Source organism: Gilvimarinus algae, from assembly GCF_030518215.1.
Lineage (GTDB): Bacteria > Pseudomonadota > Gammaproteobacteria > Pseudomonadales > Cellvibrionaceae > Gilvimarinus > Gilvimarinus algae.
The window spans coordinates 343760-447980 of sequence record NZ_JAULRT010000032.1 but is presented as its reverse complement, the minus strand read 5'-3'; the positions used below and the strand labels follow the sequence as shown (position 1 = coordinate 447980).

General features: G+C 56.4%; 91 protein-coding genes, 1 tRNA gene and 1 pseudogene (1 of these 93 only partly in view). 23 read left to right on the top strand and 70 right to left on the bottom strand.

Features of this window, described 5'->3' with window-relative positions; all coding sequences use genetic code 11:
* Positions 1 to 329: 329 nt before the first annotated feature.
* From secG to rlmE, 6 genes are all read right to left on the bottom strand, one after another.
* On the bottom strand, positions 330 to 719 hold the full coding sequence (secG, locus tag QWI16_RS03375; protein WP_302711323.1) for a preprotein translocase subunit SecG: 390 nt from the start codon (positions 717 to 719) through the stop codon (positions 330 to 332).
* Between the two features lie 28 nt (positions 720 to 747).
* Entirely contained in the window at positions 748 to 1527 is a 780-nt protein-coding gene (gene tpiA / locus QWI16_RS03370) for a triose-phosphate isomerase (RefSeq protein WP_302711322.1), read from the bottom strand.
* A gap of 93 nt (positions 1528 to 1620) precedes the next feature.
* Positions 1621 to 2958 (bottom strand): phosphoglucosamine mutase, encoded by a 1338-nt coding sequence (gene glmM / locus QWI16_RS03365; RefSeq protein WP_302711321.1) that lies wholly within the window; start codon positions 2956 to 2958, stop codon positions 1621 to 1623.
* Positions 2958 to 3830 carry a dihydropteroate synthase gene (gene folP, locus QWI16_RS03360; protein ID WP_302711320.1) on the bottom strand — a complete coding sequence of 291 codons (873 nt, stop codon included), beginning with the start codon at positions 3828 to 3830 and terminating at the stop codon, positions 2958 to 2960. The genes glmM and folP overlap by 1 nt, the downstream gene beginning before the upstream one ends.
* 62 nt (positions 3831 to 3892) lie before the next feature.
* Positions 3893 to 5815, bottom strand: a complete 1923-nt coding sequence (gene ftsH / locus QWI16_RS03355) for an ATP-dependent zinc metalloprotease FtsH (protein WP_302711328.1) — start codon at positions 5813 to 5815, stop codon at positions 3893 to 3895.
* 149 nt (positions 5816 to 5964) lie between these two features.
* On the bottom strand, positions 5965 to 6588 hold the full coding sequence (rlmE, locus tag QWI16_RS03350; RefSeq protein WP_302711319.1) for a 23S rRNA (uridine(2552)-2'-O)-methyltransferase RlmE: 624 nt from the start codon (positions 6586 to 6588) through the stop codon (positions 5965 to 5967).
* A gap of 83 nt (positions 6589 to 6671) precedes the next feature.
* On the opposite strand from rlmE, the gene yhbY reads away from it, so the two are divergent.
* Positions 6672 to 6974, top strand: a complete 303-nt coding sequence (yhbY, locus tag QWI16_RS03345) for a ribosome assembly RNA-binding protein YhbY (protein WP_302711318.1) — start codon at positions 6672 to 6674, stop codon at positions 6972 to 6974.
* Between the two features lie 99 nt (positions 6975 to 7073).
* On the opposite strand, the gene greA is transcribed toward yhbY, so the two are convergent.
* The 3 genes from greA to carA all read right to left on the bottom strand — a co-directional run bounded on the left by greA (position 7074) and on the right by carA (position 11972).
* Positions 7074 to 7550 (bottom strand): transcription elongation factor GreA, encoded by a 477-nt coding sequence (gene greA, locus QWI16_RS03340; protein ID WP_302711317.1) that lies wholly within the window; start codon positions 7548 to 7550, stop codon positions 7074 to 7076.
* The gene (gene carB, locus QWI16_RS03335; RefSeq protein ID WP_302711316.1) at positions 7547 to 10768 is read right to left on the bottom strand and encodes a carbamoyl-phosphate synthase large subunit; all 3222 of its coding nucleotides are present in this window, start codon (positions 10766 to 10768) and stop codon (positions 7547 to 7549) included. The genes greA and carB overlap by 4 nt, the downstream gene beginning before the upstream one ends.
* 64 nt (positions 10769 to 10832) lie before the next feature.
* Entirely contained in the window at positions 10833 to 11972 is a 1140-nt protein-coding gene (carA, locus tag QWI16_RS03330) for a glutamine-hydrolyzing carbamoyl-phosphate synthase small subunit (RefSeq protein ID WP_302711315.1), read from the bottom strand.
* Positions 11973 to 12400: 428 nt separating this feature from the next.
* On the opposite strand from carA, the gene QWI16_RS03325 reads away from it, so the two are divergent.
* Positions 12401 to 14071 carry an LTA synthase family protein gene (locus QWI16_RS03325; RefSeq protein WP_302711314.1) on the top strand — a complete coding sequence of 557 codons (1671 nt, stop codon included), beginning with the start codon at positions 12401 to 12403 and terminating at the stop codon, positions 14069 to 14071.
* Between the two features lie 24 nt (positions 14072 to 14095).
* Here the strand turns inward: QWI16_RS03325 and QWI16_RS03320 are convergent, their stop codons facing one another.
* The 16 genes from QWI16_RS03320 to QWI16_RS03245 form a co-directional block, all read right to left on the bottom strand.
* Complete coding sequence (locus tag QWI16_RS03320; protein WP_302711313.1) at positions 14096 to 16000, bottom strand: acyltransferase family protein; 1905 nt, start codon at positions 15998 to 16000, stop codon at positions 14096 to 14098.
* 34 nt (positions 16001 to 16034) lie between these two features.
* Entirely contained in the window at positions 16035 to 16841 is an 807-nt protein-coding gene (dapB, locus tag QWI16_RS03315) for a 4-hydroxy-tetrahydrodipicolinate reductase (RefSeq protein WP_302711312.1), read from the bottom strand.
* 12 nt (positions 16842 to 16853) lie between these two features.
* Positions 16854 to 17456 carry a GTP cyclohydrolase II gene (gene ribA, locus QWI16_RS03310; protein WP_302711311.1) on the bottom strand — a complete coding sequence of 201 codons (603 nt, stop codon included), beginning with the start codon at positions 17454 to 17456 and terminating at the stop codon, positions 16854 to 16856.
* Between the two features lie 23 nt (positions 17457 to 17479).
* Positions 17480 to 18118, bottom strand: coding sequence for a TIGR02281 family clan AA aspartic protease (locus tag QWI16_RS03305; RefSeq protein WP_302711309.1), 639 nt, complete (start codon positions 18116 to 18118; stop codon positions 17480 to 17482).
* Between the two features lie 49 nt (positions 18119 to 18167).
* Positions 18168 to 18668, bottom strand: a complete 501-nt coding sequence (locus tag QWI16_RS03300) for a phosphatidylglycerophosphatase A family protein (protein ID WP_302711308.1) — start codon at positions 18666 to 18668, stop codon at positions 18168 to 18170.
* Between the two features lie 54 nt (positions 18669 to 18722).
* Positions 18723 to 19706 carry a thiamine-phosphate kinase gene (gene thiL / locus QWI16_RS03295; protein ID WP_302711307.1) on the bottom strand — a complete coding sequence of 328 codons (984 nt, stop codon included), beginning with the start codon at positions 19704 to 19706 and terminating at the stop codon, positions 18723 to 18725.
* A 2-nt stretch (positions 19707 to 19708) separates the two neighbouring features.
* Positions 19709 to 20170 carry a transcription antitermination factor NusB gene (nusB, locus tag QWI16_RS03290; protein ID WP_302711306.1) on the bottom strand — a complete coding sequence of 154 codons (462 nt, stop codon included), beginning with the start codon at positions 20168 to 20170 and terminating at the stop codon, positions 19709 to 19711.
* On the bottom strand, positions 20171 to 20638 hold the full coding sequence (ribH, locus tag QWI16_RS03285; RefSeq protein ID WP_302711304.1) for a 6,7-dimethyl-8-ribityllumazine synthase: 468 nt from the start codon (positions 20636 to 20638) through the stop codon (positions 20171 to 20173).
* A 23-nt stretch (positions 20639 to 20661) separates the two neighbouring features.
* The gene (gene ribBA / locus QWI16_RS03280) at positions 20662 to 21780 is read right to left on the bottom strand and encodes a bifunctional 3,4-dihydroxy-2-butanone-4-phosphate synthase/GTP cyclohydrolase II (RefSeq protein WP_302711303.1); all 1119 of its coding nucleotides are present in this window, start codon (positions 21778 to 21780) and stop codon (positions 20662 to 20664) included.
* Entirely contained in the window at positions 21777 to 22430 is a 654-nt protein-coding gene (locus QWI16_RS03275; RefSeq protein ID WP_302711302.1) for a riboflavin synthase, read from the bottom strand. Before QWI16_RS03275 ends, ribBA begins: the two co-directional genes overlap by 4 nt.
* 20 nt (positions 22431 to 22450) lie before the next feature.
* Entirely contained in the window at positions 22451 to 23605 is a 1155-nt protein-coding gene (ribD, locus tag QWI16_RS03270; RefSeq protein WP_302711301.1) for a bifunctional diaminohydroxyphosphoribosylaminopyrimidine deaminase/5-amino-6-(5-phosphoribosylamino)uracil reductase RibD, read from the bottom strand.
* An 11-nt stretch (positions 23606 to 23616) separates the two neighbouring features.
* Positions 23617 to 24093, bottom strand: coding sequence for a transcriptional regulator NrdR (nrdR, locus tag QWI16_RS03265; protein WP_302711300.1), 477 nt, complete (start codon positions 24091 to 24093; stop codon positions 23617 to 23619).
* Between the two features lie 68 nt (positions 24094 to 24161).
* The gene (gene rlmB, locus QWI16_RS03260; RefSeq protein WP_302711299.1) at positions 24162 to 24911 is read right to left on the bottom strand and encodes a 23S rRNA (guanosine(2251)-2'-O)-methyltransferase RlmB; all 750 of its coding nucleotides are present in this window, start codon (positions 24909 to 24911) and stop codon (positions 24162 to 24164) included.
* A 63-nt stretch (positions 24912 to 24974) separates the two neighbouring features.
* On the bottom strand, positions 24975 to 27533 hold the full coding sequence (gene rnr, locus QWI16_RS03255) for a ribonuclease R (protein ID WP_302711298.1): 2559 nt from the start codon (positions 27531 to 27533) through the stop codon (positions 24975 to 24977).
* Positions 27534 to 27650: 117 nt separating this feature from the next.
* Positions 27651 to 28370 carry a FadR/GntR family transcriptional regulator gene (locus QWI16_RS03250; RefSeq protein ID WP_302711297.1) on the bottom strand — a complete coding sequence of 240 codons (720 nt, stop codon included), beginning with the start codon at positions 28368 to 28370 and terminating at the stop codon, positions 27651 to 27653.
* Between the two features lie 316 nt (positions 28371 to 28686).
* Positions 28687 to 31503, bottom strand: a complete 2817-nt coding sequence (locus tag QWI16_RS03245) for a TonB-dependent receptor (protein WP_302711296.1) — start codon at positions 31501 to 31503, stop codon at positions 28687 to 28689.
* A 456-nt stretch (positions 31504 to 31959) separates the two neighbouring features.
* On the opposite strand from QWI16_RS03245, the gene QWI16_RS03240 reads away from it, so the two are divergent.
* Positions 31960 to 33591: a sodium:solute symporter gene (locus QWI16_RS03240; protein ID WP_302711295.1), complete on the top strand. Its 1632-nt coding sequence runs from the start codon at positions 31960 to 31962 to the stop codon at positions 33589 to 33591.
* 6 nt (positions 33592 to 33597) lie between these two features.
* On the opposite strand, the gene QWI16_RS03235 is transcribed toward QWI16_RS03240, so the two are convergent.
* Both QWI16_RS03235 and QWI16_RS03230 read right to left on the bottom strand, forming a co-directional pair.
* Positions 33598 to 34104: a DUF1993 domain-containing protein gene (locus tag QWI16_RS03235; protein ID WP_302711294.1), complete on the bottom strand. Its 507-nt coding sequence runs from the start codon at positions 34102 to 34104 to the stop codon at positions 33598 to 33600.
* Between the two features lie 33 nt (positions 34105 to 34137).
* On the bottom strand, positions 34138 to 34701 hold the full coding sequence (locus QWI16_RS03230; RefSeq protein ID WP_302711293.1) for a DUF7010 family protein: 564 nt from the start codon (positions 34699 to 34701) through the stop codon (positions 34138 to 34140).
* 99 nt (positions 34702 to 34800) lie between these two features.
* Here QWI16_RS03230 and glpK point away from each other — a divergent pair, with 99 nt between their 5' ends.
* Positions 34801 to 36303, top strand: a complete 1503-nt coding sequence (gene glpK, locus QWI16_RS03225) for a glycerol kinase GlpK (protein WP_302711292.1) — start codon at positions 34801 to 34803, stop codon at positions 36301 to 36303.
* Positions 36304 to 36400: 97 nt separating this feature from the next.
* Here glpK and QWI16_RS03220 read toward each other — a convergent pair whose 3' ends face one another.
* Complete coding sequence (locus QWI16_RS03220; protein WP_302711291.1) at positions 36401 to 38377, bottom strand: TonB-dependent receptor domain-containing protein; 1977 nt, start codon at positions 38375 to 38377, stop codon at positions 36401 to 36403.
* Positions 38378 to 38458: 81 nt separating this feature from the next.
* The gene (gene trhA, locus QWI16_RS03215) at positions 38459 to 39085 is read right to left on the bottom strand and encodes a PAQR family membrane homeostasis protein TrhA (protein WP_302711290.1); all 627 of its coding nucleotides are present in this window, start codon (positions 39083 to 39085) and stop codon (positions 38459 to 38461) included.
* A 226-nt stretch (positions 39086 to 39311) separates the two neighbouring features.
* Here trhA and QWI16_RS03210 point away from each other — a divergent pair, with 226 nt between their 5' ends.
* Positions 39312 to 40613, top strand: coding sequence for a methyl-accepting chemotaxis protein (locus tag QWI16_RS03210; protein ID WP_302711289.1), 1302 nt, complete (start codon positions 39312 to 39314; stop codon positions 40611 to 40613).
* Here QWI16_RS03210 and QWI16_RS03205 read toward each other — a convergent pair.
* Together QWI16_RS03205 and QWI16_RS03200 are read right to left on the bottom strand one after the other, a co-directional pair.
* Entirely contained in the window at positions 40607 to 42055 is a 1449-nt protein-coding gene (locus QWI16_RS03205; protein WP_302711288.1) for a M56 family metallopeptidase, read from the bottom strand. The genes QWI16_RS03210 and QWI16_RS03205 overlap by 7 nt on opposite strands.
* A gap of 17 nt (positions 42056 to 42072) precedes the next feature.
* A complete protein-coding gene (locus QWI16_RS03200) occupies positions 42073 to 42456 on the bottom strand; it encodes a BlaI/MecI/CopY family transcriptional regulator (RefSeq protein WP_302711327.1) in 384 nt (127 codons plus the stop codon).
* Positions 42457 to 42649: 193 nt separating this feature from the next.
* Here QWI16_RS03200 and QWI16_RS03195 point away from each other — a divergent pair, with 193 nt between their 5' ends.
* The gene (locus QWI16_RS03195; RefSeq protein WP_302711287.1) at positions 42650 to 45247 is read left to right on the top strand and encodes a TonB-dependent receptor; all 2598 of its coding nucleotides are present in this window, start codon (positions 42650 to 42652) and stop codon (positions 45245 to 45247) included.
* A 10-nt stretch (positions 45248 to 45257) separates the two neighbouring features.
* Positions 45258 to 46388, top strand: a complete 1131-nt coding sequence (locus QWI16_RS03190; RefSeq protein ID WP_302711286.1) for a tyrosine-protein phosphatase — start codon at positions 45258 to 45260, stop codon at positions 46386 to 46388.
* A 41-nt stretch (positions 46389 to 46429) separates the two neighbouring features.
* Here the strand turns inward: QWI16_RS03190 and QWI16_RS03185 are convergent, their stop codons facing one another.
* The 7 genes from QWI16_RS03185 to QWI16_RS03155 all read right to left on the bottom strand — a co-directional run bounded on the left by QWI16_RS03185 (position 46430) and on the right by QWI16_RS03155 (position 55974).
* On the bottom strand, positions 46430 to 47821 hold the full coding sequence (locus tag QWI16_RS03185) for an ADP-ribosylglycohydrolase family protein (RefSeq protein WP_302711285.1): 1392 nt from the start codon (positions 47819 to 47821) through the stop codon (positions 46430 to 46432).
* A 32-nt stretch (positions 47822 to 47853) separates the two neighbouring features.
* Positions 47854 to 48258, bottom strand: coding sequence for a hypothetical protein (locus QWI16_RS03180; protein WP_302711284.1), 405 nt, complete (start codon positions 48256 to 48258; stop codon positions 47854 to 47856).
* Between the two features lie 220 nt (positions 48259 to 48478).
* The gene (locus QWI16_RS03175; protein WP_302711283.1) at positions 48479 to 50011 is read right to left on the bottom strand and encodes an alpha-N-arabinofuranosidase; all 1533 of its coding nucleotides are present in this window, start codon (positions 50009 to 50011) and stop codon (positions 48479 to 48481) included.
* 71 nt (positions 50012 to 50082) lie between these two features.
* Positions 50083 to 51876: a family 43 glycosylhydrolase gene (locus QWI16_RS03170; protein ID WP_302711282.1), complete on the bottom strand. Its 1794-nt coding sequence runs from the start codon at positions 51874 to 51876 to the stop codon at positions 50083 to 50085.
* A gap of 12 nt (positions 51877 to 51888) precedes the next feature.
* On the bottom strand, positions 51889 to 53805 hold the full coding sequence (locus tag QWI16_RS03165) for a glycoside hydrolase family 97 protein (RefSeq protein WP_302711281.1): 1917 nt from the start codon (positions 53803 to 53805) through the stop codon (positions 51889 to 51891).
* 57 nt (positions 53806 to 53862) lie between these two features.
* On the bottom strand, positions 53863 to 54915 hold the full coding sequence (locus QWI16_RS03160; RefSeq protein WP_302711280.1) for an aldose epimerase family protein: 1053 nt from the start codon (positions 54913 to 54915) through the stop codon (positions 53863 to 53865).
* A gap of 54 nt (positions 54916 to 54969) precedes the next feature.
* Entirely contained in the window at positions 54970 to 55974 is a 1005-nt protein-coding gene (locus QWI16_RS03155) for a glycoside hydrolase family 43 protein (RefSeq protein WP_302711279.1), read from the bottom strand.
* A 165-nt stretch (positions 55975 to 56139) separates the two neighbouring features.
* Between QWI16_RS03155 and QWI16_RS03150 the strand changes: the two genes are divergently transcribed.
* The 5 genes from QWI16_RS03150 to QWI16_RS03130 all read left to right on the top strand — a co-directional run bounded on the left by QWI16_RS03150 (position 56140) and on the right by QWI16_RS03130 (position 61541).
* Entirely contained in the window at positions 56140 to 57186 is a 1047-nt protein-coding gene (locus QWI16_RS03150; RefSeq protein ID WP_302711278.1) for an arabinan endo-1,5-alpha-L-arabinosidase, read from the top strand.
* A gap of 538 nt (positions 57187 to 57724) precedes the next feature.
* Entirely contained in the window at positions 57725 to 58837 is a 1113-nt protein-coding gene (gene potA / locus QWI16_RS03145; RefSeq protein ID WP_302711277.1) for a spermidine/putrescine ABC transporter ATP-binding protein PotA, read from the top strand.
* The gene (gene potB, locus QWI16_RS03140) at positions 58834 to 59706 is read left to right on the top strand and encodes a spermidine/putrescine ABC transporter permease PotB (protein WP_302711276.1); all 873 of its coding nucleotides are present in this window, start codon (positions 58834 to 58836) and stop codon (positions 59704 to 59706) included. The genes potA and potB overlap by 4 nt, the downstream gene beginning before the upstream one ends.
* Positions 59690 to 60457: a spermidine/putrescine ABC transporter permease PotC gene (potC, locus tag QWI16_RS03135; RefSeq protein ID WP_302711275.1), complete on the top strand. Its 768-nt coding sequence runs from the start codon at positions 59690 to 59692 to the stop codon at positions 60455 to 60457. Before potB ends, potC begins: the two co-directional genes overlap by 17 nt.
* Before the next feature lies 1 nt (position 60458).
* Complete coding sequence (locus QWI16_RS03130) at positions 60459 to 61541, top strand: extracellular solute-binding protein (RefSeq protein WP_302711274.1); 1083 nt, start codon at positions 60459 to 60461, stop codon at positions 61539 to 61541.
* Positions 61542 to 61599: 58 nt separating this feature from the next.
* Here the strand turns inward: QWI16_RS03130 and QWI16_RS03125 are convergent, their stop codons facing one another.
* The 7 genes from QWI16_RS03125 to QWI16_RS03095 form a co-directional block, all read right to left on the bottom strand.
* Positions 61600 to 62331, bottom strand: coding sequence for a MauE/DoxX family redox-associated membrane protein (locus QWI16_RS03125; RefSeq protein ID WP_302711273.1), 732 nt, complete (start codon positions 62329 to 62331; stop codon positions 61600 to 61602).
* 380 nt (positions 62332 to 62711) lie between these two features.
* A complete protein-coding gene (locus tag QWI16_RS03120; protein WP_302711272.1) occupies positions 62712 to 62948 on the bottom strand; it encodes a hypothetical protein in 237 nt (78 codons plus the stop codon).
* A gap of 29 nt (positions 62949 to 62977) precedes the next feature.
* Positions 62978 to 63232 carry a DUF1244 domain-containing protein gene (locus QWI16_RS03115; RefSeq protein WP_302711271.1) on the bottom strand — a complete coding sequence of 85 codons (255 nt, stop codon included), beginning with the start codon at positions 63230 to 63232 and terminating at the stop codon, positions 62978 to 62980.
* 24 nt (positions 63233 to 63256) lie between these two features.
* The gene (locus QWI16_RS03110; protein WP_302711270.1) at positions 63257 to 63625 is read right to left on the bottom strand and encodes a SpoIIAA family protein; all 369 of its coding nucleotides are present in this window, start codon (positions 63623 to 63625) and stop codon (positions 63257 to 63259) included.
* A gap of 12 nt (positions 63626 to 63637) precedes the next feature.
* Positions 63638 to 65281 (bottom strand): methyl-accepting chemotaxis protein, encoded by a 1644-nt coding sequence (locus tag QWI16_RS03105; protein ID WP_302711269.1) that lies wholly within the window; start codon positions 65279 to 65281, stop codon positions 63638 to 63640.
* 168 nt (positions 65282 to 65449) lie between these two features.
* Entirely contained in the window at positions 65450 to 66073 is a 624-nt protein-coding gene (locus QWI16_RS03100; protein WP_302711268.1) for a putative glycoside hydrolase, read from the bottom strand.
* 81 nt (positions 66074 to 66154) lie between these two features.
* Positions 66155 to 67039 carry a LytTR family DNA-binding domain-containing protein gene (locus QWI16_RS03095; protein ID WP_302711267.1) on the bottom strand — a complete coding sequence of 295 codons (885 nt, stop codon included), beginning with the start codon at positions 67037 to 67039 and terminating at the stop codon, positions 66155 to 66157.
* Positions 67040 to 67307: 268 nt separating this feature from the next.
* Between QWI16_RS03095 and QWI16_RS03090 the strand changes: the two genes are divergently transcribed.
* Positions 67308 to 69707 (top strand): TonB-dependent receptor, encoded by a 2400-nt coding sequence (locus QWI16_RS03090; RefSeq protein ID WP_302711266.1) that lies wholly within the window; start codon positions 67308 to 67310, stop codon positions 69705 to 69707.
* Between the two features lie 111 nt (positions 69708 to 69818).
* Here QWI16_RS03090 and QWI16_RS03085 read toward each other — a convergent pair whose 3' ends face one another.
* Positions 69819 to 70475 carry a DUF899 domain-containing protein gene (locus tag QWI16_RS03085; protein WP_302711265.1) on the bottom strand — a complete coding sequence of 219 codons (657 nt, stop codon included), beginning with the start codon at positions 70473 to 70475 and terminating at the stop codon, positions 69819 to 69821.
* Between the two features lie 147 nt (positions 70476 to 70622).
* On the opposite strand from QWI16_RS03085, the gene QWI16_RS03080 reads away from it, so the two are divergent.
* Positions 70623 to 71606 (top strand): GlxA family transcriptional regulator, encoded by a 984-nt coding sequence (locus QWI16_RS03080; protein ID WP_302711264.1) that lies wholly within the window; start codon positions 70623 to 70625, stop codon positions 71604 to 71606.
* 19 nt (positions 71607 to 71625) lie between these two features.
* Here QWI16_RS03080 and QWI16_RS03075 read toward each other — a convergent pair whose 3' ends face one another.
* The 4 genes from QWI16_RS03075 to QWI16_RS03060 form a co-directional block, all read right to left on the bottom strand.
* Positions 71626 to 71958 (bottom strand): class III extradiol ring-cleavage dioxygenase family protein, encoded by a 333-nt coding sequence (locus tag QWI16_RS03075; RefSeq protein ID WP_302711263.1) that lies wholly within the window; start codon positions 71956 to 71958, stop codon positions 71626 to 71628.
* A 266-nt stretch (positions 71959 to 72224) separates the two neighbouring features.
* Positions 72225 to 72662: a DODA-type extradiol aromatic ring-opening family dioxygenase gene (locus QWI16_RS03070; RefSeq protein ID WP_302711262.1), complete on the bottom strand. Its 438-nt coding sequence runs from the start codon at positions 72660 to 72662 to the stop codon at positions 72225 to 72227.
* Between the two features lie 9 nt (positions 72663 to 72671).
* A complete protein-coding gene (locus tag QWI16_RS03065; RefSeq protein WP_302711261.1) occupies positions 72672 to 73619 on the bottom strand; it encodes a glutathione S-transferase family protein in 948 nt (315 codons plus the stop codon).
* Positions 73620 to 73688: 69 nt separating this feature from the next.
* The gene (locus QWI16_RS03060; protein ID WP_302711260.1) at positions 73689 to 74165 is read right to left on the bottom strand and encodes a DoxX family protein; all 477 of its coding nucleotides are present in this window, start codon (positions 74163 to 74165) and stop codon (positions 73689 to 73691) included.
* A gap of 134 nt (positions 74166 to 74299) precedes the next feature.
* On the opposite strand from QWI16_RS03060, the gene QWI16_RS03055 reads away from it, so the two are divergent.
* The 3 genes from QWI16_RS03055 to QWI16_RS03045 all read left to right on the top strand — a co-directional run bounded on the left by QWI16_RS03055 (position 74300) and on the right by QWI16_RS03045 (position 76474).
* A complete protein-coding gene (locus tag QWI16_RS03055; protein ID WP_302711259.1) occupies positions 74300 to 75208 on the top strand; it encodes a LysR family transcriptional regulator in 909 nt (302 codons plus the stop codon).
* A gap of 131 nt (positions 75209 to 75339) precedes the next feature.
* Complete coding sequence (locus tag QWI16_RS03050) at positions 75340 to 75642, top strand: alpha/beta hydrolase (RefSeq protein WP_302711258.1); 303 nt, start codon at positions 75340 to 75342, stop codon at positions 75640 to 75642.
* Between the two features lie 226 nt (positions 75643 to 75868).
* On the top strand, positions 75869 to 76474 hold the full coding sequence (locus tag QWI16_RS03045) for an alpha/beta hydrolase (RefSeq protein WP_302711257.1): 606 nt from the start codon (positions 75869 to 75871) through the stop codon (positions 76472 to 76474).
* 13 nt (positions 76475 to 76487) lie between these two features.
* Here QWI16_RS03045 and QWI16_RS03040 read toward each other — a convergent pair whose 3' ends face one another.
* The gene (locus QWI16_RS03040; protein ID WP_302711256.1) at positions 76488 to 76667 is read right to left on the bottom strand and encodes a hypothetical protein; all 180 of its coding nucleotides are present in this window, start codon (positions 76665 to 76667) and stop codon (positions 76488 to 76490) included.
* A 440-nt stretch (positions 76668 to 77107) separates the two neighbouring features.
* Here QWI16_RS03040 and QWI16_RS03035 point away from each other — a divergent pair.
* Positions 77108 to 78241: pseudogene (locus tag QWI16_RS03035) on the top strand (glycoside hydrolase family 11 protein); the annotation flags it as partial.
* A 6-nt stretch (positions 78242 to 78247) separates the two neighbouring features.
* Entirely contained in the window at positions 78248 to 78592 is a 345-nt protein-coding gene (locus tag QWI16_RS18780; RefSeq protein WP_302711326.1) for a carbohydrate-binding domain-containing protein, read from the top strand.
* A gap of 43 nt (positions 78593 to 78635) precedes the next feature.
* Here the strand turns inward: QWI16_RS18780 and QWI16_RS03025 are convergent, their stop codons facing one another.
* A complete protein-coding gene (locus QWI16_RS03025) occupies positions 78636 to 80303 on the bottom strand; it encodes a hypothetical protein (protein WP_302711255.1) in 1668 nt (555 codons plus the stop codon).
* Positions 80304 to 80382: 79 nt separating this feature from the next.
* On the opposite strand from QWI16_RS03025, the gene QWI16_RS03020 reads away from it, so the two are divergent.
* The gene (locus QWI16_RS03020; RefSeq protein WP_302711254.1) at positions 80383 to 81555 is read left to right on the top strand and encodes a phosphatidate phosphatase App1 family protein; all 1173 of its coding nucleotides are present in this window, start codon (positions 80383 to 80385) and stop codon (positions 81553 to 81555) included.
* A 50-nt stretch (positions 81556 to 81605) separates the two neighbouring features.
* Here the strand turns inward: QWI16_RS03020 and QWI16_RS03015 are convergent, their stop codons facing one another.
* The 6 genes from QWI16_RS03015 to QWI16_RS02990 form a co-directional block, all read right to left on the bottom strand.
* Positions 81606 to 83963, bottom strand: a complete 2358-nt coding sequence (locus QWI16_RS03015; RefSeq protein WP_302711253.1) for a glycoside hydrolase family 127 protein — start codon at positions 83961 to 83963, stop codon at positions 81606 to 81608.
* A gap of 84 nt (positions 83964 to 84047) precedes the next feature.
* Complete coding sequence (locus tag QWI16_RS03010) at positions 84048 to 84995, bottom strand: glycoside hydrolase family 43 protein (protein ID WP_302711252.1); 948 nt, start codon at positions 84993 to 84995, stop codon at positions 84048 to 84050.
* A 17-nt stretch (positions 84996 to 85012) separates the two neighbouring features.
* Complete coding sequence (locus tag QWI16_RS03005) at positions 85013 to 86386, bottom strand: MFS transporter (RefSeq protein ID WP_302711251.1); 1374 nt, start codon at positions 86384 to 86386, stop codon at positions 85013 to 85015.
* A gap of 116 nt (positions 86387 to 86502) precedes the next feature.
* Positions 86503 to 88005 (bottom strand): L-arabinose isomerase, encoded by a 1503-nt coding sequence (araA, locus tag QWI16_RS03000; RefSeq protein WP_302711250.1) that lies wholly within the window; start codon positions 88003 to 88005, stop codon positions 86503 to 86505.
* Between the two features lie 26 nt (positions 88006 to 88031).
* On the bottom strand, positions 88032 to 88724 hold the full coding sequence (locus QWI16_RS02995) for an L-ribulose-5-phosphate 4-epimerase (protein WP_302711249.1): 693 nt from the start codon (positions 88722 to 88724) through the stop codon (positions 88032 to 88034).
* Positions 88721 to 90388: a ribulokinase gene (locus QWI16_RS02990; RefSeq protein ID WP_302711248.1), complete on the bottom strand. Its 1668-nt coding sequence runs from the start codon at positions 90386 to 90388 to the stop codon at positions 88721 to 88723. The genes QWI16_RS02995 and QWI16_RS02990 overlap by 4 nt, the downstream gene beginning before the upstream one ends.
* Before the next feature lie 184 nt (positions 90389 to 90572).
* Here QWI16_RS02990 and QWI16_RS02985 point away from each other — a divergent pair, with 184 nt between their 5' ends.
* On the top strand, positions 90573 to 91034 hold the full coding sequence (locus tag QWI16_RS02985) for a CBS domain-containing protein (RefSeq protein WP_302711247.1): 462 nt from the start codon (positions 90573 to 90575) through the stop codon (positions 91032 to 91034).
* 45 nt (positions 91035 to 91079) lie between these two features.
* On the opposite strand, the gene QWI16_RS02980 is transcribed toward QWI16_RS02985, so the two are convergent.
* From QWI16_RS02980 to QWI16_RS02955, 6 genes are all read right to left on the bottom strand, one after another.
* Entirely contained in the window at positions 91080 to 91679 is a 600-nt protein-coding gene (locus QWI16_RS02980; RefSeq protein ID WP_302711246.1) for an HAD-IA family hydrolase, read from the bottom strand.
* 329 nt (positions 91680 to 92008) lie between these two features.
* Positions 92009 to 92905 carry a type 2 periplasmic-binding domain-containing protein gene (locus QWI16_RS02975; RefSeq protein ID WP_302711245.1) on the bottom strand — a complete coding sequence of 299 codons (897 nt, stop codon included), beginning with the start codon at positions 92903 to 92905 and terminating at the stop codon, positions 92009 to 92011.
* 62 nt (positions 92906 to 92967) lie between these two features.
* Positions 92968 to 93927: a galactofuranose ABC transporter, permease protein YjfF gene (gene yjfF / locus QWI16_RS02970; protein WP_302711244.1), complete on the bottom strand. Its 960-nt coding sequence runs from the start codon at positions 93925 to 93927 to the stop codon at positions 92968 to 92970.
* Positions 93928 to 93929: 2 nt separating this feature from the next.
* Positions 93930 to 94934, bottom strand: a complete 1005-nt coding sequence (locus QWI16_RS02965) for an ABC transporter permease (RefSeq protein WP_302711243.1) — start codon at positions 94932 to 94934, stop codon at positions 93930 to 93932.
* A gap of 2 nt (positions 94935 to 94936) precedes the next feature.
* Positions 94937 to 96448 carry a sugar ABC transporter ATP-binding protein gene (locus QWI16_RS02960; protein ID WP_302711242.1) on the bottom strand — a complete coding sequence of 504 codons (1512 nt, stop codon included), beginning with the start codon at positions 96446 to 96448 and terminating at the stop codon, positions 94937 to 94939.
* A 42-nt stretch (positions 96449 to 96490) separates the two neighbouring features.
* Complete coding sequence (locus QWI16_RS02955; protein WP_302711241.1) at positions 96491 to 97435, bottom strand: ABC transporter substrate-binding protein; 945 nt, start codon at positions 97433 to 97435, stop codon at positions 96491 to 96493.
* Between the two features lie 375 nt (positions 97436 to 97810).
* Here QWI16_RS02955 and QWI16_RS02950 point away from each other — a divergent pair.
* Both QWI16_RS02950 and rnk read left to right on the top strand, forming a co-directional pair.
* Positions 97811 to 97897 (top strand) — tRNA-Leu (locus QWI16_RS02950).
* A gap of 373 nt (positions 97898 to 98270) precedes the next feature.
* Entirely contained in the window at positions 98271 to 98666 is a 396-nt protein-coding gene (gene rnk, locus QWI16_RS02945) for a nucleoside diphosphate kinase regulator (RefSeq protein ID WP_302711240.1), read from the top strand.
* Positions 98667 to 98864: 198 nt separating this feature from the next.
* On the opposite strand, the gene QWI16_RS02940 is transcribed toward rnk, so the two are convergent.
* From QWI16_RS02940 to QWI16_RS02915, 6 genes are all read right to left on the bottom strand, one after another.
* Positions 98865 to 99593, bottom strand: a complete 729-nt coding sequence (locus tag QWI16_RS02940) for a copper homeostasis protein CutC (RefSeq protein WP_302711239.1) — start codon at positions 99591 to 99593, stop codon at positions 98865 to 98867.
* Positions 99594 to 100514, bottom strand: coding sequence for an ROK family protein (locus tag QWI16_RS02935; RefSeq protein ID WP_302711238.1), 921 nt, complete (start codon positions 100512 to 100514; stop codon positions 99594 to 99596).
* 131 nt (positions 100515 to 100645) lie between these two features.
* Complete coding sequence (gene azu, locus QWI16_RS02930) at positions 100646 to 101098, bottom strand: azurin (RefSeq protein ID WP_302711237.1); 453 nt, start codon at positions 101096 to 101098, stop codon at positions 100646 to 100648.
* Positions 101099 to 101128: 30 nt separating this feature from the next.
* A complete protein-coding gene (locus QWI16_RS02925; RefSeq protein ID WP_302711236.1) occupies positions 101129 to 102145 on the bottom strand; it encodes an ABC transporter ATP-binding protein in 1017 nt (338 codons plus the stop codon).
* A complete protein-coding gene (locus QWI16_RS02920) occupies positions 102145 to 103665 on the bottom strand; it encodes an ABC transporter permease (protein ID WP_302711235.1) in 1521 nt (506 codons plus the stop codon). Before QWI16_RS02920 ends, QWI16_RS02925 begins: the two co-directional genes overlap by 1 nt.
* On the bottom strand, positions 103662 to 104221 hold the 3' portion of the coding sequence (locus QWI16_RS02915; protein WP_302711234.1) for an extracellular solute-binding protein. Its footprint extends 472 nt past the window's final position; 560 of the gene's 1032 nt are visible here — the last part of the coding sequence; the start codon falls outside the window, past its right edge — the gene reads right to left on this strand; its stop codon occupies positions 103662 to 103664. The genes QWI16_RS02920 and QWI16_RS02915 overlap by 4 nt, the downstream gene beginning before the upstream one ends.

Below are 104221 nucleotides of genomic sequence, written 5' to 3'. Positions count from 1 at the left end.
GCAAAGGGGTTGATGCCTAAACATCGAATTTGCTAATGCATAATCTGCCAATCATCCCGACACACTACGCGTGGTCGCTGTCGGCGTCCTGCCTCTCGCGACACTTGTGCCTCCTGCACATCGTCTACCCAATTCACCACTTGGGCAAAGGGGTTGATGCCTAAACATCGAATTTACTAATGCATAATCTGCCAATCATCCCGACACACTACGCGTGGCCGCTGTCGGCGTCCTGCCTCTCGCGACACTTGTGCCTCCTGCACATCGTCTATCCAATTCGCCACTTGGGCGAAGGGATGATACCTACGGCGTCGAAAACCGTAATACGATTACTCAGCCGGGATGGCGGGTACGTCGCTGGCCTCTTCGCTGCCCATACTGGGCACATCAGAGGCCTCATCGGAAACAGCCGGCACATCGCTATCGGCCGCTGCTCCAGCGGGGGCGGATTCTATCATGGATGGAATCGCTTCGTCAGTCACCGATGCACTATTTTTTGCAATTATCGCCAAGCCAAAGCTGGTGCAGAAAAACACAAAGGCGAAGATGGCGGTGGCGCGGGTAAAGAAGTTGCCACTGCCTTCACTGCCAAATACAGTTTGTGAAGCGCCGGCACCAAAAGAAGCACCCGCTGAGGCGCCTTTGCCCTGCTGCATCAGGATCAGCGCAATAATCGCCAGCGCTGTCAGTATGTGTACGATAAGAACGATTTTTTCCATTGCTCCAGTCTCTATGAGCTGCTTTGCGTTATGACCTTTTGCCCGCCTGTTCGGCGTGCCGGCAAATAGCCAGAAATTCATTTGCCTCCAGCGAGGCACCGCCCAATAGGGCACCGTCGATATCCTGCAGCTGAAACAGCTCTGCGGCGTTATGCGATTTGACACTGCCACCGTAGAGTATCGTCAACTGCCTCCCCAACTCGCCAAACTGCTCGCGAATATAGGCGTGTACCTGCTCCGCCTCATCGGGCGTTGCAGTTTTGCCAGTGCCCACCGCCCAAATGGGCTCGTAGGCCACTACGGCGTGCTCAAAGGCTTCCAGGCCAGCAGCATTGCGGACCACATCAAGCTGAGCACCAATGGTCGCCAAAGCCTGACCGGATTCACGTTGCTCGATGGTCTCACCGACACAGAGTATCGGAACCAGCCCGGCTCGCTGGACCGCCAAAAACTGCTCGGCCACATAGTCGTCGGTTTCGCCGCGCAAGCGCCGGCGCTCGTTGTGCCCGATGATCACATAGCGACAGCCCAGATCAGCCAGCATAGCGGCCGAGACTTCGCCTGTGTAGGCACCCGCTTCGTGGGGATTTGTGCTCTGACCACCCCAGTGTAACTGGGAGCCTTTCAGAGACTCGGCCACCTGGGGTATATGAACGAAGGCGGGACAAATTGCCACATCGACGCTCTCTAGCGCAGTCCAGCCCCCTAAGATGCCCTGCAACAGGCGGGTATTGTCTTCCCGCGTGCCGTTCATCTTCCAGTTGCCGACCACCAGCCGGCGACGCTGACCCTGCGGTTGCGACGCCATATTCTACCCTCCGTAAAGCGGCCGCCAATGGTAGCGGAACAGCCGCCAAGTTACAACGCCGAAAGCCCCTAAAATCGGGCCGCCGCTAGCGGCTCAGTTGAGCGCCCGTTCGACGACCTTTGCCAGTTCCTGCGCCAGGGTTTTTACCTGGGCCCGGTCCTCGCCCTCAACCATCACCCGCACTACCGGCTCGGTACCCGAGGGACGCAGCAGCACCCGCCCGCGCCCGGCGAGCTTTTCCTCGGTAGCGGCGACAGCCTGCTGAATGGTTTCATCCTTGTTCAAATCCACTTTTTTCACGCGGTGGACGTTGATCATGGTTTGCGGCAGTTTCATCATGCCCTGCTTGGCGCTGTGAAGGCTCTCCTCCATGGTGGCGATAGCCAATAACACCTGCAGCGCCGAAATAATGCCATCGCCTGTGGTTGTCACATTGCTACAGACGATATGCCCCGAGGACTCACCGCCGATCGCCCAGCCGTTTTGGCGCATGGTTTCAATCACATAGCGGTCACCCACCTTGGCCCGCGCAAAGGGAATGCCCAGGTTTTTGAGCCCCAACTCGAAACCAAAATTGCTCATCAAGGTGCCCACTACGCCGCTGCAGCCTCCACCGTACTGGTGCTGATAGGCGGCGATGATGTATAACAATTCATCACCGTCGACGATTTCACCTTTATGATCGACGAAAATCACCCGGTCGCCGTCGCCATCAAAGGCGATGCCCAGATCGGCCCCGACCTCCTGCACGCGCTCTTTCAGCGCTTCGGGGTTGGTGGAGCCACAGCTGCGATTGATGTTCGTGCCATTGGGCTCAGTGGCAAAGGGAATCACCTTGGCCCCCAGTTCGGAAAAAACACTGGGGGCAATGTGATAGGTAGCGCCGTGAGCGCAGTCGACAACAATTTGCAGTCCGCTCAGGTTAAAGCCCCAGGGCATGGTCCCCTTGCAGAACTCGACATAACGGCCGGAGGCATCGGTGATGCGCCGGGCTTTGCCAAGCCGCTCGGCCGTGACCATTGGCAATTCCAGCTGCTCTTCAATCGCCTGTTCAATATCATCAGCCAGTTTGGTGCCATTGGCGCTAAAAAACTTAATGCCGTTATCGTAGTAGCTGTTGTGCGAGGCGCTGATCACAATACCGGCCTGGGCCTGGAAAGTACGCGTCAGATAGGCGATGCCCGGTGTCGGCATAGGCCCGAGCAACCCCACATCAACCCCGGCATTGATTAGCCCTGCCTGCAACGCCGACTCAAACATATAACCGGAGATACGGGTGTCTTTACCAATAAGAAACAAGCCCGGCCCGTCGAAGCGATCGACCAGCACACGGCCAGCGGCCCAGCCCAGCTTAAGCATAAAGTCCGGCGTGATGGGCATTTCCCCCACCCGGCCACGTATGCCGTCGGTACCAAAATATTTACGACTCATTACGGTTTATTCTCCTTAAGCGCCAGGTGTACCGCGAGTACATCGGCCGTTTCTCGCACATCGTGCACCCGGATAATGTGAGCGCCGCGCCAGGCGGCTTCCAAAGCGAGCGCCAACGAGCCCGGCAGGCGCTCGCCAAGCTCGCGCCCGAGCAAATGCCCGAGCATGGATTTACGGGACATGCCAACCAACACAGGGCAGCCAAAGCGGTGGAAGTGTGCGAGCTCGCGTAATAGCGTCAAATTATGCGCGAGCGATTTACCAAAGCCAAAGCCCGGATCGAGCAGAATTTTATCGCGGCTCAAACCAACCGCTGCGCAGGCGTCGAGGCGCTCGCGAAAAAACTCACTGACCTCCCCCAGCACATCGTCGTAAGCGGGAGCGTCCTGCATATTGCCGGGCTCACCACGCATGTGCATCAAACACACTGGCAAGCCGGTTTGTGTGGCCGCCGCCAGCGCGCCCTCTCGGCGCAGGGCTCGCACATCGTTAATCAGTGCCGCGCCGACCGCAGCACTCTCACGAATAACGGCCGGGGAGCTGGTGTCCACAGACACAGGTGCATTCAACTCCCGGACAATCGCCTCCACCACTGGCACGACCCGCTCCAGCTCCTGCTGCTCGCTGACGGGCATTGCCCCGGGGCGGGTTGACTCGCCACCGACATCAATAATGGCGGCGCCGTCGGCCAACATGGCCTCGGCGCGTCGGACTGCCAGCGATAGGTCCAGAGTGTCGGCGCGGTAGCAATTACCGCCGTCGGAGAAAGAATCGGGCGTGGTGTTGAGAATGCCCATGACCAGCGGGCGGGACAAATCCAGCGAGTGGGCAGCTGCTGCAAGGGTTCCGGAGTAAGGTATAGAAGCGCTCATGCCATCTTAATTCATACAAAAAAATAACCCCGCCGCAGCGGGGTTATGGACGCGGACAGGCCTCAGTGATCTTCAGCCGGGCCGCCAATCGGGCCGGCCTTGCCCTCTTTGGGCTCGTCCGCCTTCTTGTCGCTGACGCCGCCACCGCCGATGTGGCTATTGAAGTCGCCATCGTGCCAATCGCGAGGCGGGCGCACCTTGCGGCGGGCCATCAAATCATCCACTTGTTCGGAGTCGATGGTCTCGTACTCCATCAACGCGTCTTTCATGGACTCGAGAATATCGCGGTTGTCGTGCAGAAGCTGCTCGGCGCGCTTGTAGCAGCGATCGACAATTTCGCGTACTTCTTCATCAATCAGCTTAGACGTCTCACCCGAGTAATTGGGCGTGCCGGAACCAGGCATCATGCCTTCGTCTTCGCCATAGTGCAGCGGCCCCAGCTTTTGCGACAGCCCCCACTTGGTCACCATGTTGCGGGCCAGCTCAGTGGCACGCTCAATATCGTTTGAGGCGCCGGTGGTGATGCCTTCATCCCCCAGGGTCATCTGCTCGGCGATACGACCACCGAACAAGGTGCAAATCTGCGATTCAATCGCCCGGCGACTCAAGCTGTACTTGTCAGCCTCCGGCAGGAACTGGGTCACCCCCAAGGCGCGACCGCGCGGAATAATCGTGACCTTATGGATCGGGTCATGCTCCGGTACCAAACGGCCCACAATAGCGTGCCCGGCCTCATGGTATGCGGTGTTTTCCTTTTCTTTTTCGCCCATGACCATGGAGCGGCGTTCTGCACCCATCATGATCTTGTCACGGGCCTTCTCGAATTCCTCCATGGTCACGAGACGCTTGTTGGCACGGGCGGCAAACAGAGCGGCCTCATTGACCAAATTGGCCAAGTCAGCGCCCGAGAAGCCCGGGGTACCGCGGGCGATCACCGAGGCCTCTACCGACTCGGAAATCGGCACTTTGCGCATATGCACCTTGAGCACCTGCTCGCGGCCGCGAATATCGGGCAGACCAACCACCACCTGACGGTCAAAGCGGCCTGGGCGCAAGAGGGCGCGGTCGAGAACGTCGGGACGGTTGGTCGCGGCGATCACAATCACGCCTTCGCTGCCTTCAAAACCGTCCATTTCCACCAGCAACTGGTTCAGCGTCTGTTCGCGCTCGTCATGACCACCACCATGACCGCCACCACGGTGACGGCCGACGGCATCAATCTCATCGATAAAAATGATGCAGGGCGCCTGCTTTTTGGCCTGCTCAAACATGTCGCGCACGCGCGAAGCACCGACACCCACAAACATCTCGACAAAATCCGAGCCGGAAATTGAGAAAAAGGGCACCTTGGCCTCGCCGGCGATGGCTTTGGCCAACAGGGTCTTACCGGTACCCGGAGGACCGGCCATGAGCACGCCGCGGGGTATACGCCCCCCCAGGCGTTGGAATTTGGAGGGGTCACGCAGGTACTCCACCAGCTCCTGCACTTCTTCTTTCGCCTCATCGACCCCTGCCACATCGGCAAAGGTGGTTTTGATTTGGTCTTCGCCCAGCAGGCGCGCCTTGGACTTGCCAAAGCTCATGGGGCCGCCGCGACCACCACCGGCTCCACCTTGCATCTGGCGCATGAAAAACAGAAAAACCGCAATAATGATCAAAATCGGGAAGCTGGCCACCAACAGCTGGTGCCAGAGGCTGGGCTCTTCGCGCGGCAAAACGGTAATTTCAACGTCATGGCGACGCAAATCGGGCATAAGGTTCTCATCACGAATGGGAGGCAAGGTCGTGGTGAAGCGCGTGTTGTCGGCCATGACCCCGCGGACCTGCATTTCCTGAATCGTGACTTCCCTCACGCGATCCTGCTCTACTGCGGTCACGAACTCTGAGTAAGTGACTGCGTCAGATTGCGCGGGCTGATTAAATCCCTGAAACACGCTGAACAGGACGGCGGCAATAATCAGCCACAGAATCAGGTTTTTGGTCATATCGTTCAAGGTGAAACCCTCATTTACATCGTTCTGGGCGCCTTAGCGCCCTCGGGGGGCCAAGGCCCCGGTCACCATTTCACTGTGCGTGACTGTCAGTATAGCCCTGACAGTCATAGTTTGGATCAATGGCTAACCGTAAAAAAATGTCAGTTGCCTTTAAAACCTCTGGCAACTATATAAACCTCTCGCGAGCGCGCCCGCGAGGCGTCGGGCTTGCGCGTTGCCACTTTGGTAAAGGCGCTGCGCACATCGGCAAGCCAGGGCTCAAAACCTTCACCCTGGAAGACTTTGGCGACAAAGCTACCACCCGGGGCCAGTATTTCACGCGCCATATCGAGCGCCAGCTCTACCAGGTACATAGCCCGGGGCTGATCTACCGCCCCTACTCCACTCATATTGGGGGCCATGTCGGATATTACAAGGTCTACCGCCGCACCGTCGATGGCCGCCAGCAACGCCTCAAAGACAGCCTCTTCGGTAAAATCACCCTGAATAAAATCCACACCGGCGATGGAATCCATCGGCAGTATGTCCGAGGCGACCACCCGACCCCGGTCCCCGACCCGCTCGGCGGCCACCTGAGACCAACCGCCAGGGGCCGCGCCCAAATCCACGACCTTCATTCCGGCACGGAACAATTTATCCTTTTTATCGATTTCAAGGAGCTTATAGCTGGCACGCGAACGATAGCCGTCGCGCTGCGACTGTTTGACATACTGGTCAGAGAAGTGTTCCTGCAGCCAGCGTTTACTGCTTTTGGAGCGGGCCATTGAACCTGCTGCCTCCGGTATGCGTTACAATAGCGCCCCGTCTGCCAAGGCGATTAAGTATCCATTCTGGTTAAGGTGACGTTATGCCCCTAAGCGCTGAAAAACGCAAACAGTTCCGCACGCTGGGACACAATTTAAAGCCGGTGGTCACCGTCGCCGGTAACGGTTTGTCAGAGGGTGTGCTCGGCGAGTTAGAGCGAGCTCTGGATGATCATGAGCTGATCAAGGTTAAGCTGGCGCTGGCAGAGCGTGAAGACCGCGTCGAGGTTCTCGAAACGCTGAAGCGCCTACCCAACACTGAGCTGGTGCAGGCCATCGGTAAGGTTGCCCTACTCTATCGCCCCGCCAAGAAACCCAACCCAAAGTTATCGAACTTATTGCGCTAGCCTTGTGACGACACCCAACGGCTGTCTGGTGCTAACAGTTTTCTTTCTAAACACCAGACAGCCGAGTTATAGGGTTTGAAAGATGAGGGGCTTAGCCCCTCATAGATGCTCCACCTTGTCGATCTCGTACTCGACTTCGCCACCCGGAGCCTTAACCATCACCACATCGCCTTCTTCCTTGCCGATTAGCGCGCGCGCAATGGGCGAGCTTACCGAAATTTTATTGGCCTTCACGTCCGCCTCATCGTCACCGACAATGCGGTAGACTTTTTGCTCCTCGGTTTCGACATTCACAATGGTCACCGTGGTGCCAAAAATCACTTTACCGGTCGCGGGGATGGTCTTTACATCGATGATCTGGGCATTGGACAGCTTGCCTTCAATCTCCTGAATCCGGCCCTCACAGAAACTTTGCTGCTCGCGGGCGGCGTGGTACTCGGCGTTTTCCTTTAAATCGCCGTGCTCACGAGCCTCGGCAATCGCCTCGATAATACGCGGGCGCTGGACTTTTTTCAGGTCATTCAACTCTGCGCGAAGCGCCTCAGCGCCCTCTACCGTCATGGGTACCTTGTTCATTGTGCAGCCTCCTCGTGCAAATCCTGCAGGCGGCGTACCTGAATCTCTTTGCCAAAGCTCAGAGCCATGCACACGGCCTCGCCACCGGCCAGTGTGGTGGTGTAATACACCCGGTGAGCTTCGGCGCTGCGACGAATCGACGCCGAGTCACGTGTGGCCTGACGCCCTTCGGTGGTATTGATGATCATCCTGATCTCGTCGTTTTTGATCATATCGACGATGTGCGGACGGCCTTCTCCAACCTTATTGACCACCTCAACTCCGACTCCAGCCCCCTCAAGCACCTTGGCCGTGCCGCGGGTGGCAACCAAAGTAAAGCCGAGCTCCACCAATGCTTTACCCACGGCTACAACACCCGGCTTGTCCACATCGCGCACACTGATAAATACGCGCCCGCCGGTAGGCAATTTGCTGCCAGCCCCCAGCTGGCTTTTGGCGAATGCTTCGCCAAACGTGGTGCCCACGCCCATGACCTCACCGGTGGACTTCATTTCCGGACCGAGGATCGGATCCACCGCCGGGAACTTGTTGAACGGGAAAACCGCTTCTTTGACATTGAAGCAGGTGGGCACTATCTCACTGGTAAAGCCTTGCTCGGCCAGAGAGGTACCCGCCTGGCAGCGGGCGGCGATTTTGGCCAGAGACACACCAACACACTTTGAAACAAAAGGCACTGTGCGCGAGGCACGCGGGTTGACCTCAATCACATAGATTTTGCCATCCTGCCAGGCGAGCTGGGTGTTCATCAGCCCTACCACTCCAAGCTCAAGCGCCATGGCCTTGACCTGCTCACGCATTTCATCCTGCACTTCTTTGGGCAGGGAGTAAGGCGGCAGAGAGCAGGCCGAGTCGCCTGAGTGCACGCCGCACTGTTCGATGTGCTGCATGATGCCGCCAATAACCACTTCTTTGCCGTCGGAGACAGCGTCGATGTCCACCTCAACGGCAGCGCTCAGGAAGTGATCCAAAAGCACGGGCGCATCCTCGGACACTTTCACCGCGGAGTGCATATAGGTGCGCAACTCTTCCTCTTTGTAGACGATTTCCATGGCGCGACCACCCAGTACATAAGAGGGACGCACCACCAGTGGGTAACCCACTTTCTCGGCACTGATCAACGCTTCTTCCAATGACCGCACGATGGCATTCGGCGGTTGCAGCAGCCCCAGCTTGTCGATCATTTGCTGGAAGCGCTCGCGATCTTCGGCCCGGTCGATGGCATCCGGGCTGGTTCCCAGGATGGGCACGCCCTCAGCCTCCAGAGCCCGCGCGAGCTTCAGCGGCGTCTGGCCGCCAAACTGCAAGATCACGCCTTTTGGCTGCTCTTTGTGCACAATTTCCAGCACATCTTCCAGGGTAATCGGCTCGAAATAAAGGCGATCGGAGGTATCGTAGTCGGTAGACACCGTCTCTGGGTTGCAGTTGACCATTATGGTTTCGTAGCCGTCTTCGCGCATGGCCAGCGCCGCGTGCACACAACAGTAGTCAAACTCAATGCCCTGCCCGATACGGTTTGGGCCGCCGCCAATCACGAGGATTTTGGGCTTGCCAGTCACCTGAGCCTCACACTCCTCATCGTAACTCGAGTACATATAGGCGGTGGAGGTGGAAAATTCGGCCGCACAGGTATCCACACGCTTGAAAATCGGGCGAATGTTCAGCTCGTGACGCGCCGCCCGCACTTTCGCCTCCTTCACCCCCAGCAACAATGCCAGGCGCTTGTCGGAAAAGCCTTTACGCTTGAGCAGATACAGGTCTTCGGCCGACAGCTCGGGCAGCGTGGCCATACGTACCTTTTGCTCGAGCTCAATAATTTCGCGAATTTGCTCCAAAAACCAAGGGTCGATTTTCGAGGTCTCAAAAACTTCCTCGACGGTCATACCCAAGCGGAACGCGTCTCCCACGTACCAGATACGCTCGGCACCCGGGGTAGTCAGTTCGCGGCGGATACGCGCCGGGGTTTCTTCATCGTTCAGATCCAGCTTGGACTCAAAGCCGGCCGAGCCAACCTCCAGGCCGCGCAGCGCTTTCTGCAGAGACTCCTGCCAGGTACGGCCAATAGCCATAACCTCGCCCACGGATTTCATCTGGGTAGTGAGACGGGCGTCGGCATCGCCGAACTTTTCAAAGGTAAAACGGGGCACCTTGGTGACCACATAGTCGATACTGGGCTCAAAAGAGGCCGGGGTCGCGCCGCCGGTAATCTCATTTTGCAGCTCATCCAGGGTATAACCTACCGCAAGCTTGGCGGCTACCTTGGCAATAGGGAAGCCCGTAGCTTTGGACGCCAGCGCCGAAGAGCGGGACACCCGAGGGTTCATTTCAATAACGACCAGACGACCATTTTCCGGATTGACCGCAAACTGCACGTTGGAGCCGCCGGTTTCTACCCCGATCTCGCGCAGCACGGCGAGTGAAGCGTTACGCATAATCTGCAGTTCTTTATCCGTCAGCGTTTGCGCCGGCGCCACCGTGATGGAGTCGCCGGTGTGTACGCCCATGGGGTCAAAGTTTTCAATGGAGCAGACGATAATGCAGTTGTCGTTTTTATCGCGCACCACCTCCATTTCGTACTCTTTCCAACCCAACAGCGACTCGTCAATCAGCAGCTCATTGGTGGGAGACAAGTCGAGGCCGCGGTTGCAGATCTCTTCGAACTCTTCCCAGTTGTAGGCAATGCCGCCGCCGGAGCCACCCATAGTAAAAGAGGGGCGAATGATACAGGGGAAGCCAAACTCTTTAGGCACTTCCAGCGCTTCTTCCATGGTGTGAACGATCTTGGCGCGAGCGCACTCAAGGCCAATGCGCTTCATGGCCTTGTCAAACTGGTCGCGGTCCTCGGCCTTATTGATGGCCTCTTCATTGGCACCGATCAACTCCACACCAAATTTTTCCAGGACGCCGTGCTTGGCCAGGTCCAGCGCGCAGTTGAGCGCTGTCTGCCCGCCCATGGTCGGCAGAATCACGTCCGGGCGCTCTTTTTCAATAATCTTGGAAACCGTCTCCCACTCCACCGGCTCAATATAGGTGGCATCGGCCATGGCGGGGTCAGTCATGATGGTCGCGGGGTTGGAGTTCACCAGAATCACCCGGTAACCCTCTTCGCGCAGTGCCTTGCAGGCCTGAGCGCCCGAGTAGTCAAACTCGCAGGCCTGGCCGATGACAATGGGGCCCGCGCCCAGAATCAGAATGCTGTTAATGTCGGTACGTTTTGGCATGTCGGTCTCGCTGTCAGAATCGGTTTACGGGGTCAAAGCGTCGTCGTTGGGCGTCGCGTCTCCGTCACCGCTTCGCGCTCTCCATCAATTCAATAAAGTGGTCAAACAAATTGGCGGCATCGTGCGGCCCGGGACTCGCCTCCGGGTGCCCCTGAAAACTGAACGCCGGCTTGTCGGTGCGGTGGATGCCCTGCAAGGAGCCGTCAAACAGTGACTTATGAGTCGCCTTCAGGTTGGCAGGCAACGTCGCCTCATCCACCGCAAAGCCGTGGTTTTGGGCGGTTATCATGACGCAGCCTGTTTCAAGGTCCTGCACCGGATGGTTGCCACCATGGTGGCCGAACTTCATTTTCAAGGTCTTGGCGCCAGAGGCCAGCGCCAACAGTTGATGCCCCAGACAAATGCCGAACACAGGGGTATCCGTTTCGAGAATGGCCTTGATCGCCGCGATGGCGTAATCGCAGGGCTCTGGGTCTCCCGGGCCGTTGGCCAAAAAGACGCCATCCGGATTCATCGCCAGCACCTCACTGGCCGGTGTCTTGGCGGGCACCACGGTAATATCGCAGCCGCGGTCGGCGAGCATGCGCAGGATGTTGCGCTTCACGCCATAATCATAGGCCACCACTTTAAAGCGGGTTTCCACCACATCGCTGTGGCCGCCGCCGAGCTGCCAGCTGCCCTCGGTCCAGCGGTAGGGGTCAGAACAGGTCACCTCCTTGGCCAGGTCCATGCCCTTGAGGCCCGGAAACGCCTTGGCAGCCGCCAGCGCCTTGGCCTCGTCCAGCTCGCCGGCGATGATGCAGCCATTCTGGGCACCCTTATCGCGCAGCAAGCGGGTCAGGCGGCGAGTGTCAACATCGGCTATACCGACAACACCCTTGTCCTTGAGATACTCATCCAGAGTCTGGGTCTGGCGGAAATTGCTTGATCGGGCAGGCAGATCCCGGATCACCAGCCCTGCCGACCAGATCGTGTCGCACTCTTCATCTTCGGGGGTGGTGCCGGTGTTGCCGATATGCGGGTAGGTCAGTGTCACGATCTGCCGAGCGTAGGACGGATCGGTGAGGATTTCCTGGTAACCGGTCATGGAGGTATTGAAGACCACCTCACCTGCCGAAAGACCTTCGGCGCCGATTGCGGTACCCCGAAAGACACTGCCGTCTTCGAGCACAAGTAATGCGGGTCTGTGGGCCCCAGTAATCAAGTCAACCTCCTCAAGATTTCACTTTTTTTATGCCGAGCGAAGCGACCGCGCCAGAGCAGGCGCGAGAGCGCGGATACATCTCGTCGGAATAAGTAAAGCCCGGTCGCAAGTTGCAAAAAAGCGAGATGAACCAGTCGGCTTCATCTCGCTTATTTATTCACTGTGCTAAGGCGACCATTGGCGCGGCTTGGGTTAATGCAACTAACCGCGTATTGTAGGTGAGTAGCCCCTCATTGTCCAACCCGAATACCCCGTTTCCGCCCTGAAAAAGGCAGCTCAATGACCACTCGAGAGTGGGGGCTAGAAACAGATTTTCACAAAATCGAGTGTCATTTTGCAGTAACATATTAGAAATAGACGATTTTTATTACAATGCGTCCCCGATTGCGCCCCCCAACGGAACCCGTTTTACCCTCAAGGAGAGCCCCTTGCTTCATCCGCGCACAAACAAGCCACTGCTTATTATTGCCGCTCTGCTCATTCTGCCACTGGCCCTCGACGATCATCTTTCCGTAGGTTCGTCACCGGTAAAGCTGGCGGCCAATATATTGCCTCTGCTGCTGGCTTATTTGCTGTTCTTCGGCGTCACCCGAAGAGCCTGGTGCTCGCTGCTGTTCACAGCCTGCGCGGGCCTTGCGGTGTTTAGCGCTCACAAGCTGAAGCTTGAACACCTCAACCAACCATTAACATTTGCCGATGCGTTTTTGGCAGGCCAAACCATTGCCAACTGGAACCTGCTTTCGCTGTATGCCCCCAAGGGCATCAGCCTTATACTGGCCGCTGGAGTCGCCCTCACCATTTACCTTTTTATAAAGGAGCCTGCGATAAAGTGGCGCTGGGCACCCCCAACACTTCTCGTGAGCTTGGTTGGCTTCGCCCTCATTAGTGATAAAGCAGTCAGCCCAGAGTTGATGTACAGCCCCAAGGCCCACGGCGCTGAACCTTGGGCAACGAGCCAGGCACCAGCTAAGCAAGGGCTGTTAGCATCATTGGTGACAGGAGCACGCTCTGCACAATTAAGCTTGCCTGAGGTCAACCATGCGCTCGTTGACCAGTTCTTGCGCGACAACCCCATAGAGCCCGACTTCACTCAAACAGATGTTCGACCCGACATTGTGCTTTGGCTTGCCGAAAGCTTCTTCAATCCAGGCATCATTCAGGGGGTGGATAGTTGCGCGCTTATTCCGCAATTCTGCGCACTGTCCAATACGGCGCTTAAGAGTATTATTGACGTCCCGACATTTGGAGGAAACACCACCCGTACGGAGTTCGAAGTTCTGACTGCGATTCCGTTTCACGCTCTAGGTACGAAAGACTACCCCTACATTTCCATTGTTCACGCGAAACAGTCATCTATCGTCTGGTCTCTTTCGCAACTCGGCTATCAAACCACAGCCATGCACCCAAACAACCAAAGCATGTGGCAGCGCGACAGAGCGCTTCCGTTACTGGGCTTTGATCAATTCTTTGACATAGAACATTTTGACCGAAAACGACGAGACGGGATTTGGGTGTCAGACCTGGCCTTAGCCGAAACGATAAAAAGCCAACTTGAAGGCGAGAAAGAGCCCCAATTTATTTTTGCCATTTCAATGGAGGGTCACGGCCCCTTTGATACTCAGCCCGTGATCGATTCTGTGCGCCGAGACAACATTCAAGCCCCTTCCGCCCTTGATAAAAAGGCGAGCGCCGAGTGGAGAGAGTTTATCTACCACGCACAAAATGCTTCCGCCACAATGATCCACTTAAAAAAGTACATCGCGCAACGCGAACGCCCCACACTGGTTGTTTTTTTTGGAGACCATCTGCCCAACCTAAAACGTGTATTTGCACAAGTGAGCTTTGAGAACGGGCGAAAGGCTTGGCAACAAAACACACCTGCACTGGCATTTGCCAACTATCCCATCGCCAGTAACTGGCTACCTAAAGCCAGTCACGAACTGGGCGTATGGACTCTGGAACTAGCTGGACTATCAAAGTCCACAGACTACCAACTCTTGTCTCATGCGTTATCGGAGAACGAAAAAAGCAAAGGTTCGATTGAAGAGGTAGTGCGTAATTTACAACTGCAACGATTATTTTCTGCAGCACAGCAGTAATGTGAAACCCAACACACTGCCAAGTCACCGCATTATAAATGAGTCCCATGTAGAGTAGAGCCCCTCCAGACGCAGCGAGGCAGCCTCAGCTGCCTCGAGGCTCATATGATGTTCATCATAACTAAAAGGCTTACCGTCATAATAAAGCTCACAGCTCGACAATTCGTCGCCACAGAGAAGACTCTTTTTACTGACGAACCGGTATCGATCGACCGCCATCTGAGCAAGTTCCTCTTCAAATAACGCAAAATTATTTACCACCTCAGGCGTCACCCTTGGATCAACGCCTTGATTGTGGAGGTCGGCCATGGACTTTTTCAACGTTAGGTAATTTCCAAAAACAACTATCTCAGCATCGACAGCGTTTGAGATGTAATTATATGTCTCCAACAAGTGCTCAGGCTTATATCGCCCCCAATACACGGCTATAACAATAGTGTCGAAAGCCTTGAGAAAGTCCGGGTCAAGTCGCTTCTTGTTGAGCTGGTCGCACTTTTCCAGCTCGGACCATCCCTCCCAAATCTCATAGAGTGTATTATTGACCGTTGGCGGGCATCCACCAAGTGAAACATTGACATAGTACTTCTCTGGATAAGCGAAACGTAGAATGTTATAGGCATCCACCGTATGACTGTCGCCGATAACAAGAACGTTTTTCTCCCGGCTTAATGACGGGCTATTACACACATCCCAACCCCGCTCCCGGCAATCTGCCGAGATCAGCTCGAATCGCGCTTTTTTGCCCGCCTCTATATCAGACTCCAGTAGTTGCTGACGCTCGAAGCGTGAAGCAAAGCCGTCAAAAACCAGGCTCAACACAGAAACTCCGATCACGGTAGCAGCCGCACCACCCATGATTGAAGTAAAGGCACCTGGCTTTCGAGAAAAAGCAACTCGTTTCGAGCGAAACGGCGTCTCGATAAATTGGTACATAAGCGCCGCAAGAACCAAAGACACCACCAACAATAGGCACTTGTCCACTGCGGAGAATTCGTGATTCACATATTTGTACAGCACAATCAGCGGCCAGTGATTAAGGTACAGTGAATAGGACACTAGCCCGATAGCAACCACGGGCCGCCAGCGCAACAACACGGATACCCGCGCCTTTGCTCCCCAGGCAATAACCACCGCGGTACCAACACAGGGGATGACAGCGGTCAGCCCAGGAAAGACGGTCTTTTCTGTGTAGGCGAAAACAGGAATGACTATGGCCAAAAGACCCAAAGCCACCAAACACTCCTGCAGCCAGCCCGGCAGTGGCTCGCGACGTTCCAGCCAGACTAAAATCCCCCCCAAACAAAACTCTACAATTCGGAAGGGCATCATGTAGAAAACCAACTCACGCTGCTGACGGACAAACAGTTCGGCTGCAATCAGACTGACCAGCCCCAGACTCAGCAGTAGAATAAATACCGCTTTTTCCCGCCGAACAAAACACAACAACAGGGGCCAAAACAGATAAAACTGCTCTTCAACGGACAGGCTCCAGGTATGCAGCAGGGGCTTTAGGGTTGAGGCGGTATCAAAGTAGCCCGACTCGTTCCAGAACAAGACGTTGGATACCGAGAAAAGTGCAAACAGCGTTTCCTGGCCAAGACGCTCAAGATTCGGCGCCGGCAAGATGAACCAGGATGCAATAAACGTTGCAATAAACGTCGCAAAAAGGGCAGGCAGCAGACGACGTGCTCGCTTTGCGTAGAACCAGCCAAAACTAAACCGACCTTCGGTTACGGCTGAGCGGAGATGCGCAGTAATCAGATAACCCGATATCACAAAGAAGACATCAACGCCGATAAAGCCACCGGAAAACAGAACAAACTCAAGGTGGAAAAGCAGCACACTGATGACAGCGATCGCGCGCAGTCCATCAATGTGGGGAAAATAGGGCTGCTTTCCCGCAGCAACAGCAGCAGATTGAGTTGGCATAGAGTCCCTTAGAAGTGAAGAACGCTGTATTGCTTTATTTGAGGTCCAGCACATCCTGCATATCGTACAGAGCTGGCGGCTGTGTGAGCAGCCAGCCAGCGGCACGCACGGCGCCATTGCCAAAAGCCAAGCGACTTGACGCTTTGTGTGTAATCTCTACCCGCTCGCCATCGGCGAGAAACATGACCGTGTGCTCACCGACAACATCACCGCCGCGCACAGTGGCAAAGCCAATGGTGTCGCGGGCTCGGGCATCGCTAATGCCCTCACGTCCATAGACAGCGACTTTTTTTAAATCACGTCCGGTGGTTTCGGCGATGACCTCACCCATTCGCAGTGCCGTACCCGACGGGGAGTCAACCTTATGGCGATGGTGCGCCTCAACAATTTCAATATCGGAATCGGCGGCCATAACCCGCGCGGCGGTTTCCAACAATTTAAAGCACAGATTGACACCCGTGCTGTAGTTGGCCGCCAGGCACAGAGGGATCTGCGACTGATAGGCGAGCAGCGCATCTTTCTCAGTATCACTAAAACCGGTGGTACCAATCACCATGACTTTGCCGTGGCGCGCGCACAGGGCGGCGTTTTCCAGAGTGGCTGCCGGAGTGGTGAAATCGATAATCGCATCAAAGGTGTCGATCACGTCTGCGAGATTGTCAACAAGCGTCACGCCAAGCTTGCCAACGCCGGCAAGCTCTCCGGCATCAGCGCCCACCAAAGAGCTGCCAGGGCGCACCAGTGCTGCGGTAAGCTCAGTATTATCGGCTTTGACCGTGGCTTCGATTAGAATTTTTCCCATACGACCGGCCGCACCGGTCACTGCAATGCGTGTTGTCATGACGATAACCTTTTATGCGTCGCTTTCATCTTCAAAAAGGTGGCCAAGCTTACCTTTTTTGGTGGCCAGGTACTTGGCGTTATGGGGGTTGCGACCGGTTTGGTGAGGAATGCGCTCGGCGATGGTGATGCCCATATCCTCAAGCGCTTTAACCTTGCGTGGATTATTGGTCATTAGCTTGAGCGCGTGAACATTCAGATGATCCATCATCGGCTTTAGGATGCTGTAGTCACGCATGTCGGCGCCAAAACCAAGCTGCTCATTGGCTTCCACGGTATCCGCGCCGCAATCTTGCAGGTGATAGGCTTTGATTTTGTTCAACAGGCCAATGCCGCGACCTTCCTGACGCAGGTAGAAAATCGCTCCGCGACCGGCGATAGAGACTTTGTGCATAGCGGCCTGCAGCTGAGGGCCGCAATCACAGCGCATGCTAAACAGCGCATCCCCCGTCAGACACTCAGAGTGCACTCGAGCCAGCACCGGCTGATTGCCCGACAAATCACCCATGGTCAACACCAAGTGCTCCTTATCCAGTTTGTCATCCGAAAAACCGTGCATAACAAACATGCCCCAGGGCGTGGGCAGCTTAGAGGATTCTACAAATCGTATGGTCACCTAGATGTCTCTTCATTACTCGGTCAGTGGCGCGCCTTGAGAACCAGCACCCCCTGCTCCGTGCTCATGTCCACCAAACTCAAATAGCTGTTACCCAGCAGTATGGTGCGTGGTGAGCTGCCAATGATCACGGCAGCCTCCACATGTTTTACCTCAACAGAGCCCACCGACACACTGTCAAGCCAAATGTTGTAGGCGGCGGCGATGCCATTTGCCGTACTGACCTGTATTTCTTGGCCGGCACGATAGTTGATACCCAACTGCTCCGCAGCGTGACTGCTCATGGCCACCGAGGTCGCGCCGGTATCCACCATAAATTTCACCGGTATGCCGTTGATTCGCCCGGATGCCTCATAGTGGCCGCCTCGGCCGCTGGCAATCCTTACCTCGGGCAGATCCGCCTGCTCGAAGGCAGTGGCAATGTGCTTTTCGAGCCCCAGGCTATAGCGCTGGCCTTCATATTCAAGCTCAGCGCCCGCGCGTGAGGCGCTGAGTAAAGTCACCCCCTCAGGGCTGGTCTGGCCAGCGCGCATCATACGCTGCTTGCCGTTTATCTCAATAAGCGCTGAGTCCTTGGCGAGCATTTTTACCGATAAGTTAGCCGCCCAGCCGGCACTGCACAGCAACCAAAGCGCTAAACCGATTCCGATCAATCGCATCATGTCTCATCCCTCTTGCAACCAGTCCTTTTAAGATCCTTCACAGCGAACATCAGCCAACAAAAAAGTAAGCCAACAGTTGCATCGCCAGCCAAGCATAGACCGCCGCCAAAATGTCATCGATCATAATGCCCAGCCCGCCGTGTATTTTTCGATCCGCAAGGGAAACCGGCCAGGGCTTGGCAATATCGAACAAGCGAAACAGGACAAAGCCCGCCAGCATCCACTGCCAACCGGGCGGGGCCAGCAACATAGTCAGCCAGTAGCCCACCATTTCATCCCAGACAATCCCCGGATGATCATGCAAGCCCAGAGCTTTGGAGCTGCGTTCGCACCAGTAGACCCCGAGGGCAAAGGTCACCACCAACCACAGCGCATAGAGCGGCAGGCTCCAGTCGGCAATCAGCCAGTAGACCGGAATGGCCACCAGGGTACCCACGGTGCCCGGGGCCTTGGGCGCAAACCCCGAGCCGAAACCAAAAGCAAAAAAGTGGCTGGAGTTGGTCAGCAGTTCCCGTGGGCGGGGCATTGGAAGTTGTCTGCGTTGACTCATTGCGGGCTCCTCGGCACCGTTTGATTCAGCCTCATCGGCGCAGCCCGCGCCCGATTACTCAAAATGGCGATACCCGGCGCGCGCCAACCGGTAGGGCTTGCCGTCGAGCTCGCAGTGTACACCAGCGCCGGTGACAATCCGACCAATCACGCTGGCGTCAATCTCACCGCTGGCCTGGGCCATGGCCAGTAGCGGCATCTTGTCAGGCGCCACGGTAAACACCAGCTCGTAGTCATCGCCACCGGTGAGGGCCCAGTGATACGCCTGTTCACACGGCAGCGCCTCCAGCGCCCGACTCAGCGGCAACTGCGCCACATCAATTTCAGCGGCAAGATCACTGGCGGCGCACAGGTGGCCGAGATCGGCAAGCAGTCCATCGGAGATATCCTGAGCGCTGCTGGCGATCTCTCTGAGCACAATGCCCTCCAAAAGCCGAGGCTCCGGGCGATAAAAACGCTGTTGCAAGTAGGAGGCATGTTCGGGGGCGAAAGACACCTCGCCCTTGAGCGCGGCCAGAGCAGCGGCACCGTCGCCCAGCCGATGTGTGACGAGAACAAAGTCATCGACCGCCGCGCCATCGCGTCGCAATGCTTTACCTGGTGGCACCTGCCCGAGCATTTGGATGGCCACCGTCAGCGGGCCGGAAGTCGTATCCCCACCGATCAGCGAACAATCGTAGGCCCGGGCACATGCCTTAAGGCCCCGGCTAAAACCCGCCACCCAGCGGCGGCGAGCCTCCTCAGGCCACTGCGGCGGGAGCGTCAGCGATAGAGTAAACCAGGCGGGTGTTGCACCCATGGCGGCGAGATCGCTGAGATTGACACGCAGTGAGCGCTCACCCACCAACTCTGGATCGGCGTCCGCCGGAAAGTGAACATCCGCCACCAAAGTGTCGGCGGCCACCACCAACTGCTGCGCCGGGTCAGGCTGAACGATCGCGCCATCGTCACCAATACCGAGCACCACGGAATCCGGTGCCAGCTCATCCGGAGCTGGTTTGAAATAGTGGTCGATCAGCTCAAACTCGCCCGCCGCCACAGCTACCTCTGACCTTTACTGGCCTTGACTTCCAAAGCGCGCACATCTGCCGCCGCTCGGTCGAGTACACCGTTGACAAACTTGTGGCTGTCAGTGGCGCCAAATTTTTTCGCCAGCGCCACCGCCTCGTTGATAACCACTTTGTAGGGCACATCAATGCGACACTTGAGCTCGTAACTGGCCAGGCGCAGCAGGGCTTCGGTAATCGGGTCCAGCTCTTCGTCGCTGCGCTCTTGCAGATGCGGCGTAAACACCGCCTGAACCTCATCGAGCCTTGCCGGCACTTGGTGGAGCAACTCATGAAAGTAGGCGACGTCGACGTTTTTCATGTCGTAGTCGGTGCGAAACGCCGCTTCAATCACATTGACGCTATTACCCGACATCTTCCATTCATAGAGCCCCTGCATGGCGTAATGACGTGCCTTGCGCCGAGCCGAGGGCGATATTGCGTTGCTGTCGCTCATCTAGATTTTTCCCAGCAGTGAAACCATTTCCAAAGCGGTAGAGGCCGCTTCCACGCCCTTATTGCCTGCCTTGGTGCCGGAGCGCTCAATGGCCTGCTCTATGCTATCCACCGTCAGCACGCCAAAAGTGATGGGGACGCCCGCATTCAGCGACACCTGGGCCAAGCCCTTAGTGCACTCGCCCGCCACATAATCAAAATGCGGTGTACCACCGCGAATGACCGCGCCCAGGGCAATAATCGCGTCGTACTCACCCTTGGCGGCAACTTTCTGCGCCACCAGCGGGAACTCAAAGGCGCCCGGCGCGTAGTAGATGACGATATTGTCGTCACTGATGCCGTGGCGGCGCAGCGTATCCAGAGCACCGTCTTTCAGGCTCTCGACGACAAAGCTGTTCCAGCGGCTGACAATCAGGGCGTACTTGCCACTGGATGCGGAAAAATCACCCTCAATAATCTGCTTGCTCATAAGATTCTCACTCGTTAGTCGTATCACTCACTGTCCGGGCTGACGTAATCCACCACCTCAAGATCAAAGCCCGACAGCGCAGAAAAGCGCATGGGGGCCGACATTACCCGCATTTTTCTCACGCCCAGATCCCGCAGAACCTGAGACCCCGTGCCGACCTGCTTGTAGACCACATCGGCGCTGCGCCGCTGCTGGCGGCCGGACAAAAGCCAGTCGATAGACTCCTCCACATCGGCAGTGGACTCATCGTGGCAAATCAGCACCAGTACCCCATGGCCCTCGCGCTCAATACGCGCCAGCGCCTCGCCGTAGGTCCAGGAGCAAACGCCGTCGACCGCCGGGCGCTTGATCGCCAGCAAATCCCGCGCGGTATCCATAACATGCACCCGCACTAGGGTTTCATCTTCCGGTTGGATATCGCCTTTGACCAGAGCAAAGTGCAAATCGCCACGCGCGGTATCGCGGTAGGTGTGCAGAGCAAACTCGCCATACTCGGTTTCCACCCGGCGCTGATTGATACACTCCACCGTCTGTTCTTTCGTGGCCCGATAGTGGATCAAATCGGCGATGGTGCCAATCTTCAAGCCATGGGTTTGAGCAAACTGCTCCAGCTCGGGCCTTCTGGCCATAGAGCCGTCGGGATTCATGACCTCTACAATCACGGCCGCTGGCTCAAATCCCGCCATGCGGGCGAGGTCACAGCCTGCCTCGGTATGGCCGGCCCTGCTCATTACCCCGCCAGGCTGCGCCATGATCGGAAAGATATGGCCTGGCTGGACGACATCGGTGGGTTTGGCTCCGGCCGCCACCGCCACACGCACTGTGCGCGCCCGGTCAGCCGCGGAAATGCCCGTGCTCACCCCTTCAGCAGCCTCGATCGAGGCGGTAAAGTTGGTGGAGTGCTTGGCCTTGTTATCCTGCACCATCAGAGGCAGGCCGAGCTGCTGACAACGCTCCGGCGTCAGCGTCAGGCAGATCAGGCCGCGCGCATGGCTGGCCATAAAGTTGATGTCCTCGGCGCGCACCTGCTCGGCCACCATGATCAGGTCGCCCTCGTTTTCACGGTTTTCATCGTCCATCAGGATGATCATTTTGCCGTGGCGCAGGTCGTCAATCAGCTCTTCAACGGTGTTCAAATTCATTTGTTAAAACCATTTTCCGTCAGAAATTCCATGGTCATCCCGGTTTTGCCACTCTTGGACTCGCCCGCCAGCAAGCGCTCCAGGTAGCGCGCCAGTACGTCCACTTCAAGATTGACCAAAGTCCCCGGCCGGTAACTGCCCATAATGGTCTCGGCCAGGGTATGAGGCACAATATTGAGCTCGAACTCGGCGCCTTCAACCTTGTTGACTGTCAGACTGATGCCATCCACCGTGATTGAGCCCTTGTGCGCAATGTAACGCGCCAGCGCCTCGGGGGCGCGCAGGCGAAAACGCTCGGAGCGCCCATCGCTGTGGCGACCAATCACCTCGCCCACGCCATCCACATGGCCGCTAACAATATGGCCACCGAGGCGCGTGGTGGGCAAGAGCGCCTTTTCCAAGTTAACGGGCTGCCCCGTCTGCCAGTGTTCAATAGTGGTTAGGGACAGACTTTCGCGCGAAACGTCGGCGCGAAAGCCATCGCCGGGTAAATCGACCACCGTCAGACAAACACCGTTGGTGGCAACAGAGCCACCGAGCGACACGTCCGCCAGATCGAGCTTGCCAGTGCGAAGGTACAGGCTCACATCGCCACTGGCCGGAGTTACGGCGGCCACTTCGCCCACAGCTTCAATAATGCCGGTAAACACAGTCTAGTTTCTCCTCTCACTCAGGAGTCAAAGTCCGGCACTGCGGTAATGCGCCAATCCTGGCCCACAGCGCGAATGTCTTTTATATCCAGCGGCAGTTGTGCCGACATGGCGTCGATTGGCAACTCAAACAAGCCCCGGGCACGGTTACCCAGGAGCTTGGGCGCCATATAAAGGATGATTTCATCCAGAAACCCCAGACGCAAAAAGCTGCCTGCTACCTTAGCGCCCGCCTCTACCAGCACCTGATTGCAACCGCGCTTGGCCAGCTCGCGCAGCAAGAGTTGCAAACTCACACCGCCCTCGCGCTCGGCCAACACCAGATGCTCGACATGCTCAGGCCAGCCGCTGGCATCCACCTCGCGGGTGTGCACCAGCAGCACGGCGGAGGGCTGCTGCACCAACAGGCAGTCGGGCGTCAGTCGCCCACCGGAATCAAGCACCACTCTAAGCGGCTGGCGGATATCGCCATCGGCGGGCGCTTCCGGCCAGTCGCCACCCCGAACGGTTAGCGAGGCCTGATCCATAAGCACAGTATCCACCCCAGTAACTATGGCACAACTGCTCGCGCGCAGACGCTGAACATCCTCGCGCGCGCGCCGGCCGGTGACCCAGCGGCTCTCTCCGCTGGCCATGGCCGTGCGGCCATCGAGGCTCATGGCGAGCTTGCAGCTCACCCAGGGCAGACCGTGGGTCATGCGCTTGACAAAGCCGCGATTGAGCGCCAGCGCCTCCTCTTCGAGCAGCGGTCCCTCCACCTGAATACCGGCAGCGCGGAGCCGCGCAAAGCCGTCGCCGGCCACCTGTGGGTTGGGGTCCTCCATGGCGTAAACGACCCGCGCCACCTGAGCCTCGACCAGCGCCTCGGCGCAGGGCCCGGTGCGCCCAGTATGACTGCAAGGCTCCAAAGTGACGTAGCAGGTGGCACCGCGACAGACCTCAGCCCACATGCTGCGATCGGCCGGATCCCCCCCGGCAAGCTCGGCGGCGTTGCGCAGGGCGTTGATTTCGGCGTGATGATCACCGGCACGCCTGTGCCAGCCGCGGCCAATCACTTGCCCGTCTCGCACCAACAGGCAGCCGACCGCCGGATTGGGCGTGGTGGTATAAATGCCGCGGCGAGCGAGAGCGAGCGCCTCGGCCATGTAGACGCTGTCGTTTACTTGGCTCTTCATGTTGAATTCGTTCAGGGTGTGTTCGCCGGGTCCCGGTCCTGCCCTTCCAGCCGGTCGATTTCCTGACGAAACTCGTGCAAATCCTTGAAGCTGCGGTAGACCGAAGCGAAGCGCACATAGGCCACCTCATCCAACCCGCGCAGCTCATCCATCACTTTTTCACCCAGGCGGCGGGAGCGCACCTCGCGCTCGCCGGTGGCCTGCAAAAAGTGCTTGATGTTATTGATGGCGCTCTCTATGGATTCGACCGAAACCGGCCGTTTTTCCAATGCACGCTGCAAACCGGCGCGCAGTTTGGCCTCATCAAACGGCTCGCGGGTGCCATCTTGCTTGATGATACGCGGCATCACCAGTTCGGCAATTTCATAGGTTGTGAAGCGCTCGTGGCAAGACAGACACTCCCGGCGGCGGCGCACCTGATCGCCCTCGGCCACCAGCCGCGAGTCGATCACCTTGGTCTCCTCGGCACTGCAAAAGGGACAATGCATGAAATTTGCCTCACTTGGCGCAATTTGCGCGCATATTAGCATAAAAGTGCAGCATTCTGGTGCCCGAATCAGCGGCCCTGACTGCGCTGGCGAACGGCCTCGAACAGGCAAATACCCGTCGCCACCGAGACATTGAGGCTGCTGACAGTTCCAGCCATGGGGATTTTAACCAGCGAGTCGCAGGTCTCGCGGGTCAACCGCCGCAACCCGGCGCCCTCGGCGCCCATGACCAGAGCCAGAGGCCCACACAGGTCAGCCGAATAAATGGTGTCACTTGCCTCGCCGGCGGCCCCTTTTAACCAGATACCGCGCTCTTTCAACTTTTCCAGGGTACGGGCGAGATTGGTCACCGGAATAAACGGCACCACTTCGGCTGCACCGCAAGCCACTTTGCGCGCGGTGGGGTTGAGCCCTGCGGCATTATCCTTGGGAGCAATGACCGCATGAACACCAGCGGCATCGGCCGAGCGCATGCAGGCACCGAGATTATGGGGGTCGGTAACGCCATCGAGCACTAGCAAAAAGGGCGGCTCCTCAAGCGCATCCAGCAGCTCGTACAGGTAGGCCTCGGTATGACTCTGGCCTGGACGCGCCTGGGCGATCACCCCCTGATGGTTGGCATCGCCGGCCAGGGCATCCATTTTCTTGCGCGCCGCTTCCTGCACGGCAATGCCGTTGGCCTCAGCGAGCTGACGAACGGCCTGCAGCCGTTGATCCGCCCGCCCCTGCAGCACCAGCAGGCTCAGCACCCGATGGGGAGCACTTTGTAAAATGGCCTGCACCGCGTGCAGGCCATAGAGAGTTTCTGTTTTGCTCACTCGCTGTCTCTCTCCGCCTCCGGCGCCACGCCGCCGTACTTGTCACACCAGAACAACATGGCGTTAGTCCTTCTTAGGCTTCTTTTTAAATCGCGCCAACGCCTTCTTAACACCAGCTGTTGCCTGCGCAAGTAAAGATCGGCTCTTTTGCGCTGGCTCAGCTTGCGCCGATCGAACTGGCGATTTTTGCGACGAGCGACTTGCTTGCGCGCCGGTTTCATTGCCATTGGGTCGTTTCCTTTTACGGGGTTTGGGCGTATTGGACTGCGGCTTGGGCGCGCGTGATCCGCTGGCGCCTTTGGCCTTCGGGCCGCGCGATGCTTTGCCCGACTTGCCACCGCGGCCCTTGCGCGGGCTGTCTTTTCCGGGCGCGGCGGCGCGGGCGCGGCGCACATGCTTGACCGACTCGAGCTCAAAGTCGATTTTGCGCTCATCCAAACTGACGCGCACAACGCGCACTGTCAGCTCATCACCAAGACCAAAGACTTGTCGAGTGCGCTCGCCCACCAAGCGGTGCTTGGCCGGATCAAAACGGTAGTAATCCTGCGGCAGGGCAGTAATGTGAATCAAACCCTCGACGTAGATATCCACCAGCTCGACAAACACGCCGAAGCCGGTCACCGAGCTGATCACGCCGTTAAAGACATCGCCCACCTTGTCCTGCAGATACTCGCATTTGAGCCAGCTGACCACATCGCGTGTCGCCTCGTCGGCCCGGCGCTCCGCCAGCGAGCAGTGCTCGCCCAGGGCGATCATGTCGGGCACCTCGTAGGGGTAAATCTTCGCGCTGGGAATGTCCTTCACCCCCTCAAGGCGAACCACATGGCTGGATGGGGCAGAGGAGCGGATTACCGAGCGGATGGCCCGGTGTACCAGCAGATCCGGGTAGCGGCGGATGGGCGAGGTAAAGTGGGCGTAAGCATCGTAACCCAGGCCAAAATGGCCCTCGTTTTCCACCTGATAGACCGCCTGGCGCAGACTGCGCAGCATGACGGTCTGGATCATATTGGCATCGGGCCGGTCGCGGATAACTTCCATCAGGCTCTGGTAATCGGCCGAGCTCGGCTCATCACCGCCACCGAGCCCGAGGCCCAGCTCACCGAGAAACTCCCGCAGGTTTTCCAGTTTCTCCGCCGTTGGCCCTTCGTGCACCCGGTACAGCGAAGTGAGCTTGTGCTTATCCAGAAAGCTGGCGGCGCACACGTTGGCGCAGAGCATGCACTCTTCAATCAACTTGTGTGCGTCGTTGCGCCGTACAGGCACGATTTCATCAATTTTACGCTCGTCGTTAAAGACAATACGGGTCTCGACGGTTTCAAAGTCGATAGCACCGCGCTCAGTGCGCGCCTCGCGCAGCGTCCGGTAAAGCTCGTGCAAAATCTCGATCTCACCGAGCCGTTCGGCATGTTGCGCCCGGGCTGCTTCATCGCCTTCGATCACGGCGCCCACCTGGTTGTAGGTTAGCCGCGCATGGGAGTGAATTACCCCTTCATAGAAGGTGTAGCCGGTCAGTTGGCCACGGGTATTCAGAGTCATTTCGCACACCATGACCAGACGATCGACCGCCGGGTTGAGCGAGCACAGGCCGTTGGAGATTTTCTCGGGCAGCATGGGTACGACGTGGTCCGGGAAATACACGCTGGTCGCCCGGCGCCTCGCATCCACATCCAGCCCGCTGCCGGGGCGCACATAGTGCGAGACATCGGCAATGGCGACAAACAGGCGCCAGCCACCGCCTTTGTTGCGCTGACAGAGTACCGCGTCGTCAAAATCGCGGGCATCTTCGCCATCGATGGTGACAAACGGCAGTTCACGCAAGTCCACCCGGCCGGCTTTGTCCGCCTCATCGACGGTATCGGAGAGCGCCTCAGCCTCCTCAAGCGCCTCGTAGCTCCACTGGTTGGGGATACTGTGAGACTCAATGGCGAGCTCAATCTCCATGCCGGGGGCCATATGATCCCCCAGAACCTGTATGACCTTGCCCTGCGGTGGGCGCTGCTTTTCGGGCTGACGGGTAATTTCAACCACGACAATCTGCCCCGAGCGGGCGCCCATTTCGTCGCCCTGGGCGATCATGACATCGTGGGTGACGCGCGGGTTTTCAGCGCTGAGAAACTGCACGCCGCCCTCGCGAATCAGCCTGCCCGCCAAGGTGTTGGTATTGCGCGTGAGCACCTCGACGATAGCGCCCTCTTCTCGGCCGCGATAGCTTTCGCCCTGCAGACGCACCAGCACCTCGTCGCCATCAAAGACTTTGCGCATTTGGCGGTTATGCAGATAAATGTCCTCGCCGCCATCGGCCGGGATAGCAAAACCATAGCCGTCGCGATGGCCCTGGACCCGGGCGCGGACGACATCCATTAAATCCACCCGCGCGTAGGCACCGCGGCGATTGCTGATTAACTGGCCGTCGCGCGCCATGGCGATCAGCCGGCGGCGCAGCGCCTCGACGTCATCCTCGTCAACCAGCTGCAGCAACTCGGCAATCTCGGGGTGGGTACAGGGCCCGGGCTGGCGATCCAGAAGCTCCAGAATCACCTCGCGGCTGGGGATGGGATTGTCGTATTTTTGCGCCTCGCGCTCAGCGAAAGGGTCGGAAGGGGGACCTTGGCGTTTACTCAAAAGGTATGCTCCATAATGTCGGAGAATGAAAAGTCCCGACATTATAGGGCATTGGGGGCGCTAAACCCTAAACTGATTGGCAGGTGCGGCAAATAACCGGAACCTGCCGGCGAAGCATCAATCTTCGGCCGCTTTTTCCAGCTCGTGCTCGATAAACCCGAGCGCCTCGTCAATCAGCAGGAACATGGCGTTCTTGGCGCGCTCAGCATTGCCGCTGGAAATGGCGTGATAGACCTTGGCGTGATCTTCAATCACCCCGTCGGGGTTCGCCTTAATGACATTGGTATGGCGAATACTGACGTTCAGTGCCGTGCGGGTAAAATCGCGCATACGGATATAAAAGCGATTTTCACTGGCATAGAGAATACTGATATGAAAATCAATGTCCGCTTCCAGCTCGTTTTCCGAGTTGTCAGAAGCGACTCGCATCCGCTCCAGCGCATCGCCAATGGCCCGGATGCGTTCCGGGCGGGCGTAACGCGCTGCCAGCGCCGCTGCCTCCGGCTCTATCGCAATGCGCATTTGCAGAAATTCTTTGAGGACCTTCATGGAGGGATTGCCCTCCAGTGACCAGCGCAGCAAGTCGGAGTCGAAGATGTTCCACTCTTCCTCGGGCATGATACGGATACCCTGGCGTGGCCGGCTTGAGATCAACCCTTTGGCCGAGAGCATCTTTACCGCCTCGCGCACGGCCGTACGACTCACGCCAAACTCGTCACACAGGTCGGCCTCTGTAGGCAGGCTTTCGCCCTGGTTGTATTCACCACAGACAATGGCGCGGCCCAACTGCTGGGTCATACGCTGAGATAGATTATTGTTTCTTTCAAGCACCGCCATTCGCCGTCTACTCGCTCCCATTGGTTGATCAGGCTTGTCGCGCGGGCCCGCAGGCACGCATTTGTCCTATCATACCACCGATAAGCGCTCGCTCCACACCTGCACCGCAGAAACAAAAAAGCCCCCGCAAGCGGGGGCAAGCATAATAAAGAAGAGACCATGCATTACTGGCGGCAGGCCAAGGCCCACCGCACAGAAACACACTGGCAGGCAGAGCCTGCCGGTGCCGCCAGCGGGGCCGGCGGCTGCCTGTGCTACCAGGCATGAGCCCCTCGAGCGGAGCCCCTCTTCCAACACTGGCCGAAAAGGCCCAGCCTTAGAATGAGTAGCGTGCGCCCAAGGCGAATGAGCGGCTGATTTTCCAGTTACCGAAGGTGTGATACGGGCTATTGCCGTAACGGCTCTTATTGACCTCTCCAGTCAGGTTCACTGCATCAAAGGTCACAACAAACTCATCGGTAATGTTGTAGCTGATTTGAGCATCCAGTGAACTCTGTTCGTCGCGATATACGCTCAGCGGGTTAGCAAACAGCGCCGCCTCGTTGTTGTTAAGGAAGTCTGAACGCCATACGTAAGCCAAGCGCATATCAAACTTCTCACGCTCGTAGATCGCTGCCAGCGAGTAAGACTTATCGGACACACCAAAGATGTCTGCTGTCTCGGTGCCAATTTGCTCACCGCGATCATTCAGCTCAGGAATGGTCTGCTCTGAATCCAGGAAGGTAAATGCCGCCTGAAAGCCAAGGCCATCCAAAGCGCCATCCAGCTCTGGGAAGTAGTTCATACCCAGTTCAACACCCGACAGCTCACCATCAGAAGCGTTATCTGGCTGCGACAGAATAAAGGTGTTGGTTTCGTAACCTTCGATGTCGCGAGTCACCTGATTGCGGAACCCAATAACCAGACCTTCGATATCGCGCTGGAACAAAGTCACATAGGCATTGCTGGCGTCACCGAAGTACCACTCCAGAGACAAGTCCAAGTTTTGCGACGTTGTTGGCTGCAGGTTAGCATTACCGCCATTCGCCGTGCCGTAACCGATGCCGGTAATATCGTCATTGTAGGTAATGGTTGGGTTCAGATCACCGAACCAAGGCATACGCAGGGTTTCACCATAGCCAAAGCGCAGCATCAGCTCATCGGTCAAGTGCAGACGCAATGCCAAACTTGGCAAGAACTCAGAGGTTTCCGTAGATCCGTCGGTGGTTTCCAAAGTAACGCTGTCAGTGAAGACGGTATCAGTGGTCACATCAACGTAACGAGCACCTACCTCACCATCGAGCATCATGCCGCCCAAATCTGCTTCAAATTGCGCCGTGGCGTAGAGCGCCGTGTTAACTTCGTTAACCGCAAACTCTGCAACCAGCGGATCGTTTGGATCCAGACCATACAGGTTCAAGAACTGCGCACGATTCGCCGCAATGTAAGGTCCATTGGCCACAGCCCAAGAACGAGGCACATTGAACTCGCCCTCCATAAAGCTGTCGTTCACATAGACGATATCTTCACCGTAGGTGGAAAAATCACAATTCGCAGGGTCACCTGAGGTGTTAGCGCCTGCACAAACTCCAGCATCTTGGTTGCGGGAGTATTCCATTGAGTCGCGATCATCGTAACGCAAACCGAAAGTAAACTTGCGGAAGAAGCCGTCCAAATCGTATTCGCCGTCAGCGGTAAAGGTGAGAGCCTCACCCTCATTTTTCTCTCCGCTGTCGTACATTTGCGCCATAGGGAAGACCGTCAAATCGGTCAGATCACTCTCATCAACGTCTGGAGTGTCTGGATTATCACGCCACACCATACTAGGGTCATTACTGAAGTTGGCGGTTACTTGATGACGAGCGCCTTCAGATCGCATCGCGATAAAGCTGGACTCATAAGTACTGTCCTGATAAACCAGTTCAGATTTCAAGCGCAGGTTATCGGTAAAGTCCCACTCGCCGCCCAACGCGTACAAGAATGAGTCGGTTTCACCCGTTGATTGATCACCACTCGTGAAGGTCCACGGGTTGCGAACTGTACGCTCTTTAATAATATTAGTGCCTTCGTACAGCTCGAAGGTATCTTCGATATTGCCCAGCTCACCCAGGGAGCCCCACCAGTCAACAAACGCGAAGTTCAGTGAGTTGAAGCCTTCGTTGCGGAAACCATTGTAGAAAGCTTCAAAGGTGTAGGTAGAAGCTTCGTTGGGCGCCCACTGCAAAGATATGTTCGCTGCCTGGCGCTCACGCTTACCATTGTAGTCAGCCATAAACATGGCATCGCGAGACAAGTAGTACTCTGTATCAGTGCCATTCACACTCAACGTTGAACCCGGTGTGCTTGGCAAACCGTTGTCGAGACCCGGGGTCCAGATGGGCTGCTCAGCGGCGCGACCATCATTGGGGAAAATACGCTCTAGCGGAATCCAAGGATCAGTTGGGTTTTCAGTCATAAAGGCGACCTGAGCACCCGGAGTAACTGATTGATCGCGATATGTGGTTTCAGCGTAAGAAACGTTCAGGAGCGCGCCAAACTCACCGGCACCGGCCTCCCAGACATTACTGAACAGACCGCTGACAATTGGATCGATCTCGTCAGCCTCTTCCAGGTAAATACCGCGAGCGGCTAAAGATACTTTAGAGCCATCGAAATCCAGCGGACGGAAAGTTTGCACATCAATTTGACCGGCGATTCCGTTTTCAAACTGGTTCGCAGAACGGTTTTTAATAACATCGATTCGGTTTACCAAGGTCGATGGAATGTCAGCAAGCTGCACCTCACGGCCAGAGGCGGTAAAAATGGTGCGGCCGTTAATGGTAGTACTCACGTCCGTAAGGCCCCGAATGGTCACAACGTTTACCTCGCCACCAGCACGGTCAGTTACCTGCACGCCGGGCACGCGCTGCAGAGACTCAACAACGTTATTATCGGGGAGCTTACCGATATCCTCTGCGACGATGGAATCCATCACCTGCATGGAATTGCGCTTGATATCGATCGATTTGGTCACGGTTGCTCGAATACCGGTTACAACAACCTCTTCGAGCATCCCGAGTTCTTCATTGTCACTGGGGGTTTGTGCGGCTACCTGAAGAGAACCCAACGCAGCAACCATAGCGATTGACGAGCTGAGCAAACGTCGCTTGAACATAGCTTTTCTCCATTTATGGTGGCGCGGCCGATTGAGCACAACGCCAGATTTATTATTGATAAAGGCAAAACAAATCCCGGCGGGCTCCGGGCAAACGGGTCATCACTCCTGCTTTGGGAGCTCGCTATTTGTATTACAATTTGAATGCTAATACCGTCTAAATGATCTGTCAACCACTCCGATAAAAGTATTTATCTTACTTAAAAGAAGAGAATAAGCCGCACTTTTTTTATGTTTAATAGCGAGTTTATCAGGGAAAACCCAGAAAAATTGGCCACATCTGGCAGAAAATGGGGGAAAAATCAGTAATACAGCCGTATAATCGGTCATTGCCAAGCGCAATCCTACCGCGCCCGGTCAGACTTATAGTCATAAGAACTATTATAGTATAATAATTTAAAGATTGATCAAATAATAATCGGAAATACACCGACAATCTGGAAAGGTAAGCTCACGATGATTGAATTCTCTTCCCTGGACTACTGGGTGCTCGCGCTGTTTTTTCTGTTACTGGCGGCCACTGTCGGCGTTGCCATGTGGCAAAAAGAGCGGGACACTGCCGATTACTTTCTCGCCGGGCGCAACGCTGGCTGGCTGGTGATTGGCTCGTCTATCTTCGCCTCCAATATCGGTTCTGAGCACTTGGTGGGCTTGTCGGGCGCTGGCGCTCAAACCGGCATGGCCATGGCGCACTGGGAACTACAGTCTTTTATCATCATTCTGCTGGGCTGGCTGTTTGTGCCCTTTTATTGGTCCAGTAAGATCTACACCATGCCGGAGTTTCTGGAGAAGCGTTACGGCACCGCCTCGCGCACCTTCCTTTCAGTGATTTCTCTCGTAAGCTATGTACTCACCAAGGTCTCAGTAACGGTTTACGCTGGCGGTGTGGTTCTGCAAACCGTTCTCGGGATAGATACCTTGTGGGGGTTTGATTTCTTCTGGGTTGCTGCCATTGGCCTGGTGGTGATTACCGGCCTTTATACCGTCCTCGGCGGAATGAGAGCGGTGCTCTGGACCTCGGTAATACAAACGCCTGTACTGATCATAGGTTCTGTGGTGATTCTGGTGACCGGGCTCGAAGCCGTTGGCGGCTTTGCGGAGCTGGAGCGCATTAACGGCGAAAAAATGAGCCTGTTCCGCCCAGCTTCTGACCCGGACTTCCCCTGGCCCGGCGTCATTTTTGGCTCGCTGATTATCGGCTTTTGGTACTGGTGCACCGATCAATACATTGTGCAGCGGGTCTTGTCCGCCAAAGGCATAGCCGCTGCCCGCCGTGGAACTATTTTGGCCGGCTATCTCAAACTGCTGCCGGTGTTTATCTTTTTGTTTCCGGGGATGATCGCCTACGCGCTAAACGCCAAAGGCATTATTCAGATGGACAGCCCCGATGAGGCATTTGCTACCCTGGTCTCAACCCTTCTGCCAGCGGGCGTTAAGGGGATTGTCATCGGCGGCCTTATTGCCGCCTTGATGAGCTCCCTGGCATCGCTGTTTAACTCTTCGGCAACGCTGTTTACCATTGATTTTTATAAGCGCTTTAAGCCCGACTCATCCGAGCAACACCTGGTCAAAGTCGGCCGGCTGGCAACACTGGTGGTGGTGGCTCTGGGCGTTGTCTGGATACCGGTGATGCAGCTGGTAGCCGATGTGCTCTACGAGTACCTGCAGCTGGTGCAGTCTCTCATTGCCCCGGCCGTTGCCGTGGTGTTCCTGCTCGGGGTTTTCTCGAAACGTATCACCCCCACAGCCGGGTTCGTTGGGCTTGTGGCCGGCTTTGTGCTGGGGATGATGCGTCTGGTGCTGCAAATTTTTTCCGACTCGCTGCCTACAGGCGGCGTCTTCCACTCGCTTCTGGCGGTAAACTGGCTCTACTACTGCATCGGCCTTTTTGTGGTTGTCTGCATCATCGTGCTTGCGGTGAGTCTTTTCACCAAGCCCGCTAGCGAGCAACAACTGGCAGGCATTACCTACGGCTCCATTAGCGCCGAGCACAGAGCCGAAATCCGCGCCGGCATCAGCAAGTGGGATGTCATTCACTCGGTAGTTATTGTCGGTATTATCGCCGGCATCTACATTCGTTTCTGGTAAAGGCCTTCAACGCTCAAACGAAAACCCTGGCGGGTACTGATGGTACCCGTCAAAATCCCCTTTACTGAGCGCCACCCCTTGGGCCCGGGCAATGGCATAGACCATTGCCAGATGAAAGTAAAAGTTGGGCAGCGCGTACCGATAAAGGTATTCCTGCGGCGGCAAGCTCAACTGACGAAAACCCGCTGTATCGGACACTGTATAGGGCGTATCCAGCTCGAGGGCCGGTAAACTCTGCATATATGCCATGGTGCGCTCTATGTGTCTGAGCAACGAAGTGTAGTCATTGCCAGTACTCTCAAAGCTGACTCTCTCGCGCCCCACCAGCGGACAGCAGGCACGCAGGGGAAAATTGGCCGCCGTTTTAATCTGATTCACCAAAGGCAACATATCCGGAGCCAGCCTCGCCTCCAGCAGTTCGCCCTGAGGGTCAACATCCTCCAGCTTTTTTACCAAACGCGAAAGGCAAGTCAGCGAGTGGTCAAACATCCGTACAGCCGATTCCGCCATCATCCGCCATCCCCCGAAAGAGTGTCGAAAATCATATTATTCTCCGTCAAGATGGTTTACCCGGCGATAGCGTTTTTCCAAAACCATCAACGTCAGCGCATAAATCACCACGATCACCGCGGGAATCGTCACAAAGCGGTACTCCGGCAGTAAGTACCAGAAAAGCACAATGAGTAATGTCCGGCTGACACTGTGAAAAATCCCCACCCAATGGCCAATTGCCCAGCTGAGCGGCAACCACATCAGCCCGGTGAGAATACCAACGCTTAAAGGCAGGGAGCTGGGTACCAGCATGTAAAATGGAATGGCAATTGAAAACACCAACAAAGCCATGGCAACGGTTTGCAAAAACAAACTGTCAAACGCATTTTTGGGGCGCGACCGGTCCAGATAGTTTTCACCGGTAAACTTTGACACGAAGAGCCCAAGGTACAGGATAGATCCGGTGCCGATAAATAAGCACAAAGCGGCCACTTGCTCTGGCAACACAGCGCCGGCAATACCGATCAGTGCCCACATCACCATGCCGGCGATCGGCATGGCAATAAACCGCCGCCGCTTGTATTCTTCACGTTGTTCTTCAAGAGTTCGGGTCATCATGGCGTATCCTTTATTTATAATATTTAACCGTTTATTTGCGCTACACTGCAGCTACATCATAATAGGAAAAGTCCACGAGCGTGTAGAACAGGAGAGACAATGGTGAGCGAGTTTATTCTGGCGATTGACCAGGGAACAACCAGTAGCCGCGCGATTATTTTCTCTCGGGACGGCGAGATAAAAGCCAGCGCCCAGCGCGAGTTTGACCAGCACTTCCCGGCCGACGGCTGGGTGGAGCACGACCCGCAGCAAATATGGGAAGTCACCAGTGCGGTGTGCCGCGACTGCCTCGCTCAGTTGCCCAAGGGGCAGCAGGTCGCCGGCATCGGGATTACCAACCAAAGAGAAACCACGCTGGTTTGGGACAAGTCCAGCGGCGAGCCCATTTATCCCGCTATTGTCTGGCAGGACAGGCGCACCGCCCAGCAGTGCCGAAAGCTCGCCCAGCAAGGACACGAGGCTCTTGTGCGCGATCGCACTGGCCTGTTGTTGGACCCCTACTTTTCCGCCACCAAGCTCGCCTGGATTCTCGATAAAGTGGAAGGCGCGCGAGATCGGGCAAGTCGTGGCGAGCTGGCCTTTGGCACTATCGATACCTGGTTGATCTGGAAATTTACCGGCGGCAAAGTCCACGCAACCGACGCCACCAATGCGGCGCGAACCCTGCTGTTTAATATTCATACGCAGCGCTGGGATGAAGATTTGCTCAAGCTGTTTGATATTCCCGAAGGGATCTTGCCCGACGTCTACGATTGCGCCGCCGATTTCGGCGAAGCGCAGGAAGGGCTCGACGGTCGCACTTTACCCATTGCGGGTGTTGCCGGCGACCAGCACGCCGCCATGATCGGCCAGGCCTGTTTTGAGCCCGGCATGATCAAAAGCACCTACGGCACCGGCTGCTTTGCCCTGCTCCACACCGGACAAAAGGCGCAAATGTCCGACAACCGCTTACTCACCACACTGGCATACCGTTTAAACGGCGAGGTGCACTATGCGCTTGAAGGCTCCATTTTTATCGCCGGGGCGGCCGTGCAGTGGCTGCGGGACAAACTCGGTATCATTCAGCAGGCCAGCGAGACCGAAGCGCTGGCCGCCAGCCTGGACTCCAACCGCGGCGTTTATCTGGTACCGGCCTTTACCGGACTGGGTGCGCCCCATTGGCGGCCCGACGCCAGGGCCGTTATCTGTGGCCTGACTCGCGACAGTGGCCGCGCCGAAATTGCCCGCGCCGCGCTTGAGGCGGTGTGCTATCAAACCCATGACCTGCTGGAGGCGATGGCCAAAGATACTCAGCAAACACTCACCAGCTTGCGGGTAGACGGCGGCATGATCGCCAACAATTGGCTGCTACAGACGCTCGCCGACATCACAGGTATGACGGCCGAGCGACCGGCTATCACAGAGACAACAGCCCTTGGCGCCGCCCGCCTCGCCGGCCTGCAGCTGGGCTTGTTTTCAAGCCTGGAGGACATTGCCCAAAACTGGACACTGGAGGCTAAGGCCGAGCCCGCCATAGAGCCTGAGCTCAAGGCCGACATGATTAAGGGCTGGCAGCGGGCGGTGGAGCGCAGCCTGCTCGACGCTGAACGCTCCGATACCTAAAAAGCGCCAGACACCGCCCCTGACCCGGCGAACGTCGGCGGATAAAAAAGCGCAGGGGCTCCCCTCTGCGCTTTTCGACTTGAACCTCGGCGAAGGCTTAAAAACGCATCGCAAAGCTTAAGCGAATGTCCCGGCCGGGCGCTGAATAGCTCTTCACCCCCTCGTAGTCGGGCAAGTGGGTAAAGTCTTCCACACTGCCGTGATCGAGATACTCTTCATCAAAGACGTTTTTCACCGTTAGCGTGACGCTAAACCCATTCAGCGCCAATGGCTCCCAGTGAGCATAGACATCGTGCACGTTATAGCCCGGTTTATCGATGCTCGCCTGCGCCGACTCCACGTAGATGTCATCCAGGTCTTGCACCAAGGTCATAATCCAACCAATGTCCACGCTGGAGCTGACTTGATATGACGTATCCATGGTCAGAGTATTACCGGTCGATGTGCCGAGATAGCCGTAGGCGTAACGAGTCAGTGATTCACCATCGAGCTCTACGTCCGTATCCACGTAGGTCCACTTGGAGAACAGGCGCTCGCCATTGTAGGTCGCGCCCAGAGAATAGCCGTTGGTTTCCAGCTCACCCAAATTCTCGTAGTGACGCGACCAAGGCAGGGCGTTACCGATCGCATCTTCGATGGTGGTATCGTGGTAACCTGCGCTCAGTAAAAAATCGCCCAGAGTGTAGTCCAGCCCCAATTCAAAATTTTTCGCACGCTCGGCTTTCAAGTCAGGATCATTGGTGGTGCCGAAGAGTTTAAAGCCATCGTTGGTTTCCACCCCACGCAGAGATTCGGCGTAGCCACCGCTGACGGTCAAAGCGCGCGTAAGGTCATAGGAGAAACCCACATTCGGGCTAAACCCGTCGGAGGAAAACTCGTTGTTTTCTTTATCCACCGCGTTAAAGTCATCCCAGCGTGTGCCAAAAGTCAGTAGCAAAGTATCGCTGGCCTGAAAGTAATCTTGCACGAAAAAACCCAACACATCGCTGGTTTCGGTGAAGACATTACCACCCAGAGCCCGCTCGCCAGCCGTGACTTCATCGTCGCGATAGTCGGAGCCGTAGACAATTTTGTGCTCACCCCACTGGCTGGTGTTGCTCAGTAAAAAGCCCTGCGTGTCCACCGCGCTGGTGTAATCGTCCCAGGGGCGGTAGATTTCAAAGTCGGTGTTGTACAGGCTCACGTCCAGCAGCAGCCAATCGCTGTCGGGCTTGTCCCAGGAATACTTCAAGGTCGTGGTAGTGCGGTCAAACTCCAGATCGCGCAGAGGGTTGCGCGGACCTTCGCCCCACTCCGGGCGAGTCAGTTTTTCGCCCTCTTCGGTCAAGTTTTCGTAACTGATACTGGCCTTGTGACCACCGCCAAAATCCCCCACCAGTTTAAAAAAGCCTAAGTCCTGATCGGAGTTGGTACCCGGCAGCTGATTGCCGCTGGGGTCTTCCATATCATCCTGGTCAGACGTGACATAGCTGGCCATGGCACTAAAGCCCCCGCCCAAACGGCCAAATACCGTAGCGCTGCCCTTGTAGCCCTCGGTGTTGGAGAAATAGCCGGCTTTAACAATCGCCCCAAAGTCTTTGTTGCCTAGCATGTCTTCGGGGTTTTTGGTTTCAAACTTGATCGCACCGCCCAGTGCACCCGAGCCGCTGGTCGCATCGCCCGCGCCGACCTGTACATGAACCTGTTTGAGCAGCTCGGGCTCAATGGAAATGCGCCCGGTGTGGTGGTAGGTCACGCCCGACTGAGTCGCACCATCGACACTGATATTGAGGGTATCCTCACCCAGATTGCGGACGTAAATCTTTTGCGCGGCACCCACCGAGCCGCCCACCAGCACCGTCGGCACCCCGGAGAAAATATCGTCCAGGTCATTGGCTTGCTTGCGCTCCAGGTCGGCCGAGGTGAGTAGGCTGTCCACCGGCTCGCCAATCACCACCAGCTCTTCAATTTGTGCTTGTTTTTCCTTCTGCTTACTCGCTTCTGCGCCGCTTTGCGCCAGGGCGTGGGTTGAGCTTAACGCGAGCGCCAGGGCGAATAGGCTGACGTGGGTGGCAGGGCTAACGGGGCATTGCATGACGGATCGTCCTCGTAGTTACAAATTCCTAAAAGAGAACGATTATCACACTTATTATTATTTAAGTAAATGGGAGGTCACCTACCGGACGTAGGCAACCACCGCAACAAAATGGCAAAAAGAGCCCGCGAGTACGAACATGTGCCAGATACCGTGAGCGTGGCGCAGCTTCTTTAACCCATCCAGCACATAAAAAATCACTCCCACGGTGTAGGCAATACCGCCCACCCACAACCACAGTAGCCCGGCCAGGGGGAAGCCCGCCGCCAGGTCCTGATAGACCACCACGCACACCCAGCCCATAACCAGATAGATCAGGATCTGTAGCCACTTGATGCGCTTTTTCGGCAGGATATCCAGCAGCAGCCCCACCACGGCCAGGGACCAGATAATCACCAGCATCACCAGACCGGTCATGCCGCCGACGGTCACCAGCATAAACGGCGTATAGGTTCCTGCAATCAGCAGGTAGATGCACACATGATCCAGCTGGCGAAACACCGCCTTGACCTTGGGGGAGCGAAAGCTGTGGTAGAGGGTGGACATGGTATAGAGCAGGATCAGCGTGACCCCGAACACGATAAAGCTGACAATCAGGGCCGCATCCCATTGCTGAATACTGATGGTCAGCAGCGCACCAAAGCCCACCAGTGCCAGCACGGCCCCAACCAAATGGGTAATACTGTTGATTCTCTCGCCGTCGTACATCCGCTCTCCCCGCCGGTTTAGCTTGTATAGGCACTAATGTAGCAGGCAAGACGAATCGGGATAAGCCCCCGACAGCCTCCGCGACTCGCCAGCACCCAAGTACCGCAAAAAATACGGCGGGCCGGTTACAGCCAATGATCTATTGCCACAAATGGCGCGTATATCAACGAATGGAATCACCTCAAAGGACGACTCCCTTAACGGTCTGTGACCAAGAGAGACCACTATGTTCAACCGCGCCTTGAAAGCCCAACTGACCGACCTAAGCCAACGTGCCCGAGCAGACGAACTGCTGCTGACGAGCCTCAAGCACCATCTGCTTTACGCCGAATACAGCCCCGAGGGCAAGCTGCTGGAGATCAGCGGCCCGCTGGCGACTCGCTTGGGCGGTCAACCCAACCAGCTGATTGGCCGCTACCACCGCCAGCTGTGCACGCCAGAGCAGATCGCCCGCCTGGACAGCCGCTCGCTGTGGCACAGCCTGACCCAAGGTAAAGCTCAGCAGCTGTGTCTGGCGCACCAGAGCGGGGAATCCACCGTATGGCTGGACGCCCAGTTTGTGCCGATCCGCGAGGGCTCAAAAGTGATCAAGGTGGTGCAACTTTGCACAGACGTCACCCAAGCCCATGAGCAAAACGTCCAGCGGGCCGGGGTGATCGATGCGCTCGAGCGCTCCATGGCAGTAATCGAATTCACGCCCAAGGGCGTTATCCTCAAAGCCAACGACAACTTCCTTCAAGTGGTGAACTACCGCGCCGCCGACATTGAAGGCAAACACCACGAAATGTTCTGCACACCCGAATTTTATCGGCAACACCCTGACTTCTGGCGAGAGCTGGCTGCGGGTTCCTTTAAATCCGGCCGCTTTGAAAGGCGAAGCTCAACCGGTAAAGTCATCTGGCTGGAGGCCACCTATAACCCCATTTACAACGAAGCCGGCAAAGTCGAAAAGGTGGTCAAATTCGCCTCGGACATTACCGCTCGCGTGCAGCACGGCGAGCGCGTGGCCGAGGCCGCCCGCGTCGCGCAGCAAAGCGCGCAGCAAACCTCTGCCACAGCGGTAGAGGGTTCGCAGATGCTCAAAACGGCGCTAAAGAATTTTGAAGCCATTGACGAGCAGGTCAACGAAACCGTGCAGCTGATACAGCAACTGAACGAGCAGTCGTCACAGATCAAAGCCATAGTGTCGACCATCAGCGCCATCGCCGATCAAACCAACCTGCTGGCGTTAAACGCGGCCATTGAGGCGGCGCGCGCCGGTGACCTGGGCCGGGGCTTTGCTGTGGTAGCCGATGAAGTGCGGCAGCTGGCCGCACGCACCACACAGTCAACCAGCCAGATCGAGCAGGTGGTAAAACACAATCAGGAACTGACCCAGGCCATTACCGGGCAGGTCGAGTCGGTGTCCCAATCGGTCGACAGCGGCAGCCTGCTGAACGGTCAGGTCGCCGAGGTCATCGAAAAAATCAACGCCGGCGCGGTCAAGGTATCACACACGGTGGCTGAGCTATCGCTGGAGAATCAATAAATCAGTAAACCCGGGTCGATCACCTGCTGCCCGTGATGCAATTCAAAATGCAGGTGATCCGTGCGCTCGGTCGCGCCCAGACTGCCAAGCCGCTGACCATTGCCCACTGGTTGACCGGCGTGGACCTCAACCTGGTCGAGGCGCACGTAGGTCGAGTAGATGTCGTTGTCGTGGCGAATCTTGACCAACTTTCCCACATTGCCAGCCGGTGTCATTACCTCCACCACCACCCCCGCCGCAATCGCACTGACGGCGGCCGTGGTCGATGCGGGCGTAAAGTCCATCCCTGAGTGGTAGTGATCCTTGTGGGGGATAGCGCAGCCGAGCGGCGCATTCAGGTAGAGCTCGCCCGTGACTCGCGCCCGCTCTATGGGCGGCTGGGCCTGCAAAGGGGCCAGTAACGCGCGAGCTTCATCCTCAGGCATGATTGAGGGCTGATGCGCCCCGGAGAGGGCAAGACTCACGCCCAGCAAGAGCACCACCGTCAAAGCGCTGGGCAACAGCCAGTCGCGACCCTGATTTTCCGAGTGCAGCAGAGTCTGAATTCTCTGGCGGACATCCTGATTGAGAAAACCCGCCACCGGCTGCGACGACCCCAAGTTGCCCTTAAAGTGCTCGAGCACTCGCACCATGGCAATACCGTAGTCGCGCGGCGCGATCCGGCAGCGCACAACCGCCAAGGTATCGCAGCCCACCTCCCGCGCCTCGCCCAGTTTGCGGTGCGCGTAATTGACCAGCGGATTAAAGAAAAACAGTGCGCGAAACACATGTTGAAAAGTAACGCTCAAATCATCACCGCGAGCAATGTGCGCCAGCTCGTGCGCCACCACCACTTCCAGGGTTTCACGGTCGAGCTCACTGAGCATGGACTCAGGAATAAACACCTCCGGCCTGAGCAGGCCGATGGTAAAAGGCGTAGCGCAGGCGCTTGAACTGCACAGGCGCACCGGCCGGTTGATTCGGTAATCCTTGCGCAATCGTTGCACCAGCGTTTGCCAGTGAGGGTCGCTGACAACGTGGGCCTCGCGGGCAATGCGCAAAAAGCTGAGCCGCCGATAGACGATTCGCGCCAACAACAACAGCGAAACCAGCAGCCAGGCCCCAATCAAAACCGCTTCCCGGCTGATAAAGGGCATAGAAGAAAACGGCACGGCACTGACTCGCTCTACCGGCAGCAGCGCGCAGGGGTCCAGCCAGTCGATGTGGGAAAAACCGAGATGAGACCACCATCCGGGCGACAGCGAGGGCGCCATGGGCGCGGATGCCGGCACCAGCCAGAGCAAATAGATGCCCCACACCGGGCCGGCACAGCGCGGCTTAAAAAGCCGCACCATCAAAATCACCAGTATCAGGCCAATAATGGAAAAGAGCAGAAAGCGCTGAGCCAGCCCCATGAGCAGGAAGCTTGAATTACCAATCAGATAAACCAGTTGTTCTGACACGGTAAAACCTCAGTGCATCAACGAGATGAATCATCATCTCTGGATAAGAGTTCACGCAGCTCACGCAACTCTTCGTCGGAGTAAGTTTTGCGTTTAGCAAAAAGATTCACCACCTCAAGGGGCTCAAGATCAAACACATTGTCGGCGATAAAACGCACCCACTGAACCAGGCCCGCCGCCCGGCCAATACACGGCGAATAGATATAAACACCGTGCGCCGATTCGCGCCCGAGAATGCCCTTAGCCACCATTCTGTCCAGGGTGGTCTTGGTCGTGGTATAGGCCCAACCGTTATCCAGCCGATCGTGAATTTCTCGCACAGACAAAGGGCTTTTTTTCCACAATACATTTAATAAACTGAATTCCGTTTTCGACAATTCTGGCAAGCTCTTCTGCTTCACGATTCCTCCGGCACAGGTTAGCCGACGAATGGTATCGGCGGGATATAACAATTTTGTGACAGTGTCGTCACACCCCTTCAAAATAGCAAAAATATCACGCAATAACAGATCTACTACATTGTAGTAATACACTTGTCACAATGCTGCTCTAGGTTATGCGCCCGATAACGACGCTAACTTTGAGGAATGTGTAATGCTCTCAACCCAACGACATTTTAAGCAGCGTGCACTGGCCTTGGTGTGTGCCAGCCTGTGCAGCGGCGGCGCCCTCGCCCAGCAAAATTCAGAACACATTGTTGCACCTGTTATGGAAGAGCTGTTGGTCACAGCGCGCCCCATAGCGGACTCTCAGGCTCAGTCCATCGCCCTGCAGCGCGATGCCGTAAATGTCATCAGCGCCATCGCCGCTGACGATATCGGGCGCTTTCCCGATCACACGGCGGCGGCGGCTTTGGCCAGGCTGCCGGCGGTGGCTGTGCAGCGCGATCAGGGCCAGCCACGCTACATTCAAGTGCGCGGCGCTCCTGCGCGCTGGACAACGGTCTCCTTTGACGGCATCAATGTGCTGGGTGCAGAGGAGCGAATTTTCCGGTTTGACTCGGTGCCCGCTGCGGTGATGGACTCGGTCGCCATCAGTAAAACGCTTACGCCCGAGATGTCCGCTGAGGCACTTGCCGGGCAGGTCAATATCCAGACGTACTCGCCACTGAACAGTGAGGGCTTCAGCGCCGATCTGGATGTGGGCTACGGCCCCATGGAACTGGGCGACGGCAACCAGGAGCGCTACTCGGGTCGTCTTGCCTGGGGTAATGACACCTTTGGCGCAGTCGTGGCTTTGTCCACTTACTCCATGGAGCAGGTCACCGACAACAATGAGATTGCCTACGGCGAAGGTGACACGCCGTCGCTGTTTGATTTCAGAAGTTATCAGCTGGAGCGCGAAACCAACTCGGCCATGGGCAAGCTGGAGTTTGCCCCGAGCGCCAGCCACCGCTTTGTGCTGTCCTCGCTGTACACCGAGTTTCTCGATCACGAGCTGCGCAACATGTACCAGCTGTCGCTGGCCGATGCGATTGCAGGCTCGGCAGAGCCGAACAGCGGTGAGCTGATTGGCGTTCCCGTTCAGGGTTGGCTGCAGGACGGCGACTACGAAAACTCCACCTTTACCAATACCCTCGGCGGCGATCACTGGGCCGGGGAATGGGAGATCGGCTGGCGCGTCAACTACACCGAAACCGAATCTTCTTTTAAGCTGCCGATTATTCTGCGCAATCAGGTAGATCCCACGGAGTTTGTCTCCCTGCGCTACGAACATTCAAACCGCGGCCTGCCGCAGGTGGAGCTCTACGGGACCACCTTTAATGCGCAGGGCGTCCCCATAATGGGCGAGGCAACCGAGGCACTGAATCAGACCGGTTACGGTTTCGACGGCCTGGTGAACTACCTGGGCGACTCGCAAACCGAATCCATGACCTACAAGCTGGATTTTGCCCGCGACTGGCAAATGGGCAGTGTCGATGCCCAGCTCAAATTTGGCGTTCAGTATGATGATCGCGAAGCCGGCTCACCGGGCAGCAGCTCGGCGTTTGTCACCGTCAGCCCCCTGGCACAGGCGATCGGCCTGGAATGGAACCCGAACCAATATGTGACCGACGATCCGTGGGACACCGACTTTGATCGTGGCTTTACCGCCACCTACGTGGACAACGAAGGGCTGCGCGATCACCTGGACACCACCCTTGCCGCACTCACCGATGCAGGTCTTATCAATCCCGATGAGTTTATCAGCCCGGAAACTCAGTACACCGTCACCGAAGAGGTAACCAGCCTCTACGCCATGAACACCTGGAACTGGGGTGCGCATCAAATTCTTATCGGTGGCCGGATCGAACAAGTGGACATTGTCAGCAGCGGTTATCTCAACGATGGCGAAGGCAGCTACCCGGTCACCCGCCGCAGCGATGACACGCGCTTCTATCCGAGCGTCCACTGGAATTTTGATATCAGCGAAACATTGAAATACCGCCTCGCTCTGGTGACCGGCAGCAGCCGACCCACCTTCAGCCAAATGCGCGCCGGCGCCAGCATCAGTGATGCAGGGCAAAGCGTGTCCGGCGGCAATCCCGATGTGGAAACCGAGTTTGCCAAGGGGCTGGACACGGCGCTTGAATGGTATTTCACCGATGCGGCTGTCGCCTCGGTCAATGCGTTTTATCGCGACGTCGACAACGTTTTGTTTGACTCGGTCGCCACCATCGGTGATGACCGCTACAACAGCGACGGCATTGACCGCTCTGCGTACGAGTACGAGACCACACGCAACGGCGACGACGGCAAGCTGGCTGGCGTTGAGTTTTCCTACCAGCACCAGTGGGACTTTTTGCCAGAGCCCTGGTACGGCTTTGGGATGCAGGCCAATATCGCTTTTCTTGATGGCGAGTTCACCACACCCGACGGACGCACCACCGCTTTCCCCGGCACCTCTGACAAAGTGATCAATACGTCGGTGTTCTACGAGAACTTTGGCTGGTCCATTCGTCTTAACTGGCAATGGCGAGACGCCTGGCTTGACGACATTTCACCCGACGCCGACGGCGACTATTACTGGCAGGACACTGAGCGCTTGGACCTGTCGGTGCGCTACCAAATCACCGAAGCCATTGGGCTGTACATGGACATCAACAACCTCACCGATGAGCTTGGCATTCGCTACCAGGGCAATGAAAACCGCCCGGTAGAGATTGAAGGCTTCGGCAAACGCTACCTGTTTGGCGTACGCGCCAGCTTCTAAGGAGAATTTTATGAACAAACGTATTACTCAATCCGCTTTGGTACTGAGCCTGTCGGCGGCTCTGCTGTCAGCCTGCAGTCACCAGGCTACTCAAACACAGACTCAGACATCGTTTGCCAGCCTGACGCTGGTCAACGAGGACAGCGTCTTCTTGCCCGAATCGCAACTGATCTACTGGGAGCTCAGCAGTGCCCATACGCCGGTGGACATCTACCGCGCCGCATCGCCCAGCACAGCCTCCATGACCAAAATTGCCGATGATGTCACAGGCAACAGCTACCGACTCACGGATGTCAACGACACGCGTCAGTACTACTACGTTCAGCCCGAGGGCAGCGAGGGACAATGGGTCGCCGAGCGTCTGTTGCCACTGGAGGGCGGCCACAACTTTCGCGATCTCGGTGGTTATAAAACCGAAAACGGCCGCAGTGTGAAATGGGGCAGACTCTATCGCAGCGGCACCATGGTCGGGCTCACAGAGCAAGATTACGAGTACCTGGGTGCGCTGGATATTCGCGTAATCTGTGATTTTCGCTCTCGCGAGGAGCTGGCCCACGAGCCCACCGACTGGTCATCCTTTGCCGGCGACGCCCAGTACCTGACCGGTGACTATTCCATGCGCGAAATGATGTCCGGCGATGACGCACTCAACTTTGCCTCCATTCGCAGCGCGGATGATGCCAAAGAAGTCTTCGCCGGCTTTTACCGAACCGGCCCCTATGTGTTTAAAGAGCAATACCGCAAAATGTTCCAGGAGCTGGCCGCCGGGAACGCACCTCTGGCTTTTAACTGCTCGGCGGGTAAAGATCGAACCGGCATGGCCGCGGCATTGGTTCTAACCGCCCTGGGTGTGCCGCGCGATACGGTTGTCGCAGACTACGCCCTGACCGAAAAGGTCGCGCACCACGACGAGCGTCCGACCCAAGAGGAAGATCAGAATGCGCCGCACAGTGGGTTTACGCAAATGCCCGCTGAGATTCGCGCTGTGTTTATGGGCTCCGACCCCATATTTATCCAGGCAATGTTCTCCGAACTGGAAAAAAATCACGGATCAACCATGGCCTATATCCAGAAGGAACTGGGTGTCTCCCAAGACGATCTTGCCCGTATCAGAGCTCTCTATCTTACGAACCAATCTTGACGGGAGGGGCCGAAGTTCGGCCCCCTTTTTCTCTGCACAGACTATCTGCCAGTGCCCAACGATGGATCTCCGTCAGCGGCTCTCGCCGATGCGGGAATTCGCACAGCCTCGGGAACCGCCCAGCGATCACCTTGAACCTCACCGCGCATTTGTTCTTTGATGACACGCTCTGTAATCTCAGCTCCCACCGCCGCCATGGCCGGAAAGTTATCCAGGCCATTGTTGGGAAAGTGTCGTCGGGTGCGATGAATAAAAAACTGTTCGGCAAAGCGGCGGTCAAAGGCGGCCTCCACGCCTTCGCGACCCAACATAAACCCCAACAAACCGCCCCAGGTGGCCGCCGGGTTGTCGGCATCCCATCCCACCAGCATGGCGATTTTAATGGTTTCTTTAATATCGCCCTCCCCGTAAAACAAGCTGATCAGACTCGCGGCAAAGTTAATACCCGCGGCAAAACAACCATTGCAATAGAGGTTACGCGTGGTCACATCGTAGCCGTCGGCCTGCTCGACCTGGTAGCGTAGATAAACCGCATCGCGCGTCTGCTCCCAGGGAATGCCCTGGCGGTATTGGCGGTACACAAAGTCATACATGGCCGCCGGATACTGCCCGTCCGGCAAAAGCTCGCGGGCTTTTCCCGCCATCCACTCAATAACAGGCGCATCGACCTCGCCGGGTGCCACCGACCCGGCCAGCGAATAGAGCGTGACGTAAAAAAGCGCAATGTCGACGGCTTCAGCGTCGGCCGTCGTACGAACGGGCAAATCCGCCAGCTGCCTGGCTATATCCGGCCGAGCCGGAGCGTAAAGGCCAAATATCTCGGTGGTCAACTGAGCGTCAATCATATCGTAATGGCTGTTGTTGCCGCGCTGACCGGTTGCCGGCGGCAAGAGACCGCCACGCATCAATTCGTAAGCTCGCTGGTTAGAGACCCAGAGAAAATTTTCATAGTTGCCGTCCGGGTCCTTGCCAAAAGGTGTGGGCTCGTCGGCCGGATAAATATGGGTAAGCCAGCCATCGCGAATCTGTTCGGCACTCAGAAGGCTGCTTTGATGTTTAGCGAGCAGGTACTGGTAGAGGTACTCAATATCGGTGTCATCATCAGCGCCCCAAACCCCACCGGGCTCCTCGAAGACAAAATCAATGGTGCCCGACAAATCACTGGGTACGCCTTGCCCCCAGATGCTGGGCTGATCGGCCTGCTCCCAACTCTCGCGCGTGTAAAAGTCGCCGGTTTGTATTTCGCCAATATTGCCAATTTTATCCATTTCGGTGACCAGTCCGCTCCAGTTGGCGATACACTGACCGAGCCAAAACCCATAGAGGCGATCTTGATACTCTGCTTTGGAAACCGAAAAAGACGCTGGTGTTGCACCCGCCACAGACGCTGCGCCGAGCATCAAACTCAGCGCCATTGCAAAGACACTTTTCATGGGGAACCTCTTTGTTTTTCGCCAGTGTAGCGTCAAAGGGGCGGGCAAACCAGCCGTTGGCATCTCGCTCCAGGTGTCACCCGTTCGCCAGCAATGGCATCGGCCATGTGCAAATACAACGGACTGGTGGCCAAGGCACTATCGCGGAGAAAATAGCTGTGGCCCTTGCGATCAAAACGGCTATTAAAATCATCGCAATCCACCTCATAGACACTGCCCGGCAGGCGGTTGATGTTCTCTGGGCCGGTCATGCCGAGGCGACGCGACCGGGTTTTGTTGCTGACATTGGCCGCCGTTGAGGCCGGCATGGCAAAGTCATCATTGGCAAAGTACATCAGGGTATTTCTCGCCGAGTCAACGGTGTTGCGGCCGCCTTTTCCCTGCTCGAGGATTTCGTTCTCCAGATCGGCCGCCACCAGAAATACATTGCGGAACAACGGCGGCTATTGCCGGCAGCGCGCTTTTACGACCAACCCCTCAATGCATTTTTGAGCACTCGACATCCCATGGAGCGCACCAACAGGTTCACCCGCCACCTCCATCGGCCGCCCCGAAGATACGCACAAAATTTGCGCGGCCTGCAGCGAAGAGCACAAAAAAGCCCACCTGCAGACCTATGCAGGCCTAGAGGCGGGCTCGGCTCATAGTGTCGCCGCGCTACTTCAGCTCAACCACCACCACCGATTTGGCGGGAATACGCAGCTCATCCAGATCGGCTGAAAAGGCTTTCGGCTCCAGAGTAGCGGGAGCGTCAAAAGTATTGCGAGCATCCATGGCCTCCGCGGTGAGAATCTGACCTTCCGCACGCTTGGCCTTCACCCCATCGATATCCAGATCAATATCGGCGCCATTTTTCGGGTCCATGTTTACCAACGCCAGATACAGTTTGCCATCGGTTCCTCGGGCAACAGAGGCAGTCACCGCCGGCACGCGCTTGTCACCGTTTTTGTAATCCGGTGTTTTCAGCTTGAACGGAATGGAGGTCGCGTCCTGGAACACCTTGTACATGCCATAGGTGTGATAGGTGGGCGTCAGCACCATTTTCTCTTTGTCGGTGAGAATCATGGCCTGCAATACATTCACCATTTGCGCGATATTGGTCATGGTGACCCGTTCAGCGTATTTGTGAAAGATATTGAAGTTCACTGCCGCCACAACCGCATCGCGCAGGGTATTTTGCTGGTACAAAAAGCCCGGATCACGCTCGGGCTCCGGGTCGTACCAAGTGCCCCACTCATCCACATAGAACTTAATGTCCCCTTCCGGATCATTTTTTTCCAGTACCTTCAGGTTGGCCTCGATATAGTCATCAATCTTGTACGTCCGGTCCATGGTATTAAACCAGTCCGTTTCGCTGAAATTGATGGCGCGGCCTTTATTGTCCCAATCGCTGTTGGGCAGGGTGTAGTAGTGATAGCTGATGCCATCAATTTTCTGCTCAATGTTTTTACTCAAGACATCGGTCCAGGTGGTGTCTTCACTGTGGCCACCACTGGCGACCAGCTTGGGCATATTGCCCTCAGGCGCCTTTAAGAAAGTAGCGTACTGGCGGTACAGATCCGAGTAGTACTCAGGCCGCATATTGCCGCCACACCCCCAGGCCTCATTGCCAATGCCGAAATAGGCAATCTCAAAAGGCTCTTCGCGGCCGTTCTTGCGACGCTCCTGCGCCAGCGTAGAACCTTTTTCGCCAGTCATGTACTCCAGCCATTCGGCCATTTCCTGCACACTGCCGCTGCCCAGGTTGCCATTGACATAAGCGTCGGCGCCCAGTAGCTCGACAAACTCAAAGAACTCGTGGGTGCCAAAGGTATTAGGCTCTTCCACACCGCCCCAGTGGGTATTGACCTTCACCGGCCGCTCGTCGCGCGGACCTATGCCCTCGCGCCAATGATACTCGTCAGCAAAACAACCGCCGGGCCAGCGCACCAGCGGAACCTCAATATCTCGCAGGGCATTGAGCACGTCGTTGCGAAAGCCGCGGGTGTTGGGAATGTCAGAATCCTCGCCAACCCATACGCCCTCATAGATACCCCGGCCGAGATGCTCGGCAAACTGACCGTAGATGTCTTTGTCGATAACGGGGCCGGTGTTGCCAGCATCAAACGTCAGATCTACCTTGTGATCTTTCGCGAGAACAGGGGCAGCCGCCAGTAGCATACCGGCTGCAATCAGGTGTTTTATCTTCATGGTGGTCTCCTTCAGTTATTATCATTACATCATACAAAAAGCCCGCCGGCGGGGGCGGGCTTTTACACTACTTAATGGGTTTCACGCAGCTGGAATTTCTGGCAGTCATTGTCAAACCAGGGGGCCTGGGAGACATTGGCGCCATCGGCCAAGGCACAACTGTCGACATTGAGCGACAGGCCACTGTGCCTATTGCGCAGTTCCACCGAGCCATCACCCAAAGGCCGCACCAGCCACTGTGCCCAGGGGCTTTCGCAAGCGCCTAATTCGGCATTAGCACCGGGAATTATGGGATTGCCGTCTAGGGTAAGACACTGAGCATTCTCACTCTGCGCGAGCTGCAGGCGGTAAAAGCCCTCTTCTGCGTGGGTAAATTGCCACTGTTGATCGGCCTCACCTCGCCAGGCACGCTGGACCAGATTCTCATCCTGTATCGCGAGCGCCTTACCACTTTGCACACTCATGACGGCGACCTTGCCCTGGGGCGCCAGCCGCCATTGATTGCTCTGTGCCACACTTAATGGGCGACCAGTATGGCGATTGGTAAAGCTCAGCCAACCACTGTCGCCAGTACTCACGTCCCAGCGCTGGGTATCGGTATTGATCCAGGGAGCGGCCATGCCTTTGTCATTGAGAAAAGTACCGGTTGCCACATGGGCCAGCCGATAAGCACCATCGGCCGTTGCATCGAGCACCCAGCTCGCCTGATCGGACTCGCAGGCAGCCACTCGCACTTTGCCTTTGCGGGCCTCCAGGCACTGACCCGCAGGGTTGACCAGTTGCTGTGGCACACCCTGCACAGATACTTTAATGGGGCCGTTCTCGCCCGAGGGCATTTTTACCGCTTCGCCTTCCGGAATCGGCTCCCCGAAATCAGGCAGGCCCTCCGCCGTCCAGGTAAATTTTTGTGCTCGCACGGAACGCGTGGAGCCACAGCCATAGGTCTCTTTTGAGTTGCCGTGATAGACAATCCAGTCTTCTGTGCCATCCGGTGAGGTAAAAAAGCCGTTGTGCCCCGGCCCGTAAACGCCGTTACCCCTTTGGAACACCGGCTCGTTGTACTGCTGCCAATGATCGGGGTTGAGCGGGTCGTCGCCGATGAGCTCTTTCATTCCCAATTTGTAGTCGGGTGTATCGCAGTAACTGGCCGAATAAATCAGAAAGGTGCGCCCCTGATGCTTGAGTATCTCGGCCCCTTCAGTCACTTTACGACCGCTGATTTCCCAGTCGAGCGTCGGGCGGGTCAGTACAACTTTGGGAGAGCCTTCTTTGAGGGTCCAGGGGTTGTCCATTTCAGTGATCAAGTTAAGCTGCTCATCGCCCTGCCACTGGGAATACAGCAAGTAGAGTTTGCCATTGTGCTCAAGATAGGTGCCATCGATGTTCCACTCATCCGGCATAAAGTGGCCCTTGTATTCGTAGGGCCCCATGGGATCATCGCCGGCGCTTTCCAGTACCGATAAATGCTGATGATCTAATGTGCCGTGAACGCCCGAGGTATACATCAAATACCAGCGCCAGCCGTTGGGCCCATTAAGGCGGTGAAATTCAAACGCCCAGAAATTCCAGCTGCGCGCCGGATCAGTATCCGACCAAACGTTGATCGGCGCTGCCTCAGACAGCCCCGCCAGAGTCGGCGACTTGCGCATCACCAACTGAGACGTCCAAGTGGTTGTGGTAAGGTAATAGTTGCCATCCCAGTACTCCAGCCAGGGGTCAGCACCATTGGCAAACAGTGGGTTGGCGAAATAACCATCGGGTAGAGTCGGCGACTGTTTACCACCCTCTGCTGTAGGGTGTTGCGCGCAGGCCACCATAGACAATGCCAGTGCGCCAGCGCCTGTGAGCTGTTTCCAGTTTTTCATAACGTCCTCGGTTTAGAAATTAATGACAAAGCCGCCGCGAGCCCGCACGGACAGCTCCAGTGATGAATCTGCAACCACATCCCGCTGACTGAATGAGCGCTCGCTGTCACCATCGGTGATCAGCTGGCCCTTGGCCGATTGAATAAATGACAGGTCCAAACTCAGCGAAAGCGGTTGATCAGTCCCATTAATACCGGCGATAAACCAATCATCGCCGCGCCGGCGTGCCATTACGGCGTACTCGCCAGGCATGCCAGCAAGTAATCGAGTCTCATCCCAGAGCGTTGGAATATCGCGCAGGTAGGCTTTGACAAACTCGGGAACCTTTGCCATGCCCTCAGCAGTTTCCGCGATATGCTGAATACCGCTGGTAAACAACACAGGCAGAGCCAACTCAAAACCATTGCTGGTGCGGCGTTCGATATTGGGGATGTCGTCAAAGGTCGTGGGGGTAAAGTCCATGGGGTCAAACACATTGCGGGTAAAGGGCAAGATCGCCATATGGCTAGGGGCCCTGTCCGCGGTTTGCTGGGTAAAAGTAATCATTTCAAACCCATTGACCGCCTCCATGGTCATCATATTTGGATAGGTGCGGTGCAAACCGCGCGGCAGCGAGGAACCGTGATAATTCACCATCAATTGATGTGCGGCGGCATCACTGACCAGATCAAGGTAGTACTGCATCACTGATTGACCATCGCCGGGGAAGAAGTCAATCTTTACCCCTTTCACGCCAATGTCCTGCAGGCGAGCAAAGTGCTCCAGACGCAACTGTCGGTCAAACAACTGGCTTTTGGGCGTGTATTCGGTTTCGTTCCAGTCGCCAGATGAGTTGTACCACACCATCAGGCCCACATTTTTCGGTGCGGCATAACGCACCAGCTCGGCGAGCTTTTCCCAGCCGAAATTTTGATCCCAGTTGACGTCAATGAGCACGTAGGGCCAGTGCATACTGGCGGCATAGTCAATAAACTCGCGCGTGGTCTCGACATTGACCGAATCATCTTTCAGCAGAGCCCAGCTCCAGGCCGACAGCCCGGGTTTGACCCAGTCCATTTGCGCTTGGGCAGGTGCGGCCAGGTCTGTCCCCAGAGTCGACTCGGTAATGCTCGCCAGATCCCCCACGGCCACAATGCGCCAGGGCGAGGCAAAGGCATCGCTAGAGTTGGCCATAAGCGCGCCGCCGGTAACGACCTCGGCATCCATCGGCTGGCCAATACGGTATTCTCCCGCGTTTGATTCCTGCGCCAGGCGCGAGGCATTGAAGCGGCCGTCCATCCCCGCCTCGCTAATCAGCACCCAATCTTTGCCGGTATAAAACAGCGATGGAAAAACCCAACCGGCCTCCGTTGGACTCGCCGTGCCCACAGGTATTGCCATCTGGTAATGCTCTTCATAAGACGGATTGGTATTGGCAAATCCGGTTTGCGCCACAGCAACGGGCTGGAGCCAGGCTTGGGCTTGGGCCTCAAAGTCAAAGCCGGTCAGTTCAGTTATCAAACGGCGGCTTTGGCCAGTGTTGTTGGGTATGCGGTACTGAAACGCGAGCCCGTCATCGGAGACGCGGAACGCAATGGCAAGCTGATCACCCTGGGCATTTTTTACGGTATAGACTCGCTCATTAGCGATATATTCTATCTCCCGCTGCTTGCCATGGGCCATGGTGTAGCGGTCGCTTACCGGCCGGGTATCGCTGGCATCAACCAACGTAAGCTCGCGATCGAAGTGGGCATCATCTAACACCAACCCTAGTGGAGAAGCTTCGAGCACTACGCGCCCCTGATGCGATAATGAGTACTCAATACTGCTGTTATCTCCCAGCGAGAGTGTAAGCACCAAATCGCCGTTTGGACTGATAAGCCTTCGGTGCTCAGGCTCACTGCAAGCGCACAGCAACAGGGACAACAAGACTAGGCTTGGAAATTTCATGGACTCTCCTTCATTATTTTATTTGTTAGGTCTTCTTTATTCCTCAAATGACGTCTTTTACGAAAACGCATAACTCATCTGGCTGGTGTATGTCTGCCCAGGCTGCAGAGTGATACCGCCAAAGTTGGGCTGATTGGGGGCATCGGGAAAATGCTGAGGCTCCAGGCAAAAACCCGCGCGCTTGCCGTAGACCCGGCCTTTACCTGCGAGCGAACCATCGAGAAAATTGCCTGAATAGAACTGAACACCGGGCTCGGTGGTGTAGACCTTGAGGCAGCGGCCGGAAACCGGCTCCGAAACCTCGGCCGCCAGCGCATAATCGCCACCGGCGTTCTTGTGCAGTACATAGTTGTGGTCGTAGCCACCGGCCAAACTCAACTGTGGATCAGCCGCATTCACATCGCGGCCGATGGTTTTGGCCTGGGTAAAATCAAACGCTGTGCCGGACACAGGCGCCAACTCGCCGGTGGGAATCAACGCCTGATCGACCGGCGTAAAATGCTCAGCGTGAATCTGTACGATGTGGGCGTCCACATCCCCACTGCCGGCCAGATTAAAATAGCTGTGCTGGGTGAGGTTGACCGGAGTGGCGCGAGTGGTAGTGGCGCGATAGCGCGTAGACAGCTGGTTATCCAGAGTGAGGGTGTAGATGACATCCACGGTCAACTCGCCCGGATAGCCCTCTTCGCCATCGGCACTGATGTAGCGCAGGTGCAGTTCTGCGGTCTCGGCGGTGGTGCGCGCACTCGCCTCCCACAACACCTTATCAAAGCCCTTCAGGCCACCGTGCAAATGGCTGGTGTCGTTTTCGTTTTTGGCAAGTTGATAGGTGTGGCCATCCAGGGTGAACTGGCCTTTTTGCAGTCGATTTCCCACCCGGCCAATCAAGGCGCCAAAATACGGAGAGTGCTCGACATAATCGCTTAATTGATCAAAACCCAGGACTACATCGGCCAACTCACCGTTTCTGTCGGGCACCCACAACTGGGTGATGATACCGCCGTAATTGGTAATACAGGCGCGCATGCCCGACGGGTTTTGCAGAGTAAAAAGCCTCGCCTTGCGCCCATCGGCCAAAGTGCCAAACTCGGTTTCTTCAACTGTAAACATGATGTGTTCCGCTAGTGTGCGCCGGAGCCGAACAGAGCCCCGGCTCTATTGACGTCAGTCGCCGCGCTCTTGTCCAAACACCGGAAAGCCCCGCTCGTCCCACTGCAAGGCGCGGGCCCTGGCATGGCGATTGGGATCGGTAAGCGGCGAGCCTTGCAGCTGCTGGTAGTCTCTGGCGTGGTAGATCAGCACATCCGTCTTGCCATCCTCAGCGACCGTAAAACTGTTGTGACCCGGGCCGAATCGCTGATGCTCAGCATTGGTGTAGAACACGGGCTCGGGTGATTTGTGCCAGCTGGCCGGGTCCATCAAATCCGACTCGGCGTCCGCCCACAGCAACCCCATGGCGTAGTTATGATCCGTGGCGCTGGCTGAATAGGTCATAAAGATACGGCCGTGCTTTTTGATCACGGCCGCACCCTCGTTGACCTTGTAACCGATCACCTCCCAGTCCAGGCTTGGCTCAGTCAGCTTCATCACCGGCTCTTTTATGCTCACCGGTGTATCCAGCTCGGCCTTGTATAGCGCGGAGTTGTATTTCTTCTCACGATCTTTTTGCGCCCACACCAGGTAACGCTTGCCCTTGTGCTCAAAGCTGGTGGCGTCCAGAGAAAAGTCGTCCCACGGGGTGTGCATGCGTACCGGCTCGCTCCACTTGGCACTCAGCGGGTTATCGCCGCGGGCGGTAAGCGCATACATGCGAATCTTAAACGGGGTATCGACAGGGCCACCGGCAAAATAAATCACCCATTGCCCGTCTAGGTAGTGAAGCTCCGGCGCCCAGATGTTGGCCCCAATGATGCTGTCCCGGTCGGGCTGCCAGAGGGTGACTTCCTGCGCTGCAGATAGCTCATTGAGAGTCTTGGCGCGGCGCAGCACCAACCGGTTAAACTCGGGCACCGAGCCGATAAAATAGTAGTAACCATCACTGTGGCGATGGATCCAGGGGTCGGCGCGCTGCTCGACAATAGGATTTTCATAGGCAGGCTCAGCGCTGCACAGCAGAGCCTGTAAGCTCGCCAGGCACAGCAAGAGCGCCATTGATACTTTCAAAGCCATGTGAATCCCTACCCCTGTTGGCCACTATTATTCGGGAGACGGCAAAGCCGCTTGCAATTGAATATTATTATAATACAATAATAGGCACAAGCACGCAGTCTGTCATTTACCCACAGCCCTGCGGGCGAATCATCAAGAAACGTTAAAAAGACCCGAGAGTTTTAGATGATAAAAACGACCCTCTCCACCACTGCCATTCTTTGCGCCCTCATCACTGCTCCGGTGAGCGCTAAACCCGAGATTGACCGTATCGGCCAGCAAGTCAGCATTCATGACCCGGTGATGGCGGAGGAAAACGGCTACTTCTACCTGTTTAGCACTGGCCCCGGCATCACCATTTACCGCTCTAAAGACCGTATTCACTGGGCGTATCAGGGCCGCGCCTTCGACACCGAGCCCACCTGGGCCAAGAGCGTCGCCCCCGGATTTAATGGTCACTTGTGGGCCCCGGATGTAGTGGAAAAAGACGGCAAGTTCCATCTCTACTACTCGGTATCGGCTTTTGGTAAAAACACCTCGGCCATCGGCCTTACGGTTACCGACACTCTCGACCCCAACTCCCCCGACTACGGCTGGAAAGACCAGGGTATCGTTGTCCAGTCCGTCCCAAATCGCGACAACTGGAACGCCATTGACCCGGCAGTCATTGAAGATGAAAACGGCGATGGTTGGATGGCGTTTGGCTCCTTCTGGAGCGGTCACAAAATGTTTAAGCTCAATGACGACTGGTCGGCCCCGGCGCAGCCCCAGCAGTGGCACAGCATCGCCGCCGGCATACGCCCTGACGATGTGCCCGCGGCCGAAGCGGGCCCTGTAGAGTTGGAAGCGCCGTTTATTTTCAAGCACGGCGATTACTACTATCAATTTATTTCTCTTGGCAAGTGTTGCCGCGGCGCAGACAGCACCTACCACCTCGCGGTGGGCCGCAGCGAATCGGTGACCGGCCCTTATCTGGACAAAGAGGGCCGTGATCTGGCCCAGGGCGGCGCCACCGTTATCTTAAAAGGTAACCCTGACTGGCCAGGGCTGGGACACAACAGTGCCTACACGTTTGATGGCAAAGACTATCTGGTCTTCCACGCTTATGAAGCGGCGGACAACGGCTTACAGAAGCTCAAAATACTACCCATCACCTGGCAGGAGGGCTGGCCTCAGGTAGACGCTGCTGGCCTTGCCACCTACCGCAGCGAGCTCGTCGAAAGCATCGAGTAACACCGGCCGATTTACGCAACCTACGATGTTGTCATTTGGGGGGCCTAGCTCCCCTTTTTTTAGCTAAATCAATAGGTTGATTCTCGGCTTTGCCCCGTCAAATTGCCCCGCAAAAATTTCCGTTGTAGATTCACGCCAAATGTGAATAATAGCTCAGTTTTTAAACGGTTGAAGCGCCCGGGGCTCTGCCCATGCCAGGCCCTTCCCCCTCCCCCACCGCTTTTCATGAGGGTTTAGCGTGAATGATACGCTTGCTTGATTGTTCACTTGACTGCCAGCCGGGCTCTTTTACCCGCCCGGCAGTCTCACACTGATTGCTTGCGTCCGTGCGCAGGCGGCCAGTTTTTGCACCCGCTTTCACTCTCAGTATCGTGCCCACGAGGCTCTCACCCAACCACTGTCTGGCAGGTGGCATGGCCGTCAGTTACTGGAGCCGTCGCTCTCAAAGCTGCGGCTGGGGTGCACCGGGAGTAGCCGATGCTCAGCGCCTGCGCTACTTTACATTGAAGACGACTCACTGAACTTAAGAGGTTTTTGCGTGACTTCACCGCGTCCTTTACTCTCCCTGCAAGGTCTGTCGAAGACCTTTGGCTCAAGCAGAGTGCTCAACCAATTCGACATGACCATTTACGATGGGGAATTTTTTACCCTGCTTGGCCCATCGGGCTGCGGCAAAACCACCATCCTGAACATGATTGCCGGACTGGAAACCTCCGACACCGGCAGCATCTTGCTCGATGGTCAGGACATTACCGGCATTCCCGCCGAGCAGCGGCCGGTGAACACGGTATTTCAAAGCTACGCACTGTTTCCGCACATGACGGTGTTCGACAATGTTGCGTTTGGTTTGCGCATGGCCAAGGTAGCGAAAGCCGAGATACCGGCGCGCGTGCGTGAAGCCTTGGAGATGGTCAAACTCAACCACCTGGCTGACCGCAAACCGGCCCAACTCTCGGGCGGCCAGCAACAGCGTGTTGCTATTGCCAGAGCAGTGGTCAACCGGCCCAAGTTATTACTGCTGGATGAGTCCCTCTCGGCGCTTGACTACAAGCTGCGCCAACAAATGCAAATCGAGCTGAAGCGCCTGCAGCGCCAGCTGGGCATTACCTTTATCTATGTGACTCACGATCAGGAAGAGGCTCTGTCCATGAGCGACCGGGTTGTGGTGATGAACAACGGCCGTGTGCAGCAGCTGGGCAGCCCAAGAGAAATTTACGAAAACCCCGCTAACTTATTCGTTGCACGCTTTATTGGTGAGATCAACCAACTGCGCGGCGAAGTGGTCAGTGTAGAGAGCGACCATACCTACGAGGTCAAAGTGGAGGGCCTGCAATGGCAGCTTCAGGCCAATCACAATTTTACGCCCGGCACCAAGGTACACGTCCTGCTACGCCCCGAAGACTTGCGAATCACCTATATTGACGAGGACCATAAAGACCAGTTCCTGACAGGAACAGTGGTCGAGCGCTCCTATAAAGGCAGCACCTTGGATTCTCTGATCCGGCTGGAGTCCGGTATTGAGCTGACCACCAGCGAGTTTTTCAACGAGGACGATCCTTCCTTTGACTACCGCCCCAATCAAAAGGTGGCCGTCAACTGGGTGCCCGGCTGGGAAGTGGTACTGCCAGTGCTGCAGGAAGACGATCAATGAAAGTGAACAGCGGTTATTTTCGCTTTTTCGCCATCGGGCTAGCCAGTGTCTGGCTGGCGTTGTTCGTGTTTTTTCCGAATCTTTTGGTGGTGATTACCAGCTTGCTGACCCGCGACCCATCAGCCACAGTTAGCTTGCCGTTTAATCTCAACAGCTATTGGCGCACTCTGGACGTGCTCTACCTTGACGTGCTCTGGAACTCCATAAAAATGGCCGCGCTTGCCACCATCAGCTGCTTGTTGATCGGTTTTCCCTTTGCGATGGCCATTGTCAGTCTGCCGAAGCGCTGGCAGACCATCGCCCTGTTTTTTATGATTGTGCCTTTCTGGACCAACTCTTTGGTCCGCACTTACGCCATTCAATTTATTCTTGGCAATCAGGGTATTATCAATAAAAGCCTGCTGGCACTCGGCCTGATTGATACGCCATTGCAGCTGCTGTACACCCCGTTTGCCGTCATTCTGGGGCTTTGCTATATCCTCATCCCCTTTATGGTATTGCCGCTCTACTCGGCCCTGGAAAAGCTGGACCCACGGCTGCACTTTGCCGCGCGGGATCTCGGCGCCAGCGCTTTTCACCGGTTTATCAAGATCACCTTGCCCTTAACCTCGCCGGGTATTGTCGCCGGCTGTTTAATGGTGCTGCTGCCGGCCATGGGGATGTTTTACATTTCCGACTTGCTCGGCGGCGCCAAGAATCTGCTGCTTGGCAATGTGATTAAAACCCAGTTTTTAAACACCCGAGACTGGCCCTTCGGCTCCGCCTTCAGCGTGATGCTTATGATGCTGCTGGGCGTTATGCTGTGGCTGTACTACCGCGCCTCACGCTTTACCAACAAACAAGGTGGCATCCATGATTCGAATTTTTAAGTGGGGCTACCTGAGTCTGATACTGGCGCTTATCTATCTGCCCATCGCGGTACTGATCGTCAATTCGTTCAACGCGGCCAAATACGGCAATAAGTGGGGCGGGTTTAGCCTGCAGTGGTATCAAAAGCTTTTTAACAATGACGCACTGATTGAGGCGGCATTAAACTCACTCACTGTGTCGATTGTCGCCGCCAGCGTGGCCACCGTTATTGGCACCCTCGCCGCTGTGGCCTTGCACAGGTATGATTTTAAAGGCAAAGGGTTACTGTCTTCGATGGTGTTCGTCGCCATGCTCACCCCGGAGATCGTCATGGCCATTGCATTACTCATTGTTTTTATTACTCTGGGTATCAGCCTTGGATTTGTGTCTTTGGTGATTGCGCACATCACTTTTTGTTTGCCCTTTGTCATCATCGCCGTGTACTCGCGCATCAAGGACTTTGACATGCGCATGCTCAGCGCCGCCAAGGACCTGGGCGCCAATGAGTTGCGTACTTTCTGGGAAGTGATTCTTCCGCTCATATTGCCTGCGGTACTGTCCGGCTGGCTATTAAGTTTTACACTCTCTTTAGACGACGTTATCGTCAGCGCCTTTGTCACCGGGCCGAGCTACGAAATACTGCCTCTAAAAGTGTACTCCATGGTAAAGGTTGGGGTCTCTCCCGAAGTCAATGCCATATCAACGCTGCTGCTCGGAATCTCTTTGGTTCTGGTGGTGGTTTCTCAACTCCTTATTAAAAAGGATCACTAGCATGTCCATACATTCTGCCCTTCGTTGTTGCGCACTTCTCGCCAGCTTACTGGCGGTGGGCTGTGCGAAAGAAGAATCGTCTGACCAGGGTGCGACTACTGCGGCAAAGACCACTGAAAAAGTCGTGATTTACAACTGGACCGAGTACATTCCAGCGGCGGTCCTTGAGCAGTTTACCGAAGAGACGGGCATTGAAGTCGAGTACGCCACTTACGAAAGTAACGAAGCCATGTACGCCAAGCTCAAGCTGCTCAATGGCTCGGGCTACGACATTGTTGTGCCTTCGACCTACTACCTGGAAAAGATGCGGAACGAGGGTTTGCTGCAACCGATTCAAAAGGACAAGCTGCAGAACTATGGCAACCTGGACAGCACCATGCTGAACAAAAGCTATGATCCGAACAACGATTACAGTGTTCCCTATCTGTGGGGTAGCACCGCCATTGCGGTCAACACTCAGGATATCGACCCCAACACCATTACCCAGTGGTCAGATCTGTGGAAGCCCGAGCTATCGGGTAAGCTGATGATCATGGATGATGTGCGCGATATTATGGCGGTAGGCCTGACGGTAGCTGGCTACAAAGACAACACCACCAGTGAAGAGGAAGTTCAGGCCGGCTACGAAGCCCTCAAAGAGCTGTGGCCTTCCATCAAGGTTATCAACTCCGATTCGCCCAAAACCCCGCTGATTCAGGGCAATGCCAGTGTCGGCGTGATGTGGAACGGCGAGGCGTATATGGCTCAGCAAGAAATGGGCAGCATTGCGTTTATCTACCCAAGCGATGGCGCCATACTTTGGGTAGACAGCTTTGTGATTCCCAAGGGTGCCAGCAATGTCGACAACGCCCACCGCTTTATTGACTTTATGTTGCGCGCTGAAAGCGCCAAAGCCGCCATTGAAGAGCTGGGTTATGCCGCACCGAACACGGCCGCCAAAGACCTACTGGACGATGAGTTGAAAAACAATAAAATCATCTTCCCTGACGCCGAGGACATTGCGCGCGGCACCATTCACCAGGATCTCGGGGAGAGTGTGCTGCTGTACGAAAAGTATTGGGAAATGTTAAAAGCCGGCCGCTAAGCGACCGATCGCCCTACCCAGCCCTGCCGTTTCAGGCAGGGCTGACCGCCGCCAACGGCTAAGAAACCCACATCCACACGGCGGCGGCAATCATAAACAGATTTTCGGTCAGAGAGATGGCGCCAAGCGGCACATCGCTGTCACCGCCAACACAGGCGCATTTGAGCTCACGCTTATCGAGATACACCGCCTTAAAAACCGAAATGGCACCAATGCTCCCGATCACAAAAGCCACCGGTGCCACCAGCCAGGCGCTGAGCCCTGCCAACATACCAATACCCGCATAGGCTTCGGCAAAAGGGTAGACATAGGCGTAACGCACATAGCGCATCCCCAGCAAATCGTAGGTAATAAACCGGTTGGAGAACGCCGTCAAATCCTGCAACTTTTGTATAGCCAGCACCAACATACTCAAGGCCACAAACACCTCAAGGGTTTGCATGGATACGAGCGACGCCGGGCCGGCATACACCAACGCGAGCGCAGCTAATAAGCAACAGCTAAAAATGGCCATCACCGGCGTGTAGCTTGTGCCCTCGCTGGACTCACTGGGCAGACCAAGATGGGCCCGTAAATCATCGTAACCCCCAATCCGCTCACCTTCGATAAATACCTGGGGCGTAGTGTCCACGTCGTGCTTCTGTTTGAAGGCATCGGTTTGCTCGCGAGAGTCCAGCGTGTGATCCTCAAGCTGGTACCCTTTGCGCTTCAACAGTGCTCGGGATTTAAGACCAAAGGGACAGATGTGCTCGGGGGTGGCCATACGATACAACTGCGCGGACTTTGCCATTGAATGCCTCCTCTTGCGTTAACCGGTCGCTGCTCGGGCGCTCGCGACACATGGGTCACCTAGAGTCTGCAAATATCAGTCCGGACTAATTCGCGAATAACAGCCTTCTACGGCGTCAAATCCGACTTGGAGCTTGGTATATTTGCACAGGTTTGTAGACTTTGCAGGCGAGGTGAGCTAGTTCTTACGCCTCCGCGCTGCTTTCAGATGTAGCAACGGGCAGATGTAGCAACGGGAATATCGAACAAGGGGAAGGTAAAGTCGGCGCCGCGATTACCGGAAGCAATCGCTTGCAGCGCCTGCCAATGAGTCAGCCAAATCGGCCCGCAGAGCAAAAGAGCGGCCACCATTGCAGCCCAGATAGCGCGCTCGCCGAGAGCCTAGCCATCGCCGCCAATACAGACCTCCACACTCGCCCACGCTAACAGCAGACCGTATACAGCCGCAAACGCCCAAAAAGGACTGACCAACAGGGGCTCGTGCGCTTGCCAGAAAACTACCCACTGCTGACAGCCGCCATAGGCGATAGCGCTAAAGATAGACACCCACTGGTAGAGAAAGTGGCTGATCGCAAAAACCGCAATGGCCACCCAAAGCCGACCTCCGATGTCCGTCATACTCCATCTCTGTTACCCAAGCCGGGCTGTCATCCTCGCGGCGTTTGGTATTTTTCCTTCCACTCGCTGTAGGGCATTTTATAGATCACTTCCCGCGCCTGCTCCTTGTCCAGCTCAAGGCCGCGCTCACTGGCGGCCTGCTGGTACCATTTGCCAAGACAATTGCGGCAAAAGCCCGCCAGCTCCATTAAATCAATATTCTGCACGTCTTTGCGCTCGTCCAGGTGCGCCAGTAAGCGGCGAAACGCGGCCGCTTCAATCTCAATTTGTGTGTGTTTATCCAAAATAGTCCTCGGTAAAATCGGGTGCTAGGCCGGTCCGCTAATCCAGGCCTTTGCCTGTGCTATCTCATCGTAGGCGAAGGAGCGGACCTGCGCCGCGATAAAGTGTTGTGCCAGGCCCTGAAGGGCCGAGCCGATGGGCGAGTCCGTAGCGATCGCCACTTTGTCCAGCTTGCGATGGTGATCGTGTACAAACTGCAGGTGAGACATCATCGCCGACAGCGAATCCCAGCCCGGAAATCGCTCGGCGTGAATGATAATACCCCTTAACCCGCCCGTCTGGGCAATCAGCGGGTCAATGATACGCCTGGCCGCGGCAAAATCGGCCTCACTGAGCGTGCCTTGCGGCGTCAGTATCGCCAAGCTTGCCTGCTCATTCACCTCAACGTGCAACATAGTGGCTCTCCGTTAAGCAGTTTTAAAGGTAGCCACCAGAGAGTGTAACTGCTGAGCCAGATCGGACAACTCGGTACTGGCCTGAGTCACCTGGCGCGCACCGGTTGAGGATTCGCGCGCGGCGTCATTGATCAGTACCAGCGACCGATTAATGTCTTCACTGACTTGCGTCTGCTCCTCAGAGGCGCTGGCAATCTGGGTGTTCATATCGGTAATCAGACTGACAGCCTCGGTGATTTGCTGCAAGGTCTTACCCGCCTCGGTGGCGTGCTCACCGGTTTTCTCGGCCTGCTCACGGCTGGTTTCCATAGCCGCCACCGCATTGTGAGTACCGCTTTGCAAGCGTCTGATAGCCTCTTCAATTTCCGCGGTCGAGGTCTGGGTGCGCTGGGCCAGAGTGCGCACCTCGTCGGCCACCACGGCAAAGCCCCGGCCCTGCTCGCCCGCGCGGGCCGCTTCAATGGCCGCATTGAGAGCCAGCAAGTTGGTCTGCTCCGCTATGCCGGTAATCACCCCGAGTACTGAACCAATGTTGGTGCTGTCCGCCTCCAGGGTGCGGATTCGTTCGGCCACCTGGTTGAGGCTTTCAATCAGGCTAAAGGTCGCATTCACTGCGTTGGAGACTACCTGGTTGCCGGCACGGGCGCGGGCCTCGGCGTTGCGCGCCTCGGTATCGGCGGTGCCGGCGTTGCTGGCAATTTCCTGTGCAGTCGCAAGCATTTCGTTCATAGCCGTGACCACCATTTCAATCTCTTCGGTCTGGCGTTGAATAGTGCCGTTGGATTCGGCGCTCACCGCACTCAGCTCTTCAGAGGCGGCGGCCAGCTGAGTGGTGGCATCGTTTATCTGGACGACCAGGGCTCTCATTTGCGAGAGCATGTTGTTGAAGCTGTAGGCCATGTCCACCAGCTCGTTCTTGCCAGGCAACTCACAGAACACAGATAAATCCGATTCTGTGGCGACTTTTTTCATGGTCGCGCCCATGCGATCAAGTGGGCTCTTAATACTTTTATAAATCACACTGCCGAGCACCAGAGTACCCAACACCGCCAAGGTGCAAACCGTCAAAAACACCTTGAGGTCGAGTTCGTAGAGGTTCGTAATCCGTTCGTACTCGTGCTCTGCCACACTCAACTGTAATTGACTCAGCTCCGCTATTTTGTCACTGATCGGATCAATACTCTCGTATAAGGGACCGTCAAATTCGTAGAGTAACCCCTGCACATTGCCGCGCATTGATGTCGGCGCCAGGTACGACTCCAGTGCATCAAGAGCTTGATTGGCATTGCCAAACAGTGCCTTGGCCTCCTCGGCCAAGCGCGCCTCCTCGGGGGTATGGTGGGTGCTTAAAAACGCCTGCCACTGGCGCTCGATTTCCTGGCGCGCCTTGCCAATATCGCTCAGCACCTGATCGCCCGTTACTATCCCCGCATTGGCCTTGTTCACCGCGTCCACTATCCGTACGGCGTAGTTATCGGAGATGACTTTCAATTGCTCGAGAGGAATCACCCTATCCTTGTAAATACTCTCTACGCCTTTTTGTGTCGAACTGAGCCCCTGAATGGCCAAGATGGCAATCAACAGCAGTGCGGCGACCGGTAAGGCGTAGCTCATCAGCAGGCGCAGCCTGATCGATAGGTTATGAATAGCGTGCACGGTTTATCTCGCTGTGTAGACAGTTTATAGGGAGCTTTTTAAAGGTAGTATATTTTGACGACAAACGCGAGACAGGCTTGGCTAGTCAGCCGGCGGAAAATGGGCATTCACAGGCAATCAAGACTGCGCCAACCGGCGGAACGAGCCGCCGGTAGAACCACAACAACGTTAGGGGTTAGGCACACAACCCTGATCACCCTCGGCCAGTGTGGCCAAACTGATTTCGGCAATATGCAATTCAAACTTACCCCCGGTACCCAGGCTGAAGGGTCCACTGAGCTTGGTAAGATCCAAGCCGTTAGCGGTAAAGCAATCCAACGCCAGAGGCAGGGCGAACCACTGTTTGCGTGGCCCCTGCTTGAGGTTGGCGGCAATATTGACCTTCGCCTCGCAGCCCTCTCCGCAATGCATCACCAGGTCAACGGTGTCGGGCACCTTGGACATCACCTTAACCGCCAGCACCAGCTCAGCGGCTTGCTCGTATTTGGCCAGGTTCACGGGAGCACCACTCAGACTGACGCTACCCCAATCGCTGGATTTGGACCACTTCAGCTTGATGGCACCGGGGAAACTTTCGTCGCCGGCGTTCTCAAGGCGCACCTTGCCTTTGGCGCTTGCGCCACCGGAGTCGGGTATGGGCTGCCACCAGTTCCCGGGGTCAGCCAACACCCACTGCCAAGTACCGGGAGTTTGCCCTTGGGTAAAGTAGACAAAATCAGGATTAATGACGTCATTGGCCCGGGCGCTAACGCAGGCGAGCAACAAACAGACAAGTGGCAGGATGGATTTCATCGCGCAAGTCCTTATCGTTATTATGATGGCTATTCAAAGGCCGAAAAATTTTACTTTTTATAGCCTCGTCGCCATGTGCGGTCAAGCCTTTGCCTGATGAACCTCGGTTATGGGCGATTGGCGGCGCAGCTGACCGAAGCAGGCTTTGACCAGCTTACGGTTGCTGCGACTGATGGGTACCCGCAGCCCGGTAGTCATCACACAGTAAGCGTCATCCCGGCCAATAAAAACGCGCACCACTTCGCGCTTCATTACCCAGTGCGAGCGATGCACTTGCAGCCCTTCCTCGCCGAAGGCCTCCGCCATTTTTTTCAGACTGCCCAGCACCAGCGCCTGCCCGAGCCGGGTGTAGACGTTCAGATAGTGCAAATCCGACGACATGGCCACCAGCTCCTGCCCCACCACCTCCGGCAGACTCTCCAGCAACGCCTGCCGACGCGCCTTCTGCTCGCGGGCCCAATCCGCTGAGACTGTCTCCTTAGGAGGGTCGGGTGGATCATAGACAGTGGGTCGATGAAAAAGCAGTGGCAGGTTGAGGGCAATCCAGCTGCTCATAAACACCGGCAAAATACCAAAAAACTCGGCCACGATTGCCTGCCAGATACCCCGCTGACCGAAACGATCCCAAAAGTCATCCACGATCTCGGGCCCGAGCTGCGCGGCAAACAAACGCTCCAGTGCCCAATAGGGGCCGGTGGCCAACACAGCTCCCAGCAGCCCAGACAAAATGATCAGCGCCCAGAGCGCCCAGCCCGCCGCCCCGAAATGGCGAATGACAACACTGACGAGCAACAGGCAGCCGAGACCCAGACCCACATGCAGGGCCCAGAACAGCAGCCGCGGGAGGAAACCGAGGCCCGCCGAAGAGGCCGGCTCCACCGCCGTAAACAACAGGGTCAGCGCAGCGCCCACTCCCAGCACACTGGTTCGAATCGGGGCAACGCCGAATATGGTACGTTGAATCATGCGGGGCTTACTCTGTAACCATCAGCGGCCATAATGCCTGAGTTCCCTTGTGTCTGCCGCAATAGACCATTAAACGACAACGACTTGCATGAACGGTCACCGCCACTCGACATTATGGGTGGCAACGCCGGGCGCCATTGATTCAGAAGAAGCGCTTTTTATACATTCTTTGCGATCCAGCTGGCGGCGCCAGCGTATAGTCCAGCAACCGCTGCAAGAGCGACCGTTCATTCACCCACAAGGCCACCGGATATCCTCAGGACGCACTATGATTGCCCCGTTCAACGCAAAACCCTTGGGCTACGCTGCCCTACTGAGTCTCGCGAGTATCGCCACCCCCCTATCGGCCGCCGAACTACTGTTGGAAGTCGTCGACAAAACCACCGGCCGTGCGCTGGATCGGGCCGAGGTCGTGATCATCAGCCGCGACGCCCGTGACTGGCGCGCGCAGACAAACACCGAGGGCAAAGCCCGGGTGCCGGGGCTGGATGCGGGGCTCTACACCATTGAAGTGGCCTTTCCGGGCTACGCCCGCGTGCGCCTGCCGAGCGTGCGCCTGATCGACGATAAAACCACGCCACTGGAGGTCAGCTTGAGCCCCGCCAGCCGTTCGGTGGAGGAGGTTCTGGTGCTCGGCAACAACATCGGCGGCAACTGGCTCAGTTCGGTAGGCGCCACCGAAAAGGACCGCGAGGCACTGCGCAGCTCAGCCGGCAGCGGCAGCGACGTGCTACGCGCGCTGGACGGCATCCCGGGCCTGTTTTCCGATGGCGAGTTTTCCAGCTTCACGGTGCGCGGCAGCGGCCCCCGCGACAACCAGATACTGGTCGATGGCGTCCCCTTTGATTCGGTGGTGCATTTCAGCGACAGCTTCGGCGAACTGGCCGACGCCCAGGACGGCGGCCGCTACAGCATCTTCGCCCCCAACGTCATCGGCCGCGCCAGCTTTCAGCCCGGCGGCTGGTCGTCCGCTTACGGCGGCCGCGCGGGATCGCTGCTCGAGTTGGAAGTCGCCCGCGGCAACCCCGACACCCCCTCTTATACCGCGCGAGTGGACATCGCCGGGTTGGAAATTGGCTACGACGGCCCGAGCTACCTGCTCGACAATACCAGCGTGCTCTTCTCGGCCCGTCAGCTCAATTTTGGCCGCCTGTTTGAAACCGTCGGGTTGGATGATGTCGGCGAGCCGGAGGTCACCGACATCATCCTGAAAACCTATACAGACCTGGGCAATGGTGATGAGCTTGAGGTCTTGCTGATTCACGCCCCGGAAGAATTTCAGCGCGATATCGACCATGTACTCGCCTCCGATGAAGACGACCCCGGCAATTACGAGGACGTCGAGCTGGTCAATCAATCTTCCGACAACACCCTGCTGGCGCTCACCTACCGCCGGCTGCTGGGCGAGAGCGCCGAACTGACCAACCGGCTCTACTACCGCAATTACTCAGAACAAAGCGAAGTGGGCGAGGCCTATCCCGAACAGGCCCCGGAGGGAGCTCAGGCGGGAGACATCCCCAGACGAATTCCGATCATCACCGCCCGCCAGGACGACAGTGAAATGGGCTGGCGCCTCGACTTCGCCGCCGATAACACACTGGGCCGCCTGAACACAGGCCTGAGGCTGAGTCAGCTGGAACTCGATTTGCGCAGAAACATCGATGGCCAGTGGATTCGCTACGAATACGACCAGAGCGCCTACCGGCCTCAACCGGACCAAAACTACATTGTCCTAACCGGTGACGGCGTCAATACCCGCTACACCGAAGACGGCCTGGTCTACGCCGCCTATCTGGAACAGCAAGTGTCTTTCGGGCCGCTCGACTGGCGCGCCGGCCTGCGTTATGAAGGCGATGAGCTGACCGGCGCCGACGGCGTATCGCCGCGCCTCGCCACCTCCTGGGCAATGACCGACAATCTCAGCCTCAGTGCCACTGTCGGCCGCTACCTGCAGCGACCACAGATTCAGGATCTGGCCAGCAACACCAGTGGTACCACCCTGGAATATGAAACCATCGATCAGTTTAGCCTCGGCCTCAACCATCAGTTGACCAATCGCTGGGATCTGTTTATCGAGCCCTACTACCAACAACTGAGCGACCTGGTCGTGCTCACCGACGAAGTGACCCAGCGCTACAATAACCGCGGCGAAGGCAGCTCCTACGGCGTGGACACCGCCATTACCCGACAGTTTGACCACGGCTGGTCCGCCAGCGCCACCTACTCCTACAACCAATCCGTGCGCCGCGACTGCGGCTCTTGTGAAGAATACGACGCAGACTACGGCAGGCCCCACTCGTTCAGCCTGGGTGGGGTGTGGGAAATCAACCAACGCTGGAAAATTTCCGGACGCTGGAAGTGGGCCTCCGGCCGTCCCTATGGGGCCTACATCATTCACGAAAATGTGCTCGGTGAGGACCAGCCACTGCGCTACAGCCGTGAGACGATCAGTAACAACACCGAGCGCTACGGCAGCTTTAGCTCGCTCAACCTGCGCGTGGACTACCGCCGCGCGCTGGGCCGCACCCAGGTGATTGCCTTTGTCGACATCATTAACCTGCTGGGCTCGAAAAACCCCTCCGATGTGGACTTCAACGAGCGCACCGGCGAGGTGCTCGCCGAGGAGGGCAGCCTGCTACCTCTGATCGGTCTGCGGTTTGAGTGGTAGGTGCGCATTTTTTTCGGCGCCGCCGGAGCACCGCCAAAGTCACACCGCTCCCACCGACACCGGCCGCCAAGGCCCAGCCGAGAGCGCCGGCTGCGCAGACAGGGCACACGGCTATTGCTCCTCGTATTCATCGTGGAAGCGCCACCATTGGTAAGGTGGCGTTTGCGGCACCGTGTCGGGGCTATCCTCCCACAGCTCTTGGCGCCCCATGGGCGTGAGATCTAAAAAGGAAAAGTTGCTGCCCAAATACTCCACGCCGCGCAAGCTGGTAAAATAACTTCGATAAATGTCCTCGCCCTCGCGGATAAACACACTGAGACCAAACATTTCACCGTTATCTCGGGTCGCGCCAAAATCCCGGTTAAAGTCACTGTCCGCCGAGCTGTACCAAGGCAGGGTCCAACCCATGCGCTGTTTAAAAGCCTCGAGCTTTTCCAGTGGCGCAAGGGATATCAGCACCAGAGACGTATCACGCGCGCGAATGTGCGCCGGGTGCCCCATATTGTCTACCATCATCGCGCAGCCGTTACACGGTGAACGGGCGAACATAAAGTGGTAAACAATCAACTGCTTTTTATCGGCAAACAGATCGACCAGCCCCACCTCCCCTTGCGGCCCGGAAAAGCGATAGTCTTTGGTGATAGGCGTTACCGGCAAGCGGCGGCGCTCGGCATTGAGCGCATCGCGCTGGCGCGTAAAGGCCTTTTCCTTTTCCCGAAAAGCCTCCATCGCCGCCTGCCACTCTTTTTCGCTGACACTGTTTTTCATAGGACCTCCTGAGCTTTACCGCTGAATGATAATGCTCAGTCTGCACCGATGACGCCGTTGTGTGCCTTCGTGCAAATGCCAATTCTAAGGTGGTTTTGTGCCAATTTCGTTTCTATACTGAGCGCAGTTTTGAGCGGAACCCGAGCAATGAAAACCATTTATCTGTTGACCTATGAGGACGTTGTACTATCATCTCTGGCGGCACCGCTCGATATTCTGACCCGCACCAACGAAATTCTCCTGAGCCAAGACCAAGCGCCGGCTTTTGCCATTACCCGCATCACCCCGCAAGCCGGCCCGCTAACGGTCGACGGTATCTCCTATTGGCGCGGCGACTGCACGATTGAAGATCGACCCGCTCAGTCCTTTGGTCACCCACAGGCGCTGATTCTTATACCAGCTTTTCAGGGCTCCTGGGATCAATTGAAACACGCCTACGCCGATGTGCTGCTCTGGCTACAGCAGCATTATCAAGCGGGCACAGAGGTCGCCAGCCTGTGCAAAGGCAGCTACTTTCTCGCCGAGGCCGGCGTGCTCAAAGGTAAACCCTGCACTTCTCACTGGGCCGTAACCGATGACATGCGCCAGCGTTTTCCAGAGATACAACTCAAACCCGATGCCGTTGTCACAGACGAGTCCGGCACATACACAGGTGGAGGCGCGTTCTCATCCTTAAACCTATTGCTTTATCTGATTGAGAAATTTTGCGGCCATGAGCTGGGTGTACAGGTCGCCAAGAATTTTTCTATTCAGCGGGACCACGCCAGCCAAGCGCACTTTTCCATTTTTACCGGCATGACCCACCACCGCGACCCTCTGATTCGCGAGGCTCAGGCTTACATGGAGGCCCATTACCACCAAGCGCTTAATCTTGAGACAGTGGCCCAAAAAGTACACATGAGCAAGCGCAATTTTATTCGCCGCTTCAAGCAGGCGGTGGATATGCCGCCTTTGGAATACCTCCAGCGGATCAAAATAGAAGCCGCCAAAAAAGCGCTGGAAGCCGGCCACCTTAGCATTCAGTCTTTGACCTTAGAGGTAGGTTACAACGACAGCAAAACATTCCGTCAAGTCTTTAAACGGCTAACCGGCCTGACACCTCAGGCCTACCGACAAAAGTATGCACGTTAAAACACGCCATCATTAACCATTAATACCAGTAAAACATAGCCGCTGGCTTGCCTACAATATTGAGCAGATGGTGCTCATCGCAGCTCGCACCGGCCAAGGCCGCACAGACGTGCAAGGGCAACAGGTGTTCTTCGCGGGGGTGACTAAAACGGGCACCCGGCGCTCTGTCCCAGTGCGCCAGCCGGTCGAGTCGTTGGGCCTGAGACAATTCGCCGTTGGTACAGGTATCGATGAGCCAGTGGGCGAAGGCCTGGGCATCAGCCTCACCACCGGCTGAAAAAAACGCGTTGAGGTTGTGAAAACTAAACCCCGAGCCAATCACCAGCAAGTTGTCATAGTCGAGCTTTTGCAAGGCGAGCGCCAGGGCCTGTTAACACTAATTGAGTACAGCCTGTTACACCTAAAAATTTCGCCAATTAAGGCGCGAGGAGAGAAGTTTGGTAGCTCCAAATGAACGACAAGCAACGCAGAGTGGCGGATTTTTAGGTGTAACCCGTAGGGCTGGAGTCAGTTTTTCCTCCAGCGTTGTTGCCGATCGCTTATTTGGAGTAACCAAACTTCGCTCACGGCGCCTAGCGGGAGACAAAACTGCCTTCCAGCAGGCGTACTCAATTAGTGTTAACAGGCCCTAAGGCCGCGAACCAAGGATAACTGCACGCAGGGTATCTCGGCATCTGGGTACATTAAACGCAGCGGCACAAATACGCCGTGGTCCAGGCCGCGTCCGGGATCTTGCCGCGTTTCGATACCGCTTTGGCGCAACAGATCACTCACAGTGCGGGACAAACTCGGCTCGCCCGGGCAGGGGTAGGTGATGGTGTAAGCCTCCGGCGCAAAGCCGTAGTAGTCGTACACCAGAGCCGGGCTGGCCGCACTGGTAAGCGTTGGCACCGGCGCCTCCCAGTGCGCGCTGATCACCAGTATCGCGCTGGGCTTTTGCAGGCGGCCCGCCAGGCTGCGCAGGGCCTTGACCATGGGCTCGTGACCCGGATCATCGAGCAGCGGCATGGGACCACCGCCGTGCGAAAGAAAAACAATTTGCCGCTTGGCCGCCATACCTGCCCCCTAAATCTGCTCAGGCCCCAGAGGCACTATGCCGCTTGGGTTCAAGGCTTTGATGGAATAGTAACCCGCTTTTATGTGATCTATGTTCACCGAAGACGCCACGCTTTCCAGGGCGAGAAGCCGCCGGGTGTAGGCGTGTAAACCAGGCATGTCGCGCAGGGTGTTGCGATTGCACTTAAACAGCCCATGATAGGCAGCATCAAACCGCACCAGCGACACGAAAACGCGGATATCCGTTTCGGTCAGCTGGTCACCGAACAAATAGCGGCGGCCATCGGCAAGGCGGCTTTCCAATCTGTCCAAGGTGGCAAAAACGCCCTCGCAGGCCTCCTCATAGGCAAACTGCGTTGTAGCAAAGCCCGCCTTGTAGACGCCGTTATTGAGCCCGTGATACACCTCATCATTGAGCGCATCGATCTCATGCGCCAGGGTCCTTGGGTACAAGTCTGGCCCGGTATCCACCAGCTCGCGAAATGCACTGTTGAGCATGCGCACAATGTCCGCCGACTCATTGTTGACGATGGTCTGCGAATATTTATCCCACAACACCGGCACAGTCGCCCGTCCGGTTACCGATGGGTCGGCAAAGGTGTACAGCTCGTGAAGATAACGGGCACCGCGAATAACATCCTCATCGGCGCCGGGAAACCCACCAAACTGCCACCCCTGATCGGTCAGCTGCGGGTTTACCACTGACACGCTGACCAGCTCGGCCAGGCCCTTGAGTTGTCGCGCAATCAAGGTGCGCGATGCCCAGGGGCAAATGTAGGCGACGTACAAGTGATAGCGCCCCGCCTGCGCCTTAAAGCCCGCTTGCCCCGTCGGCCCGGCAGAACCGTCGGGGGTTACCCAGTGACGGAAGCTCGAACCCTGACGAACAAAGCGGCCCTGCTCATCGGCGCCCTGCACGGGCTGCCATTTTTCCTGCCAAACACCATTCACCAACACCGGCTTACTCCTTTTCTCGAACGGGCGGGCAAGGCCCACCAAATATGTTTGAAGGCTCGGTAAAGTGATTTAGGCGAGCTTCGCGGTCGGCAGGGCGTCGCGCTCAAGCGCACGACTCAGCCAGGCATCCACCGACACCCGGCCGCCGCCGAGAAAAACCAGGGCCACGGTGGCGGCCAGCAGAGACAGGGCGAACTCATAACCGTTGTTGCTCATAAACAGACCGTTGCCAATGTGCACGGCAAAAATCGCTACCAGCATGGTAAACGCCGACGCCACCGCGGCGGGACGTGTCAGAAAACCCAGCAGCAGCGCAAGCCCGCCAAAGAACTCTGCGCTACCCGCCAGCAAAGCCATCAGGTAGCCGGGTTCCAAACCAATGCTCGCCATCCACTGTCCGGTACCGGTAAGGCCGTAGCCACCAAACCAGCCAAACAGTTTCTGCGCCCCGTGCGCCAGTAGTATCCCCCCAATAGGCAGTCGCAATGCCAGTGCCCCGTAGCCGCCGTGGGTATTGAGTAATGCTTTTGTCAGTTTTGTGCTCATGATCGTCTCCTGTTGATTGAGTCCCGGGCACTCTCCCGAGGCTTGAACTCAGTCTACTGACAACAAATAAAAAGAGTAACTGATCACTTATTGCCATATAATCAACAAAATGTTGATAAAAGGGGTGGATAACCATGGATAAGGTCGAGACCATGCGGGCCTTTGTCACTGTGGTGAGCGAGGGCAGCTTTACCCGGGCCGCCGACCGCCTGGCGCTCTCACCGCAGCTGGTGAGCAAGTATGTCTCGCATCTCGAGGAGCGCCTGGGCCAGCGCTTGCTCAATCGGACCACACGCAAACTGCACCTGACGGAGGCCGGTCTTCGCTATCACGAACGCGCCCAGCAGTTGCTGGAAGAGCTGGATGATTTAGACAGCCAGGTGGGTGATCTCGGTGGCAGCGCCCAGGGGCTGCTGCGCATCAGTGCGCCCGTGTCCTTTGCCAGCGAGCACCTGCCGGGCCTGCTCAGTGATTTCCAAAGGGCACACCCAGGTGTGGGCATTGATCTGATGCTGGATGACCGCAAGGTCGATATTGTCGAAGAGGGTTTTGATATTGCCCTGCGCATCGGCCGGCTGAAGAGCTCATCGCTGATTGCCAAACGTATTGCCCCGGTGCGCCTGGTGCTCTGCGCCTCACCGGATTACATCGCCCGCTGTGGCGCACCCGCTAACCTCGATGAGTTGGCCCAGCACCGCTACCTGCGTTACAGCCTGATGGACAGCGACAACCCAGGCAGCCTGCAACAAACACTCAGCCGCGCCCAGCCTGTGGCCGGTTCTAGTATGGTTTGCAACAACGGCCAGGTGCTGATGCGCATGGCCACCCTGGGCATGGGCATTGTGCTGCAACCGACGTTTATCGCCGGCCGCGCCATCGCCGAGGGCAAGCTGCAGATTCTCTTGCCGGAGCTGGCGCCCGAGCCACTGGGGCTCTACGCCGTCTATGCCCACCGCAAACTGCTGGCGAGCAAGGTGCGCTGCTTTTTGGATTTTATCGACGGCTACTACGGCGATTCGCCCTACTGGGACGAGATTGCTTGAAAACACCTAAGTTGGTGACGCGGATTTTCATCAGGCCACGCAGCGACCGGAGACCGAAATCGTGTTGCCGGTAGGAAATCTCTGGCACCATTCACATTAGCTACCGATGCCCAAACACTGAGGACACCCCATTGACCGTCTTCTCACGATTACTCGCCACGGTGTTGATTATCGCGACCTTCACCGCCAAAGCCGAAGCACCGGCGTTCGAAATTCCCCACTCATTCGTGCACACCCTGACCTCCAGCGACTTGGGCCGAAGCTATGATATTTATGTCAAAGTCCCTGCCCGTTACCACAACGAGGAGAATCGTCAAAAGTATTACCCGGTAATCTATTTAAACGACGGCCCCTACACGTTTCAGGTCGCTTCGGGCGTCACTCACCTGCCGATGAACATGGGAAAGCTTGAGCAAGCGCTAGCAGGCTGTTGAAAACCCCTTGCGTACTCAGGCTTTCGGGCTGGTTCGTAATCTAGGCGCCGTTTTGAAGGTGTGTGACCACCCATCGAGAAGCGGCAACGACGAGTACGGGCCAGCCCGAAAGCCCCGAAGGGCGTGGCCTGAAGCGCACATCTGCTGCGCCTTGCCTCTAGGAAAGGGAGCCACCCTGTCCGTCAAGGCAAGTCACAACATCTGCGCGCTTCAGGTCGTGCTGAGCATGCAAGGGGTTTTCAACAGCCTGCTAGTAGTGGGGATTTCTTTCGCTCTGGGCGAAGACGGCATGGCCAGCCGGGTGCGCGATCTGACTCCAACACAAGACAAAAGCTGGACAAACTACACCACTGGCGGGGCCCAAGCCTATTTGGATTTTATGGAAGAGGACGTCTTGCCGTTTGTCGAGCAGCACTACCGCGCCGACCCGACGCGTCGCACGCTGGCCGGCCAGTCGCTCGGAGGCTCTTTTGGTGCCTGGGTGTTATTGACTCGCCCCGAGCTCTTCGACAGCTATATTCTTACCAGCGCCTCGCTCTGGTTCCATCAACGCATGATTTTCGATCTTGAAAAAAGCTACGCCGAGAACCACAAGGACCTCCGGGCCAAGGTCTATTTCGCCGTGGGTGAGTACGAGAACCCCGAACACGGCAGCACCCGCCACGACATGGTGGGCGATCAAAATGCGTTTGTCGCAAGCCTGCGCTCAAGAAACTACCCAGGGCTAAAGATAAAGGACGAGATTATCAGTGGCTCGATCCATGAAACCACGTTTCCTGTGGGCTTTACTCGGGCAGTGAGCTGGCTATTTACCAAGCCGCCTGCGCCTTAATCGCCAAGCTGGTTTACTGAGGCGCATCCAGCGTTTTTTTCTTGCGCCCGAATATGCCGGTCCAGAACAGGCCTTCAAACACCAGACCGAGCACAATAAACAGGCCCCCGCCGATGGGGACACCAAATTGCCAGCAGGCGACAGCGGCAAAAAAGCAGGCAATCACAAACACAACTCTGAGCAAAACTTTCACAATTCACATCCTCTTGGCACGAGAGAGTGAAACTACCCAGCCGGGCAGCGGCGGTCAAGGGATTACTGGTGCTGTCGCCTGAATTCACCAATTTTTCTCATATTCGGCTTTATCCGCCAACGGTGTTTTTAACCACAAATAAGATACGCTAATCCTTTAAATTTACTGGACTTTTTTGCAAAAGCCACCTGATTCGTTAGCGTTATCGTTATCGCCCAATGCAATATGGTAGCGCAACCTTATAGTATTTTTGACCAAAAGCATATAGTCCTGTTGACAATATAAATTTAGCCTCGTAGAGTCCCGGCCACTTAACTCTTTTTAACAATAAGCAGTGGGTTAAGTAACGCTATCGAACCGCCTGTTCGCAAAGACCAGGCAAAAGCCCAGCCTCTTCCTCTGTAGGCGGTATTGGTCGAGGCGAAACCTGGAGAATAATGATGACAATATTGAGAGCAACAACGCACGCAAAAAAGCACCTGGCCTGGATCGCAACGGCCGCCGCTGCGGCGTGTATGACAACCTCCCATGCCCAAACCCTGACATCCAACCAAACCGGCAACCATAACGGTTATTACTACTCGTTCTGGACCGACGCCCCCGGCACTGTGTCCATGACGCTGGGCTCTGGCGGTAACTACACCTCCCAGTGGAGCAACACCGGCAACTGGGTCGGCGGTAAAGGCTGGAATCCCGGCGGTCGACGTACCGTCAGCTACTCCGGTACCTTTAACCCCTCCGGCAACGGCTACCTGACCCTCTATGGGTGGACGCGCAATCCGCTGGTGGAATACTACATTGTCGACAACTGGGGCTCCTATCGTCCAGGTGAAAGCGGTACCTACTACGGCACCGTCAACACCGATGGTGGCACCTACGACATCTACCGCACCCAGCGGGTTAACCAGCCCTCCATTGAGGGCACGGCGACTTTCTACCAATACTGGAGCGTGCGCCAGCAAAAACGCACCGGCGGCACCATCACCACCGGCAATCACTTTGATGCCTGGGCCAGCAACGGTCTGAACCTCGGCACCCACGACTATATGGTGATGGCCACTGAGGGCTACCAGAGCAGCGGCAGCTCCAACATCACCCTCGGCAGCAGTGGTGGCGGTAATAACGGTGGCGGCAACGGTGGTGGGGACTCCACACCGAGCAGCACCAATATTGTCGTGCGTGCGCAGGGCGCCAGCGGCCAAGAGCACATCAATCTGCTTATCGGCGGCAACGTGGTGGCCGACTGGACACTTTCTACCGGCATGCAGGAGTACACCTACTACGGCAGCGCCGGCGGCGATCTGCAGGTGGAATACGACAACGACGCCAGTGGCCGCGATGTCACCCTCGACTCGGTTTATGTCAATGGCGAGACCCGTCAAGCCGAGGATATGGAATACAACACGGCCACCTACGGCAACGGCGAGTGTGGTGGCGGCTCCTACTCCGAGACCATGCATTGCAGCGGCGTGATCGGCTTTGGTGGCACCGGCGACTGTTTCAGCGGCAGCTGTGGCGGTGGTAATTCCGGCGGCGGCAACGCGGGTGGTGGAAATAGCGGCGGCAGTGACAATATTGTTGTGCGCGCCCGCGGCACCAACGGTGACGAGCACATCAATTTGCTGGTAGGCGGCAGTGTCGTGGCCGACTGGACACTGGGCACCAGTAACCAGAGCTACACCTACATCGGCAGCGCTACAGGCGATGTGAATGTGGAGTACACCAACGATGCCTCTGGTCGCGATGTCATTTTGGATTATGTCACCGTCAACGGTGAAAACCGTCAGGCCGAAGACATGGAGTACAACACGGCCACCTACGGCAACGGCGAGTGCGGTGGCGGTTCCTACTCAGAAACTATGCACTGCAGCGGCGTGATTGGTTTTGGCCACACCGATGACTGTTTCAGCGGTAGTTGTAACTGATAGATCGGTAAGAGCAAAGGGCTAGGCCCTTTGCTCTACTCAGTTAATACTGATAGGCGATAAAGCCAATGGAGTAGGGTGGAAAAGCCGCGCGCCTATTCATTTTTCGCTTTGCATAGGTGCCAGTGGTTTTGACTCCAACACCCCAATTGGGGGTTAGATAAGGAAAACTGAACGAGGGGCCAAATTTGAGCAAAGTAAACACCTGGCCGATCCCCGGCACATCGACTATGTGATAGTAAATGCCGACACCGCGCGAGATGGTTTCCACCGCTTCAGTTTCTAAGTCAAACGCTACCACCCGCCCAAGCGACATATTCTCCCACACGAGATCACCAACACGTTTTAGGATGGTTTTCGGGCTACCTTCTTCCATGTCCACATTAAAGAAATCAGTTTTTGTTTGTGTAATGTAAAGTCTTCCGTCTTCGCCAAACACTGAAAAATACGAGGCAAAGCCTTCAGGAAGAGAAACCCTCCTATCCAGAACCAGTTTATTGTCGGCGATTGCAACTCTCTGGAGCTGACTGAGAAGTGATCTTGACTCAGAGATATCGCGATCCAGAACAATACGCTTATACATGTCAGCCAGCTTCGAACCTGCCACTCGATAGTTTGGCCCTTCTAGCACCCAAAAAGCAGTGGGATTATCCGGAACCGGCTCCAAATCTATCGAAAGCGCAACGGTTTTACTTGGCAAGAGCTGGACCTCGTCTATCAGTTTGGGCGAAGCTCTATCTGACACATCAAAAAGCACAACTCGATTACTATAGGTCTCAAGTAAAGCCAGCTTCTTATCGTTATCCAGAAAAATCGCGTCAACGTAAGTTGTGCTTCCATCCTCATTAAACGGTAGAGCGGTATGGCTAAGTGTACTCAAACTCAGGGGATCTGCGGCGTCCACCAACGTAAAGCTTTGCTTGCCTAACAGTAGCAATGTGTTATCTCCGCTCAAGTGCGAATCAATCGGTACCGACCCTACCGCTAGTTCAGATTCCGCGACCTTCTCCGGCCGCTGCGGTGCAGCCAGATGGAATGTACGAACGATAACCGGATAGGTATCTGCCTCGTCCATTAATGATTCCCCCGAGCGCTTACCGACATCCATTTGATATAAGAAGCGACTATCGTTGGAGACTATCGTAAAAAGCGGCCGGTCTGCAGGTGATTCAAGCTCTAACCATTCTTCACGAATAAACCCTTCCGAGTTTCGGTCAACCTGGAGAATATGCGTTTTGGAATCATCTAGATCATTGGCAAACAGGTAATGCTTCGTGGTGAAGGTACTTCGTGATTCGCCGTATTCGTTCTCAATCACCAGCGTGTGCTCGTTGACAGGGGAAAGCCCTACCGGAATTTTGAACAGTGGGTAATTACCGAAGTATTGCTTTACTGGCACTCGCAATCCATCGACGGAGACGCTGGAAACGCCCAGATTTTTCCCTCTTACTAATACCCACTCTCCGGGGGAAAATTCAGAATCGTGGAAATGTACCGGCACACCACCTCCGTTCTGGATATCCAAGCCTCCCAAATCCACCAACTGCAATATGCTTGGCTTATCGGAATTGGTAGGTACAATGGCCGAAACAACCACAGGCTCCTTCTTTTGAGTTTGACAAGCACTGATGGTGGCTACAACGCAAGCCACCATAAAAACGAAAAGAATCCCATGAATGCTACCTTGCCGTTTCGCTAAAGCTGGCGTCACAATTGGCTCCCCTATTATTTTAATGGCGTAAAAAGCATTATTGTCCGCTCGGCAACTGAACTCAAGCTGAACTCCTTGTATGAAACCACTCCACATAGATCAAAAACAACCACTCCACATGCATCAGCTGACGGCATCAATTGTCATACTTTTCATTCTGCTGACAGGCTGTACCAACACAGCGCAGACAGCCAGTGACCTAAAAAGCGACGAAACAATCGTTTTTTTCCGCACCAGCGCATGGTTCGACAACTCCGAAAATCTCTGGAAAATACCGATTCATGGTTGGGTATATGAACCCCAAAGTAGCATTGTAAGAGCGTCCTTGTTTGAAGCCGCTTTATCAGCAAAATATCAGATAGACATATCGGACACCCAGCGGGAGACTTTTGAAAAGCGAGTCAATTTGCTGATAGCAGATAATGAGAGAGGTAAGAAAATAGTCATCAGGCTGGCAGACGACACCATTACTCTTCCTAAAACCACGCCTAATGGTCACTTTTACCACATCATAAACCTCACTCCAGAGGAAGCCATCAGCCACATTAACCCCGCCAATCATACTATTCATTTCCGAGCAGTTTTAAGCTCTAGCGACACTCGAGAATTCTCCGGGGAGGTGAAACTCTACCCTCCCACAGGCCTTACCGTAATCAGTGATATTGATGACACCGTAAAACGCACAGGGGTGACAAATACCGAAGAGTTGATGCGAAGTACCTTTCTCCTTCCATTTTCAAGCATTGCAGGAATGAGCAGAGCCTACCAACAAATGGAAAGCAAGGGCGCGCAATTCCATTATGTGTCATCCAGCCCTTGGCAACTGTACCCCGAACTACTGAGCATGCTGAATCAATCGGACTTCCCCTGGGCCAGCTTCACCCTCAAAAGTGTTCGTTTCCGGGATAAAACTGTTTTTGGGCTCTTTAAAAAGGGAATCGAAACGAAACCACAGCAAATTTCCAAGCTGATTAATCGCTACCCTAAAAGAGACTTTATTCTAGTGGGTGACAGCGGGGAGCACGACCCAGAGGTTTACCAGGCCATATACAAGGAGTTTCCAGACCAAGTGAAAGCCATTTGGATTCGGGACATAGGTTCCGACGGCCAGATAAGAGAGCGAATAGACGCTATTAATAACGCCATACACCCGATGTCTATTCAGCTGTTTCGAGAACCGGAGAGCATCATAACGTACTTTAACCAATACCTTTCGAAAGCGTTGGCTGTAGAAACAGAAACCAGCTTGTAAGCGACTGCTTTCCACAGCCAAAAGATAATGCTCATTCTTCTTGCATTGTGCTAATGATCAGATAATAGGCGCACGCCGTAAATTCCACCGGCTATCGATTTTTCTCCGGCCACAAATTTCAGCAAGTGCTTGCCTTTATCCGCTTTCGCTAGAATCTCTGGCGGTATGACGTACTCGACGCTGTAGAACTCCGGCCCCCGCTCGGCGCTCAGACGGACTTGTGCCAAAACATCACCGTTGAGCTCGATAAAAAAGTGTCTGCCTGCGTCCCCGCCAAAGTAAGTGATTTGCAGAAATCGCGCCTGCGCCTGCGGATCATTGAGTTGATAACTGAACCAGTCGTGGGCATGACGCCAGTGGCGCCCAAGATGAACACCTGCCTCGCTCTCACTGCCTTGGAAAAAATGATCTGACTCAGGTTGCTGTTCACCGGGGGCCACCTTGTCGATGGTAACCGCTTCCAACGCCAGTTGAGCGACTTCTTCGCGGGCGCGATTCTCGCGCAAGGCGCCGATGTTCTCGGGCGTACTGTAGGGCCAGTAGAGCATATAGCGCGAGCGATGCACGCGGAAAAAAGGTATCAACTCCAGATTCTGGTACTCGACCGGCTGAATCACACCGCTCGCCTTGAAGCGTAACTGATGATCATCAATACGCTGAATCTGTTCGGCAAAATCCGGGCTACTGGCGACCAGCATGGGCGCCTGATCAATCGGGCAGCGCTCAGCATCGGCAATATGCCCCATTCTGCTGGCATCTGCGTAGTAATTGAGCACCTCATCTTTAAAGGGTGAGGTTTCGGCCGAGAGCACAATGGGCCCGTAGAGAATCGCGTAAAAATCCGAACCACCGGGCAGGGCTTCCAGATGCGTTTGCATCGGCAGGGCCAAGGCCACCTGATCACCCTTTTTCCAGTGTCTGTCGAGCGCAATATAGCCATCGGCGTCGACCTCTACCTTGATGGCCTTGCCATTGACCTGAACCTGGGGTTCACCCGCAGCCCATTGCGGGTAGCGCAGTTTCAGGGTGATGTCGGCAGCTTGCTCAAAGCTAAACGAGGTGCCCGACTCATCGGGGAAGTGGGTAGTCTGACTCAGACGCACGCCCTGCTCGCGCCAGTGAAGTGTCGAGGGAATATAGAGATTGACGTAGAGCTCATTGCCCTGGTGAGCATAAATAAACTCGCCATACTTAAAATGGTTTTCGATACCCGAGCCCACGCAGCACCACATCCCCTGATGGGTTTGTGAATACACCCGGTAGTGGTTCGGACGCATAGGCGTGAAATACACCAGCCCGCCGGTGTGCGGGTCTTGCGAGCTGAGGATGTGGTTGTAAAGCGCGCGCTCGTAGTAATTGACGTACTCCGGTGCAGTACGACGCCCATAGAGTAACTTGGTGAGCTTGAGCATGTTGTAGGTGTTGCAGGTTTCCGGCCCTTCGATTTCCTCAATCATGGGATCGAAGTCGGCCTTGTCGTGAAAGTGCTCGCGCACACTGTTACCACCGATCGCCACGCTGCGTTCATTGACCACCGTGCGCCAGAAATACTCGGCGGCGCGGTGCCAGTCCTCCTGGTTACTGAGCTGCGCGATGCGCTCAAATCCCACCACCTTGGGTATCTGGGTGTTGGCGTGCAAACCCGTCAACTCATCACGCCCTTTCACCAAAGGCTCAAGCAACTTGCGCTGAGAAAACTGTTCAGCCAGAGTCAGGTATTTCTGATCTCCGGTCAGCGCATACACATCGGCAAAGGTTTCATTCATGCCACCGTACTCGGTGGTCAGCATTTGCTGAATCTGTTCATCGGACAAATGGGACATCAGCGCTGCCGCCCAGTCGGCCCAGGCAAGCATCATGCGTCTGGCCTGCTCGCTACCGGTATAGACGTAGGCATCGCGCAAACCTGCGAATATTTTGTGCAGATTGTACCAGGGCACCCAGTAGCCATTGAGCGCAAACAAGTCAGCCCGCAGCTCACCTCTGGCGATTTCCTGCCAGAGCTTGTCGCTGTCAGGCACACCGCCTAAATAGCCATTGCCGTTGGCTTTTTGCGCACGCTCAAGCTCACTGAGCACATACTCGAGCCGCGCTTTAACATCTGCTCTGCCGGTAGCGGCATAGGCAAGGCTGAGAGAGGTGACATAGTGACCTCCGATGTGACCGTCCAGCCCCGTATTTTCCCAGTTGCCATAGCTGGCCGTCCTGGGGGTCAGACCCGCCTCGCGCAGGTAGGGCGCCAGCAGCCGATCCGGCGACAGGGTCATAACGTACTCCAGGTTTTTCTCCTGGGCTTGCTTAAACGGGCTTTCTGTCAGGCGCACCTCATCCAGCGCGAAGTATTCAACGGCCTGGACTGTATGGCTGAGCCACAATAGGCCAATACCGAGCACAAGTTTTCGTATCATCTCTATCCCCTACAGGAGCCTGCGACTAAAAAAAGGGCCCGCATGGCGGGCCTAAATCACTGAGGTTTCAGTCATGATGAAACATTAGTCATCGAGGGCGGCGTCGCCAAAGACCGGCATGCCCTGATCATCCCACTTGAGTGTCTTTACAAAGGTATGGCGATTGGGATCCCAAAGAGGGTCGCCCTCAATCTCGGTGTAAGTGCGCGCGTGGTACACCAGCAGGTCGGTGACGCCGTCTTCCGCTTTGGTAAAACTGTTGTGCCCCGGGCCGAAAATCTTGTGTTTGGGGCTTGAGCGCAGCACAGGCTGCTTGGATTTGTGCCAGCTCGCGGGATTCAGCAAATCGGCGTTTTCGTCAGCCCACAGCAAGCCCATCGCGTAGTTTTCGTCCGTGGCGCTGGCCGAATAGGTCATAAAAATCTTGCCGCCATGTTTAACGATAGAGGGGCCTTCGTTGACCCAAAAACCAATAATCTCCCAGTCGTATTCCGGAATGCTCAGACGCACCGGCTCGCCGTCGATCTCCGTGGGGATTTTCATCGGTGCAATGTAAAGGTTGGAGTTGCCGCGAATGCCCTCCTCTTTTTGCGCCCATACATAGTAGAGAACGCCCTTATGAGTAAAGGTGGTCGCATCCAGACAAAACGTGTCTATGCCCGTGTCAATCTGGCCTTCAAATGTCCAACTGCCGGTAACAGGGTTGGCGTCTTTACAAGAGATGGCGTACATCCGGTGCTGAAAAAGATCGTGCTTAATCTCCCGCGAGGGCGCCGCGGCAAAATAGACATACCAAGCGCCCTGGTTAAAGTGAATTTCCGGCGCCCAGATCAAATCGCTGTAAGGGCCAGTATCCGGCTTGCGCCAGACCATCACAGGTTCAGCGCTGGCCAGGTCACGAATGCTGGTCGCGCGCCGCAATTCAACACCATCATAAGCGGGAACACTGGCGGTGAAATAGTAGTAGCCATCGGTGTGCTTGTAGATGTGCGGATCGGCCCGCTGCTCAATTAACGGTTGCAATACGTTCACTCTGATCTCCAGATTGCTCAGGTTAACTCTTCAATGGTGTGGTCGGGCGCCTCGGACTCAATATCGCCGCGGGCCTTCATCTCGTTGTAAAAACGATCGGTAATTTTATACTTGAACATGACAAAACCCAGCAGCGCGTGAAAGGCGCCGGGAATAATCGTCAACATCAGGGAAATACCGGTCAGCGCAAACTCGCTTTGTTCCTGACCGGCCTGGTACCCAAAAAACGTCAGCAACAAGCCCGTGACAAAACCGGCCAGACCCGCGCCCGCCTTTTGACAAAAAGAGATACCCCCAAATGCCAGCCCTGAGACCCGCTTGCCGGTTTTCGCCTGACCATAATCCACTGCCTCGGCGATGGCCGACCAAAAAACCGGGGCGTGCAGATCCACCACAAAAGACAAGATGACATAGAGCACCAGCGCCAGTGCCAGGTCGCCAGGCGAGACGGCAAAGAACATTAGCGCACTCAATACGCCGACGAGAATCTGCGACCAGCGAAACAACTGCACCTTGCAATAGCGCTTGGTGATCCAGGTGGAGGCCACCATAGAGACGATAGAGGCGGCAATCCCCGCGCTGGTAAACATAGCGGCCATAGACTCTGTGCCGCCGAGGTAGTAAATCGTGTAGTAAAACGCCACACCGCCGCGCATGGCGTAACCGAGCGTTCCGAGCACACAGCAGGCCGCCAGCACCAGCCATTGGTCGTTTTTCAGCAGCAGCTGCAACTGCTCACCGAGAGGCTTTTTGTCCACCACATGCTCAACCCGCTCGCGGGTGGTGGCAAAGCAAAACAACAGCAACCCGACCCCGACAAACGACATAAAACCCATGGCCAACTGATATCCCTTGGCCGGGCTACCTTCGCCCCATAGAGCGGCCAGCTCGGGCACGGACGCCACAATTACCACATTGGCAATCTTTGCAAAGAACATGCGGTAGCCATTGGCGGAGAGACGCTCTTTCGGATCGCTGGTCAAAACGCCGATGTAGGAGATATACGGAATAGCCACGCCGGTAAACATCAAGGTGGCAAAAAGATAAGTGACGTAAGCCCAGACCAGCTTGGCGTTATAGCTAAAATCCGGGGTGGTAAACAACAGGAAAACGGCAAAGCCGTAGGGGACCGACAAATAGAGAAAGTAATGGCGAAAGCGTCCCCAGCGGCTTTTGATCTTGTCGGTCAGCAGGCCCATCAGGGGGTCACTCAAGGCATCGATAAAGCGAGCTGCCAAAAACAAGGTACCCACATGGGCCGGCTTCAGACCGAAAATGTCCGTATAGAAGTACTGCATAAAGTAGAACATGGCCGCGATCATGACGTTGACGGACATGTCGCCTGCACCAAAGCCTACTTTTTCTACAACGGACAATTTTTCAGTTTTCATTATTGTTTATTCTCAAAATCTATCGGTATTGCTTACTAGGGAGGCTGCGCTTCAGCCACACATGCCCGGGCCTCATTAGGCCCGGGCATGGCGCGGTGAGCGCTTGACCTAAGTGCTTAGACGCCGCTGCTGAGATGGTAGTAAACAGCGTTGTGACGCAACTCGTTTTTGAAATCGCGAATTTTAGTATCACTGTCGATCACGACCGCTTCAACGCCCGCCATTTCGGCAAAATCGATGATCTGATCTGTGGTCACCGCCTGGCTGTACACACTGTGGTGCGCGCCGCCGGCGTGAATCCAGGCGGCGCCGGCCACGGCCAGGTTCGGACGCGGCTCCCACAGGGCGCGGCCCACTGGAAGATTGGGCAAATCTTTTGGCGGTGTGACTGTGTCCAGCTCATTGATGATCATGCGAAAGCGGTTGCCAAGATCCACGATAGACACATTGATTGCTGGCCCGGGCTTACCATTGAAAATCAGCCGGGCAATGTCTTTGCGAATGCCGATGGTGTGCAGCGCCACTTCAACACGCGGTTTTTCCTGGGCAATGGTCGGGCAAACCTCCAGCATATGAGCGCCCAGCACCTGATCGCTGGAGCCAAAATTGTAGGTGTAATCCTCCATAAAAGAGGTACCGCCTTCTTTGCCCTTGGCCATGATCTTCACTACTCGGGTCATGGCAGCGGTTTTCCAGTCGCCCTCACCACCGTAGCCATAGCCTTTTTGCATCAGCCGCTGAGTCGCCAGACCCGGCAGCCCCGTTATGCCGTGCAGGTCTTCAAAGTTGTTGGTAAAGGCTTTGAAGCCGCCGTCATCCAAAAACTTTTGCATGGCAATTTCAAGACGCGCTTCATTGCGCAGCGCCTCGAACTGGTGAGCGTCGTTCAGCAGCTCATCGGGCACGGTGTATTCGGCCTTGTACTGCTCAACCAGTGCATCAATATCAGCGTCGCTCACTTCGTTGGCCACCACCGCCAGATCACCCAGGCCAAAAGCGTGAACCTCGTAGCCAAAGTTGATTTGGGCCGAGACCTTGCAGCCCTCAGTCACCGCCACCTGACGCATGTTGTCACCAAAGCGGGCCACTTTAAGACCCTGAGCTTCATCCCAGCCCATGGCCACGCGCACCCAGTCGTCGATTTCCTGCTGCACACGCTCGGTGGCCCAATGGCCCACCACAACGCGGCGATCGTGTCGCATGCGCGCACCGATAAAGCCGAACTCACGGTCGCCGTGAGCGCTCTGGTGCATGTTCATGTAATCCATATTGATTTCACCCCAGGGCAACTCGGCATTGAACTGGGTGTGTAGATGCATATAGGGCTTGTTCAGCGCTTTGAGACCGGCAATCCACATTTTCGCGGGGGAAAAAGTATGCATCCACAAAATCAGACCCACACAGTTGGGGTCTGAGTTAGCGCGCAGACAAACGTCGAGAATTTCCTGTGGATTTTTCACCACCGGCTGGAATTTCACATTGGCAGAGAGCAAGGCAGAGGCGCTCAGGCCAGCCGCCACTTGCTCGCTGTTTTTACCCACTTGTTCCAACACTTTCGGGCCGTAGAGGGTTTGCGAGCCCGTTACCAGCCACACTTCTTTTTCACCGTAAATTTTCATGGTTATGTCCTGCAAGTCTCAATAGATCAATTTTGCCCGTAGTAAGCGTCTTTGCCGTGCTTACGCAGGTAGTGCTTATTTAGAATGCCCTGTTTAAGCGGCTTTACGTCCTGCTTGAGGGTGCGCGTCAGATAGGCCATCTTGGCAATTTCTTCCAGAATGACAGCGTGGTACACCGATTGGGCGGCGTTTTTACCCCAGGTAAAAGGCGCATGGCCAGCAATGATCACCATAGGGGTTTCCACCGGGCTTTTACCTTTAAAGCAATCGGTAATTTGTACGCCGGTCTCCTCTTCGTAATCGCGTGCGATTTGCGCGTCACTCATCACAGCAGTGCAGGGGATGGGGCCATAGGCGTAATCGGCATGGGTCGTCCCCAAACAGGGAATGGACTCCTGTGCCTGCGCCCAGGCCGTGGCGTAGGTGGAATGGGTGTGCGTCACACCACCGATGCTGTCAAAGTGGCGATAAAGATGGGTGTGGGTCTTGGTGTCCGACGATGGCCGCATCTTGCCCTCAACCACCTGATTGTCCAGGTCGACGACGACAATATCCTCTACCTGCATATCCTCGTAGGCCACCCCACTGGGCTTGATGGCGACGACACCTCTGTCGCGATCCACCTGGGACACATTGCCCCAGGTATAGACCACCAGATTGCGGTGATGCAATTGCATGTTCGCTTCATAGACTTCGCGCTTGAGTTCGAGATAACTCACGATTGACCTCCATCGACGAATTCACCCAAGGATTGGTAGCGCGTGTAGAGCTGGTCGTAGACACGAGCCGCTTTCGTATTTGGCTCGTAGGTCTTGCAGACTTTTGAGCCCATAGCCCGCTGGGCACTGGCCACATCGGCGTGAGCGCCGCCGACAACAGCGGCAAAAATTGCTGCGCCCAGAGCACAGCTCTGTTCGCTGTCGAGCACATCAATCGGGCAATTCCACACGTCCGCGCAGGTTTGCATGACAAAATCGGATTTTTTCGAAATGCCGCCAATGGCGACCACGCTATCGACCGCCACACCCTCGGCGCGAAAGCGCTCGATAATGGCGCGGGCACCAAACGCCGTCGCCTCAACCAGTGCGCGAAAGACCTCGGGGGCGCCACTGCCCATCTTCAAGCCGGCAATGGCGCCTGCCACCGTTTGATCCGCATCGGGCGTACGCCGGCCGTTGACCCAATCCAATGCGGTGACACCGCTCTGCCCAGGCGCAAGGGCGCTGGCGGCGCGGGACAGCTCGACCAAGGTTTTGTCTTCCAGCTCTTGCAAAAGCGCGGCCCGCCCCGCCTCGTTCAGCGCCGTGCTGGCGGCAATAATACTTTTGGCCGGACCATTGATAAGATTCTTGAACCAGGCGTAAAGATCACCGAAGGCGGACTGCCCCGCCTCCAGCCCCACCATGCCCGGAATCACAGAGCCGTCCACTTGCCCGCAAATGCCGCGTACGCAGGTCTCGCTCAAGGCTTCGTAACCGGCGATAGTGATATCGCAGGTGGAGGTGCCCATGACCTTGGTCAGCACACCCGGTTGCACATTCGCCGCCACCGCACCCATGTGGCAGTCGAACGCCGAAAACCCCACGGGCGTCCCCACGGGCAGGCCCAGTTTGCTCGCCCACTCCTGGGTAAGACCACCAACGGCCTGATCCGAGGTAAATGTGTCTGTGGGCAGCCGCGAGGCCAGGCCGTCGAGCATGGGATCGACACTCACAAAAAAGTCATTGGGTGGGTAACCGCCCCAGCTCTCGTGCCACATCACTTTGTGGCCGGCGGCGCAGCGCCCCATACGGAATTCGCTCGGGTGGGTGGTGCCGGTCAATACCGCCGACATCCAGTCGCAGTGCTCCACCCACATGTATACAGCGTCTCTGACAGCGCTGTCCTTTCGCATCACATGAAGGGCTTTTGACCAGTACCACTCCGAGGAGTAAATACCCCCTTCATACTTGAGATAATTGGGCTCGCTGCGTGCGGCAGCGGCGGTAAACTCCGCCGCCTCTTTCACCGCGGTGTGGTCCTTCCACAGCACGAACATGGCGTTGGGGTTGTCGGCAAACTCGGGCCTGAGCGCCAGCGCGACGCCCTGCGCGTCTACGGCGACTGGGGTTGAGCCGGTGGTGTCAAAACTCAACCCCACAACCGCTTCGGCCGCGCCTTCAGGCGCCTGGCGCCACAGCTGTGCCACCGCCTGCTCCAGGCTCTCAAGGTAGTCCAGTGGGTGCTGGCGAAACTGATCGGCGGCGCTCTCACAATAGAGCCCTTGCGACCAGCGCGGATAGTTCACCACACTCGAGGCCACTTCTTCGCCGGTAGCGGTATTGACGAGCAGCGCTCTGACAGAATCGGACCCGTAGTCGAGGCCCAGTGCATAAGAAACCATAAAAACAAAACCCTTCTGGCGCTCCCGGAAAGAGCGCTTTTTATTTTGTATTATAATATTATCCGAGCAGTGCCGGAGCTTGTCAAATATTTCTTAATACAATTGCGTGTAGCCACCTGGCCTGCCTTGGCCGGGGCGCTGCCCGAGGGTAAACTCTGAAAAAGAACAACGATAAGGAAGCGCTATGCCCGCCATGCCTACGGCCCGTGAGCTGCTCGAACCTGACGTTCTCTGCGCCTATGAAGGCTGGTCGCTGCAGCGGCTGGAACATTTTTTAATGCGCCACGAACTGGCGCGGGTACCCGTCATCGCCTCAGACCACCAGCTGGTGGGCAGCGTCGGCAGCGCCGATTTGCATCGGCTGATGAATCTGGAGGAGACCTACCGCGCCCGGATGATCAACGACAACTTCCGCCGCTCAACCGGGCAGGATATGGACAATATGGATGAGTTGACCCAGTGGACCCGCCGGGCACTGGTCTACTGCACTGTGCACCAGGTGATGCTGCCCGATCCACCGCATGTCGAGGCGGATGACACCCTGCAAAGTGTGCGCGAGCTGCTGGTGGCACAGGGGCTGGATCGCGTGTGGGTCACCGACCAGGGGGTGCTGGCCGGAGCCATTCGGGCCGTACAGTTGCTTTAGGCCAATTGGAAAGTGCCTGCCTGGTGTAAACAGGCCTTATGAGCACTATAAAAAGTAGTCGTTTTCGATACCCAGCACATCAAGCACATCAATACCGGTCATACCCGCGCGCTGGGCAGCTTCCAGCCCCAGTTTGGAGTCTTCAAACACCACGCAGTGCTCCGGGGCGACCCCCATCAGCTGCGCGCAGCGCAGAAACGTGTCCGGCGCCGGCTTGGGGTGCGCCACCAGATCAGCCCCCACGACATGATCTATCAAGTGAGCGATGCCACAGTGACCAATGATAGCGCGGGCTTCATCGGTATAGGCGCCAGTGCCGATGCTTATGGGCTTAACCCCGGCATAGCGGTTGGCCACTTCGATCAACGCCGTGGGTTTCACGTACTGATGAGCCACCTCGGCAACCACCCGCTCTTTGTAATCGTTCATCTCGTCCAGTGAAGCGGTCGCTGAGACGCCAAAAGTGTCCAACAGTATCTCAATGGTGCGCTTGGTGGGCACACCGGCCAGCGAACGCATTAAAGGCCGATCAATGGGAATCTGGTAATGGTTGAGCGTTTGTGTCCAGCCCACCTCGTGCAGCTGGCCGCTGTCCACGAGGGTGCCGTCCATATCGAAAATGATGGCCTGGTATTGATCGTACACAGTGTATCTACCTCAAAAATGCGGGCGGGAGCGCAACCTTACCACAGCCCCATGTGGAGTAAATGGCGCAGCTATTTACCTGGCAATTAAGATGCTCGCCCTGAGCCCCCCAATTGTCGCCCTGTAAAATCTGAGCAATTTGTGAAATCCCTTGATTTTACAGCTCTCGCGCTCGCCTTCGGCGGCATCGGCGCTTCCTGCGCCGCTATTAACCCGACCATCATAATTGCCGCGTTAATAGCATGGGTGAAAGCCCAAAGACGTTTTATAGACAACAGGTATCCAACCACTGGGGGTGACCGCTTACCCAGGCCACTGGGCGAGACCATTCACTCTGGCTGATACCAGAGCTCAGGGCGGTGCAGTGGCATGGTGGCCGTTTCCCAGGGGATGTCCAGGTGATACACCGCCCTCGAGCCCAAGCGCGCGCGAGAAAGAGCTTCACCGTAGAATTCGTTAAATACCCGATCGAAAGAACCGTCGGCAATGGCGGCGTTCAGCCCGGTGCTCAGCGCCTGGGACAGTGCATGATTGTCCCGGTTGGTAAAAAAATAAAATGCCGATGGGTAGTGCAAAGCAACGCAGCAGGCCGCCGCCACACGCTTATCGCTGTGCGCCTCGAGTTCATCCCATATCTCAACCACCGAGCGCGACACATAGTCCACCCTGTCGCTCACCAGCATGCTGATCAGGCTGTCGCGGTTGATAGAGGTCACCACGCTAAACCCATTGGCCTTCATATAACTGGTATCGGGCCAGTCCTGCCCCAGGCCGGCGCGCAGGGTCTTGAGCTTTGTCAGGGAGACACCCTTTTGAAATGCAGGCTCAGCATTCTCACTGATCAGCAGCAAACGCCAGCCGGCCAGGCCTTTAAACAGCGGAATGTACACAGCCTGCAAGGTCGCCTCCCGGTCCGGGTTGCTGTGCATCCAATTCACATCGTAGAAGCCGGTATCGAGATTTCTCGAATTGCGCCGGTCGGAAACCGCTCCGCCGGGCACAGGGTGCAATTCAAAGGGGCGGCCCGATTTTTCCAGCGCCAGGGTCAGCAGGCTGACAAAGTAGTTGACCTGCCTTTGGAAAACAATGTCATCGCCGGCGTACTGCGGGTAGCGCACGGTCAGAACCGCTTGTTGGCCGGAGGATTCGGACTCGGCCAGCACCGGTGCCCACAAACAAGACACCAGTGCCACCGCAATACATTTGCCCCAGAAAGAGAAGGTCACTCGCCGCCCCGCTGAACATCGCTTGCCTACCAATGCCCCGAGTATAGACGCTGAGGCCGAAGCTATCTGGATTTTTGTCCTCGCCCAACCAGATAGCGCTGCAGGGCAATAAAGACAAACAGCAAAAGTCCAATAACTATCTTGGTCCACCAGCTCGACAGAGTGCCATCAAACGAAATATAGGTCTGTACAACCCCCATGATCAGCACACCGAACAGCGTCCCCAGTACATAGCCATAGCCACCGGTCAGCAGGGTGCCACCAATCACCACTGCGGCAATGGCGTCGAGCTCCACACCCACCGCTGCCAGCGAGTACCCTGAAAAGGTGTAAAAACTAAAGACGATACCTGCCAGCGCCGCCATAAAGGAACTCAAGGCATAGACACTGATGGTGGTTCTGGCGATGGGCACGCCCATCAGAGCCGCCGACTGGGCATCGCCACCCAGGCCATAAACGCGCCCGCCCAAACGGGTAAAATTGGCGAGCCAAATGGCAAGGGCGAGCACCACCAGGGCAATAATGGTCGAACTGCCCAGCCAGGCGCCGCCGGGCAGCTCAAAACCAAACATGGCCACATCATCGTAAAAGCTGTGCATGATAGGCACTGACTCTTCGCTGATCACCGAGCTCAACCCGCGCGCGAAAAACATACCCGCCAGGGTAACGATAAAGGGTTGCAACTGGTAGTAGTGAATGATCGCGCCCATGCTCGCACCAAACAAGGTACCTAGCACCAACACCAGCGCAAAGGCTGGCAAGGGGTGCCAACCGTAGTTCTGCATGAGTACGCTGATGATCACCCCACTCAGGGCAATGGTAGAGCCCACCGACAAATCAATACCGCCCGAAAGAATCACAAAGGTCATGCCGATCGCCGCGATAATCAAAAAGGCGTTATCGGTGAACAGATTCATAAACACCCGCAGGCTGCCGAAGTTTTCAAATTGCACGGCGCCGGCCGCAAACAATAGGGCAAAGAGCGAACAGGTGACGTACAAGGGTAAAAATTTCTTGTGCATGATTAAGCCCTCCGCCACTGCTTGATTCGCCCTAACTGGCGGCGAAATTCAGGCGACTGCAGCAGCAGGATGACAATGATGGCAGCGGCCTTTATCAACAAATTAAACTTCGGCGGTACACCGCTGAGAATAATTGTAATGGTCAGTGCCTGAATGATAAGCGCACCGATGATGGACAAAAACAAAGAAAAGCGCCCACCCATCAGTGAGGCACCGCCGATCACCACGGCCAAAATGGCGTCCAACTCCAACCACAGACCCGCGTTATTGGCATCACTACCACCGATGTCGGCGGCGGCGATCATACCGGCAAGGGCAGCGCACAAGCCCGAGAGGCAATACACCATCAACTTGATCAGCTTGTCATTAATACCGATGTAGTGGCTGGCGCTGGCGTTGGCCCCCACGCCTTCGACAAACAAGCCTAAGGCGGTGCGCCTCATCAGCAGTTGCACCAGTACAAAGGTGATAATCACGAGAATAATGGGAAAGGGTAAACCGAAAAGATAGCCCACCCCGAGAAACTCGAAGCCCTCGTGATGAAAGGTCACGATCTGCCCTGAGTTTATCAGCTGGGCCACGCCGCGGCCGGCCACCATCAGAATCAAAGTGGCGACAATCGGCTGAATACCAAAGTACCCCACCAAAAAGCCGTTGACAAAACCTGCAGCCAAACCAGCGAGCAGGCCGCCACCGATCACAAGAAACACACTGTCGACACCACTGACAATCAACCCGGCACTTACCGCTCCGGCAATGGCCATGACCGAGCCAACCGACAGGTCCACGCCCCCGGTGGCAATCACCAGGGTCATGCCGATAGCCAGCAGCGCGACAGGCGCCGCCCGATTAAGCACATCAATCAAACTGCCGTACAGACGACCATCCTTGATTTCAATACTGAAAAACTCCGGCGCAATTAACACATTGGTCAGAAGCAGCACCAGCAAACCGGCCACGGGCCAAATGCTGCGTCGCAACTGAGGGGATAGGTTTTGATAATTCATAGTCAACTCGCCTGGGGCTGGCCGGCGATGGCCTGCATAATACGTTGTTGGGTGATCTCGTTGCCCGACACCTCGGCCACTTTGCGCCGGTCGCGCATGACAATCACTTTGTCGGAAAACTCCACCAGCTCATCCAGTTCGGACGAGGCCACAATCAGCCCGAGGCCTTGAGCGCAAAGCTGGCGAATCAGTTGAATGATTTCAGCGTGGGCCCCCACGTCGATACCGCGGGTGGGCTCATCCAGCAACATCAAGCGGGGCTCAGCCGCAAGCCAGCGCGCCAAAATCACCTTTTGCTGATTGCCACCGCTCAACTGATTGATGGGTTTTTCAATATCGCTGGTGGCAATTTTCAGTGCCTTGACATAGCGCTCGGCCAGCTCGCGCTGCTTTTTCATGGGAATATAGCGCCACCAGCCGCGCTTGTTCTGCAGCGCCATGATCATGTTTTCACGAATGGACATAGGACCGAAAATGCCGTCTTTTTTGCGGTCCTCCGGGCACAGGCCCAGCCCGGCCACCACCGCCTGGCGCGGATTCGTAAAGCGCACATGCTGGCCATTGAGTTCCGCATCGCCGGCCACCAGGCCGTCCACACCAAACACCAGCTTGCACAGCTCGGTGCGGCCAGAACCGAGTAAGCCCGCAAGGCCCACTACCTGTCCGGCGCTGACGCTCAGATCCAGAGCCTCAAGTGCTTGCGAGCGCGCACCCTTTAGTTCAAACAGTTTGTCGCGGGACTCGGCGTCGGCGTGCTCAATTTTTTCATGCACCGCTTTTTCCAGCGCCTTGCCGAGCATATGACTCACCAGATCTTGCTGGCTCAGGCTCGCCGCCTCAAACTCGCCCACCAGCGCTCCGTTGCGCAATACCGTGATTCGGTCGCAGACGGCGTACACCTGATCGAGAAAGTGGGTCACAAAGACAATCCCGATCCCCTTGTCGCGCAGCTCGCGCATAATTTTAAACAAAGAGGCGACTTCGTCGGCATCGAGGCTCGCGGTGGGCTCATCAAGAATTAACACCTTGGCGGACATAGACACACCGCGGGCAATGGCAATTAACTGCTGAATCGCCACCGAGTAAGTATTCAGAGCGGCGGTCACATCCAAGTCCAGCTCGTAGCCCGCGAGCAGCTCGCGCGCCTCGCGGTTCATGCGGCGCCAGTCAATGCAGCCAAAGCGTTTCGGCTCAAGACCCAGGAACAGGTTCTGCGCCACCGTGAGGTTCGGCAACAAGTTCACTTCCTGATACACGGTGCTGATCCCCAGGTTCTGAGCATCACCGGTATTAGCGGGGTGAATCGGCTTGTCTTCCAGCGATATGTCACCACCATCGCGGCGGTAGACGCCCGTCATGACCTTGATCAAGGTTGACTTACCGGCGCCATTCTCACCCAGTAGTGCGTGAATCTCGCCTTTGCGCAGAGTGAAGTCGACCCCGTCCAGCGCTTTTACTCCGGGGAAGGTCTTCACCACTCCCCTGAGCGCCAGTAGCGTATTGTCCGTGTTCATAAGATTACCTGAAGCCGGCACCAAGGCCGGCTGACTGCAGAATTAGTTGGCTTGGCGTTTCTCGTACTCAGCTTTAGCGTTTTCCTGAGTAAAAACGCGCCCATCCATCACCATCCACTTTTCGAAGTCGCGTTTGCCGCCCAGGTAGGCTTCAATGACGTCAAACGCGGGGCCACCTAGGTGGGGGCTCATTTCTACCGATGCGTTGACTTCACCGTCCAGCAGGGCCGTAAAAATATCGTCCACCGCATCCACCGACACCACGAGAATATCCTCGCCCGGCTTGAGGCCCGCTTCTTTGATCGCCTGAATAGCGCCCAGGGCCATTTCGTCGTTATGGGCCCAAAGAGCACACAGGGCTTTGCCGCCCCCCTCAGCTTTAAGGATACTCTCCATCACCTCTTTGCCCTTGGCGCGGGTGAACTCTGCAGTCTGCGAGCGCACAATGCTGGCCTCTGGGTGCTTGCCAATCACTTCGTTAAAGCCTTCCATCCGCCCAATCGCCGCACTCGAACCCACTGTGCCCTGCAACTCGACGATGTCGCAACGCCCGTCCGTCGCCTCCATCAGCCACTGCGCGGCCTTGCGCCCCTCATCGACAAAGTCGGGGGCAATACGGGTGATGTACAAACGATCATCGGTAACGGCCACGTTGCGATCGACAATGACCACCGGTATACGAGCGCGCCGCGCCTCCATCAGCACAGGCCGCCAACCGGTTTCCACCACTGGCGCCACTACGATGGCGTCTACGCTCTGGGCAATAAAACTGCGAATAGCTTTGATTTGGTTCTCCTGCTTTTGCTGGGCATCGGAGAATTTAAGATCGATTCCACGCTTCTCGGCCTCAGCCTTAACCGACTCGGAAAAAGTCGTGCGCCAACCACTTTCTGATCCGACCTGAGAAAAACCCACGGTTAGTGCGCTGGCCAGCTGCGAAGCGCCAAGCAGGGACGCAAGCGCAAGGCCCATCAGTGTCTTATTCATATCTGCCTCTTCTGTCTATTGTCGTTATTCAGGTAAGTATTGCATTAACATAATTGTATTATAATAATTTATTAGGCACAATCGGCTCGGACATGAGAAAAAATGCTCACGAAATCATCAACTTGCAAGCACCAGACATAATTTTGCAATTTTCTCAGTCAAAGCGTTGACAAGGCAAATGGCTGCCATTATAGTGCGCGTCCTCGGGTTGTGGCGCCAGCCATTCCGGTATGCCCAGGTGGTGAAATTGGTAGACGACGTACAGGATTGTACTAGTGTCACGTAAAGCAGGAGGCTGATAGTGACCACGCGCAGCGTGTCGGCAAGACCGCGATCAGCGAAGAACCAATCGGGCTTAATCACCGCTAACCATCTGCCCAGGTGGTGAAATTGGTAGACACGCTAGCTTCAGGTGCTAGTGGCCTTACGGTCGTGGAGGTTCAAGTCCTCTCCTGGGCACCAAACATTAAAAGCCTCGATCTTTAATCGGGGCTTTTTTCCATCTACTCCAAGGCGATAAATGCGACTCCGCACGTCAGGCGGCTCGTAAAATTTGAATGTTTACGCTACGCGGAGCATTTGGAATCAACCCCCAGAGAATTGACTTTACCGCTCAATCGGTTAATTTAACCCTTTCACCTCTGGTTTATTCCTAACACCATGACCGATGTAAACCGCTTTCTGATGTGGAGGCTCGCCCCCATCTTCCCCGTTTAATCGGGGTGCCGTCCGGCACTCTGTGAGTTTTGCTGTCCGTAGTGTTTACTTTTGTTGTGCCCAAAGCCCAAGGCCTTGTTGGTATTGTTGGGATGGGCCGTCTCTAACTGGAGCAACCATGCCTAGAAAACCCAGTATTATGGTGGCGCAGGATGTCTACGACACGCTGTGCCGAATGATTGATGCCCGCGACGGCGATGCGGCCGCGGAGCAACTGCTGAATGAGCTGGAGCGCGCCCGCAGGGTCAAGCCCGCCAAGCTGCCCGAGGATGTAGTGACGGTGAACTCCAAAGTCACCTTTACCATTCAGGAGACGGGGAAGACCTTCACTTACCAACTGGTGTATCCCGGAGATGCCGGCAAGCACGATGAGGCGCTGTCAGTGTTCAGCCCGGCAGGCAGTGCACTGCTGGGTCTGCGAACCGGACAGAGTATCGACTGGTCGTTAAAGCAAGGGCAAAAGAACACGATTGAAGTCAATCGAGTTGAACCACCTGAAATCACCGCAAATTGAGTCGATAAGCGTCCCGCGCCAGGGGGATGTCAGAGCAGGACGCGTGAATCGCGAAAGCCTCGCAGACGGTCAGCGCTGCCCCGCATAGCCGAGCCACGCCAAATCAGATAAGGGCGGTTTACCGCCGTCCTGTTTTTTGCACACACTCAAGTCCAAACAACAGCGCGAGTGCGCATTTTCAAAATGCACAGCTAAGAGTTATATCTCAGCCAGGGCCTTTGCCATCCGCTGCACCATGGCGAGATTTGTTTGCCGGCGTCCCTGCGCCCCGCTAAACCCAAGCCGCGATACCGCTTCAGGTGATTGTTGCTCCGGGCTAGAACAGGAGGCATGCACAGAAGTCAGAGGCATGACCTCTGCCAAAGTGTGCAGATTGTCAGGGTTGATACCACTGCCCGGCATGATCTCTATGCGGCCGTCCGCCTCGGCAACCAGGCTGGCCAAGAGCGCCTTGCCCGCGAGGGCGGTGATTTGTTGGCCACTGCTTAAAATTCGGTTGAAACCAAGGGCAATGGCCGCTTCCAGCGCCGCGTATGGATCGGGCGTAACATCAAAAGCGCGATGCAGAGTGAGGTCCATACCCTCGGCGGCCACGACAAGTTTTTCCAGAGTGTTCTGATCGAGCGAGCCGTCCTCACAGGTTGCGCCGAGCACCACGCCCTGCATGTTTTCCTCGCGCGCCAGAGCAATCTCATCGAGCATCAGCTGTACCTCAGCCGCGCTAAAGCAAAAATCACCCTCGCGCGGGCGAATCATGACATGGGCTGGCATGGATTGCGCCGCCGCAAACCGCATGAACGCGCGCGTGGGTGTAAGGCCCCCTATCGCCAGGGCTGAACACAACTCAACTCGATCAGCGCCACCGCGCTGGGCGCGAACAAGCCCCTCGGGGGTATCTACGCAGACTTCAAAGGTGATTTTTGGCACTCACACGTCCCCGAATGTTCTGCCAGGCCGCAGAAAGGCCGCACCGACAAGCCCTGCGTTTTTGACATGCTGCGCCTGAACCACCAGCGGGCGGTCATAGTGAGCCAGGACCATAGTGCGCACCTTGGCATCGATTTTTTCAACAAAGTCATGAGCGTTCGCCAAGCCACCGCCTACAGGCACTGAGCCCGGGCCGAATGCATTGACAAAAACGCTCAGTGCGCGCGCGACTATTTCTGTACACACTTCTACCGTTTTGCTCGCTGAGGCATCACCGGTACGCCATTGATCGAGTATCTGCCTGGCATCGAGCTCGGCACCGGTTAAAGCTCTGTGCACATTTTCCATCCCCCGGGCGGCGCCGACGGTGTCCAGGCAGCCCGTTTGGCCGCAACCACACTGAAAATAACCCAAAGACTCCACCAGCCCCCCCGCCGTTGGATCGACAATGGGGCCGTGCCCCCACTCCCCGGAAATCCCGCCAAAACCCGTCACCAGTTCGCCGTTCAAGACCAAGCCGCCGCCGACACCTGTGCCCAGAACAATCGCCAATACATTGCTTTCGCCTTTCGCGACGCCGACGTGTGCCTCTGCCAGCGCCAGACAGTCCGCATCATTGGCCACCAGAACCGGTAAGTTGATCCGCGCTCGCAATAACTCGGAAAGGTTTTGGTCTTTCAGGTAGGGAATATTCGCAATGGTCAGTGCGCCTGTTTTGGGATGAACAAGGCCGGTAATGGAAATAGCGACGAAGTCTTGTTGCTCGGCTGGCGCGCTCTGTACCATCTCCGTCAAGGCCGACAAAAACCTCTCCAGTGAATCGCCTGGCGTGGCACACTGCCCAGAGATTTGAACAATGCCCTCGCCGTCGGGCCAGCCAGACCGGATGTTTGTGCCACCTATGTCAAAACAAACAGGCATCTACCTACTCCGCTACTTAGGGCCTGTTGCACTCACGCGCATTGCCCAAGACTGTTAAATCACCCCCAAACGACAAAAAAGCCCCAGCTTTGCAGCCGGGGCTTGTGGCGTTGGCACGCGGCAAAGTGTGTTTACTCGACGGTTACCGTGCCTTTCATCAACGCGTAGTGACCTGGGAAAGAGCAGAGGAAGCTGTAATCGCCGCCCACTTCCAGCTGCGCCACATCGAAGGTGACAGAGGTGCTCTCGCCGCCGCCAATAACCTCAGTGTAAGCGATAACGCGCTCGTCACCGGGTTTAACGTAGTCGTTTTCCAGGCCAGCTGACATGCCGTCTTGCGCCACGGCCTGCAGATCGGCGGTTTGGGTCAGCACCCAGTTGTGGCCCATGGCATTGGCGGGCAACGAACCTGAATGAGTCAGGTTGACCGTGAACTGCTCGCAGGACGACGAGATGGTGATAGCGTCGGTATCAAAGCGCATCTGATCGGTGCTGTCGATGGTGACAGAGCAGTCATCGGCCTGGGCGGCAGAGCCGATCAGCGCCAAAAAGCCAACAGATACCAGGTATTTTACAACTTTCATAAACCTCTCCTCACATGTCAGGAAGCACAATTACTCCCGGTTAAATACGGCCAGCGGATGGGTAGTGATCACCGCCAGTTGCACCCGGCTGCCGGGCTCGGCGCGGGTTTCGTGACTGGCACGCACCTTCACTTCGGTGCCGTCATCAAGGGTCACCGCAAAGAGCCGGGCACCGCCCTCGTAGCGCACCCAGGCAATTTCGCCGTTGCCACCCCCGTCGGCCACAGGTATCAGCGATACATCGTCCGGACGCAGCAGCAAATCCACAGCGCCAGTCGCGCCGTCTACGGGCGTACCCGGTGCATCGCCAATGGCGGTGCGTACCCGCCCCTGCTCTAGATGGCCCGGGATAAAACTGGCCTCGCCCAGAAAGCGCGCAACGAAACGGCTGGAGGGCTCGGAAAAGCAGGTCTCGGGCGTGTCCAATTGTTCCAGCTTACCGCTTTTTAAAACACCGACTCGGTCACCGACCGAGAGCGCCTCTTCCTGGTCGTGAGTGACCCATATGGCGGGCACGCCAGCGGCTTTAAGCGCGTTGCGGATTTCCCAGCGCAGGTTGTCTTTCAGCGCCGCATCCAGATTGGACAGCGGCTCATCAAGCAGAATAAATACCGGCTCGTGGGCCAGGGTACGGGCAAGAGCCACACGCTGCTTTTGCCCGCCCGACAGTGTTGCCGGCTTGGCATGGCGAAGCGCACCAAGGCCCAGCAGCTCAATCCAGTGATCGGCAAGCGCTCTGTCTTTCAGGCGGAAATTGACGTTTTGCTGCACGGTTAAATGGGGGAAGAGGGCAAAGTCCTGAAACACCATACCCACATTGCGTTTTTCCGGCGGCACCGGCTTTTGCGCGCTGGCGCTCCAGGCGCCCAGTGTGATTTCACCTTCACTGATGGGGATCAGCCCGGCCAGCGCTTGCAAAATGGTGGTTTTTCCACAGCCGGTGGGGCCTACCAGCATCAGGATTTCATCGTCTGCCAAAGCCAGATTCAGCTTGTCCACCACACGGGTGGAGCCGTAGTCGACCGACAAATTACTTACGCTCAGCATTACTTGGGCCCGCTCTTGGTAACTTCAAACTCACTGCGTCGTTCACCGGACAACATCAGCGCCAGCCCCAGGCCGGACATCAACACCAGCAATAACCCCGGTACGGCAGCGCGACCAAAATAACCTGCCTCGTACACCCGCCACAAGTAGGTGGCGAGGGTTTCAAAGCCGGTAGGGCCGAGCAGCAGAGTAGCCGGCAACTCGCGCATGGCCTCGAGAAACACCAGCGCCGCGCCGGCAATCATACCGCGTAACGTTAACGGTAGGGTGACCCGGGTAAAAGCCTCGCGCGGTGAGGCGCCCAGCAGCCGCGCCGCCTTCACCAAGCTGGCATCCAGGCTCTCGGCCGACGAGCGCACCGAGCCCACGGCCAAAGGCAAGAAACGCAGCACATAAGCGAGCACCAACAGGCCCAATGTTTGATACAAAAAAGGCAGCTGCAGTCCGACGTACACCAGCGCCGTACCCATGACGATACCCGGCACGCCAAAGCCAAAATACGTCACCCGCTCCATCAAACGGCCGGCGCGCCCGCTGATCGCGGCGTGAGCGACAGGCACAGCCAACACCACGGCGACTATGGCGGCAAGAAAAGAGGCGTAGGTGGAATTCCAGGCGTAGCTGAGCTCGAAGCCCGCGGCGCCCTCACGCACCAGCCACAGGCCAAAGATCCCCAGCGGCAGGGCAATGGATAAAAGGGGCACTGGCGCAGAGGCGGCAAGCATCAGGCCGCTGCGCCAACGCGAGGGCCAGAGTGTCAGACTGCGGCCGGGCCGCTCGCGGGTGACTTTCACGCGCGACTCGAGAAACAGCACCAGAGCGACAATCACCAACAGCTGTAAAGACAACATGGCCGCCTGACTCAAGCCAAAGGCGTTGTACTCCACATAAATCACGCGGGTAAAGGTATCCAGGCGCATAATGGCCGGGGTACCAAAATCCGACAGGGTGTAGAGCGCGGCCAGCAGAGCGCCGGCGGCAATACCGTTGACCACCCGGGGCAGCACCACTTTCCACAGACTCATACCCAGCGACATACCCAATGTGCGGGCGGCGTTGACCAGACTGGCGTCCAGACTCAGTAACGAGGCGCGGGTAGTGAGCAGCACAAAAGGATAGGTGTAAAGCGTCATTACCAGCGCCGCCCCGGGCAAGCCGTAAAACGCAGGCGTGGGGATTCCTGTAAGGTTATTGATCTCGCCGCCGGGGCCAAACGCGGCATACAGGGTAAAGGCACCTATGTAGCTGGGCATGGCCAGAGGCGCGGCGAAGACAATCAGCCAAAATTTGCGCCACGGGATATAAGCGTAGGCGGTAAGCAGTGCCAGAGGCACGCCGATAAGCACCGAGCCCAGCACCGTTAGACCCATAAGCGCCAGGGTATTGGCCAGCACTTTCAGGTTGTGGGTGTCGAATAGCTGCGCAGTATCGCTGGCGAGGGCAAACAGCACCCCCACTGGCACCAGCGCAAAGAGCGCTATCAGCAGCGCCAGCGGGTAGGAACCGGGCAGTCGGGTCATAGCACCCCGACGCTGCGCATCAAGTCCAGGGTTGGCCGCAAATCGGCTAGCCGGGTCAGGTCCATTTGCGGCGGTGATATGCTGGCAAGTGGGGGCAAACCTTCGGGTGGGCTTACGCCGGCCACCAGCGGAATTTCGTAAGCCTCGCTGGCCAGGTAAGACTGCACCTCGCGGGTCAACAAATAGCGGATAAAGTTGATGGGCAAAGCGCCCTCACTCAGAGCCAGAATGCCCGAAGCATTCACCAGGCAGCCAGCGTCATTTTTGCTAAAGGCTAGGTCCACTTTCGCATCTGGCTTGCCGGCTTTCAGGCGTAGGGTGTAGTAGTGGTTGGCAAAGCCCACATCGACCTCACCGCGCTCCACCGCCATCACCACACCCAATTCACCGGCGTAGTTTTTTCCGCGCTTGTTCATGGCTTTGAGCCACTCGGCCGTAGCCTTCTCACCCTCGAGCAAGCGCATGGCGGTAATAAACGATTGAAAAGACGCGTAAGCCGGTGCCCAGCCAATGGACAGGCCGCTGTCGGGCAGCGCCATCACACTGTCGGGGATTT

What these genes read in the sequence shown, in the direction of transcription:
- secG (WP_302711323.1), bottom strand. Translation starts at nt 719, where the DNA reads ATGGAAAAAATCGTTCTTATCGTACACATACTGACAGCGCTGGCGATT.
- tpiA (WP_302711322.1), bottom strand. Translation starts at nt 1,527, where the DNA reads ATGGCGTCGCAACCGCAGGGTCAGCGTCGCCGGCTGGTGGTCGGCAAC.
- glmM (WP_302711321.1), bottom strand. Translation starts at nt 2,958, where the DNA reads ATGAGTCGTAAATATTTTGGTACCGACGGCATACGTGGCCGGGTGGGG.
- folP (WP_302711320.1), bottom strand. Translation starts at nt 3,830, where the DNA reads ATGAGCGCTTCTATACCTTACTCCGGAACCCTTGCAGCAGCTGCCCAC.
- ftsH (WP_302711328.1), bottom strand. Translation starts at nt 5,815, where the DNA reads ATGACCAAAAACCTGATTCTGTGGCTGATTATTGCCGCCGTCCTGTTC.
- rlmE (WP_302711319.1), bottom strand. Translation starts at nt 6,588, where the DNA reads ATGGCCCGCTCCAAAAGCAGTAAACGCTGGCTGCAGGAACACTTCTCT.
- yhbY (WP_302711318.1), top strand. Translation starts at nt 6,672, where the DNA reads ATGCCCCTAAGCGCTGAAAAACGCAAACAGTTCCGCACGCTGGGACAC.
- greA (WP_302711317.1), bottom strand. Translation starts at nt 7,550, where the DNA reads ATGAACAAGGTACCCATGACGGTAGAGGGCGCTGAGGCGCTTCGCGCA.
- carB (WP_302711316.1), bottom strand. Translation starts at nt 10,768, where the DNA reads ATGCCAAAACGTACCGACATTAACAGCATTCTGATTCTGGGCGCGGGC.
- QWI16_RS03320 (WP_302711313.1), bottom strand. Translation starts at nt 16,000, where the DNA reads ATGCCAACTCAATCTGCTGCTGTTGCTGCGGGAAAGCAGCCCTATTTT.
- dapB (WP_302711312.1), bottom strand. Translation starts at nt 16,841, where the DNA reads ATGACAACACGCATTGCAGTGACCGGTGCGGCCGGTCGTATGGGAAAA.
- QWI16_RS03305 (WP_302711309.1), bottom strand. Translation starts at nt 18,118, where the DNA reads ATGATGCGATTGATCGGAATCGGTTTAGCGCTTTGGTTGCTGTGCAGT.
- QWI16_RS03300 (WP_302711308.1), bottom strand. Translation starts at nt 18,668, where the DNA reads ATGAGTCAACGCAGACAACTTCCAATGCCCCGCCCACGGGAACTGCTG.
- nusB (WP_302711306.1), bottom strand. Translation starts at nt 20,170, where the DNA reads ATGAGCGACAGCAACGCAATATCGCCCTCGGCTCGGCGCAAGGCACGT.
- ribH (WP_302711304.1), bottom strand. Translation starts at nt 20,638, where the DNA reads ATGAGCAAGCAGATTATTGAGGGTGATTTTTCCGCATCCAGTGGCAAG.
- ribBA (WP_302711303.1), bottom strand. Translation starts at nt 21,780, where the DNA reads ATGAATTTGAACACCGTTGAAGAGCTGATTGACGACCTGCGCCACGGC.
- ribD (WP_302711301.1), bottom strand. Translation starts at nt 23,605, where the DNA reads ATGAAGAGCCAAGTAAACGACAGCGTCTACATGGCCGAGGCGCTCGCT.
- nrdR (WP_302711300.1), bottom strand. Translation starts at nt 24,093, where the DNA reads ATGCATTGTCCCTTTTGCAGTGCCGAGGAGACCAAGGTGATCGACTCG.
- QWI16_RS03250 (WP_302711297.1), bottom strand. Translation starts at nt 28,370, where the DNA reads ATGGCGGTGCTTGAAAGAAACAATAATCTATCTCAGCGTATGACCCAG.
- QWI16_RS03245 (WP_302711296.1), bottom strand. Translation starts at nt 31,503, where the DNA reads ATGTTCAAGCGACGTTTGCTCAGCTCGTCAATCGCTATGGTTGCTGCG.
- QWI16_RS03240 (WP_302711295.1), top strand. Translation starts at nt 31,960, where the DNA reads ATGATTGAATTCTCTTCCCTGGACTACTGGGTGCTCGCGCTGTTTTTT.
- QWI16_RS03235 (WP_302711294.1), bottom strand. Translation starts at nt 34,104, where the DNA reads ATGATGGCGGAATCGGCTGTACGGATGTTTGACCACTCGCTGACTTGC.
- QWI16_RS03230 (WP_302711293.1), bottom strand. Translation starts at nt 34,701, where the DNA reads ATGATGACCCGAACTCTTGAAGAACAACGTGAAGAATACAAGCGGCGG.
- glpK (WP_302711292.1), top strand. Translation starts at nt 34,801, where the DNA reads ATGGTGAGCGAGTTTATTCTGGCGATTGACCAGGGAACAACCAGTAGC.
- QWI16_RS03220 (WP_302711291.1), bottom strand. Translation starts at nt 38,377, where the DNA reads ATGCAATGCCCCGTTAGCCCTGCCACCCACGTCAGCCTATTCGCCCTG.
- trhA (WP_302711290.1), bottom strand. Translation starts at nt 39,085, where the DNA reads ATGTACGACGGCGAGAGAATCAACAGTATTACCCATTTGGTTGGGGCC.
- QWI16_RS03210 (WP_302711289.1), top strand. Translation starts at nt 39,312, where the DNA reads ATGTTCAACCGCGCCTTGAAAGCCCAACTGACCGACCTAAGCCAACGT.
- QWI16_RS03195 (WP_302711287.1), top strand. Translation starts at nt 42,650, where the DNA reads ATGCTCTCAACCCAACGACATTTTAAGCAGCGTGCACTGGCCTTGGTG.
- QWI16_RS03190 (WP_302711286.1), top strand. Translation starts at nt 45,258, where the DNA reads ATGAACAAACGTATTACTCAATCCGCTTTGGTACTGAGCCTGTCGGCG.
- QWI16_RS03185 (WP_302711285.1), bottom strand. Translation starts at nt 47,821, where the DNA reads ATGAAAAGTGTCTTTGCAATGGCGCTGAGTTTGATGCTCGGCGCAGCG.
- QWI16_RS03175 (WP_302711283.1), bottom strand. Translation starts at nt 50,011, where the DNA reads ATGAAGATAAAACACCTGATTGCAGCCGGTATGCTACTGGCGGCTGCC.
- QWI16_RS03170 (WP_302711282.1), bottom strand. Translation starts at nt 51,876, where the DNA reads ATGAAAAACTGGAAACAGCTCACAGGCGCTGGCGCACTGGCATTGTCT.
- QWI16_RS03165 (WP_302711281.1), bottom strand. Translation starts at nt 53,805, where the DNA reads ATGAAATTTCCAAGCCTAGTCTTGTTGTCCCTGTTGCTGTGCGCTTGC.
- QWI16_RS03160 (WP_302711280.1), bottom strand. Translation starts at nt 54,915, where the DNA reads ATGTTTACAGTTGAAGAAACCGAGTTTGGCACTTTGGCCGATGGGCGC.
- QWI16_RS03155 (WP_302711279.1), bottom strand. Translation starts at nt 55,974, where the DNA reads ATGGCTTTGAAAGTATCAATGGCGCTCTTGCTGTGCCTGGCGAGCTTA.
- QWI16_RS03150 (WP_302711278.1), top strand. Translation starts at nt 56,140, where the DNA reads ATGATAAAAACGACCCTCTCCACCACTGCCATTCTTTGCGCCCTCATC.
- potB (WP_302711276.1), top strand. Translation starts at nt 58,834, where the DNA reads ATGAAAGTGAACAGCGGTTATTTTCGCTTTTTCGCCATCGGGCTAGCC.
- potC (WP_302711275.1), top strand. Translation starts at nt 59,690, where the DNA reads ATGATTCGAATTTTTAAGTGGGGCTACCTGAGTCTGATACTGGCGCTT.
- QWI16_RS03130 (WP_302711274.1), top strand. Translation starts at nt 60,459, where the DNA reads ATGTCCATACATTCTGCCCTTCGTTGTTGCGCACTTCTCGCCAGCTTA.
- QWI16_RS03125 (WP_302711273.1), bottom strand. Translation starts at nt 62,331, where the DNA reads ATGGCAAAGTCCGCGCAGTTGTATCGTATGGCCACCCCCGAGCACATC.
- QWI16_RS03120 (WP_302711272.1), bottom strand. Translation starts at nt 62,948, where the DNA reads ATGACGGACATCGGAGGTCGGCTTTGGGTGGCCATTGCGGTTTTTGCG.
- QWI16_RS03110 (WP_302711270.1), bottom strand. Translation starts at nt 63,625, where the DNA reads ATGTTGCACGTTGAGGTGAATGAGCAGGCAAGCTTGGCGATACTGACG.
- QWI16_RS03100 (WP_302711268.1), bottom strand. Translation starts at nt 66,073, where the DNA reads ATGAAATCCATCCTGCCACTTGTCTGTTTGTTGCTCGCCTGCGTTAGC.
- QWI16_RS03095 (WP_302711267.1), bottom strand. Translation starts at nt 67,039, where the DNA reads ATGATTCAACGTACCATATTCGGCGTTGCCCCGATTCGAACCAGTGTG.
- QWI16_RS03090 (WP_302711266.1), top strand. Translation starts at nt 67,308, where the DNA reads ATGATTGCCCCGTTCAACGCAAAACCCTTGGGCTACGCTGCCCTACTG.
- QWI16_RS03085 (WP_302711265.1), bottom strand. Translation starts at nt 70,475, where the DNA reads ATGAAAAACAGTGTCAGCGAAAAAGAGTGGCAGGCGGCGATGGAGGCT.
- QWI16_RS03080 (WP_302711264.1), top strand. Translation starts at nt 70,623, where the DNA reads ATGAAAACCATTTATCTGTTGACCTATGAGGACGTTGTACTATCATCT.
- QWI16_RS03070 (WP_302711262.1), bottom strand. Translation starts at nt 72,662, where the DNA reads ATGGCGGCCAAGCGGCAAATTGTTTTTCTTTCGCACGGCGGTGGTCCC.
- QWI16_RS03060 (WP_302711260.1), bottom strand. Translation starts at nt 74,165, where the DNA reads ATGAGCACAAAACTGACAAAAGCATTACTCAATACCCACGGCGGCTAC.
- QWI16_RS03055 (WP_302711259.1), top strand. Translation starts at nt 74,300, where the DNA reads ATGGATAAGGTCGAGACCATGCGGGCCTTTGTCACTGTGGTGAGCGAG.
- QWI16_RS03045 (WP_302711257.1), top strand. Translation starts at nt 75,869, where the DNA reads ATGCAAGGGGTTTTCAACAGCCTGCTAGTAGTGGGGATTTCTTTCGCT.
- QWI16_RS03020 (WP_302711254.1), top strand. Translation starts at nt 80,383, where the DNA reads ATGAAACCACTCCACATAGATCAAAAACAACCACTCCACATGCATCAG.
- QWI16_RS03015 (WP_302711253.1), bottom strand. Translation starts at nt 83,963, where the DNA reads ATGATACGAAAACTTGTGCTCGGTATTGGCCTATTGTGGCTCAGCCAT.
- QWI16_RS03005 (WP_302711251.1), bottom strand. Translation starts at nt 86,386, where the DNA reads ATGAAAACTGAAAAATTGTCCGTTGTAGAAAAAGTAGGCTTTGGTGCA.
- araA (WP_302711250.1), bottom strand. Translation starts at nt 88,005, where the DNA reads ATGAAAATTTACGGTGAAAAAGAAGTGTGGCTGGTAACGGGCTCGCAA.
- QWI16_RS02990 (WP_302711248.1), bottom strand. Translation starts at nt 90,388, where the DNA reads ATGGTTTCTTATGCACTGGGCCTCGACTACGGGTCCGATTCTGTCAGA.
- QWI16_RS02985 (WP_302711247.1), top strand. Translation starts at nt 90,573, where the DNA reads ATGCCCGCCATGCCTACGGCCCGTGAGCTGCTCGAACCTGACGTTCTC.
- yjfF (WP_302711244.1), bottom strand. Translation starts at nt 93,927, where the DNA reads ATGCACAAGAAATTTTTACCCTTGTACGTCACCTGTTCGCTCTTTGCC.
- QWI16_RS02965 (WP_302711243.1), bottom strand. Translation starts at nt 94,934, where the DNA reads ATGAATTATCAAAACCTATCCCCTCAGTTGCGACGCAGCATTTGGCCC.
- QWI16_RS02960 (WP_302711242.1), bottom strand. Translation starts at nt 96,448, where the DNA reads ATGAACACGGACAATACGCTACTGGCGCTCAGGGGAGTGGTGAAGACC.
- QWI16_RS02955 (WP_302711241.1), bottom strand. Translation starts at nt 97,435, where the DNA reads ATGAATAAGACACTGATGGGCCTTGCGCTTGCGTCCCTGCTTGGCGCT.
- rnk (WP_302711240.1), top strand. Translation starts at nt 98,271, where the DNA reads ATGCCTAGAAAACCCAGTATTATGGTGGCGCAGGATGTCTACGACACG.
- QWI16_RS02935 (WP_302711238.1), bottom strand. Translation starts at nt 100,514, where the DNA reads ATGCCTGTTTGTTTTGACATAGGTGGCACAAACATCCGGTCTGGCTGG.
- azu (WP_302711237.1), bottom strand. Translation starts at nt 101,098, where the DNA reads ATGAAAGTTGTAAAATACCTGGTATCTGTTGGCTTTTTGGCGCTGATC.
- QWI16_RS02925 (WP_302711236.1), bottom strand. Translation starts at nt 102,145, where the DNA reads ATGCTGAGCGTAAGTAATTTGTCGGTCGACTACGGCTCCACCCGTGTG.
- QWI16_RS02920 (WP_302711235.1), bottom strand. Translation starts at nt 103,665, where the DNA reads ATGACCCGACTGCCCGGTTCCTACCCGCTGGCGCTGCTGATAGCGCTC.